Annotated in this window: 106 protein-coding genes, 3 tRNA genes and 1 riboswitch (1 of these 110 only partly in view); of the genes, 82 read left to right on the top strand and 27 right to left on the bottom strand. The window is 38.2% G+C overall.

Features of this window, described 5'->3' with window-relative positions:
- From ACYQ0N_RS09850 to ACYQ0N_RS09820, 7 genes are all read left to right on the top strand, one after another.
- Positions 1-969, top strand: the 3' portion of a protein-coding gene (locus ACYQ0N_RS09850) for an ABC transporter ATP-binding protein (RefSeq protein WP_460162559.1). It extends 798 nt beyond the left edge of the window; 969 of the gene's 1,767 nt are visible here — the last part of the coding sequence; the start codon falls outside the window, past its left edge; it ends in the stop codon at positions 967-969.
- Complete coding sequence (locus ACYQ0N_RS09845) at positions 959-2,785, top strand: ABC transporter ATP-binding protein (RefSeq protein ID WP_460162558.1); 1,827 nt, start codon at positions 959-961, stop codon at positions 2,783-2,785. Before ACYQ0N_RS09850 ends, ACYQ0N_RS09845 begins: the two co-directional genes overlap by 11 nt.
- A 12-nt stretch (positions 2,786-2,797) precedes the next feature.
- Positions 2,798-3,397: a cytidylate kinase-like family protein gene (locus tag ACYQ0N_RS09840; RefSeq protein ID WP_177533339.1), complete on the top strand. Its 600-nt coding sequence runs from the start codon at positions 2,798-2,800 to the stop codon at positions 3,395-3,397.
- 141 nt (positions 3,398-3,538) lie between these two features.
- Positions 3,539-4,657 carry a lipid II:glycine glycyltransferase FemX gene (locus tag ACYQ0N_RS09835; RefSeq protein WP_177533340.1) on the top strand — a complete coding sequence of 373 codons (1,119 nt, stop codon included), beginning with the start codon at positions 3,539-3,541 and terminating at the stop codon, positions 4,655-4,657.
- 94 nt (positions 4,658-4,751) lie between these two features.
- Positions 4,752-5,594 carry an amino acid ABC transporter substrate-binding protein gene (locus ACYQ0N_RS09830; RefSeq protein WP_460162557.1) on the top strand — a complete coding sequence of 281 codons (843 nt, stop codon included), beginning with the start codon at positions 4,752-4,754 and terminating at the stop codon, positions 5,592-5,594.
- A gap of 69 nt (positions 5,595-5,663) precedes the next feature.
- Entirely contained in the window at positions 5,664-6,401 is a 738-nt protein-coding gene (locus ACYQ0N_RS09825) for an amino acid ABC transporter permease (RefSeq protein ID WP_460162556.1), read from the top strand.
- Between the two features lie 11 nt (positions 6,402-6,412).
- Positions 6,413-7,177, top strand: coding sequence for an amino acid ABC transporter ATP-binding protein (locus tag ACYQ0N_RS09820; RefSeq protein ID WP_460162555.1), 765 nt, complete (start codon positions 6,413-6,415; stop codon positions 7,175-7,177).
- A 142-nt stretch (positions 7,178-7,319) separates the two neighbouring features.
- Here ACYQ0N_RS09820 and nadA read toward each other — a convergent pair whose 3' ends face one another.
- The 4 genes from nadA to ACYQ0N_RS09800 form a co-directional block, all read right to left on the bottom strand.
- Complete coding sequence (gene nadA, locus ACYQ0N_RS09815; RefSeq protein WP_460162554.1) at positions 7,320-8,243, bottom strand: quinolinate synthase NadA; 924 nt, start codon at positions 8,241-8,243, stop codon at positions 7,320-7,322.
- Positions 8,244-8,267: 24 nt separating this feature from the next.
- On the bottom strand, positions 8,268-9,584 hold the full coding sequence (locus ACYQ0N_RS09810) for an AI-2E family transporter (protein ID WP_460162553.1): 1,317 nt from the start codon (positions 9,582-9,584) through the stop codon (positions 8,268-8,270).
- Between the two features lie 87 nt (positions 9,585-9,671).
- Positions 9,672-11,003: a sodium-dependent transporter gene (locus ACYQ0N_RS09805; RefSeq protein ID WP_460162552.1), complete on the bottom strand. Its 1,332-nt coding sequence runs from the start codon at positions 11,001-11,003 to the stop codon at positions 9,672-9,674.
- Between the two features lie 153 nt (positions 11,004-11,156).
- Positions 11,157-11,306: a hypothetical protein gene (locus ACYQ0N_RS09800; RefSeq protein WP_460162551.1), complete on the bottom strand. Its 150-nt coding sequence runs from the start codon at positions 11,304-11,306 to the stop codon at positions 11,157-11,159.
- Between the two features lie 186 nt (positions 11,307-11,492).
- Between ACYQ0N_RS09800 and ACYQ0N_RS09795 the strand changes: the two genes are divergently transcribed.
- The 9 genes from ACYQ0N_RS09795 to ACYQ0N_RS09755 all read left to right on the top strand — a co-directional run bounded on the left by ACYQ0N_RS09795 (position 11,493) and on the right by ACYQ0N_RS09755 (position 24,281).
- The gene (locus ACYQ0N_RS09795) at positions 11,493-13,880 is read left to right on the top strand and encodes an ATP-dependent Clp protease ATP-binding subunit (RefSeq protein WP_177533347.1); all 2,388 of its coding nucleotides are present in this window, start codon (positions 11,493-11,495) and stop codon (positions 13,878-13,880) included.
- Positions 13,881-14,214: 334 nt separating this feature from the next.
- The gene (locus ACYQ0N_RS09790) at positions 14,215-14,757 is read left to right on the top strand and encodes a hypothetical protein (protein WP_177533348.1); all 543 of its coding nucleotides are present in this window, start codon (positions 14,215-14,217) and stop codon (positions 14,755-14,757) included.
- Between the two features lie 23 nt (positions 14,758-14,780).
- On the top strand, positions 14,781-15,371 hold the full coding sequence (gene lepB / locus ACYQ0N_RS09785; RefSeq protein ID WP_460162550.1) for a signal peptidase I: 591 nt from the start codon (positions 14,781-14,783) through the stop codon (positions 15,369-15,371).
- Positions 15,372-15,388: 17 nt separating this feature from the next.
- Positions 15,389-19,906 carry a Cna B-type domain-containing protein gene (locus tag ACYQ0N_RS09780; RefSeq protein WP_460162549.1) on the top strand — a complete coding sequence of 1,506 codons (4,518 nt, stop codon included), beginning with the start codon at positions 15,389-15,391 and terminating at the stop codon, positions 19,904-19,906.
- Between the two features lie 60 nt (positions 19,907-19,966).
- Positions 19,967-21,523, top strand: coding sequence for a SpaA isopeptide-forming pilin-related protein (locus ACYQ0N_RS09775; protein ID WP_460162548.1), 1,557 nt, complete (start codon positions 19,967-19,969; stop codon positions 21,521-21,523).
- A 62-nt stretch (positions 21,524-21,585) separates the two neighbouring features.
- Complete coding sequence (locus ACYQ0N_RS09770) at positions 21,586-22,446, top strand: class C sortase (protein WP_460162547.1); 861 nt, start codon at positions 21,586-21,588, stop codon at positions 22,444-22,446.
- Entirely contained in the window at positions 22,424-23,401 is a 978-nt protein-coding gene (locus ACYQ0N_RS09765) for a Cna B-type domain-containing protein (RefSeq protein WP_460162546.1), read from the top strand. The genes ACYQ0N_RS09770 and ACYQ0N_RS09765 overlap by 23 nt, the downstream gene beginning before the upstream one ends.
- A complete protein-coding gene (locus ACYQ0N_RS09760; protein WP_460162545.1) occupies positions 23,391-23,993 on the top strand; it encodes a sortase in 603 nt (200 codons plus the stop codon). The genes ACYQ0N_RS09765 and ACYQ0N_RS09760 overlap by 11 nt, the downstream gene beginning before the upstream one ends.
- A gap of 108 nt (positions 23,994-24,101) precedes the next feature.
- Entirely contained in the window at positions 24,102-24,281 is a 180-nt protein-coding gene (locus ACYQ0N_RS09755) for an alpha/beta-type small acid-soluble spore protein (protein WP_147641891.1), read from the top strand.
- 54 nt (positions 24,282-24,335) lie between these two features.
- Here the strand turns inward: ACYQ0N_RS09755 and ispE are convergent, their stop codons facing one another.
- The 4 genes from ispE to ACYQ0N_RS09735 are packed head-to-tail and all read right to left on the bottom strand — an operon-like array spanning position 24,336 to position 27,721.
- Positions 24,336-25,202 (bottom strand): 4-(cytidine 5'-diphospho)-2-C-methyl-D-erythritol kinase, encoded by an 867-nt coding sequence (ispE, locus tag ACYQ0N_RS09750; RefSeq protein ID WP_177533355.1) that lies wholly within the window; start codon positions 25,200-25,202, stop codon positions 24,336-24,338.
- 14 nt (positions 25,203-25,216) lie between these two features.
- Positions 25,217-26,386: an aminotransferase class I/II-fold pyridoxal phosphate-dependent enzyme gene (locus ACYQ0N_RS09745; protein ID WP_177533485.1), complete on the bottom strand. Its 1,170-nt coding sequence runs from the start codon at positions 26,384-26,386 to the stop codon at positions 25,217-25,219.
- Positions 26,386-26,865: an Lrp/AsnC family transcriptional regulator gene (locus ACYQ0N_RS09740; protein ID WP_177533356.1), complete on the bottom strand. Its 480-nt coding sequence runs from the start codon at positions 26,863-26,865 to the stop codon at positions 26,386-26,388. Before ACYQ0N_RS09740 ends, ACYQ0N_RS09745 begins: the two co-directional genes overlap by 1 nt.
- Before the next feature lie 13 nt (positions 26,866-26,878).
- Entirely contained in the window at positions 26,879-27,721 is an 843-nt protein-coding gene (locus tag ACYQ0N_RS09735; protein WP_177533357.1) for a histidinol-phosphatase HisJ family protein, read from the bottom strand.
- Positions 27,722-27,953: 232 nt separating this feature from the next.
- On the opposite strand from ACYQ0N_RS09735, the gene ACYQ0N_RS09730 reads away from it, so the two are divergent.
- From ACYQ0N_RS09730 to ACYQ0N_RS09705, 6 genes are all read left to right on the top strand, one after another.
- Positions 27,954-30,251, top strand: coding sequence for an ABC transporter ATP-binding protein/permease (locus tag ACYQ0N_RS09730; RefSeq protein ID WP_460162544.1), 2,298 nt, complete (start codon positions 27,954-27,956; stop codon positions 30,249-30,251).
- Positions 30,252-30,419: 168 nt separating this feature from the next.
- Positions 30,420-30,665, top strand: a complete 246-nt coding sequence (locus ACYQ0N_RS09725) for a TM1266 family iron-only hydrogenase system putative regulator (RefSeq protein ID WP_177533359.1) — start codon at positions 30,420-30,422, stop codon at positions 30,663-30,665.
- A gap of 20 nt (positions 30,666-30,685) precedes the next feature.
- A complete protein-coding gene (gene hydG / locus ACYQ0N_RS09720) occupies positions 30,686-32,131 on the top strand; it encodes a [FeFe] hydrogenase H-cluster radical SAM maturase HydG (protein WP_177533360.1) in 1,446 nt (481 codons plus the stop codon).
- Positions 32,132-32,143: 12 nt separating this feature from the next.
- On the top strand, positions 32,144-33,331 hold the full coding sequence (gene hydF, locus ACYQ0N_RS09715) for a [FeFe] hydrogenase H-cluster maturation GTPase HydF (protein WP_460162543.1): 1,188 nt from the start codon (positions 32,144-32,146) through the stop codon (positions 33,329-33,331).
- Between the two features lie 166 nt (positions 33,332-33,497).
- Positions 33,498-34,970 carry a transglutaminase domain-containing protein gene (locus tag ACYQ0N_RS09710; RefSeq protein WP_460162542.1) on the top strand — a complete coding sequence of 491 codons (1,473 nt, stop codon included), beginning with the start codon at positions 33,498-33,500 and terminating at the stop codon, positions 34,968-34,970.
- Position 34,971: 1 nt separating this feature from the next.
- Positions 34,972-35,112 carry an LPXTG cell wall anchor domain-containing protein gene (locus ACYQ0N_RS09705; RefSeq protein ID WP_177533362.1) on the top strand — a complete coding sequence of 47 codons (141 nt, stop codon included), beginning with the start codon at positions 34,972-34,974 and terminating at the stop codon, positions 35,110-35,112.
- Between the two features lie 42 nt (positions 35,113-35,154).
- On the opposite strand, the gene ACYQ0N_RS09700 is transcribed toward ACYQ0N_RS09705, so the two are convergent.
- On the bottom strand, positions 35,155-36,723 hold the full coding sequence (locus tag ACYQ0N_RS09700) for a sodium:solute symporter family transporter (protein ID WP_177533363.1): 1,569 nt from the start codon (positions 36,721-36,723) through the stop codon (positions 35,155-35,157).
- A 169-nt stretch (positions 36,724-36,892) separates the two neighbouring features.
- Between ACYQ0N_RS09700 and ACYQ0N_RS09695 the strand changes: the two genes are divergently transcribed.
- The 16 genes from ACYQ0N_RS09695 (at position 36,893) to ACYQ0N_RS09620 (ending at position 54,353) form a co-directional block, all read left to right on the top strand.
- The gene (locus tag ACYQ0N_RS09695; protein WP_177533364.1) at positions 36,893-37,609 is read left to right on the top strand and encodes a bis(5'-nucleosyl)-tetraphosphatase; all 717 of its coding nucleotides are present in this window, start codon (positions 36,893-36,895) and stop codon (positions 37,607-37,609) included.
- Positions 37,602-38,246: an endonuclease III gene (nth, locus tag ACYQ0N_RS09690; RefSeq protein ID WP_460162541.1), complete on the top strand. Its 645-nt coding sequence runs from the start codon at positions 37,602-37,604 to the stop codon at positions 38,244-38,246. The genes ACYQ0N_RS09695 and nth overlap by 8 nt, the downstream gene beginning before the upstream one ends.
- Before the next feature lie 5 nt (positions 38,247-38,251).
- Positions 38,252-40,123, top strand: coding sequence for a cellulase family glycosylhydrolase (locus ACYQ0N_RS09685; protein WP_460162540.1), 1,872 nt, complete (start codon positions 38,252-38,254; stop codon positions 40,121-40,123).
- Between the two features lie 199 nt (positions 40,124-40,322).
- Positions 40,323-43,058, top strand: coding sequence for a preprotein translocase subunit SecA (secA, locus tag ACYQ0N_RS09680; protein ID WP_460162539.1), 2,736 nt, complete (start codon positions 40,323-40,325; stop codon positions 43,056-43,058).
- A 269-nt stretch (positions 43,059-43,327) separates the two neighbouring features.
- Positions 43,328-44,131, top strand: coding sequence for a sugar transferase (locus ACYQ0N_RS09675; RefSeq protein WP_460162538.1), 804 nt, complete (start codon positions 43,328-43,330; stop codon positions 44,129-44,131).
- Between the two features lie 130 nt (positions 44,132-44,261).
- Positions 44,262-44,708, top strand: coding sequence for a GNAT family N-acetyltransferase (locus ACYQ0N_RS09670; RefSeq protein ID WP_460162537.1), 447 nt, complete (start codon positions 44,262-44,264; stop codon positions 44,706-44,708).
- Positions 44,709-45,095: 387 nt separating this feature from the next.
- Positions 45,096-46,124 (top strand): LacI family DNA-binding transcriptional regulator, encoded by a 1,029-nt coding sequence (locus ACYQ0N_RS09665; protein ID WP_177533369.1) that lies wholly within the window; start codon positions 45,096-45,098, stop codon positions 46,122-46,124.
- A gap of 123 nt (positions 46,125-46,247) precedes the next feature.
- A complete protein-coding gene (locus ACYQ0N_RS09660) occupies positions 46,248-47,777 on the top strand; it encodes a sugar ABC transporter ATP-binding protein (RefSeq protein WP_460162536.1) in 1,530 nt (509 codons plus the stop codon).
- A gap of 30 nt (positions 47,778-47,807) precedes the next feature.
- Positions 47,808-48,803 (top strand): D-allose ABC transporter permease, encoded by a 996-nt coding sequence (gene alsC / locus ACYQ0N_RS09655; RefSeq protein ID WP_460162535.1) that lies wholly within the window; start codon positions 47,808-47,810, stop codon positions 48,801-48,803.
- Between the two features lie 22 nt (positions 48,804-48,825).
- Positions 48,826-49,536 carry a D-allulose 6-phosphate 3-epimerase gene (alsE, locus tag ACYQ0N_RS09650; protein WP_460162534.1) on the top strand — a complete coding sequence of 237 codons (711 nt, stop codon included), beginning with the start codon at positions 48,826-48,828 and terminating at the stop codon, positions 49,534-49,536.
- A complete protein-coding gene (gene alsK / locus ACYQ0N_RS09645; protein ID WP_177533373.1) occupies positions 49,514-50,422 on the top strand; it encodes an allose kinase in 909 nt (302 codons plus the stop codon). The genes alsE and alsK overlap by 23 nt, the downstream gene beginning before the upstream one ends.
- Before the next feature lie 15 nt (positions 50,423-50,437).
- The gene (alsB, locus tag ACYQ0N_RS09640) at positions 50,438-51,406 is read left to right on the top strand and encodes a D-allose transporter substrate-binding protein (protein ID WP_460162533.1); all 969 of its coding nucleotides are present in this window, start codon (positions 50,438-50,440) and stop codon (positions 51,404-51,406) included.
- A gap of 62 nt (positions 51,407-51,468) precedes the next feature.
- Positions 51,469-51,915, top strand: a complete 447-nt coding sequence (gene rpiB / locus ACYQ0N_RS09635) for a ribose 5-phosphate isomerase B (protein WP_177533374.1) — start codon at positions 51,469-51,471, stop codon at positions 51,913-51,915.
- Between the two features lie 242 nt (positions 51,916-52,157).
- Positions 52,158-53,033, top strand: a complete 876-nt coding sequence (locus ACYQ0N_RS09630; RefSeq protein ID WP_460162532.1) for a hypothetical protein — start codon at positions 52,158-52,160, stop codon at positions 53,031-53,033.
- A 115-nt stretch (positions 53,034-53,148) separates the two neighbouring features.
- Complete coding sequence (locus tag ACYQ0N_RS09625; RefSeq protein WP_460162531.1) at positions 53,149-53,778, top strand: zinc ribbon domain-containing protein; 630 nt, start codon at positions 53,149-53,151, stop codon at positions 53,776-53,778.
- A 227-nt stretch (positions 53,779-54,005) separates the two neighbouring features.
- Positions 54,006-54,353: a helix-turn-helix domain-containing protein gene (locus ACYQ0N_RS09620; protein ID WP_177533377.1), complete on the top strand. Its 348-nt coding sequence runs from the start codon at positions 54,006-54,008 to the stop codon at positions 54,351-54,353.
- A gap of 93 nt (positions 54,354-54,446) precedes the next feature.
- Here ACYQ0N_RS09620 and ACYQ0N_RS09615 read toward each other — a convergent pair whose 3' ends face one another.
- Together ACYQ0N_RS09615 and dpsA are read right to left on the bottom strand one after the other, a co-directional pair.
- Positions 54,447-55,028, bottom strand: a complete 582-nt coding sequence (locus ACYQ0N_RS09615; RefSeq protein WP_177533378.1) for a dipicolinate synthase subunit B — start codon at positions 55,026-55,028, stop codon at positions 54,447-54,449.
- On the bottom strand, positions 55,021-55,905 hold the full coding sequence (gene dpsA / locus ACYQ0N_RS09610; RefSeq protein ID WP_460162530.1) for a dipicolinate synthase subunit DpsA: 885 nt from the start codon (positions 55,903-55,905) through the stop codon (positions 55,021-55,023). The genes ACYQ0N_RS09615 and dpsA overlap by 8 nt, the downstream gene beginning before the upstream one ends.
- 177 nt (positions 55,906-56,082) lie before the next feature.
- Here dpsA and ACYQ0N_RS09605 point away from each other — a divergent pair, with 177 nt between their 5' ends.
- The 5 genes from ACYQ0N_RS09605 (at position 56,083) to ACYQ0N_RS09585 (ending at position 58,517) form a co-directional block, all read left to right on the top strand.
- A complete protein-coding gene (locus ACYQ0N_RS09605; protein ID WP_177533380.1) occupies positions 56,083-56,409 on the top strand; it encodes a PadR family transcriptional regulator in 327 nt (108 codons plus the stop codon).
- On the top strand, positions 56,402-57,004 hold the full coding sequence (locus ACYQ0N_RS09600; RefSeq protein ID WP_177533381.1) for a DUF1700 domain-containing protein: 603 nt from the start codon (positions 56,402-56,404) through the stop codon (positions 57,002-57,004). Before ACYQ0N_RS09605 ends, ACYQ0N_RS09600 begins: the two co-directional genes overlap by 8 nt.
- Entirely contained in the window at positions 57,001-57,873 is an 873-nt protein-coding gene (locus tag ACYQ0N_RS09595; RefSeq protein WP_177533382.1) for a DUF4097 family beta strand repeat-containing protein, read from the top strand. Before ACYQ0N_RS09600 ends, ACYQ0N_RS09595 begins: the two co-directional genes overlap by 4 nt.
- 11 nt (positions 57,874-57,884) lie before the next feature.
- Positions 57,885-58,070, top strand: coding sequence for a PspC domain-containing protein (locus ACYQ0N_RS09590; RefSeq protein ID WP_177533383.1), 186 nt, complete (start codon positions 57,885-57,887; stop codon positions 58,068-58,070).
- Between the two features lie 111 nt (positions 58,071-58,181).
- Positions 58,182-58,517, top strand: a complete 336-nt coding sequence (locus ACYQ0N_RS09585; protein WP_177533384.1) for a PadR family transcriptional regulator — start codon at positions 58,182-58,184, stop codon at positions 58,515-58,517.
- Between the two features lie 840 nt (positions 58,518-59,357).
- Here the strand turns inward: ACYQ0N_RS09585 and ACYQ0N_RS09580 are convergent.
- The 4 genes from ACYQ0N_RS09580 to ACYQ0N_RS09565 all read right to left on the bottom strand — a co-directional run bounded on the left by ACYQ0N_RS09580 (position 59,358) and on the right by ACYQ0N_RS09565 (position 61,240).
- On the bottom strand, positions 59,358-60,494 hold the full coding sequence (locus ACYQ0N_RS09580; RefSeq protein WP_460162529.1) for a hypothetical protein: 1,137 nt from the start codon (positions 60,492-60,494) through the stop codon (positions 59,358-59,360).
- A gap of 474 nt (positions 60,495-60,968) precedes the next feature.
- Positions 60,969-61,045, bottom strand: a tRNA-His gene (locus ACYQ0N_RS09575).
- Positions 61,046-61,086: 41 nt separating this feature from the next.
- A tRNA-Arg gene (locus tag ACYQ0N_RS09570) sits at positions 61,087-61,163 on the bottom strand.
- A gap of 3 nt (positions 61,164-61,166) precedes the next feature.
- Positions 61,167-61,240 (bottom strand) — tRNA-Gly (locus tag ACYQ0N_RS09565).
- A gap of 214 nt (positions 61,241-61,454) precedes the next feature.
- On the opposite strand from ACYQ0N_RS09565, the gene ACYQ0N_RS09560 reads away from it, so the two are divergent.
- Entirely contained in the window at positions 61,455-62,897 is a 1,443-nt protein-coding gene (locus ACYQ0N_RS09560) for a glycosyl hydrolase family 8 (protein ID WP_460162528.1), read from the top strand.
- Between the two features lie 168 nt (positions 62,898-63,065).
- On the opposite strand, the gene ACYQ0N_RS09555 is transcribed toward ACYQ0N_RS09560, so the two are convergent.
- A complete protein-coding gene (locus ACYQ0N_RS09555) occupies positions 63,066-63,713 on the bottom strand; it encodes an HAD family hydrolase (protein WP_460162527.1) in 648 nt (215 codons plus the stop codon).
- A 217-nt stretch (positions 63,714-63,930) separates the two neighbouring features.
- Between ACYQ0N_RS09555 and ACYQ0N_RS09550 the strand changes: the two genes are divergently transcribed.
- The 14 genes from ACYQ0N_RS09550 to clpX all read left to right on the top strand — a co-directional run bounded on the left by ACYQ0N_RS09550 (position 63,931) and on the right by clpX (position 76,811).
- Positions 63,931-64,560, top strand: a complete 630-nt coding sequence (locus ACYQ0N_RS09550; RefSeq protein ID WP_177533387.1) for a flavin reductase family protein — start codon at positions 63,931-63,933, stop codon at positions 64,558-64,560.
- Positions 64,561-64,661: 101 nt separating this feature from the next.
- Entirely contained in the window at positions 64,662-66,503 is a 1,842-nt protein-coding gene (locus ACYQ0N_RS09545; RefSeq protein WP_460162526.1) for a TIGR03960 family B12-binding radical SAM protein, read from the top strand.
- Complete coding sequence (locus ACYQ0N_RS09540; protein WP_177533389.1) at positions 66,496-67,152, top strand: TIGR03936 family radical SAM-associated protein; 657 nt, start codon at positions 66,496-66,498, stop codon at positions 67,150-67,152. Before ACYQ0N_RS09545 ends, ACYQ0N_RS09540 begins: the two co-directional genes overlap by 8 nt.
- 185 nt (positions 67,153-67,337) lie before the next feature.
- Positions 67,338-67,682: a 50S ribosomal protein L19 gene (gene rplS, locus ACYQ0N_RS09535; protein WP_177533390.1), complete on the top strand. Its 345-nt coding sequence runs from the start codon at positions 67,338-67,340 to the stop codon at positions 67,680-67,682.
- A 106-nt stretch (positions 67,683-67,788) separates the two neighbouring features.
- A complete protein-coding gene (lepB, locus tag ACYQ0N_RS09530) occupies positions 67,789-68,409 on the top strand; it encodes a signal peptidase I (protein WP_177533391.1) in 621 nt (206 codons plus the stop codon).
- 21 nt (positions 68,410-68,430) lie between these two features.
- Positions 68,431-69,369 carry a signal peptidase I gene (lepB, locus tag ACYQ0N_RS09525; protein WP_460162525.1) on the top strand — a complete coding sequence of 313 codons (939 nt, stop codon included), beginning with the start codon at positions 68,431-68,433 and terminating at the stop codon, positions 69,367-69,369.
- Positions 69,370-69,380: 11 nt separating this feature from the next.
- A complete protein-coding gene (gene ylqF, locus ACYQ0N_RS09520) occupies positions 69,381-70,250 on the top strand; it encodes a ribosome biogenesis GTPase YlqF (protein ID WP_460162524.1) in 870 nt (289 codons plus the stop codon).
- On the top strand, positions 70,243-70,854 hold the full coding sequence (gene rnhB, locus ACYQ0N_RS09515; protein ID WP_460162523.1) for a ribonuclease HII: 612 nt from the start codon (positions 70,243-70,245) through the stop codon (positions 70,852-70,854). Before ylqF ends, rnhB begins: the two co-directional genes overlap by 8 nt.
- Positions 70,841-71,200, top strand: a complete 360-nt coding sequence (locus tag ACYQ0N_RS09510) for a YraN family protein (RefSeq protein WP_460162522.1) — start codon at positions 70,841-70,843, stop codon at positions 71,198-71,200. Before rnhB ends, ACYQ0N_RS09510 begins: the two co-directional genes overlap by 14 nt.
- A gap of 23 nt (positions 71,201-71,223) precedes the next feature.
- Positions 71,224-72,720: a threonine synthase gene (gene thrC, locus ACYQ0N_RS09505; protein ID WP_460162521.1), complete on the top strand. Its 1,497-nt coding sequence runs from the start codon at positions 71,224-71,226 to the stop codon at positions 72,718-72,720.
- The gene (locus ACYQ0N_RS09500) at positions 72,720-73,409 is read left to right on the top strand and encodes a metallophosphoesterase (RefSeq protein WP_177533397.1); all 690 of its coding nucleotides are present in this window, start codon (positions 72,720-72,722) and stop codon (positions 73,407-73,409) included. Before thrC ends, ACYQ0N_RS09500 begins: the two co-directional genes overlap by 1 nt.
- 104 nt (positions 73,410-73,513) lie before the next feature.
- Positions 73,514-74,839, top strand: a complete 1,326-nt coding sequence (gene tig, locus ACYQ0N_RS09495; protein WP_177533398.1) for a trigger factor — start codon at positions 73,514-73,516, stop codon at positions 74,837-74,839.
- 95 nt (positions 74,840-74,934) lie between these two features.
- Entirely contained in the window at positions 74,935-75,522 is a 588-nt protein-coding gene (clpP, locus tag ACYQ0N_RS09490) for an ATP-dependent Clp endopeptidase proteolytic subunit ClpP (protein WP_177533399.1), read from the top strand.
- Positions 75,523-75,539: 17 nt separating this feature from the next.
- Positions 75,540-76,811, top strand: a complete 1,272-nt coding sequence (clpX, locus tag ACYQ0N_RS09485; protein WP_177533400.1) for an ATP-dependent Clp protease ATP-binding subunit ClpX — start codon at positions 75,540-75,542, stop codon at positions 76,809-76,811.
- 36 nt (positions 76,812-76,847) lie between these two features.
- Here the strand turns inward: clpX and glgA are convergent, their stop codons facing one another.
- Together glgA and ACYQ0N_RS09475 are read right to left on the bottom strand one after the other, a co-directional pair.
- Positions 76,848-78,296, bottom strand: a complete 1,449-nt coding sequence (gene glgA, locus ACYQ0N_RS09480) for a glycogen synthase GlgA (protein ID WP_177533401.1) — start codon at positions 78,294-78,296, stop codon at positions 76,848-76,850.
- A 157-nt stretch (positions 78,297-78,453) separates the two neighbouring features.
- Positions 78,454-80,322 carry a DUF2079 domain-containing protein gene (locus ACYQ0N_RS09475; RefSeq protein WP_460162520.1) on the bottom strand — a complete coding sequence of 623 codons (1,869 nt, stop codon included), beginning with the start codon at positions 80,320-80,322 and terminating at the stop codon, positions 78,454-78,456.
- A 166-nt stretch (positions 80,323-80,488) separates the two neighbouring features.
- Between ACYQ0N_RS09475 and ACYQ0N_RS09470 the strand changes: the two genes are divergently transcribed.
- Positions 80,489-81,358, top strand: a complete 870-nt coding sequence (locus ACYQ0N_RS09470; RefSeq protein WP_177533403.1) for a prohibitin family protein — start codon at positions 80,489-80,491, stop codon at positions 81,356-81,358.
- 30 nt (positions 81,359-81,388) lie between these two features.
- Here the strand turns inward: ACYQ0N_RS09470 and ACYQ0N_RS09465 are convergent, their stop codons facing one another.
- Positions 81,389-82,078 (bottom strand): phosphoenolpyruvate-utilizing N-terminal domain-containing protein, encoded by a 690-nt coding sequence (locus ACYQ0N_RS09465; protein WP_460162519.1) that lies wholly within the window; start codon positions 82,076-82,078, stop codon positions 81,389-81,391.
- A gap of 262 nt (positions 82,079-82,340) precedes the next feature.
- Between ACYQ0N_RS09465 and ACYQ0N_RS09460 the strand changes: the two genes are divergently transcribed.
- The 10 genes from ACYQ0N_RS09460 to ACYQ0N_RS09415 all read left to right on the top strand — a co-directional run bounded on the left by ACYQ0N_RS09460 (position 82,341) and on the right by ACYQ0N_RS09415 (position 89,603).
- Positions 82,341-82,727 (top strand): ATP synthase subunit I, encoded by a 387-nt coding sequence (locus ACYQ0N_RS09460; protein WP_460162518.1) that lies wholly within the window; start codon positions 82,341-82,343, stop codon positions 82,725-82,727.
- On the top strand, positions 82,724-83,455 hold the full coding sequence (locus tag ACYQ0N_RS09455; protein ID WP_177533406.1) for a F0F1 ATP synthase subunit A: 732 nt from the start codon (positions 82,724-82,726) through the stop codon (positions 83,453-83,455). Before ACYQ0N_RS09460 ends, ACYQ0N_RS09455 begins: the two co-directional genes overlap by 4 nt.
- A 97-nt stretch (positions 83,456-83,552) precedes the next feature.
- Entirely contained in the window at positions 83,553-83,813 is a 261-nt protein-coding gene (atpE, locus tag ACYQ0N_RS09450) for an ATP synthase F0 subunit C (protein ID WP_460162517.1), read from the top strand.
- Positions 83,814-83,846: 33 nt separating this feature from the next.
- Positions 83,847-84,344, top strand: a complete 498-nt coding sequence (locus tag ACYQ0N_RS09445) for a F0F1 ATP synthase subunit B (RefSeq protein WP_177533408.1) — start codon at positions 83,847-83,849, stop codon at positions 84,342-84,344.
- Complete coding sequence (atpH, locus tag ACYQ0N_RS09440) at positions 84,341-84,868, top strand: ATP synthase F1 subunit delta (RefSeq protein ID WP_177533409.1); 528 nt, start codon at positions 84,341-84,343, stop codon at positions 84,866-84,868. Before ACYQ0N_RS09445 ends, atpH begins: the two co-directional genes overlap by 4 nt.
- Positions 84,869-84,887: 19 nt before the next feature.
- On the top strand, positions 84,888-86,405 hold the full coding sequence (gene atpA, locus ACYQ0N_RS09435) for a F0F1 ATP synthase subunit alpha (protein WP_177533410.1): 1,518 nt from the start codon (positions 84,888-84,890) through the stop codon (positions 86,403-86,405).
- A gap of 21 nt (positions 86,406-86,426) precedes the next feature.
- Entirely contained in the window at positions 86,427-87,287 is an 861-nt protein-coding gene (gene atpG, locus ACYQ0N_RS09430; protein ID WP_460162516.1) for an ATP synthase F1 subunit gamma, read from the top strand.
- A 33-nt stretch (positions 87,288-87,320) separates the two neighbouring features.
- Complete coding sequence (gene atpD / locus ACYQ0N_RS09425; protein ID WP_177533412.1) at positions 87,321-88,715, top strand: F0F1 ATP synthase subunit beta; 1,395 nt, start codon at positions 87,321-87,323, stop codon at positions 88,713-88,715.
- Positions 88,715-89,116: an ATP synthase F1 subunit epsilon gene (gene atpC, locus ACYQ0N_RS09420; protein ID WP_177533413.1), complete on the top strand. Its 402-nt coding sequence runs from the start codon at positions 88,715-88,717 to the stop codon at positions 89,114-89,116. Before atpD ends, atpC begins: the two co-directional genes overlap by 1 nt.
- A gap of 55 nt (positions 89,117-89,171) precedes the next feature.
- Positions 89,172-89,603 carry an acyl-CoA thioesterase gene (locus ACYQ0N_RS09415; protein WP_177533414.1) on the top strand — a complete coding sequence of 144 codons (432 nt, stop codon included), beginning with the start codon at positions 89,172-89,174 and terminating at the stop codon, positions 89,601-89,603.
- 35 nt (positions 89,604-89,638) lie between these two features.
- Here ACYQ0N_RS09415 and uvrA read toward each other — a convergent pair whose 3' ends face one another.
- From uvrA to ACYQ0N_RS09400, 3 genes are read right to left on the bottom strand one after another with little or no spacing between them, the layout of a single operon-like run.
- Positions 89,639-92,458 (bottom strand): excinuclease ABC subunit UvrA, encoded by a 2,820-nt coding sequence (gene uvrA, locus ACYQ0N_RS09410; RefSeq protein ID WP_177533415.1) that lies wholly within the window; start codon positions 92,456-92,458, stop codon positions 89,639-89,641.
- Positions 92,459-92,517: 59 nt separating this feature from the next.
- Positions 92,518-94,482: an excinuclease ABC subunit UvrB gene (uvrB, locus tag ACYQ0N_RS09405; protein WP_460162515.1), complete on the bottom strand. Its 1,965-nt coding sequence runs from the start codon at positions 94,480-94,482 to the stop codon at positions 92,518-92,520.
- A 14-nt stretch (positions 94,483-94,496) separates the two neighbouring features.
- Positions 94,497-95,183 (bottom strand): JAB domain-containing protein, encoded by a 687-nt coding sequence (locus ACYQ0N_RS09400; RefSeq protein ID WP_177533417.1) that lies wholly within the window; start codon positions 95,181-95,183, stop codon positions 94,497-94,499.
- Positions 95,184-95,359: 176 nt separating this feature from the next.
- Here ACYQ0N_RS09400 and ACYQ0N_RS09395 point away from each other — a divergent pair, with 176 nt between their 5' ends.
- The 10 genes from ACYQ0N_RS09395 (at position 95,360) to ACYQ0N_RS09350 (ending at position 106,986) form a co-directional block, all read left to right on the top strand.
- Positions 95,360-96,325, top strand: coding sequence for an RluA family pseudouridine synthase (locus ACYQ0N_RS09395; RefSeq protein ID WP_177533418.1), 966 nt, complete (start codon positions 95,360-95,362; stop codon positions 96,323-96,325).
- 91 nt (positions 96,326-96,416) lie between these two features.
- Complete coding sequence (locus tag ACYQ0N_RS09390; RefSeq protein WP_177533419.1) at positions 96,417-97,250, top strand: PHP domain-containing protein; 834 nt, start codon at positions 96,417-96,419, stop codon at positions 97,248-97,250.
- A gap of 18 nt (positions 97,251-97,268) precedes the next feature.
- The gene (locus ACYQ0N_RS09385) at positions 97,269-98,456 is read left to right on the top strand and encodes an NAD(P)-dependent malic enzyme (RefSeq protein WP_460162514.1); all 1,188 of its coding nucleotides are present in this window, start codon (positions 97,269-97,271) and stop codon (positions 98,454-98,456) included.
- The gene (locus ACYQ0N_RS09380; RefSeq protein ID WP_177533421.1) at positions 98,456-98,698 is read left to right on the top strand and encodes a TIGR03905 family TSCPD domain-containing protein; all 243 of its coding nucleotides are present in this window, start codon (positions 98,456-98,458) and stop codon (positions 98,696-98,698) included. The genes ACYQ0N_RS09385 and ACYQ0N_RS09380 overlap by 1 nt, the downstream gene beginning before the upstream one ends.
- Positions 98,699-98,790: 92 nt before the next feature.
- Complete coding sequence (gene cls / locus ACYQ0N_RS09375) at positions 98,791-100,350, top strand: cardiolipin synthase (RefSeq protein ID WP_177533422.1); 1,560 nt, start codon at positions 98,791-98,793, stop codon at positions 100,348-100,350.
- Between the two features lie 19 nt (positions 100,351-100,369).
- The gene (locus ACYQ0N_RS09370) at positions 100,370-101,191 is read left to right on the top strand and encodes a P-loop NTPase (RefSeq protein ID WP_177533423.1); all 822 of its coding nucleotides are present in this window, start codon (positions 100,370-100,372) and stop codon (positions 101,189-101,191) included.
- A 102-nt stretch (positions 101,192-101,293) separates the two neighbouring features.
- Entirely contained in the window at positions 101,294-103,393 is a 2,100-nt protein-coding gene (locus ACYQ0N_RS09365) for a glycoside hydrolase family 3 C-terminal domain-containing protein (RefSeq protein ID WP_460162513.1), read from the top strand.
- Positions 103,394-103,415: 22 nt separating this feature from the next.
- Positions 103,416-103,610, top strand: a riboswitch (cobalamin riboswitch).
- A gap of 21 nt (positions 103,611-103,631) precedes the next feature.
- On the top strand, positions 103,632-105,098 hold the full coding sequence (locus tag ACYQ0N_RS09360) for a dockerin type I domain-containing protein (protein WP_460162512.1): 1,467 nt from the start codon (positions 103,632-103,634) through the stop codon (positions 105,096-105,098).
- 17 nt (positions 105,099-105,115) lie between these two features.
- A complete protein-coding gene (locus tag ACYQ0N_RS09355) occupies positions 105,116-106,573 on the top strand; it encodes a hypothetical protein (protein ID WP_460162511.1) in 1,458 nt (485 codons plus the stop codon).
- On the top strand, positions 106,570-106,986 hold the full coding sequence (locus ACYQ0N_RS09350; RefSeq protein WP_460162510.1) for a nucleotidyltransferase family protein: 417 nt from the start codon (positions 106,570-106,572) through the stop codon (positions 106,984-106,986). The genes ACYQ0N_RS09355 and ACYQ0N_RS09350 overlap by 4 nt, the downstream gene beginning before the upstream one ends.
- A gap of 137 nt (positions 106,987-107,123) precedes the next feature.
- On the opposite strand, the gene ACYQ0N_RS09345 is transcribed toward ACYQ0N_RS09350, so the two are convergent.
- Complete coding sequence (locus ACYQ0N_RS09345) at positions 107,124-108,119, bottom strand: phosphotransferase (protein WP_177533429.1); 996 nt, start codon at positions 108,117-108,119, stop codon at positions 107,124-107,126.
- Between the two features lie 193 nt (positions 108,120-108,312).
- On the opposite strand from ACYQ0N_RS09345, the gene ACYQ0N_RS09340 reads away from it, so the two are divergent.
- The 3 genes from ACYQ0N_RS09340 (at position 108,313) to ACYQ0N_RS09330 (ending at position 111,182) form a co-directional block, all read left to right on the top strand.
- Positions 108,313-108,990, top strand: coding sequence for a zinc ribbon domain-containing protein (locus ACYQ0N_RS09340; RefSeq protein WP_460162509.1), 678 nt, complete (start codon positions 108,313-108,315; stop codon positions 108,988-108,990).
- A 148-nt stretch (positions 108,991-109,138) separates the two neighbouring features.
- A complete protein-coding gene (locus ACYQ0N_RS09335) occupies positions 109,139-109,795 on the top strand; it encodes a dockerin type I domain-containing protein (protein WP_177533431.1) in 657 nt (218 codons plus the stop codon).
- Positions 109,796-109,913: 118 nt separating this feature from the next.
- A complete protein-coding gene (locus ACYQ0N_RS09330; protein ID WP_177533432.1) occupies positions 109,914-111,182 on the top strand; it encodes an O-acetylhomoserine aminocarboxypropyltransferase/cysteine synthase family protein in 1,269 nt (422 codons plus the stop codon).
- A 41-nt stretch (positions 111,183-111,223) separates the two neighbouring features.
- On the opposite strand, the gene ACYQ0N_RS09325 is transcribed toward ACYQ0N_RS09330, so the two are convergent.
- From ACYQ0N_RS09325 to ACYQ0N_RS09310, 4 genes are read right to left on the bottom strand one after another with little or no spacing between them, the layout of a single operon-like run.
- Positions 111,224-111,868: a hypothetical protein gene (locus tag ACYQ0N_RS09325; RefSeq protein ID WP_177533433.1), complete on the bottom strand. Its 645-nt coding sequence runs from the start codon at positions 111,866-111,868 to the stop codon at positions 111,224-111,226.
- Positions 111,869-111,917: 49 nt separating this feature from the next.
- Positions 111,918-113,465, bottom strand: coding sequence for an NAD(P)H-hydrate dehydratase (locus ACYQ0N_RS09320; RefSeq protein ID WP_460162508.1), 1,548 nt, complete (start codon positions 113,463-113,465; stop codon positions 111,918-111,920).
- Positions 113,466-113,468: 3 nt separating this feature from the next.
- Positions 113,469-114,617: an enhanced serine sensitivity protein SseB gene (locus ACYQ0N_RS09315; protein ID WP_460162507.1), complete on the bottom strand. Its 1,149-nt coding sequence runs from the start codon at positions 114,615-114,617 to the stop codon at positions 113,469-113,471.
- Between the two features lie 18 nt (positions 114,618-114,635).
- Complete coding sequence (locus ACYQ0N_RS09310; protein ID WP_460162506.1) at positions 114,636-115,124, bottom strand: hypothetical protein; 489 nt, start codon at positions 115,122-115,124, stop codon at positions 114,636-114,638.
- Positions 115,125-115,343: the final 219 nt, after the last annotated feature.

The raw sequence follows: 115,343 nt of genomic DNA, 5'->3' as shown, positions 1-115,343 counted from the left end.
GCGGCAATGAATGATAAAATTGACTTGTTTTCTGATATGGTCGTTTTTTCATCCTATGCAATTCAGGTTGTAATGGCTTTCACCATGATGGTTATGATATTTATTATGGCGCCGAGAGCAAGCGTTGCAGCTAAGAGAATTAACGAGGTTCTGGAAACTAAGCCTAATATTGTAAACGGAAATTTAAAGAGCTCTTCTAAGGACATAAAGGGCGAGGTTGAATTTAAGAATGTAAGCTTTAAATACCCGGACGCTGCTGATTATATACTGAAAAATATTTCCTTTAAGGCGAAAAGGGGGCAGACAGTAGCGTTTATCGGCTCTACCGGAAGCGGAAAAAGCACTCTTGTAAACCTAATTCCAAGATTTTATGACGCCACTGAAGGCGAAGTTCTCATAGACGGTGTAAATGTAAAAGAATATAATTTAGAATCGCTTTATAATAAGCTGGGATATGTTTCGCAGAAAACAGCTATGTTCAGCGGTACTGTTTCGTCTAACGTTGCTTACGGAGAAAACGGTCTTGGAGAATATTCTGAAGAAGCGGTGAAAAGGGCTGTTTCAATAGCTCAGGCGTCAGATTTTGTGGAGGGTATGGAAAACCAGTACGAAGCGTCAGTCGCACAGGGCGGCGCAAACCTGTCGGGAGGTCAGAAGCAGAGGCTTTCTATAGCAAGAGCCGTATGCCGCAAACCTGAAATATATATATTTGACGATTCTTTCTCAGCTCTTGACTATAAAACCGACCGTGTGTTAAGGTCTGTACTGAAAAAAGAGACTGCTGACACTACGTCGATAATAGTTGCTCAAAGAATAGGAACTATCAAGGACGCCGATATGATAATAGTTCTTGACGAGGGAAAAATAGCGGGCAGAGGAACCCACGAGGAGCTTATGAAAACATGTGATATTTACCGGCAGATTGCGCTGTCGCAGCTTTCAAAGGAGGAACTGGAAAATGAGCAGTGAGATTAAAAACAGCCGTCCTCAGCACAGGGGGCATGGTCCCGGCGGCGGAATGGGAGCAGGCGAAAAGCCGAAGGACATCAAAAAGGCGGCTAAAAGTCTTGTTTTATATTCCAGAAAATATATTCCTGCAGTAATAATAGCGCTTGCTTTGGCTGTTATAGGCACAATTTTTTCATTGATCGGCCCTAACAAGCTACAGGATATGACTGATATTATTACCGAAGGATTTATGCAAGGAATAGATATAGACGCCATAGCGGATATAGGCTATCTTTTGGTAACGCTTTATGCGTTAAGCTTTGTATTTACTTATATACAGGGCTTTATAATGACAACGGTAACGCAGAAGATAACAAAAGGACTAAGAACTGCAATATCCTTAAAAATAAATAAGGTTCCGCTGAATTATTTTAATAAGACCAGCTTCGGCGACGTGTTAAGCCGCGTTACAAATGATATAGATATGATAGGTCAGACGCTTAATATGAGTATAGGAACGCTTGTTACGGCAGTCACTATGCTTATAGGCTCTCTTATTATGATGATAGTAACTAACTGGATTATGGCTTTGACCGCTGTAGCGGCAACAGTAATAGGCTTCGGAATAATGATGTTCATCATGGCTGTATCACAGAAGCACTTTATACGTCAGCAGACCGAGCTTGGAAGAATCAACGGTCATATTGAAGAAATTTATACCGGTCATAACGTAGTAAAGGTTTATAACGGAACAAAAAAAGCGGTGAACGATTTTGAAGAAATAAATGGCAAGCTTTATGACAGCGCGTGGAAATCCCAGTTTCTTTCAGGGCTGATGATGCCTCTTATGAATTTTATAGGAAATTTCGGATATGTCGCTGTATGCGTTGTAGGCGCGGCTCTTGTAATTAACGATAAAATCAGCTTCGGCGTTATTGTCGCTTTTATGATTTATATAAGATTGTTTACCAATCCATTATCGCAGATTGCTCAGGCCGTTACAAACCTTCAGACAACGGCGGCCGCTTCGGAGCGTGTATTTGAATTTCTTGCGGAAGAAGAAATGTCTGACGAATCTGAGAAAACCAAACGGCTTGAAAATGCACGCGGAGATGTTGAATTCAAAAATGTCAGATTCGGTTATGTTAAGGATAAAATTATAATAAATAACTTTTCAGCTCATGCCAAAGCCGGACAGAAAATAGCAATAGTTGGTCCGACGGGAGCAGGAAAGACGACAATGGTAAATCTGCTGATGAGATTTTATGAGCTTAATTCCGGAAAGATTTTAATCGACGGAATTCCTACAAATGAGCTTACAAGAGAAAATGTCCATGATCTTTTCTGTATGGTGCTTCAGGACACATGGCTGTTTGAGGGAACAATACGTGAAAATATTGTCTACAGCAAGGAGGGGGTTACTGACGAAGAGATCACCAGAGCATGCAAAGCTGTTGGCATAGATCATTTCATCAAGACTTTGCCTGACGGATATGACACAGTATTAAATGATAAGGCTAATTTATCCGCGGGACAAAAGCAGCTTATTACTATTGCCAGAGCTATGATTGAAAATGCTCCGCTTCTTATTCTTGACGAGGCTACAAGCTCTGTCGATACCAGAACAGAAATTCAGATTCAGGAAGCAATGGATAAGCTGACCGAGGGCAGAACTTCGTTTGTTATCGCCCATAGGCTTTCAACTATTAAAAATGCAGATCTTATACTCGTTATGAAGGACGGAGATATAATTGAAAGCGGAAATCATCAGGAGCTGCTTGAAAAGGGCGGATTTTATGCGGAGCTTTATAACAGTCAGTTTGAAAAGGCGTCGTAAGGAGGAGCGGAAATGAAATATAACTATATTGCGATAGAAAGAGAGTATGCAAGCGGCGGAAGCGAAATAGGCAAAAAGGTATCAGATATCCTAAATATTCCCTGTTACGGCAGGGAAATACTTGAAAGAGCCGCTAAGAACAGGGGAGTTTCCGTGGAATACATTGAAGAGCTTGAAGAAAATACTGCCGGAAGCTTTTTGTATTCGCTCTATAAAATGTCGAGTATAACAAAGGGATCCGATAATGCTCCTACTGTTTCCGAATCCCTTAGCTTAGATGAAATGAATATCATCAGAGAACTATCCGGAAACGGTCCGGCGGTTTTTGTAGGAAGAACAGCAGCCTTTGCGCTTAAAGACAGAAGCGATGTATTGAAAGTATTTATTCACGCTTCATATGAATTTCGTGAAAAAAGAGCAAGGAATTTATATGGGATCAGTGACGACGAACTGAAAAATGTAATAAAACGGTATGATAAGCGGCGCGCTGCATATTACAAATCAAACTTCGGAAATGACTGGAAGGATTATTCCGGATATGATTTGGTACTTGACAGCAGTGTTTTGGGTATTGAAAAATGCGCTTCGGTTATATCGGAATGTGCAAGATAATATTAATATTATAAAAAAGACCGATAAATTCGGTCTTTTTTTATTTTATGCAGTATTTTGACTTTTAAAATCGTTTATTAAGTGAGTTCTCAATATAAATGATGCATCATTATTATTTCTTTGTTTAAAAGGATGATAGTAATGACGGAAATATTAAATAAAAACGATACGAGCAAAATAAAAGAGTATGAAGATTTTGTGGAAAACCATACGAACGGAAATTTTATGCAGTCTATTCGGTGGACAGGTGTTAAGCATGATTGGGGTTATGAGGCCGTTATTGTAAGGAATGAAGAAAACGTCATAATCGCGTCGGCGTTGATACTTATACGGAAAATACCGGTGTTGAACAGGGCGTTTTTATATTCGCCTCACGGACCGGTCTGCGATTATAAAGACATCAGCCAAATTTCACAGATTATGGAAGGAGTGGAAATAATAAGAAAAAAGTATAAAGCATACCAGATAATTTTCGATCCCTGCATTATGGAAAACGACGAGGAAGAGATTAATGCTTTCAAAAAAACCGGATTTAGTTTTAAAAAAGACGCTCCGGAGCTTTCAACTATTCAGGCAAGAAATAATTATATGCTGAAAATAAACGGAAGGACCAAAGAGGAAATATTTAGTTCATTCCATAAAAAGTGGAGGTATAATATAAGAGTTGCCGAAAGAAAGGGAGTTGAGTGCCGTATCTGCGGAAGGGAAAGTCTTGACGATTTTTATGGTCTTATGAAAGAAACCGGAGAACGAGACGGCTTCTGTATTAGAAGCCGAGAGTACTTTGAACGGATGATTGAAAATCTCGGTGAACACTGTCGGCTTTATATGTGCTATTATGAAGGGACACCCGTTTCCGGAGCGATTACCACTCAATATGCCGGAAAGACCTGCTATGTATATGGGGCTTCTACGGCTAAATACAGAAATGTCATGCCTAATTATCTGATGCAATGGAATATGATATGCTGGGCAATTGAAAACGGCTGTTGGTTGTATGATTTTCAAGGAATACCGTTTTACAAAGATGAAACACACCCTAATTACGGCGTTTACAGATTTAAAAAGGGATTTAACGGCGATGTAATGACGTATGCGGGAGAATTTGAAATTTCCTATAAAAAAGCTGCAAAATTAGCAGTAAAGCTGACAGGAATTATTTACCGTAAGATATTCAGAAAAAATCCCTCTGAGCTGCTTTCTAATTCAGCCGATAGAAAAAAATCAAAATGCCGAAAACATGCGGTCGGAGAGTTTTGATTTTATATATTTCTACAATTTTCTTATAATTTCTTTACAATGCGGCTTTAACATGGTATCATAGTAAAAGCGTATTATGAAAGGAAAGAATTATATGAAAAAATCCGCGATTAAACGAATCCTTGGAATTTCAATTGCGTCTTTTATGATGATGACGTTTGCCGCATGTAATTCCGAAAAATCAAATGAAAATAAGGAATCTTCATATTCTGCCGACGCCGACGAATCTCTTCAGAAGGTTCTGGATAGCGGCAAGTTTATTCTTGGTCTTGACGCGACTTTCAAGCCTATGGGATATACAGATGAAAACGACGAAATTGTAGGCTTTGATATTGACGTTGCCGAAGAGGTTTGCAGCAGGCTTGGAGTCGAGCTGGTGAAAGAGCCTATAAACTGGAAAACTAAGGAGCAGGATTTGAACGTCGGCAAGATAGATTGCATTTGGAACGGAATGTCTGTCAATTCGGGACGCGAAGAAGCTATGAATCTCTCAGAGCCTTATATGAAAAATTCAATGATATTTGTAGTAGGTCCTTCAAGCGAAGCTAAAGGCATGGAGGATTTAAAGGGAAAAACCATAGCGGTTCAAAACGGTTCTACTGCGCAGGAAATTCTTGAAAAGTGCGATATATCTGACAGCATAACGGTTCAGGCTATGTCTACAAATGTAGAAGCTCTTCAGCAGCTTGATCTTGGAATAGTCGACGCTGTATTTCTTGATTCAGTAGTAGCTGATTTTGAGATAAAGTCCAGCGGTAAGGATTATGTGTCTCTTCCGGACGGTCTTGAGGAAGAAGAATATGCCATAGGTTTCAGAAAAAATGATCAAAAGCTTCGCGACGAGGTACAGAAAATTCTCAGTGAAATGAAAGCAGATGGAAAGTTGGGAGAAATTTCAACCAAATGGTTTGGAAGCGATATAACAACTGTAAAATAATGTTGTTTTTGATAAAAAAATGCAGATAGCTATTGCTATTTGCATTTTTTTTAGCTATAATATATTAGTATGCTTAAATTAATAAAAAAGAGGGTGTTATCCTTGACTAAAGAAGAAATTCTTGACGTCACTCTGATACTGCTGCAGTATCTTGTGCCGACCTTGAAGCTTTTTGGCTTTACATTGCTGTTTTCAATTCCGCTGGGCATGATTGTCGCACTTTTAAAAATGTGTAAATTTAAGCCGATTTCTTGGCTTACCAATATCTACATATTGATTATGCGGGGTACTCCGCTTATGCTTCAGATTATAGCAATCTATTACGCTATCCCTTATTTGAAAATCAATGAAAATCTTCCGGATTTTTTAAAAAACATACTTAGCGGAATAGATATTCAGGGTGAGGGATTTATGTTCAGAGCCGTCCTGACAGCGTTTGTTTTAAATTATGCCGCATATTTTGCCGAGATTTTCCGCGGGGGTATAGAATCTATACCCAAAGGTCAATACGAGGCAGCCGCAGCATTGGGCTTTGGCAGAGCACAGACCTTTTTTCATATCATACTTCCGCAAGTCATCAAGCGTATAGTTCCTGCAAGTTCAAATGAGGTTGTTATTCTTGTTAAGGACACGTCGCTTGCGAATATAGTCGCATATGCTGAAATTACGCTTAAGGCACAGCAGCAGATGCAGATTTACAGTTCTCTGACTCCGCTGTTTATTGCGGGAGTGTTCTATTTTATCATTTCTATGATAATGACAGTTATTTTTGCATTTATTGAAAGAAAATTAAATTATTATAAATAGGGGGAAATATCATGGCAATGCTTGAAGTAAAAAATCTTTCCAAAAGCTTCGGACGTTTGAATGTGTTAAAGGATATTTCCTTTGAGGTAGAGAAAGGACAGGTAGTCGCAATAATCGGTCCCTCCGGAAGCGGTAAATCCACACTGCTAAGGTGTATTAATCAGCTTGAAAAGGCTGACGGAGGATTAATAAATGTCTGCGGTGTTTCTATGCTGGCTCCTGACGATAAAGGGAATTGCGTATATGCTCCGCCAAAGACTTTGCGAGATATTAGACTTAAAATCGGTCTTGTTTTTCAGAATTTTAACCTGTTCCCTCATATGAACGTATTAAGAAATATCACCGAGGCTCCGGTAAGGGTATTAAAGATGAGTAAAAAGGACGCGGAGCAAAAGGGTTTGGAGCTGCTGGAAAAAATGGGCCTTAAGGAAAAGTCGAACGCTTATCCCTTCGAGCTTTCAGGGGGGCAGCAGCAGAGAGTATCAATTGCAAGATCTCTTGCTCTGAATCCGGATATATTGTTTTTTGACGAGCCGACTTCAGCGCTTGATCCTGAATTGACCGGCGAAATATTAAAGGTGATAAGAGAGCTTGCAGATGAAAATATGACTATGGTAATCGTAACTCATGAAATGGCGTTTGCAAGAGACGTGGCTAATTATGTCTTATTTATGGACGGAGGAGTTATTATTGAGGAAGGAACTCCTGAGGATGTATTTTCTAATACCAGCAACGAACGTACAAAACAATTTTTACAAAGGTTTAATAACGGCTGATGTCAATTAACGTCGAAAGCTTTCTCTTTACTTCTTAAACGGCATATGATATAATTTAATCATTGGATTTATCCAAAATAAAAATTAAGAAGATTTTTTCTACGCAGCAAAGGCTCCGCATTTTATGCGGAGCCTGAGCTGTTTATTCGCCAAGACGTATCATTTCATCAATGCAAATTCTGGATTTTTTTATTTCATCGTCCGACATAACTATTTCCTGCGCATTATTATATCCAATGCTTTTAAGAGTATTGTATACGTCCATTAGAGTTGTGAGTTTCATATTCGGACAAATAATTTTTTTTGAAAGATAGTAAAAGTTTTTATCCGGACAGGCATACTGCAAATGCTCTGTAATGCTCATTTCCGTACCTATAATAAATTTTTTGGCGCTTGATTTTATAGCATAGCTCATAATACCGGAGGTTGAACCTACATAATCGGCGCTTTCGGTAATTTCCGGGCGGCATTCCGGATGCACTAATATCAAAGCTTCCGGGTGTTTTTTCTTTGCAGCTTTTAGCTCGGACAGCGTAACGGCCGCATGAACCGGACATCCGCCCTGAAGTAATTTAATATCCTTATCAGGAACCTGTTTCTTTACATAGCTTCCTAAATTACAGTCCGGTATAAACAGAATTTTGTTATTTTTCATTTTGCTTACTATTTTAACGGCTGTAGCCGAGGTTACGCATACGTCGCATACTGCTTTAAGAGCAGCGGTTGTATTTATGTAAGCGACTACTGCTCTGTCCGGTTCTTTTGCCTTAAGCTGACTTATCATAACAGGATCCATTTGTTCAGCCATAGGACATCCGGCTTCTGTATTAGCAAGGTAGACCTTTTTATCCGGGGAAAGCATTTTAACTGTTTCAGCCATAAAATGAACGCCGCACATAATAAACGAGCTGCAGTCATGCTTTGTTGCAGCTACGCTTAGCGCGTAAGAATCCCCCGTTTCATCGGCAATTTCTATAATTTCCTTTGCCTGATAGGAATGAGCAAGTATAACTGTATTTTTTTCCTTTTTTAATTTTAATATTTCTTTTTGTATGTCCTTTATCATATTTCCTCCTGTTTAATAAAAAAATTATTTTTTATCCGTTTCATTTTCATTAGATGAATCGGTTTTTTGAGCGTTTGATTTATCATTTTCATTATATTTAACCGTATCAGACGAAGCTTTTGCCGATTTTAAGGATTTGTAGTAATCCGTTTCTACCGGAAGCCTTTTTCGTTTGAGCTTTTCAGATATTAATTCGCTGAAGATGCTGTATAAAACTGCAAAAATAGGAACAGAAGCAAGCATGCCTGCAAATCCGAAAAAACCTCCGCCTACAAAAATAGCAAATATAATCCAGAATGAAGATAGTCCAAGAGAATTACCAAGGATTTTCGGTCCGAGGATATTACCGTCAAATTGCTGAAGTAGGAATATAAAAATAATAAATATGATCGTTTTATCGGGCGTTGTTAAAAGAATAAGAAGTCCGCTGGGAATAGCTCCTATAAACGGACCGAAAAATGGAATCATATTCGTTATACCGATAACCACGCTTATTAGAACCGAATATGTTTTCATATTCAGCAGCAGCATACCTATAAATGCAAGAACGCCTATTATTAGAGAATCAATTGCTTTGCCGGATAAAAAACTTATGAAAGTATAATTGGCTCTTGACGCTGCTCTTAATATGTGAGTACGCTTTTTTTCGGGAAAGAAAGCGTAAACTATTTTTGTGCACTGGGCAAGCAGAGTCTCCTTACTGAAAAGAAGATAAACTGAAATGATTATACCTAAAACACAGTTTTTCAATCCGGTTAAAAATGACCATGCGCCGTTTGTGAGATTGGCAATAATGCCGTCCTTAGCGAGAAAACTGTCAATTTTCGGTTCATATTGATTAACGGTTGAAATGATAAAGTCCTGTATATTTTTAAACTGATTATCAAAAAAGCTTTTAATATCCGGATTATTTTCTAAAGTATCGCTTATTTTATCGTTAAGGAAGTTCTGGAGATTATTCAGGTATGAAGTAATATTCATAAATATACCTTTTATGGAGCCGATTATCTCAGGTACTATAGTGCCGACAATAGCGATAATAATACCCAGCATTACTATCATAGAAACGGCAATTCCGATAGAGCGTGACAGCGCCGGTCTTTTTTTCTTTCTGAAAATAAATTTATTCAGCTTTTTTTCTGTAAAACCGACCATAGGGTTTAAAAGATATGCTATTACTAAACCCCAGATAACCGGCGAGAGCGCCTTGATTATTTTATTAAAATAGTATAAAAATACATTATATTTAAAAACGACTGCGGAAAGCAAAAGACAGACTGCAAATACGATTATGCAGTAAACCGCAATCGTATTGCTTTTTACATTGAATTTTATTTTCATAATTAAAGATAGCTCCAAGTAAATTAGTTATAATTTAATTATACATCATTTTAAAAGAAAATGGAATAGATTTTAAATATTTTTTTCTTAAATAAAGGAAGTGATAAAAATAATCAGTATCATAGCAGGAGCAAAAAATTTGATAAGAAATGAAATAGATCTTTTACAATAGATCTTGTACTTTCCGTTTGACGACATCTCCTTGAACATTTCAGGCATTCCCCATATATAACCGGTTAGTATGCACATGAAAAATCCGCCTATAGGCATAAGGATTTTGTCCGAAAGTATAGTTAGAAATTCAAAGATGCTTTCTCCCATAATTTTGACATTATCTAAAATTCCGAAGGACAGAGAAGCAAGAATACCTATTGAACTGAAAATGATACCGGGTATTATACATGCTTTTTTTCTCGACCACTTTTTGCTGTCGATAAAATACGAGGCAATAACTTCTATCAACGATATTGAAGACGTTATTGCGGCAAAGAATACCAGTGCAAAAAATATTATTCCGCATACGCGTCCAAGCTTCATATTATTGAACACAAACGGAATAGTCTGGAATATCAAACCGGATCCGCCGGCGGGCTCCAGTCCGAATGCAAATACCGCCGGCAAAATAGCAAAGCAGGCTAAAACCGCTATAATAAGATCGAAAAGCGGAATATAAAAAGAATTGTTCTGTATGGAAGAGTCCTTGCTCAAATAGCTTCCATAGGTAATCAGAGTACCCATTCCAAGACTTAGACTAAAAAACACTTGTCCCATTGCATTCAGAACGATATCGAAAAAATCCTTGGCGCCGTTTATTTTTGTCGTATCCGGTATGAGAAAGAACTTCAGACCTTCAACGGCGTTTGGCAGAGAAATTGAATTTATAGCAATTAAAATAATAAACGCGCCCAAAAGCGGCAGAAAAATTTTACTTATTTTTTCTATTCCTTTAGAGATTCCCCGTATCACAATTAAAATGCTGATCAGACAGAATAAAAGCTGCCATATAATAGGTTCGGTAACGGACGAAGAAAAATTGTTAAAATACTGATCGGGAGATTCAACGCTTGGAGATATAATATATTTGCAAAGATATTTTAACACCCATCCTCCTATTACGCCATAATAGCAAAGAATTGTAAACGCTCCTATTATACCTGCCGCACCGACGAAACCCCATTTTTTATTCAGCTTTTTGCAGGCTCCTATAGCGTTTAGGCGAGTATATCTGCCAATTGACATTTCTGCCATCAGTATGGGAGTTCCGAGCAGTACCAGCAAAATAATATATATTAAAAGAAATATTCCGCCTCCGTTCATACCGACGATATAAGGAAATTTCCACAGATTTCCCAATCCTACAGCCGAACCGGCGGCAGCCATAAGAAAGCCGAAATTAGACGACCATTGCTCTCTTTTCATGTTATTCTCCGTTTCCTTTATTTTTTTATTTTTATTATGCTCATAAAAGGAAAATTTATAAAAAGGATAATAATATAATTTTATAAAAAAAGCTGCGCAGTTATTACCGCGCAGCTTTTTTAATAGCTGATTATGCCTTAATCGTTTTATAGATTAGCATCCACAGCCGCAGCCGTCGTTAGCACAGCCGCAGCCGTTGCCGCAGCCGTTACCGCTTATTGCGTTACCGTTACCGCAGCAGCAGAATACGATAATCAATAAAATAATGATCCAGCAGCATCCATTTCCTTCAAAACAACCCATAATTAGCAACTCCTTTAAAAAGTAATGTATGGAAGCGAAATCTTTGTTTGACTTCGTTTCATAGTACATATTATGTTATTTCAGAAAAAGTGTTACAAAAAAATTTGTAATTGAATTCGACATATATTTTATTTGTTTTATGGCATACTTAATACATAATTGAAAAAGTTGGAAAGGTGTAAAGACATGATAGATAATTATGAGATGTTTACCAGAAAAGCTATAAGTTCGATTGAAACCGCTATTGAATCAGCGTCGTCTATGGGACACACGTATGTAGGGACCGAACATATTATCTTGGGATTTTTACAGGAGGACGGCAATGTTGCGGCTGCTGTTCTTAAAAAGAATAATATAACGCTTGACGATATTTATGAGCAGATGATACTCGTAATCGGCAAAGGCGAAGAGACAAATTTATCATATGAAAACATTACTCCGGCGCTTAGACGTATTCTGAACGCTTCGGTTGATACGGCTAAATCAATGAATACCCAGCTTGTCGGCACCGAGCATATACTTATGTCAATGATCAGGGAGCAGGGCTGCGGAGCGATGAGCTTTTTAAAGGTGTTCGGAGCAAATCCGGCAGCGGTTTATAATGACTGCGTTAGGGCATATAACGGAAACGTTCCTGAGGAGATAATAAAGCGCGGCAGAGTGGATTCCAAAAAGATACCGACGCTTTATAAATATGGAAAAAATATGACGGAGCAGGTATGGGAAAACAGTAAGGATCCGCTGATAGGCAGAGACAAGGAAATTGAAAGGATAATTCAGATATTATCCAGAAGGATCAAAAATAATCCATGTCTAATAGGAGAAGCGGGCGTAGGAAAAACGGCGATAGTCGAGGGAATATCCCAGCTGCTTGCAAAAGGACTTGTACCTGACGAACTAAAGAGTAAAAGTATTTTTTCGATTGATCTTACCTCTATGGTTGCCGGAGCAAAATACAGAGGAGACTTTGAGGAAAGAATAAAAAACTGTATAGACGAGGTTGTAAACGACGGTAATATTATATTATTTATAGATGAGATACATTCTATTGTCGGAGCGGGAGCCGCCGAAGGAGCCATTGACGCCGCAAATATTCTCAAGCCGCAGCTTGCGAGGGGAGAAATACAGATTATAGGCGCTACTACTATAGAAGAATACAGAAAATATATTGAAAAGGATTCGGCTCTTGAACGGAGGTTCCAGCCTGTAATAATTGAAGAACCCAGCGAAGACGCGGCAATCGGTATTTTAAAGGGAATAAAGGATAAATATGAGGCTTATCATAATGTGAAAATAAGCGACGAGGTTATTAAGTCCGCAGTTTCATTATCTGTAAGATATATAAGCGACAGATTTCTTCCGGATAAAGCAATTGACGTTATTGACGAGGCCGCTTCCAGGGCAAAAATCAGGAATATCAGTTCCGAAAACAGCAGCGGTTTCAGATCAATTGATATAACGGGAGAAAGACTTACGCTTGAAAATATTCAGAAATCTTTTAAAAAAAGCAAGGAAAAAATTATTAAAAGACCTCCGGCGGAAATTACTGTTGAAGACACGGCGGCAGTAGTATCGCTCTGGACGGGAATACCCGTCAGTAAAATATCCAAAGAAGAAGAAGTTCGTCTGTTAAATCTTGAAGACGAGCTAAAAAAACGTGTTATAGGCCAGGACAGCGCTGTCAGTTCCGTAGCAAAGGCGATCCGGCGAGGACGCGCCGGATTGAGGGAGCAGGATAAGCCTATATGCTCATTTGTATTTATGGGGCCTACCGGAGTGGGAAAAACCGAGCTTTCAAAGGCAGCCGCGGAGGCAATGTATGACAGTAAGCAGAATCTTATAAAAATTGATATGTCAGAATATATGGAAAAGCATACTGTCTCAAAGCTTATAGGAGCTCCTCCGGGTTATATGGGCTATGACGAAAAGGGCAGTCTGACTGATATTATACGAAGAAAGCCCTATTGCGTATTGCTTTTTGATGAAATCGAAAAGGCGCATCCGGACGTTCTGAATTTGCTGCTTCAGATATTAGACGAGGGAATGCTGACAGACTCAACCGGAAGAAAAATCAATTTTAAAAATACCATGATAATAATGACTTCAAATATTGCCTCTGATATAATAGAAGGAAAAAGTTTACTTGGTTTCGGCGATAAAGACGAAGAAAATCTCAACGGTAGAGTTAAGGCGGAAATAAGAAAGTATTTAAAGCCGGAGCTTATAAACCGTATTGATGAAATAGTCGTATTCAATCGCTTGAAAAGCAGGGATTTAATAAGTATTGCCGTTAAGCTGCTTGACGAATTAAAGGAAAGGGCGAAAAAAATAGGATTAGATATAACTTATGATCAAAATGTTCCGAACGCTTTGATTGACGAGGAGCAAATCAAAAAGTACGGTGCAAGATATATTAAAAGACGTATTGTTCAAAATGTGGAAAATCTGATTTCTCAGCAGCTTATAGAGGGTTATATAAGCAAAGGAGATTCTATTGAAATAATTTGTGAAAACGGTAAATTCAAGGTTGCCAGCCCGATAATGAATAATAATTATAAAAATAATATATTTTAAAGCAAGAGGATCGTATATCTATTAATTGGATATACGATTTTCTATATAAGTTTAACAATTAATTTATTGCTTTTTACTTAAATGTTTTCGTTAGTTAAATTCAACAAATTGAAGTTGGTCAATAAAATGTAATTTTTGCAGTTTGACTTTTATTTTTGCAAGAAGTATACATTATATACAATTTTTAGCGAGTAAATTGGTATAATTTAACGAAAGATTTTTTCGAAAAAATATAGACAAATGAGAAAAAAAGGTGTATATTTATATTAAGGAAAAAATATTTCACATAACGAATTTGCTTTTATTAAAAATTACTATAAAGGAGGCATAATTGATGACTGATAAGGAACTTCAAAAATTAAAAAGGGCTGAACTCCTTGAGATTATGCTAAATTTGCAATCTGAAAACGATAGATTAAAGTCTGAGAATGAAAAATTGAAGCTCGCGGTAAACGAAAGATCTATTACGTTGCAGGACGCCGGAAATATTGCAGAAGCGGCGTTGCAGTTAAACGGAGTATTTAAGGCCGCACAGGAAGCAGCCGACGTTTATATAGAAAATATACGGAAATTAAATGAACAAAAAGAAAAAATGTGCAATGAAGCCATAAAAAATGCAGAAAATGAAGCCGGAGAAATTATAGCTAAGGCCGAATCATATAATGCAGAAATGCAGGAAAAGGCTTTGGAGGAATATAATCGTACAATAAACGAAGCCAAAAACGAACAAAGCAGAATGATAAACGATACCAATGCGAGGTGTTTATCCAAAATTAAGGAGATACAGGATAAATGCAATGCTATTTCTACGCTGGATAATCAGATAGCTGCATTTTTTAATAACAGTATTATTGAAGAAGCTGCTGAAAATACTTGAAAATATCAGGGATGACGATTTTTATGTCAAATAATGAGAAATATATTTATCCGCCTACGTCGGCGCAGCTTAAATCAGAACTGGAGAGAATTAATCATAAAAAAGAAAAACGGAGAATGATGAACGGGATTCTCGTTGCTCTTTTAGCAGTTGCCGCCGCTGCGGTTCTGATATCTGTACTTTTTATGCCTGTGCTGAAGGTTACAGGCAGCAGCATGGAACCCACTCTGTCTGACGGACAGTATGCGTTATGCATAAGCGCCGGCAGATTTAAGACCGGGGATGTAATAGCGTTTTATTTTAATAATAAAATATTATTGAAAAGAGTTATTGCCGGAGCCGGCGATTTTGTCGATATTACTGATGACGGAACGGTTTATGTTAATAATAAGGCGATTTCAGAGCCTTATTTAACGGACAAAAGCAAGGGTGAGGATACCGATATTGAATTTCCTTATCAGGTTCCTGAAAACAAGCTTTTTGTTATGGGAGATCATCGTTCAACATCTATAGACAGCCGAAATTCCAATGTAGGTTGTATTTCAGAAAGCGACATAGTCGGCAGGGTTATTTTCCGAATATATCCTTTTGATAAAATCGGCAGGATTAAATAGGAAAGGAGGTATGACGTATGTTGACAATTAATCAGAAAATTCATAATTTTTTAGAGCATCATAAAAACAAACGTATAAGCATAGTGATTTTTCTGATTTTATCGGTATTTGTTATTATTGGAATTATTTCAGGTCTTACTAAGACAGCAGTAAGTATGACGGGTGATCTGACCTGCAATATAGAGGAGCATTCTCATACTGACGAATGCTATTCAAAAGTTTTGATATGCGGTATGACGGAAGCTACCGGTCATATACATAATGAAAATTGCTATGATGACGACAAAATTCTGATATGCGGGCTTGAAGAAAATGAAGAGCATACTCATACCGACGAATGCTATGAAATTGAATATACGCTTAAATGTACAGAGCCTGAAAGCGAGTCTCACGTTCATACTGACGAATGCTATGAATTAAAGCGGACCTGCGGTATGACAGAGCATAAACATAATGAAAAGTGCTATAACGCTGAAAATAATAATCAGGAAAATCAGCAGATTTCTGAAAGAATAGAGAATATCAGCTTAAGCAGTCCGTTAGAAGGCGGCGTATCGTTCTATGCTGATGAATCAGGTTCAGATATTGTTACAGACGTCAGCGTAAACTTCGGCGTTCATATATCGAATGTTTCATATCAGGAAATTACGTCAGGTTCTACTGATGAAAATATAAAACCCGTTAAGTTTACATTGAATTATCTACTTCCTGCGAATACGCTTATGCAGGAAAACAATAACAGGCAGATATATTATAAGCTGCCTGATAATGTAATTATAACGGAAGTAAAAAACGGAAACGTTATGAAGGAAGGTCAGAAAATAGGTACCTATGCTATTACCGGAGACGGTTACATAGTTATAGACTTTGACCAGAATTTTGTTAAAGACGGTACGTCGGAGATTTCAGGCGATATAACGTTTAATGCGAATGTTAAGAGAACGGATTCAAGCAGTGAAAAGGAAACTGTCACGATAGGGAATATTTCTGTTGATATAGATTTTTCAAAAAATACAGAACAGAAAAGCGATTTATCGGTAAATAAATCTCATTCGGATTATAATGCCGATACAAGCTCCATAACCTATAATATCGATATAACGACAGTGAATGGTACGGGCGACGGGAATATTACAATAACTGATTTTTTGGTTAATACAGACAGCAGTCTGATTAATCTTAATATTTCTGACGGAGATACTATCAATATTATAAAAAAAGATTCTGATGGTTCATCACAGATTATTCAGTCAACTGTGAGTATGTCGTCAGACGGAAAAGCAGTTATAGCAGGACTTCCCGCGCTTGCGGCCGGTGAATCGTATTCGCTTGAATACACGGCGCTGCTAACTCCCGGAAACGTTCCAAAGCTGATTAAAACAGACAATAAGGTAGTTGTTACCAACGGAACAATTACCGATGAATATACGGATTACGGTCAGGTTGCAACAGGCTGTATATTAACTAAAACCGGTTCTTATAATGAAAAAACGGATAATATATCATGGGAAATAACCATATTGAATCCGATGTCGGCAAGTCTTTCAGGTTATACTGTTACTGATGAAATGCTTAGCAGTACTATTGAAGGAACATTGAAAGTATTTGATGAAAATAATAACGAGGTATTAGATCCGGGAACATTGGATGAAAGCACAAATACCTTTAGTTTTGGAGATTTGAACGGAAAAAAATACAGACTTGTTTATCAGACGAAATCCCCTGATCACGGAACAACAATAACAAATAAGGCTTCCTTGAAAAACGGTGATCAGGAGATAAATTCGGATCAGGGAGACGCTTATGTAGGCAACGATCGTCAATATATTTCTAAAAACGGCAGCGGCAAGGGCTATAATGACGACGGAAACGTATTGATTGATTGGAATATAAAGCTTGAATTTCAAGCCGGAGATTTTAACGGTAAAATCTATACGGATACTATGAGAGCGGACACCGAGCATTATATGATTCCTCAGCAGATAGGTGAACTGGCAGTTTCGGGTACAACGCCGGAATATGCAAATATAGATTTAGCTGAAGGAACAGATTATAATTTAACCTGCTTTGATAAGGAAGGAAATGAAATAACCGATTTAACCGATGAATCTGTAAAAATATATTCTTTTAAAATCGAGTTTAAAGATAATGAAAATATTTCTAAGCTTTGCGACGTTAAAATTTCATATGAGAGCGTCGGATTGATTGATTCTGATATGAATGTCGGAGATTCCATGCTTTTTTACAACAAAGCGGAGTTTGACGGAATCATAACCGAACCTTCGTATAAAGAAACGAAAAAAGCGTCTATAAGAAAATTTGATGCAATTAACGGAAGCACAGACAACACGGAGCATAAGACGAGTGAGCTGGAAAAAGCTGAAAACGGCGATTATATATTAAAGTGGTATGTAATAGCGAATGAGAGCAATAATTACGGAAACAGCGATATTACACTGACAGATACTCTTCCGAAAGGAGTAAGCTTAATTGAAAGCTCGGTTATATTCAAAAAGTATAACGGTTCGTATTATGAAGATTCTTCAGGCATGGATTTTAGCGTGACCGAAACGGAAAACGGCGTACAGCAGATTGAATTTATAATTCCCTTTTCTGTTCACGATGGTAACAGCGTCAGGATAGATTACAGCGCAAGCGTTCCCGAAAGCTATATCAGAGAAAATAAATCCGGAACCTATACGTCTTTTACAAATGTGATTTCAGACGGCGCTAATTCTGCTGAACAAACTCAGAATATACATTTTCCTTTGATAAGTAAAAGCGGATCCGATCCGGCTGAAACTTATGACGGATATATAGAGTATTACATTGACGTCAATCCTTACGGTGAAAAATTATCAAACACCGGTAAAATAATCGTTACAGACAGTCTGCGGCATTTTCCTAATAAGGATGAAAACGGAAATTTTGTATATTCGTGGGGCTGTACGGCAACATTAATCAGATTTAACGTTTATAAAGTTACGACTGACTCCTCAGGGAAAGAAACTCTTTCAGAGTTAGATCCGACTCAGTATAAAATGACGTATATGGATGTGGACGATTATTTTGGTAAGCTTGCTAAGATCACATCGGAGCTTCCTGATGAAATGCATTTGAAAATTCAGTATACCTACCTTCTTGTATATAACGAACCTGATAGTCATTATATAGGTGAAACCTTTAACGCTCAGAATGACGCCGTTATAGACTATGGATCGGGAACACAGACATCTCATTATGAAAATCAATATGATCTGCAAAAAGACAGCGGCGCTCATGCGGTTACTTCAGATTATATTAAAATCTATAAAATAGATTCTGAAAATTATGCTTTAAAGCTGGGCGGTGCAGTATTTAACCTTTATAAATGGGAAAACGGACAATGGCTTCCGCTTGTAAATGAAACGCCGTCAGCAGACGGAGGAGTACAGGCAGAATGGGGCGGCACGTCAGACGCTCCCAAAGATATTATTACCTCTTCCGGAGGAGATTACAGACTGCCGGCGCTTGATCAGAGTGTGGTTTATAAGCTTGTCGAGATAAGCGCTCCTGAGAATTATATTAAACGAAAGGATCCGTTCTATTTTACTCTTAACAAAATTCCATCCGTTCTCCCTGACGGCGTAAATAGCTCGGAGATAACCTTAATGCTTAAGGGCGGTATAATTAACTTGGAAAATACTAAAAGGCAGGAGGTTGAAGTGCAGGTAAATAAGCATTGGAGCGGAAGCTCGAAGCAGGAGGTTGAAGTAGAGCTTTACAAATCCAAAACTCCGCCTTCATCAGGCTCTGGTGCGGTTATAACTCTAAATATATCCGATAATAACGGAAATACATTTGATAAAAAATTTATTGTAAATAAAAAAGAAGATGTTGTTTTGTCTTTGCGTTCATTGGATTCGTATTTACATTACGGAAGTTATATTAAACTTAACGGTGTAGAAATTAGTATTCCAAATTCAACGCAAGAAGAATGGGGCGGAAACGGAAACTGGGACGATACTGACTGGGATAACAGAAAATACAGCGAATGGCTGGTTTCTCTCGGCGTTATCACAGAGGACGCAAATGTGGAAATATATTTTTCTAATTCTCAATCATATAGTAAATATGACATATTGGACGTCAACGGAGTTTGCACTGAAATGACAGGAAGTGAGCCGCCTTCTGAAATTAATGAAATAAAAATTCCTGACGACGCTGTTAAAATAGGGGACACGGCTGTATTGAACGATTCGCAGGGCTGGTCTTATACATGGCGGAATCTTGAAATGACAGACGATGTTGGAAATCCTTATTATTACTATGTTAAGGAATTAACCGCAATAACCGGTTATACAGCCGAATATGATACAAACGGTGTAAACGGAGGAATAGTAAATCTAACTAATAGAGAAGAGGGACATATAAACACCATTCCGTCAACCGGAGGAATAGGAATCAGAAGATTTATTGTTTTCGGCTTGATTATTATGATAATTCCGATCGGTTGTTATTACCTTAATAAACGGCGGCAACAAAGAAAATATTAAATAATCTTTGTATGACGTTGTTGATCCATATATAGCTTTAAAATGAAAGGATATGATTTTATGAAAAACATTAAAAGGTTTATGAGCATTATAACAGCTGCGGTTATGGTATTCTGCCTTAATGCTTTCACAGTATCGGCTGAAACCTTCAGTATTACAGTTAATAATACAAATACTGATTCAGTTTCAATAAACGGCAAAACCTTTACCGCATATAAGGTCTTTAGCGTTTTGTATAATGAAGGAGCCGACGCTTATACATATTCGGCAGACACAACCTGTATCAGCTCTGATTATTTTTCAGTGCTGTCCGATTTCGGAGCATCAAACGTAAACGATCTTATTACGGCTATTGATTCAGAAGCCAATGCCAGAAAATTTGCCGACTCTGTATATAACAATTATGTAAAGAACAATAATATGAACGCCGGAGTTGTTAAAGCAAGCGATGAGGCTTCATCTGAACAAGCGGTTATTACAGTTACCGAGGCCGGATATTATCTTGTTTTCGGTGAAGGTATAAATAACGACGGAGCTGATACAAAGGATACTGTAACTTCTTTAGTAATGCTCGATACTGTAGCCCCCAGTGTTGAAATCAACGCTAAACTTGACGCTCCTAAGCTGACAAAGCAAATTCAGCATAATGATGATAATTCATGGGGCAATGTAGGCGATAATCAGGTAGGCGATACAGTTCACTATCGTTTTATATCTGAAATTCCTGAAAATGCTGTAAGCTTTGATTCCTATAATTATATTATTCATGATACAATGTCGGCCGGTCTTGATTTTGTAGATGATTCAGTAAAGGTTTATATCGGCGAGGGTACGTCAAATCAGCTTGACGCTTCGTATATAACGGTCAATAAGACGGACTCTCAGAATTTTACAGTTTCAATAGATGTTTTAAAGGCTTTAAATGACAAAAAGATAACTGTAAATGATACTATATACACTTATTATGACGCTGTTTTAAACAAGAGTGCGCTGATTGCAGAGGGTCATCCGGATTCGAAAAATCATAATGATAATACCGCATACCTTGAATATTCCAATAATCCTTATAACAATGATTCAACAGGCGAGACAGTACGCAGTGAGGTCTACGATTGGACATTCAGCTTTCGGGTTAATAAAATAGATTCTTCTGTTCCGGGAAAACCTCTTGAAAATGCCGTTTTTAACATTAAAAAGGGCGAAGATGTATTAAAATTTACTTTGAAAGAAGCAAATGTTTACATCGTTGATTCATTAGGATCAATAACTGACATTACGACTGATGGAAGCGGTACATTCAAAATTATCGGTCTTGACGACGAGATTGATTACACACTTGTGGAAAAAACTGCTCCTCCCGGATATAATAAAGCTGAAAATGTTGTCTTTAAGCTTTCCTCCGGTTATAATACAAATGGAAATCAACTTGATTCTCTGTCTGCAACGATAGACGGCACGCCGGGCAAAAACAATTCGGTAGACGTAGTCAATCAATCAGGTTCAAAGCTAGTAGGCACAGGCGGTATCGGTACGACCATATTTTACGTTTCAGGCGGAGTACTGATGGCTGTTGCCGTTGTACTGCTTATAACTAAAAAGAAAATGAGGAATAAATAATTTGCAATTTTGTCTGACTGCGGGGGAACATTCCCCCGCATAAAGGCATTAGGGAGTGTTTCATGAAAAAAAGAAAAATCAGTATTTCAACTATTATTCTGATAATTGTTTTTTTAGTGGGACTCTCCGTAATGCTTTATCCCGCGGTAAGCGATTATTGGAATTCTAAAACTCAAAGTCATGCTATTGCGGAGTATGACGAAATACTTAATAATATGGACGATAAACAGTATCAGAAGCTGTTATCAGAAGCAGAAGATTATAATGAAAGACTCAAAAGCCTGTATTCTCCTTTAGAAAACTACAGCGAGATTGAAGGCTATGAGAATTCACTTGACGTAACCGGCACAGGTATTATGGGGTATGTGACAATTCCTGAAATAAGCGTAGAGCTTCCAATATATCATGGAACGAGCGACGAGGTATTAAACGTTGCGGTAGGTCATGTACAGGGGTCTACCTTGCCGATAGGAGGAAAAAGTACTCATTCTGTTATTTCTGCTCACAGAGGACTTCCGTCGGCAAAGCTTTTCAGCGATCTTGACGAGCTTTCTGAGGGAGATATTTTTACTCTAACAGTTTTAAATAATGTTCTGACTTATGAAGTGGATAAAATTCTGATAGTAGAACCTGAGGAGGTCGACAAGCTTAATATTATAGACGGTGAGGATTATGTGACGCTTGTAACATGCACACCTTATGGTATTAATACTCAGAGATTGCTCGTAAGAGGCCGACGTGTAGATACAGTTAAAGGGGCGTCTGTAAGAATATCATCAGACGCGGTCCGGATTGAGCCTATTATAGTTGCGCCGGTTATAGCTGCACCGGTATTATGTGCCGGAATGTTCGTTATTATAGGATATGGCAGAAATAAAAAATCCAAGGGCGGTGAAGTCAATGAAAATACAGAAAAAGATTAAAATGTGTTTTACAGCGATAATTTTTGTTATTTTAAGTTTTTCAGGCATTGCTTATGCTGAAAGCGCCGATACATTAACCGTAATTTGCCGTAAAGAAGACGTAGTTTTAAGCAATATGAATTGGAAAATCTATAGGGTAGCGGATATAACTGACGGAGGAGATTATCGAATTAATGATATATTTGGAAAATATAATATTTCATTTGAAAAAAGCTCTGTATCGTCATTGCAGGAGGCGGCGGCAAAATATGAAACTTATACTATTTTAGATAATTTGAAACCGCTTGATCAGGGGGCAACTGACAGCAACGGTCAGGTTGTATTCAGCGGCCTTGAAGTAGGATTATATCTTCTTATAGGAGATCCTGTAAGAGTGAATGAATTGGCATATGTTCCCATGCCGTCTCTTATTGATTTAAGCGATAGTGACGGAGAAGGAACCTCATGGACTTATGATTTGACTGCTCTGCCAAAATTAAAGGTTTTACCTGCTAACGATTTAATTAAATCAAAATATAATGTTGTGAAAAAATGGGTAAATGATACAGAAGGAATCAGGCCGGAATATGTAACGGCCGTTTTATATAGAAATGGAGTAGAATTTGATTCGGCTGTATTAAATGACGATAATAATTGGGAACATACATGGAGTAATCTGCCGGCAACTGCCGATTGGAGCATAAAGGAAAAAGAGGTACCTTTTGGCTACGAGGTCACATATGAGGAAAGTGAAAATACAGTAACTATCGTCAACGATTATAAAGAAAATCCGACAGACAGCTCTGACGACCGCAATGATAAGTCTTCCGGCTCTTCAGGCGAAGGTCAGAGCAATGCAGAAAAACTGCCGCAGACAGGGCTGTTGTTATGGCCGGTTTTAGCGCTTGCGGTTGCAGGTATAATTTTATTTACAGCAGGCTATATTGTTTATAAAAGAGGCAAAAATGAAAAGTAAAACAGGAATTTTCTTAATGCTCGCGGGTGGAGCGGCAATAATTTTCTCATTGATTATAATTGCTGTAAATATACGATTAGATAGTCAGGGGAAGAAAAATTCTGAAAATGTTTTAAATATTTTGGAGTCGGAAATCAGCAGTTATTCTGAAGATGAAAATAATATAACTTATACTGACGGTAACGGTCTTAAAAAATCAAAAACAATTTCAGTGGATAACAATTATTATTCGGGCATCATAGATATACCGGAAATAGGAATAAAGCTTCCGGTTATGAGCGAATGGAATTACGATAATTTAAATATTTCGCCGTGTTTATTTTATAATGATGAAAAAAATAATAGAAAAATAATAGCGGGACATAATTATTCAAGTCATTTTGGAAAGCTGAAACAGCTTAAACAGGGGGATTATATTATTTTTACAAATGCAGAAAATAAGAGGGTTATTTACAAGGTATTACAAACTGAAATACTTGGTTCAACGGATACTGATAAAATGCTTGGCGGAGACGACTGGAATCTTACGTTGTTTACCTGTTCATTAAGCGGTTATGAAAGAGTAACGGTAAGATGTATACAAGCAGATTGACTGTTAAAAACACTGAAAATTATTTTTAAAAATTTACCTGTTATATAAAATCTCTATAAAGCCATAATAGTAATGCGGCATCAATAAAAAATAAAGGAGATTTCAATTATGAAAGGCGAATTTACTCAGAAGGGCAAAGAAGCACTTGAACGTTTTAAGATGGAGGCTGCAAGCGAAGTAGGCGTAAACCTTAAGCAGGGTTACAATGGCGATCTTACTTCAAGAGAAGCCGGATCAATCGGCGGTCAGATGGTTAAAAAGATGATCGACGCTTATAAGGTTCAGTAATTTTAATTATTATAAATAAAAACGGTATTGGAAACAATACCGTTTTTACTTTTTTTATAAAACTATGCTGTTTGCCGTAGCTTTGCAGTGTATGCAGAAGGGATAATCTTCATTAAGTAATTCAGCGCATTTAATAGCTTCTTTACTGCTTTCAAATATACCAAATACTGCGGAACCGCTTCCGCTCATCAAAGAGGTTAAGGCGCCGTATCTGATCATTTTACGCTTTATTTCATTTACATCATCTAAGTCGGTTACAGACTCGAATATATTTTCACATAAACCGCAATTACTCATAAATTTGCCTTTATCAATGGCTTTAAGCAATTTATCGGTTTTAGGGTGACGAGGGTTTGTCAGCATATCTATTTTCTGATAAGCTGTTGGAGTCGATATACTTGAATAACCTTTTGATACTACCATGTCAACATTTGGAATATATCTTATCGGTTCGATAACGTCTCCTATTCCGCTGGCAAACGCAGTTCCGCCAACGGTAAAAAACGCTGTATCAGCGCTTATTTTTCCTCCGAGAGTAGTCAGCTCCCTGCCGTCAAGCTCGGCTCCGAAAAGTATGTTTAATGCATACAGCACTGCGGCTCCGTCGGAGCTTCCTCCTCCGAGGCCGGATTGCGACGGTATTTTTTTTTCAATATAAATTGATATTCCGTGTGAAATACCTGTTTTTTCAAAAAAAAGCTTAGCCGCCTTATAGACTATATTGGTTTTTCCGCATGGTATAACGGGATCATTACATGATATTTCAATCAACGGATTTGAGATTTTGGATACGGTAATAGTATCATAGATATTTATACTCTGAAATATACTTTCTATATTGTGATAACCGTCGTTGCGTTTTCCCGTTACGTCAAGTGATAAATTTACCTTCGCTGATGCTTGAACTTTAATTGAATCCATATTTACCTGCCCGCTTAATTTTTTATATTATCTAAAAAAGCTTGTATACGCTTCAGCGCTTCCATCAGATGTTTTAAGGAGTACGCGTAAGAAACTCTTATAAACCCTTCTCCGCTTTGACCGAATGCATTTCCGGGTACTACAGCAACCTTTTGATTTTCAAGCAGCTGTTCACAGAATTGTTCACTGGTGAGACCCGTGCTTTTTATGCAGGGGAACACATAGAAAGCTCCCTCAGGATTAAAGCAGGTCAGTCCCATTTTATTGAAGCTTTCAACAAGCAGTCTGCGTCTTATATTATATTCCGCTACCATTTTTTTAACTTCGCGTTCACAGTTCTGAAGAGCTTCAATCGCCGCATATTGGCTGATTGTCGGAGAGCACATTATCGCATACTGGTGAATTTTCAATACTTGATTTACTATAGGTGAAGGAGCGGCAAGATATCCTAAACGCCAGCCGGTCATTGCAAAGGCTTTTGAAAATCCGTTTATGAGTATGGTTCTTTCCTGCATTCCTTCTATCTGAACAATTGAGCAATGCTTTCTTCCGTATGTAAGCTCAGAGTATATCTCGTCTGAAAGTATCATTATGTTTGTATTTCTTATAATTTCCGCTATTTTTTCAAGATCCTCGCGGGTCATAATCGCTCCTGTGGGGTTATTTGGAAACGGAAGTATCAGAAGCTTTGTCTTTTTTGTTATTTTTTCCTTTAAAAGTTCCGGAGTCAGCTTAAAATTATCTTCGATTCTTGTATTTATAGAAACCGGAATTCCTCCTGAAAGCTCTACAATCGGAGCGTAGCATACAAAGCAGGGTTCGACGATTAAAACCTCATCTCCGGGATTAATAAGCGCTCTGAGGGATATATCAATTGCCTCTGAACCTCCCACGGTAACAATAACCTCGTTTTGAGGATCATAACTTACGTTCATTTTTTTATTAATATATGAGCTTATCTCTGTTCTGAGGGCTGCAAGTCCGGAGTTTGCTGAATAAATTATTCTTTTTTTCTCCAGAGTATCAATAGCGGTCTTTCTGATCGACCAAGGCGTCTGGAAATCAGGTTCTCCGACTCCTAAGCTGATGACATTATCTACTGTGGAAGCAAGATCAAAAAATTTTCTTATGCCTGAGGGCTTTATTTTTTTTATCTTATCTGAAAGCACATTATCATAATTAATCACGGAGCAACAAAACCCCTTTCGTCTTTATCCTCGTCCTCAATAAAAATTCCTTTTTCTTTGTAGGTTTTAAGAATAAAGTGAGTTGTTGTGGAAAGAACGCCTTCGATAGTAGATAGTCTCTGAGCGACAAATAAGGCGATATCCTGAAGATTCTTGCCTTTTACGGTAACTGAAAGATCATAGGAACCCGACATCAGGGAAATGCTGTCAACCTCGTCATACATCATTATAGTTTTGGCAATCTCATCAAATCCGCAGTCCCGCTGCGGAGTAACTTTAAGCTCTATAATGGCCATAACCATGTCTTTATCCGCAAGGCTCTCATCGAGAATTACGCTGTATCCTTTAATTACTCCGTTTTTCTCTAATTGTTCAATCTGATCAGCTATATCCTTTGGAGTAGTGCCGAGCATTGCGGCCAGCTCTTCATTTGAAAATCTTGCGTTTTGATTTAATAGCTTTATTAAGTCGTTCATATTTTTTCCTCCATTATATATTCAGAAAAACAGCTTTTCTGTTTTTAAAATAGGCTATTCTTTTAAAGCCGGCCTGCGACGCCAAATCTATGCCTTCCTTGATACCGTTTGCCAGATTGCGCGTACTGTGGCAGTCTGAACCGACCGTTATTATTTCTCCGCCGAGTTCGCGGTATAATTTTATATATTTAAAGTCCGGAAAGGTTTTTCCGTATTTCTGATAAAGTCCGGATGTATTTATTTCAATTCCGCAGCCATTTTGAATTATAGTTTTTAAGATTTGTCTTATAATCTCTTCATAGGGTTTCATATCGACTTTTATGTTCTGCTCGCCCTGAATGTATCTTAGAGCGTATGTAAGATGACCTAAAACATCGAATTTTCCCCATTTGCACATTTTATAAATTTCATTGAAATATTCCTCAAGAAGATTAGGTATATTTTCATGGCTATAGTCCAGAAAAGCAAAATCATCATGACCGGGAAGCTCGTGCATTGATCCAATAACAAAGTCAAGCCGTGTGTCGCTTAATATATTTTCGGCGGTTTCAATATCTGAAAGCGGCTGACCTAATTCAACCCCGCAGATCAGATTTACTTTGCCGCTATATAATTCCTTTGCAGAGGATATCTCAGCCATCGAATTTTCAAATGACTTTTTAAATCCGTATTCATCATATTTCTGTTCATAGTCAATTTTATAACGGGCCTTTTCAAAATATCTGTTTACCTCGCAATGATCTGTTACCGCCATTGCCGCCAGTCCTAACTGTGCCGCTCGTTCGCAGCGCTCGATAACGGTGTCATTATCGGCGTCAGAAGAATTTCGTGAATGCGTATGACAATCAATAATCATATAAACCTCCGTATGTTCTGCTTTGAGCGAATTATTTTCAATGATATTTAAGAAATACCATGTAATCATTATATCATAAAAGCATAAAAAAAACTATACATATACAAAATTTTATTTTTGAACTCATTATAAATAATCAGTAAAGATGAAAAGTGTGTGAAATCTTAAAATCAATTGACATACAATTTAAATAATGCTATGATTATACCAGTAATTTTTGGAGGTTTAACGAATGCTTGAGTTAAAAAATATAAGGAAAACGTATCATGTAGGCGATGTTGAAACTAAAGCGCTTGACGATGTAAGCGTAACGTTTCGTAAAAAAGAATTTGTAGCAATTCTGGGAACAAGCGGATCGGGAAAAACTACATGCCTTAATATTATAGGCGGTCTGGACAGATATGATTCCGGCGATCTGATAATTAACGGTAAATCAACAAAGGATTTCAAGGAAAGAGAATGGGACGCTTACAGAAATAACAGTATCGGGTTTATATTTCAAAGCTATAATCTGATTACTCATTTAAGTATTGTTGCAAATGTTGAAATGGGAATGACTTTAAGCGGCGTTTCTTCCTCTGAAAAGCATAAGCGTGCTATGGAGGCTCTTGAAAGAGTAGGTCTTAAGGATCATCTCCATAAAAAGCCAAATCAGCTTTCCGGCGGTCAAATGCAGAGAGTTGCAATAGCGAGAGCGCTTGCCAATAATCCTGATATCCTTCTCTGTGACGAGCCTACCGGCGCTTTGGATACGACTACAAGCGTACAGATAATGGATCTTATCAGAGAGGTAGCCGGAGATAAGCTTGTTATCATGGTTACGCATAATCCTCAGCTTGCTGAAAAATATGCGGACAGAATAGTTAGCTTTCAGGACGGAAAGATTATATCTGATTCAAATCCCTATGACGAGTCTGAAAAGGGGAAGGATTTTTCCCTTAAAAAAACCAGTATGAGCTTTCTGACTGCATTAAAGCTTTCGGCGAATAATATCAGAACAAAGCTCGGCAGAACATTTTTAACTTCATTTGCTTCAAGTATAGGAATAATAGGTATAGCTCTGATACTTAGTCTTTCTGTCGGTTTTCAGCTTCAGATAGACAAATTTGAGGCTGATACACTTCAGCAGATGCCGGTTATTATCTCACAGCAGAGTATGAATATGGATATGGATACTATTGATAAAATTAATAATAACGAGGATAAATATAAGGAATATCCTGATGAAGAAAAAATATATATGATCGACTCATTGCAGGATACCATGATGCATACGAATAAGTTTACAGATGAATATCTTGATTATGTAAATGATATAGATCCTGAAATATGCAAAAGCATGAGCTATTCGAGGCTTGTTAATCTTAATATGGTAAGAAAAAGCGGAGACGAATATGTGCCGGTGACTGCGGCAAATATGAATTTCGGTTCTTATCCTGTTTCGCTAAAGGACGACAAAAATTCCTTTATGAAGGAGCATTATGATGTGCTTGCAGGTAAAATGCCTGAAAACGATACTGAAATCGTGCTGTTGGTAGATACTAAAAACCGGATAAACAATACGATAATGAAGGAGCTTGGATTTGATACGCAGGCTGATTCAGTTGATTTCAGCGAGGTTATCGGTACAGAGCTTAAGGTTATATTAAACGACGATTATTATATAACTACTGAATACGGCACGTATACTTTCAATACAGACTATAAGGCTATGTATGAATCCGAAAACAGCATAACGCTGAGTATTTCTGGTATTATCCGTCCAAAGGAGGATTCTCCCGCTTCTATGACCGCCGACGGAGGCGCTTTAGCTTACAGCGACGGCCTTGCTCAGACGGTTATTGATGACTCTGTAAATTCAGAGATAGTAAAGGCTCAGGAAAAATCTGATGTAAACGTTTTATCTATGGAAACTCTTGACGATGAAACAAAAAAACAGACTTTAGCTTATCTCGGGGGAAACGCCACGCCGTATGTCGTTCAGCTTTATCCGTATGATTTTGAAACTAAGGATGAAATTTTAGAATACCTTGATAAATATAATGAAGGACTGGAAGAAAGCGATCAGATTTTATATACGGACATGGCAGGAATGATATCCGGTATGTCCGACGGTATCATGAACGGTATTACAATTGTTCTCATAGCTTTCGCCGGAACTAACCTAATAGTAAGCTTAATTATGATTGCGATTATTACATATACCTCCGTTCTTGAAAGAACCAAGGAAATTGGAATACTCAAAGCGCTTGGCGCCAGAAAGAAGGACATCACGAGGGTATTTGACGCAGAAACGTTTATTTTGGGTATATGCTCGGGATTACTTGGTATTATTATTGCTAAGCTCCTGACCTATCCTATAAATTCAATTATTTATAATATGACTGATTTAAAGGATGTCGCGCAGTTAAAAATAACTCACGCGCTTATACTTGTAGCAGTAAGCACTGTTCTTACGATGCTCGGAGGTCACATTCCCGCAAAAATGGCGGCTAAAAAGGACGCTGTAGAGGCTTTGAGAAGCGAATAGTATATTTACATATTGACAGGATTTTTAAAAGTGATATAATAAATATAAGATATTCACTGTTTTCGGGCTGCAAGGATATTATCTGAGCAATCGGCTTACAGGCTGTAGTTTTATGCTTGATTACCCGTATATGGATATATACGGGTATTTTTTTTGAAAGGAGCGATTATGGAAAGCAGAATAGCGGTTCTGGGAATTATCGTAGACGAACCTGAAATGTCTTCGTCCGTAAATGCAATTCTCCATGAATACGGTAATATTATTATAGGTAGAATGGGAATCCCTTATCGTGAAAAGAAGGTTGCCGTAATCTCTGTCGTCGTCGACGCCGATACCGACGTAATAAGTGCGATAACCGGCAAGCTTGGAAAGCTTAACGGGGTTTCTGTGAAAGCAGCAATATCTAAAAAATAAAATTTAAGGAGCATATAATTATGTTTGACAGTAAATCATCAAGATCGGAAGATTTTATAAACCATGATGAAATAATTAAAGTTTTGGAATACGGCAGGGATCATAAGAATGATTCGGAGATGGTTGACAATATTTTAAAAAAAGCAGAAACTCTTTCAGGACTTGATAGATATGAAGTATCAGTATTGCTTCACGCATGTGAGAACGAGGACAATTGTGAGCTGAGAGAAAAAATATTTAAAATGGCAAGAAAAATAAAGGAAGCAATTTACGGCAGAAGAATAGTTATGTTTGCGCCGCTGTATGTTTCCAATTACTGCATAAACGGATGTAAATACTGCGGTTATCACTGCGGATCTGGTATACGCAGGAAAAAGCTTACTCAGGAGGAGGTTGCGGAGGAATGCCGCGCCATAGAAGCAATGGGACATAAGAGGATCGCTATGGAAGCGGGAGAAGATCCTAAAAACTGTGATATTGATTATATTGTGGAATGTATGAAAACCGCGTATGCGACTAAAAACGATAACGGGGAAATACGCAGAATAAACGTTAATATCGCAGCTACTACAGTTGAAAATTATAAAAAGCTGAAGGCTGCTGGAATAGGCACTTATGTTTTATTTCAGGAAACATATCATAAGCCTACATATGAAAATCTTCATCCCTTTGGTCCGAAAAGCGACTATGATTATCATACTACAGCTCACGACAGGGCAATGCAAGGCGGTATTGACGACGTAGGAATCGGAGTTTTATATGGTTTATATGAGTATAAATACGAGGTTATAGGAACAATGCTGCACGTTAAGCATCTGGAAGATACCTTTGGAATAGGACCTCATACAATTTCAATACCTCGTATAAGAATGGCAGAGGGAGTTGATTTGGAGCTGTTTCCTAATATAGTTTCTGATGAGCAGTTCAAAACAATAATTGCCGTATTAAGGCTTGCAGTACCGTATACCGGAATGATTATTTCAACGAGGGAAGAAAAAAATTTCAGGGATGAAATTATTTCTCTTGGCATTTCACAGACAAGCGGCGGTTCATGTACAGGAGTAGGCGGATATTCAAAGCGCCTTGAGGACGGCGGAAGCGGGTGCGACGATCAGAGCACGGCGCAGTTCAAGGTTTCTGATGAAAGAACGGAAGCCGAGGTTTCAAAGGCTCTTTTGAAAAACGGCTACATACCAAGCTTCTGTACCGCCTGTTATCGTGCCGGAAGAACCGGCGATCGATTTATGCAGCTTGCAAAGACGGGAAATATTTCTAATTGCTGTTTGCCAAATGCAATGCTTACGCTTGCAGAGTACGCTCTTGATTACGGTGACGATGAATTTAAGAAGCTTACCTTTGACGTCATAAAAAGCGAGCGCGAAAGTATCAGTGAGGAAAAGGTAAAAGTGAAATTTGACGAATATCTTGATTTAATAAAATCAGGACAAAGGGATTTCAGATTTTAAAGGAGTAGTCTCATGATTTCAGAAATAAATCAGACGCCTAAAGCGCTGAGAATTCATATCGGAGTATTCGGAAATACAAATGCCGGCAAATCTACTTTTATAAATAACGTCAGCGGACAGGATGTAGCTCTTACATCTCATGTTGCAGGAACTACTACAGACCCGGTTTTCAAGCCTATGGAATTGCAGCCTGTCGGTCCGGTGGTGTTTATAGATACCGCGGGACTTGACGATACAAGCGAGCTTGGAAAAGCGCGCATACAGAAATCCTTAGAGCAGCTTGAGCAATGCGACGCGGCCGTCTTAGTTGTCAGCTCTGTTTCCGGAATAGATGAAACATTAAGAAAATGCGTCGATAAAATCAAGGGGCAAAAGCTTCCGCTGATAATTGTTGAAAATATGGTAGACGGGATTTCAAGCGGCAGGGATTACAGTGAATTTTGCGATATTTTTGTTAGATCCGATCTTAATGACAGATTACAGGCTGAGAAGCTGCAAAGGGCGATAATTACTGTGCTGAAGGATTTAACGGAAGATCCTGTTTTAACTGCTGATCTTGTAAAACCGAGCGATACGGTTCTCCTTATTGCACCTCAGGATATACAGGCTCCTAAGGGAAGGCTCATTCTTCCTCAGGTGCAGGTTATCAGAGATCTTCTTGATAACGGATGTATGGTTTTGACTGTAACGACTGAAAATCTTAAAAATGCACTTGATTGTCTTAAAACCGCGCCTGCTCTGGTTGTTACGGATTCGCAGGTATTCGGCAGGGTAAACGAAATACTCCCTCCGGAAATCCCTCTTACTTCCTTTTCGCTTTTAATGGCTAAGATAAAGGGAGATATAGATGGTTTTATAAGGGGAGCGTATGCTATAGATAAACTAAAAAACGGAGATAAGGCGCTTATACTGGAAAGCTGCGCACATCACGCAATGGACGATGATATAGCAAGAATTAAAATACCGGCAATGCTGAGAAAATATACCGGTAAGAATTTAATAATAGACAATGTTTCCGGGCAGAAGGTAAATATTAATTTATCGGATTATAAGCTTGCTATTCATTGCGGGGGATGTATGATAAACCGCAGAGCAATGATTGCAAAGCAGAAAATGTTTGAGGACGCCGGAGTGCCAATGACAAATTTCGGAATATGTATCGCTTATATGAACGGAATGCTTGACAGAGTTTGTTATTAACAGGTAGGGAAAGCAGATATTTTTTTACGGACTTTTCGTTATTATGCGAAAAGTCCGTTGACATTTTTGCTCAAACGTTGTATAATTTACTTAATAAAGATATATGAATCGGGGAAGAAATATTGAAGGGAGGAATATATCATAGCGCTCTGTGATATATATGCTTATGAAAAAATATTTTAAAGCCTTGATTGCAATGTGCGTATTCGTTTTTTCCTTGATTAATTCAACGCTTAACGTCAATGCGCTGGACGAGATCTTTTATACGTTATCAAATTCTGAAACTGAGATTGATCAAAGTGAAATTTTAAGAGACGATTTGATTATTTCAACAGAATATCTTCCTGATTTAAGCTATGCTTATAATAAAAATTCTTTCAAGTATTATGATCAACTTAATGATAACAATAAATCTGCCTATGATTCAATGAAAACATGGTTAAATCCAACAACGGAGGAAATTACTGTTACGTTTCCGGATATATTATCTTATCAGACCGATTCTCTGGATATGGGAAACTGGAGTGAAGAAGAGTATAATAATTTCTGGAATTATGTATTCGGCAATATAAGGTTCGGAAAGGACGCACTGATGTTTGATTATCCTGAAATTTTCTGGATTGATGAAAGTCAGATTGAGATAACCTTAAGCAGCGTCAGAACAAGCCGAAATATTTTAACAGGCGTTTATACGATGAAAATTTCTGAGCTTACGCTTAAAGGCGGAGTTAAAGAGGAATACACGGATATCGCAGGAGCAGAGAAATACCAATCGCTGCTGGAAAGCTCTGTTGAATCGTTTGAAGCAGAGGGAAGCGATATATACCATAAGGTAAAGTATATTCATGATTATATTGCAGATAAGGTAAGCTATAACATGGATGCTCCTTATAATGATTCAGCAGTTGGTCTGTTCTGCGAGCCTTATGAAATTGTGTGCGAAGGCTATTCTAAAGCTTTCAAGCTGCTTTGTGATAAATATGAGATTCCCTGTATTGTCGTACCTGGCAATATTGACATTGAAAATAATATCGGACATATGTGGAATTATGTGAAGATGGAGGATGGAGAATGGTATGGCGTCGATTGCACCTGGGACGATACTGATTCTGCATCGAATCCGGTAAGGTATAATTATTTTCTTAAAGGCTCTGAAAGCTTTAATTTAAATCATACGCCTGACACGGAATATTATACTACCGCTTTTACATATCCTGAGCTGTGCGCAGAAAATTATATATACAGTGTTTCGCAGCCCGTTACAACTACCGTTACCAACACTGTTACTACTTATATCGTTATTACTAGCGTATCGACTGAAAATACTACTGTAACTACCGATATCGTTATTACTAACGTATCGACTGAAAATACTACCGTTACCGATATTGTTACTACTAACGTTTCTGCCACCGAAACTACCTTTTATACTGAAACAACAGAAATAACAACTGATTTAAAGGGCGATTACAATACTGACGGAAAGATCAACTCGGCGGACTTAGTTGCTCTTAGAAGCTTTCTTCTGGGATTAAATCCTGTTGATATGGAATTTCCTGACGATGATATGAATGAGGACAATATAATAAATATTTTTGATTATATTATTTTATCCAGAAAAATTTTAGGAGGTATATAAAATGATCGATCATTTAATGCTGCTGACAAATTCACCGTCTACGGGAGATACTCGAAATATTATTTTATATATTACAATAGCCGCAATTGCAGCATTGCTTATAGTTGTATACATAATTTTAGGCAGAAAATCAAAAAAATAATATAAAAGGACCGTTTAAATTTAAACGGTCCTTTTATATATATTATTTATAGCATTTAAAAACGTTTTCTGTATGTTCCTTATCTGAATTTTTAGTAATCAGACTTATTAGGGGGACTATTATTATTGATAAAATCATAGTTATTGCGCCGGCGTTTATCGGGGACGCAAGATTTAATTTGAATGATGCGGCTTTATTTGCAAGATCGGGAAAAAGGCCGAATCCAAAAAGTATCATGTGTCCGACAGTCAGACCTATACCGAGTATAAAGCTTGCCCATACTGACGCCTTAGTTATTTTTTTGCTGAATAATCCGAACATGAAAGGGCCCAAAAAGGCGCCCGCAAGCGCACCCCATGAATAAGACATGAGCGTTGAAATTGACGCGTTTTTATTGAATGCTATAATAACCGATATTAATAGAAATACTGCAATAAGCACACGCATTATAACAACTTCTTTTTTGTCGCTTTGATTTTTCATTTTTGGTTTAATAAAATCTATAGTCAGAGTTGAGCTTGAAGTAAGCACAAGGGAAGAGAGGGTAGACATCGATGCTGATAATACAAGCACTACGACCAGACCTATAAGGATATCCGGCAGGGCGGTGTCAAGAAGTGCGGGGATCATGGCGTCGAATTCCGGTTTTCCGTTGGACAATGTACTGATCAATGTCTTGGAGCTGTCTGTGCTGTCAAGCGTACAGAAAAGTCTGTCAAATCCTCCTAAAAGATATGATCCTCCCGCTACTATAAGAGCAAAAACAGTTGATATTATAGTTCCCTTTTTAATTGCGTTTTCATTTTTTATAGCATAAAATTTATGTATCATCTGAGGAAGTCCCCAGGTACCCAAAGATGTGAGTATTATTACTCCTAAAAGGTTAATTGGATCGGGTCCGAACAGACTGTTGAATTGATTTTTTTGTCCGTTTATCTCTATTTCTCCAAGTTTATTCAGCGCTTCTGAAAAACCGCCCTGATTATTTATTGCGCATATTACTACTGCCGCTATTCCTATAAGCATTACAATACCTTGAATGAAATCATTGATTGCAGTAGCCGTATAGCCGCCGAGAATAACATATATTGCTGTTATAATAGCCATAGCTATTATGATGATTTTATATGAGCTGTCAGAATTAAGGTTAAACGCCATATTGAACAGACGTGAAAGTCCGTTATATACGGAAGCGGTATAAGGAATCAAAAATATAAATACAATCAATGCAGACGCAATTTTAAGTCCTTTGGAATTAAAACGCTTTTCAAAAAATTCAGGCATGGTTTTAGCGTTCAGGTGATTGGACATTATTCTTGTACGTCTTCCTAATACAATCCATGCCAGAGCGCTTCCTATAACGGCGTTTCCTATTCCGATCCATGCCGCGGAAACTCCATAGCTCCATCCGAACTGCCCCGCATATCCGATAAAAACAACTGCTGAAAAATATGACGTGCCATAAGCAAAGGCTGTAAGCCATGAGCCTACATTACGGCCGCCAAGTACAAAATCGCTGACGGACTTGGTTTTGCGCGATGTGTAAAGACCTATACCCATCATAATCGCTATGTATACCATCAGCATACCTAATGTGATAGAAGTTGTCATATAATTTTCTCCTTTAATGTCTTGTAGCTTTAAACTGATAAAGCAATTAATATTTTAGCAGTTATTTTAATATTTGTCAATAGTTTTTGTAAATTTTGTAGTACCTTTTTATGTTGCAATTATGAAAATATAATGGTATAATTATATAGTAATTTAAAGGGGGATTTAAATGGATATTGTCAGAAAGGGAAGTTATAGGAACGTTCTCGGCAGAACCATTTTATTTGCAGCAGAAAAATTTTGCGGAAGCTTTGTAGGCTTCGGTTATGCGGAAGGCGTTGCAGGGGCGGACGGAAAGCCGCAGGGCGTTTATGCTCTGGATTTTGACGGAAAATTTAACGAATTGGAAATAATAGCCGTTATTGAAAGGCTTAATGATGTAAAAGACATATGGGTCGGAGTATCTCATGATAAAATTCTATATGAGCCGTATATCAGAGATAGGATAGGATTTTATGAAAAAAATTATAAAACCGAATATCATTTCTTATATGAAAAGACATGCGGTTCGGTTTTGTTTTTACGAGACAACGGCGTAAAAAAATATCTCCTTATAAAAAATGACAGCGGTCATATAGGTTTTCCGAAAGGACATATTGAGATCGGCGAAACCGAGCGCCAGACTGCTCGCAGAGAAGTATTTGAGGAAACCGGTATAGATATTGAAATCAATGAAGAAACCAGACAGGAATATACGTATAAAACGCTGAACGGCTCAATAAAAAAATGCATTTATTTCTGTAATGAATTTGATATGCAGGAAATAAAGATTCAACAGGAGGAAATCTCAGAAAGCTGGCTTTTGCCATATGAAGAAGCAATGAAGCTTTTGAATTTTAAAGAGGACAGAAGAATTCTTGAGAAAGCGGACGGTATGTATGACTAAAAAAGAAAGAGCGCTGCTTGCCTGTGAAGCGCTGGAAAAATTATATCCTGAAATCAAATGTTCTCTTAACTTTTCAAAGCCTTACGAGCTGATGATTGCCGCTCGTCTTTCTGCTCAGTGCACAGACGCCAGGGTCAATATTGTAACAGAGGAGCTTTTTAAAAAATATCCTACTCTTGAAGCATTTGCGGAAGCGGATTTGAAGGAGCTTGAAGAAGCTGTAAGGCCTTGCGGCTTTTACAGAACCAAGGCGAAAAGTATAAAGGAGATGGCTGGTCAGCTTATAAATAATTTCGGCGGGGAAATTCCTGACAATATGGAGGATCTGCTTACCATTTCAGGAATCGGACGAAAAACGGCTAATCTTATGATGGGCGATGTATGGGGTAAACCGGCAATAGTTACGGATACTCATTTTATCAGGATAACCGGAAGACTTGGTCTTACAAATAATAAGGAGCCGAGAAAGGTGGAGGAGGATCTTGTTAAGCTTATTCCTCCGGAGGTTTCTTCGGACTTTTGTCACAGGATAGTACAGTTCGGCAGAGATGTGTGCAGAGCCAGAAATCCGAAATGTATTGACTGCATATGCGGCGGTTTCTGTAAATATTTTCGTGGCTTAAAAAAAGGAAAGTGATGTTTATGAAGTTTTTCCGTTCTTTAAAATATGCAGTTACGGCAGCGGCAGTGTGCTTATTGTGTTTTTCCGGCAGAAGCGAATATGTTTTTGCCGTATCCTCCATTGATATTGAAAACGATCTTAACGGCGACGGGGCTGTCGATATAAACGACATAGAGCTTTTAAGCGAATTTTTACTTGGAAAACAAACGGACGCGGTTGTCGGCGCCGATACAAATCATGATGGAGATATAAATGTTTTTGACCTGATAAAGCTTAAACGCATTATAAATAATTCAGGTGGTTATACCGGTTTTATCACTGCCGACGGACGTATTTTAAAAGATGAAAACGGCAGACAATATATAATTAAAGGTATGGCCTTCGGAAATAAGGTATGGGATAATCCGGCAGAGCCGCCTGTAAATAAGCATCATACTGAAGAAAGCTATGAAGAGCTTGCGGATTTGGGATTTAATTCGGTAAGATTTTATTTGAATTATAGCTTGTTTGAAAACGACGCTTCGCCTTATGAATACAAGGAAAGCGGTTTCAAATGGTTAGATCAGAATATTGAATGGGCGGAAAAATACGGAATACGGCTGGTACTTAACATGCATTATCCTCAGGGTGGCTATCAGTCTCAGGGCAATGGCGACGAGCTGTGGACGGATACTGAGAATCAGAATAGACTGATTGCTTTATGGACAGAAATTGCCCGACGCTATTCTGATAATCCGTCGGTTATGGGATATGGTATTGTAAACGAGCCGGTAGTTTCAGCTAAGGATTATGAGGATCCATTGGAAAAATGGCGGGAGCTTGCGCAGGATATTACTGACAGTATCAGAACGGTTGACGATAATCATTTGATTTTCGTAGAGAGAATGTGTGCTGCGGAGGATACCGCTACAGGAAATTTACAATGGGAAAATTTTAATAATGATAATAATTTCATCAAAATAAACGGAGATGATATCGTATATGAATTTCATTATTATGACTATCATCCGTTTACCCACCAGGGATTTGACTGGGCAGGAACACAGGGATATGATCTGACATATCCTGACGAGTCAATTGCTATATCAACTTCCGGTTCTTCATGGGAAGCTGCGACCTTTGACGGAGACAGTGCGGATTTGAAATCGGAAGAGTGGCAATATCTTGAAAGCTCTTTAATGACTATTACAGAAGATAATCAAAAACTGCTCAATTTAGTTTTTCAGGCGCAGAACCTTGGTAATAACGGGATTGCCTATGCGGATAATCTTAAAATTGACGAATATGATGAAAACGGCAAATTTGTTAAAACCGTATATTCGGAAGATTTTAAAAATGGCAATATATTTAGCTTCTGGTCTGAAAATAATACAGGATCAGGGGGTAAGGCGAATATCGGCTATGACGATAACGCGTCTTTATGTATAAGCGGAACAACCTCCGACGCCAGCTTTGGTAGAAATAATTTGCTTGCAGTAAAGGGACACAGCTACAAGGCAAGCGGTTATTTTAAAGTTGAGAACGCAGGTCAGAGCGCCGTCGTTCGTCCGAGAGTAGACGTATGGAGCGCTGATGAGGTCAGTGCGTTTAATAAGGATTTTCTTGAAAAATCAATCCTTAATAATATAAGGTTTTCTATTGATAATAACGTACCGGTTTATTGCGGTGAATTCGGAGCCGGAGTAAATTGCTTTAAAAATGATCGCGGCGGAGACAGATGGGTATCCGATGTAATAGACGTGTTTATTGAAAATGATATAAGCTTTAATTATCATACATATCATGAAACGGGGTTTGGTCTTTATACGGACTGGAATGATCTGCCCACTACGCTTAACGAGGTATTATACGAATTGTTTAAAGTTAAGCTTACCGGTATACGTTCTCCATGAAGCCTTTATATAAATAATAATTTTTAGTTTAATCCCTATTGACAAAAAAATGAAATTGATATAAAATAAATAAGTATATTATTTTTAATACTGTTGCGCTCTGTTTACAATGAATTTCATTATATTGCTGATTCTGAATAGGCGTTATCAATTTCTTTTAAATAATAATGACTAATTTTAATTAAAAGGCGGATTATAAATGGGTATATTTGGTAAAATATTCGGTTCATACAGTACAAAAGAACTGGCAAGAATCGAACCTATAAAGGAAAGCGTTTTAAAGCTTGAAGAACAGTATGCTGCAATGTCTGATACGGAGCTTAAGGCTCAGACTCAGAATTTCAGGGACAGGCTTGATACCGGCGAATCTATCGATATGATTCTTCCGGAGGCCCTGGCTACAGTACGCGAGGCTGCTTACAGGGTTTTGGGGAAAAAACCTTTTCCCGTTCAAATTATTGGCGCAATCGTTCTTCATCAGGGACGTATAGCTGAAATGAAAACAGGCGAAGGTAAAACACTCGTTGCATGCGTGGCTTCCTATTTGAATGCGCTCCCGGGAAAAGGAGTGCATGTCGTTACGGTAAACGATTATCTTGCAAAGACGCAGTCTGATGAAATGGGCAAGGTACTGCGTTTTTTAGGCCTTACTGTCGGCTGTATACTTCATGGTCTTACAAATGAGGAAAGAAGAGCCGCTTATAACTGTGATGTTACATATGCAACTAATAACGAGCTTGGCTTTGACTATCTTCGCGACAACATGGTTATTCATGCAAGGGACAGGGTTCAGCGTAAGCCTAACTTTGCAATTGTGGACGAGGTTGACTCTATACTTATAGACGAGGCAAGAACTCCTCTTATAATATCGGGACGGGGAGATAAATCTACCGAGCTTTACGACATTGTTGATAAGTTCGCAAAGAATCTTGTTTCTACAACGGTTGTAGAAATTGACGATAAGCAGGATCAGGATGAAATCAATGAAAATGTTGATTATATAATTGATGAAAAGGCTAAAACAGCAACAATTACCAGATCAGGCGTTAAAAAGGCGGAAAAATATTTTAATGTCGACAATCTGATGGATCCCGATAATATGACTCTTCTTCATCACATAAATCAGGCTCTTAAAGCACATGGTGTAATGCATGCTGATATTGATTATGTGGTTAAGGACGGAGAAGTTATAATAGTTGACGAATTTACGGGACGTCTTATGCTGGGAAGGCGATTTAATGACGGTCTGCATCAGGCGATTGAAGCTAAAGAGGGAGTAAAAATTGCTCATGAATCTAAGACTCTGGCAACTATTACCTTCCAGAACTATTTCCGTCTTTATAAAAAGCTTTCTGGTATGACCGGTACCGCTATGACGGAAGAAGACGAATTCAGAGAAATATATAAGCTGGACGTTATTGCAATTCCGACAAATAAGCCTGTTATACGTATAGATCATTCAGATCAGATTTACAGGACTGAATCCGGTAAATTCAAGGCGATAATCGACCAGATAGTTGAATGTCATAAAAAGGGACAGCCGGTGTTGGTGGGTACCATTTCAATTGAAAAATCAGAGCTGCTTTCCGCTATGCTGAAGCGGAAAGGCGTTAAGCATGAGGTTCTTAATGCTAAATATCATGCCAAGGAAGCGGAGATCGTTGCTCAGGCCGGAAAGCTTGGCGCAGTTACCATTGCTACAAATATGGCGGGACGCGGTACTGATATTATGCTTGGAGGAAACGCTGAATTTCTTGCCAAAGCTGAAATGCGTAAAAGAGAATATGATGAAGAAATTATAAATGAAGCAGTTGGTTTTGCCGACACTGATGATGAAGAAATATTGGCGGCCAGAGCGGTTTATAAAGAGCTTTACGATAAGTATAATGCCGAAGTAAAGGAAAAAGCAAAGGATGTAAAGGCTGCGGGCGGTCTTTATATTCTGGGTACCGAACGTCATGAATCAAGGCGTATTGATAATCAGCTTAGAGGACGTTCGGGACGTCAGGGCGATGAAGGCGAGAGCCGTTTCTTCCTTTCAGTTGAAGACGATCTTATGCGTATTTTTGCCGGAGACAGGCTTGAAAATATGATGAATACGCTTAATGTTGAAGAAGATATGCCTATCGAAAGCAAAATGCTTACAAGGATAATTGAATCCTCACAGAAAAAGGTAGAAGGCAGAAACTTTAGTATCAGAAAGAACGTATTGAACTATGACGACGTTCTTAATAAGCAGCGTGAGATTATTTATACTCAGCGTTCACAGGTTCTCGACGGCGAGGATCTTCATGCAAGTATACTTAATATGATGCATGAGCTGGCGGTTGAATCGGTTAATAATTATCTTTTGGATGATGAGGACAGAGATAATTGGAATCTTATCGGGCTAAAGGATCACTTTCTTGGCTGGGTTCTTAGGGACGAGGATTTCGACTACAGCGACGACCAGCTTGAAGAGATTAAAAAAGCTGATGTTGCAAAGCTTCTTGAAGACAGAATGCTTGAAATATATTCGGCTAAGGAAGCGGAGTTCGGCGGAGAGCTTATAAGAGAGCTTGAAAGAGTTATTCTTCTTAAGGTTGTTGATACAAAGTGGATGAACCATATTGACGACATGGCAGAGCTTAAAAAGGGTATCGGTCTGAGAGCGTTCGGACAAAAGAATCCGGTTGTTGAATATAGATACGAGGGCTTTGAAATGTTCGACGCAATGGTAGAAGCTATTCGCGAAGATACTGTAAGAATGCTTTTGACTGTAAGAATTCAGAAAAATTCTCCTCCTCAGCGTGAGCAGGTTGCAAAACCTGATCCGCCTAATGCCGGAAGTATTACTATGACTTCTTCAAAAAAGAAACCCGGGGATAATGATCCTTGCCCTTGCGGATCGGGGAAAAAATATAAGAAATGCTGCGGAATGAAGCAGAATAATTAAATTTATATGATTTAACAGCCAATTATTTTTGATTGGCTGTTTTGTATTGTTGGCAGTATTCAAATTAAGAATGAGATTGCTTATTATCTTGTAAAATATAACGGTATTGGTATAAAAAATAATTATAGTTGAAATAATTATCGGATTTTCGGTCTTTTTGCTGGAAAATAAGTGAAAAGCGAAAATTTAATTGACAACAGGGCGGATATAATATATAATATAAGAAACAGCAGCATAAATTTTTAACAGATTTTCAGGGGGGCTGATGTGTGAATAACGGAGGTGCCGCAGTAAAGCAGGCAAAAATCTCTGAAGAAATGATAACGGCAATCAGAATGGAGACTTTTACAGAAGTCAAGGAAGGGGTAACGGATTATCCTGTATTGGATTTTGACAGTAGGAGGCTGGAGCTTCTACATGCGGGGGTGCAGGAAACTCTTAAACATAGTGAAGTAAAGCCGGCGGGAGGCGCGGCATATAAAGCTGTAAAGCGTACAATGGATATTGTGATTTCATTAGTCGGTATTATAGTTTTATTTATACCAATGTGCATTATGGCTTTAATAATTTTCCTTGACGATAAGGGTAATCCGTTTTTTTCTCAAACAAGAATTACAGAAAACGGTAAACCGTTTAAAATGTATAAGCTTCGTTCTATGTGTATGGATGCGGAAAAAAAATTTGCTGAAGAGCAGAAAAAGAATAAATGCGATGGTATAGCGTTTAAAAGCGATGAGGATTCTCGCATTACTCGAATTGGCAAATTCATAAGAAAAACTTCTATTGATGAGATCCCTCAGCTTTTGAATGTGCTCAAAGGCGATATGTCCATTATAGGTCCAAGACCACCGCTTCCGAGAGAAGTAGTCTTGTATACGCCGGAGCATATGAATAGACTGCTTGTTAAAGGCGGGTTGTCATGTGTTTGTCAGGTCGAGGGAAGAAGCGATATGGAATTTGATAAATGGATTGAAACAGATATTGAATACATAAAAGAACGTAGTATCGTTAAGGATATATCTCTTATTTTCCGAACTGTTTTTGTTGTTATCAGGGGAAGAGGCGCAAGATAAAAATTTGATTAGAATAATTCCTTTTTTTCAGATACTTTATAAGTGTCTTTAAAAAAGGAATTTTTTATATTATAAAGAGGATGTTGACATTATTAACCGATCTATCATTTTAAGGAGGGCGTATAGAAGAATGGAGTTTTATGAAGTTAAGGAAAATAAAAAGCAATATCTTGATCTGCTTTTGCTTGCAGACGAACAGGAAAATATGATAGATAAATACCTTGAACGGGGCTCAATGTTTATTATTGATAAATATGACGTTAAAGCTGTCTGTATTGTGACTGATGAAGGCTGCGGAATAATTGAAATAAAAAATATTGCTGTCAGACCGGAATATCAGAGGCACGGTTATGGAAGAGCCATGATAAATTATATTGCAAGACGTTATTCAGAAAATTACAGTATTATGCAGGTCGGAACAGGAGACAGTCCATTAACCGTACCGTTTTATATAAAATGCGGTTTTACAGAGTCGCATAGAATAAAAAATTTTTTCAGGGATAATTATGATCGTCCCATAATTGAGCGCGGAGCAACGCTTTGCGATATGGTGTATTTTCGTAAAATAATAGGTTGAATATATGATAAAAAAATTATTCCGTATGAAAAACTCAGTAAAAAAGAAAAGCGTCGACTTAATAATCTAAAATGCAATGACTGGTCAGGTATCGATCCCGTTACTTGCATTGCGGATACCGACAGAAAAGATATAAGAGGTAATCTAAATATCCTGATAATTATCAGGATATTTTTATACTAAGGGGAATTAATTAATGCAAATTGCACAATACGGTATATTATTATTCGTATAAATAAACAAAAAACATGTTTTTTTGTAGAAACGTATTGACTTTTATAATAGAACGGTGTATAATGCAATCAAGGTAAACGATTACCCAATTATGCATTTTACTTTTATTGCAAATGGTACAGTATTCTCAAAGATATAATTTAAGGAGGAGTAATGAAAAGTAAGGATCATTCGATTGCCATTCCGGAGAAAAAAATATCAATGGCAGAAATTGCTGTAATGGCGGACGTTTCGATCGCAACTGTTTCACGCGTCTTAAATAAAAACGGCAGGTATTCTGCCGAAACTGAACAAAAGGTAATGAAGATCGTTGAAAAATATGGCTACCAAATAAACCAGAGCGCCAAAAGTTTAAGAACCAGCAAAACGAACAGTATCGGAGTTATTGTTCCTGACATAACAAATGAGTTTTTTGCGAATATAGTCCGGGCGATCGAGAAATATGCTGTTCCGGAGGGCTATACAGTTTTTGTGTGCGATTCAGATGAAAATTCTCATATGGAGGATTTACATATTTCATCTCTTGTTTCAAGAGATGTCGACGGTATAATTTATATAAGCGTTAAAGAAGATGTAAAAAAAATATATGAGGATTATAAAATACCGGTTGTATATATTGACAGAAGACCTGAAAATGCAGGTACGCTTGTAATATCCGATAATGAGTCGGGAGGCTTTCTTGCAACTGAGGAATTGATAATGAAAGGCTGCAGAAATATAGTAGCCTTGAAGGATAAACAGAATTTTTCGACCGTAAGACACAGATTCAGCGGTTATTTAAAGGCTTTGAATAAATATTCAATACCGGTAAAAGATCAGTTTATTATTAAGACAAATGTCACTTATTATGATTCTAAAAATGCGATGTTGGATTTCATTAATAAAGGATATGAATTTGACGGAATATTTGCCAATAACGATATTATGGCAATAGGCGCGCTGCATGCTTTAAGGGAAAATAATATAAAAGTACCTGACGATGTAAAAATAGTCGGATTTGATGGCACCTCCTTATCGGAAATATGCGATCCTCCGATTACTACTATAATTCAGGATTTCGATAAAATCGGTCAGCGCAGCGTAGAACTGTTATTTGATCTTATTGACGATGTGAAATTATCAACCGTGGATTATATAATACCAGTTAAAATAGCTTGCCGTAAAAGTACCTCATGTAACTGAATAGAAAAAACAAAATGTTCTGAACATTTTGTTTTTTTGGTCGTAATGAGTAAACGATTACTCAATATTATGTATAATAAATCAAACGGGATTGTTGAAATAATTTAGTGAAAGGAGCAGAATATGGAAGCTGCTAAAAATCTTGTTGAAATGAAAGGCGTTGTGAAAAAGTTTCCCGGAGTTACTGCGCTGAATAATATATCCTTTAATATAAGGTCGGGAGAGGTTCATGTTTTACTTGGCGAGAACGGAGCCGGCAAATCAACGCTTATGAAAATTCTGAGCGGCGTTTATCAGCCTACACAGGGAAGTATTGTGATTGACGGAAAAGAATTTTCCAGACTTACTCCTAAAGAATCTACCGAGAACGGTATTAGTGTTATATATCAGGAATTGAGCGTTATAAACGAGCTTTCTATTCAGGAAAATTTATTTATCGGAAAGTTACCTATGAAAAAATTAGGACCTGTAGAGGTTGTCGACTATAAAACCATGAATAAAAGAGCTTTGAAGCTTATGGCAAAGGTCGGCTTGAAAAGAGATCCGAAAACTCCGGTTGAGGCCATAAGTATATCTGAAAAGCAGCAGGTTGAAATAGCTAAAGCTCTGGCGTCAGACAGTAAGGTTCTGGTTATGGACGAGCCTACGGCTTCACTCACCAACGAAGAGGTAAATCATTTATTTAGCGTAGTTCGTCAGCTTAAGGAGGAAGGGAAGGGGATAGTTTTTATAACTCATAAAATGAATGAGATTATTGAGCTTGGAGACAGGGTAACAGTTTTAAAGGACGGCGCTTATGTGGGGACAAGAAATGTAAGTGACGTAACAATAGACGATCTCGTGGCAATGATGGTAGGCAGGACGGTTAAGCATAATTATCAGCATGAAGAAGACCATGATTTTGAAAAAGAAGACGTTATATTTGAAGTCAGAAATCTTACAAGAAAAGATGATTCGGTAAAAAATATATCTTTTAAGCTTCATAAGGGAGAAATACTTGGATTTTCAGGACTTGTAGGTTCCGGAAGAAGTGAAATGATGAATTCAATTTTTGGAGCCGAGCCTAAAAAAAGCGGAGATATTTATGTTAGAGGCAAAAGGGTGAACATAAAAAATCCTTATTCGGCAATAAAAAACGGACTTGCGATGGTTACTGAGAATCGACGCGAAACGGGTTTTTTTCATAATTTTTCTATCAGAGATAATATTTCTATTCTGCCTTATATCAAGACTTCAAAAGGCGGAGGCGTTATAGGTCTTACAAGCAGAAAGTTTGATAATGCGTCTGCCAAAAAGCAAAAATCAGATCTGAATATTAAGTGCGCTGACGTAAGTCAGAATATAACGGAGCTATCAGGCGGAAATCAACAGAAGGTCATATTGGGAAAATGGCTCGCGGCAGATTCTCAGATAATTATTTTTGACGAGCCTACCAAGGGTATAGATATAGGAAGCAAGAGCGAAATTTACGCTTTGATGAGAAGGCTTTCCGACGAAGGTAAGGGAGTCCTTGTTGTATCTTCAGAGCTTCCGGAGCTGCTGGCTGTATGCGACACAATTGCAGTATTCAGAGAAGGTGAAATTGTTGAAACCTTCAAGCACAAGGAAGCTACTGAAGAAAAGATAGTTTACGCCTCCACTAACGGCGAATAATTGATTATTTATGAGAAATGAGGTTACATTATGAATAACATATTGACTGCGAAAAATCCTATTGAAAAGCGAAGGGAAAAGCTTACATTCAATACAATCTGGCAGAAATACGGAACGATTGGAATTCTTGTTATTTTACTGGGAATACTTGCGGCAGCTAAACCGAATGTATTCTTTTCCGCAAATACTGTTCCGCAGATACTTGCCCAAAGCTCTGTTAATATACTTATTGCACTTGGAGAATTTTTTGCAATACTGATTGCCGGAATCGATCTTTCAGTCGGATCGGTTGTAGCCTTGACAGGTATGATGACGGCTAAAATGATGGTTGCAGGTATGCACCCCGTAGCAGCGGTAATACTGGGAGTTTTACTCGGCGCGGCCTTAGGCCTTATTAACGGTGCGCTGGTGAATGTGACAGGACTTCATCCGTTCATTATAACACTTGGAACGCAGGCTATTTTCAGAGGCGCAACGCTTATAGTTTCCAATTCCAGCGCCGTATTCGGATTCCCGGCAAGCTTTACCAAATCAATATCAGCTTCGGTATTAGGAATTCCAGTTATTGCGATAGTTGCTATTATAGTAGCTCTGATACTTGCTTTTCTGACGATAAAAACAAAGCTAGGACGGAATATTTACGCCCTTGGAGGAAATAAGGAATCCGCATGGTATTCAGGTATAAACGTTAAGCTGCATACGCTGATAGTATTTATCATTTCCGGACTTTGCGCCGGTATTGCGGGAATAGTATTACTCGGAAGGGTGGGCTCTGCCGAACCGGCTGCGGCGACAGGATTTGAAACATATGCAATTGCGGCGGCTATTATCGGAGGTACAAGCTTCTTCGGAGGAAAAGGTAAAATTCACGGCGTAGTAGTAGGCGGCCTTATAATCGGCGTTATCAATTATGGAATGAATATACTTTCGCTTTCAAGTACCCTGCAGCAGGTTGTAATGGGCGCATTGATTATCGGATCGGTTGCTCTTGACAGATTTGTCGGAAGTAAAAATACGTCAAAGTAAAATAAAATTTATGGAGGAATTTATGAAAGCTATGTTTAATCCCTCGCTTATGTGTATGGACTTGCTTGATATTAAAAAACAGACGGAAATATTAAACGAAAGATGCGATTTGTATCATGTTGACATTATGGATGGTCATTTTGTAAAAAACATAACACTCTCTCCCGATTTTGTAGCAGCCTTTGCTAAAATTGCAAAAAAGCCCATAGATTGCCACCTGATGTGCGAATATCCTGACGATTATATTGAAACGCTGGCTAAGGCCGGAGCGACTTATATATGTCCTCATGCAGAAACAATCAATTCTGACGCATTCCGTATTATTAACAAGATAAGGGCTTTAGGATGCAGGGTTGGAGTAGTTCTGAATCCCGCTACACCTCTGAGCTATATACAAAATTATATTCATAAGCTCGATAAGATAACGATAATGTCAGTTGATCCGGGATTTGCAGGACAGCCGTTTATCCGTGAAATGCTTGACAAAATTAAAGAAGCTAAGGAGCTTAAAGAAAAAAACGGTTACAAATATCTTATTGAAGTTGACGGTTCCTGCAATGAAAACACTTTCAGAGAACTTTCACAAGCCGGTACAGAAGTATTTATTGTGGGCGCTTCAGGACTTTTCAGTAAGGACAAGGATCTTGCGAAGGCTTGGGATAAGATGATAGAGTCTTATAATAAGGCTGTAAAAACGGAGGTGGAGCTTGATGAAGTACGCTCTCGGAATTGACATCGGAGGCACCAATTTCCGTATAGGAGTAATCGGAGAAAACGGGGAGCTTATCGGTTTTGAAAAAAAATCAAGTAAAATTTTTAATGATTGCGGCGTTGTAGAAATACTTGAATCGGAAATCAGCAGTTATCTGAAAAAAAACGGAATGGAAGGAAAAATATCCGCCGTTGCGATAGGTATACCGTCAATTGTAAGTAAAGACAAAAAGACGGTTTACTCGACGCCTAACTTAAAAGGTTTTGATAATATCAATCTTGGAGATCCGTTGAGCAAATATTTCGGAATACCGGTATTTATTGACCGTGATGTAAATTTTCTTTTGCAAAGCGATATTGCAGGTCTGGGACTTGACGCAGACAAAACTATACTTGGCTTTTATATTGGAACCGGATTAGGCAATGCTGTTTATATAAACGGAAAATTTCATTACGGGAAAAATGGGGCTGCCGGAGAGCTTGGTCATATACCGTTTATAGATTTAAACGAATTATGTACCTGCGGAAATAAGGGCTGCGCAGAGCTGCGCTGTTCAGGTAGGTATCTGGAAATGTTAGCTGCGGAGCATTTTCCAGACGTTGAAATAAGGAATATATTTAAAAAATACAGCTCTCATCCTTTAATACAAAAATATGTCAAAGATCTGGCAATTCCGATAGCGGCAGAAATAAACATACTCGATCCGGATTATATAATTCTTGCGGGCGGAGTCGTTTATATGAAAGATTTTCCGAAAGAGCTTCTGGAAGAGTCTATTCACTTTTATACGAGAAAACCCTATCCGGAGAAAAATCTGGATATCAGATTTTCTCAGCATACGCAGCAGAGCGGAGTTATTGGCAGCGGAATGTTTGCCTTAAATTCAATAAAAAATAATTTAAATTAAGAGAGGTTAATTACTATGAAAAAAAGATTCTTTAAAACGCTTGTTTCGTCAGTTCTGGCGTTGAGCATGGGCTTTGGACTTGTTGGCTGCGGAAACGATTCCGACAGCAAATCGGCAAACGCAGATTATGCGGTTATCCTTAAAACATTGTCGAACGACTTTTGGGCAACTATGAAAAAGGGTATCGAGGATAAAGCTAAAGAGCTTGGAGTTTCAGTAGATATTTTTGCGGCTCAGAGTGAGGACGATACAGAAGGGCAGCTCAAGATACTTGAAAATTGTATTAACGTAGGCTATAAGGCAATCGGAGTTGCGCCGCTTTCACCGACAAATCTAATTAACGGAATTGCTCAGGCAAACAAAAAGGGCGTTTACGTAATGAATATTGATGAAAAAGTAGATATGGATACATTGAAGAGTTCGGGGGGAAGCGTTATTGCTTTCGCAACCACTGATAACGTCAAGGTCGGAGAAAAGGGAGCAAATTATATTATTGAACAGCTTGCAGACGGCGGAGACGTCGCGATTATTGAGGGTAAGGCAGGAAACGCTTCAGGCGAGGCAAGAAAAGAAGGCGCTACAAACGCTTTCAAAGCGGCGGCGGGAATTAACCTTGTAAGTTCTCAGCCTGCCGACTGGGACAGACAGAAGGCTCTTGACGCGGCGACGAGCATTATTCAGATGAATCCGGGCTTAAAGGCTATTTACTGCTGCAATGATACAATGGCTTTAGGAGCTATTCAGGCAGTTAAAAATGCTAATAAATTGGGAGAAATCATTGTAGTCGGTACCGACGGAGCCGCTGAAGCTCTTCAGAGTGTAGAAGCCGGCGAGCTTTCAGCGACAGTTGCTCAGGATTCAGCCGGAATCGGAGCCGTATCTCTGGAGCAGATGGTAAACGCGGTTAAGTCGGGAGCAGAAATAAATCCTGACAATGTGCCTGAAACTATTCCGGTGGATTCATATATAGTTTCAAAAAAATAATTAAATCTTAATTTAATAAGGACAGTGTTATAACTGTCCTTTTATTTTAAAGGAGGAATTTTATGAAAATAGCGGTTGGATGCGATCATGTAGGCTTTGAATATAAAAATGAAATAATTTCACATTTAATTGAAAAGGGTATTGAAGTTATTGATTTTGGAACAAATAATACGGAAAGAACCGATTATCCGATTTACGGCGAGGCAGTTGCAAGGGCTGTGGCGGGAGGAAACTGCGATAAGGGAATACTTATATGCGGGACAGGAGTGGGGATTTCTCTTGCCGCTAATAAGGTAAAGGGAATTCGCGCAGTGGTTTGCAGCGAACCGTATTCAGCTTTGCTTTCACGTCAGCATAACGACACTAACGTACTTGCAATCGGCGCGCGGGTCGTCGGTATCAGTCTTGCATTTATGATAGTAGATTCTTGGCTGAGCGGAGAATTTGAAGGAGGCCGTCATCTGAATCGTGTAAAAATGATTGGTGAAATAGAAAATAAGGATAATTAGCCGTTTATATTAACCCGTTTCTTAAACAAGAAACGGGTTTTTAATTGTATATTAAGAAAAAAATAAAAATACGACGCGATCTTAAATAAATGATCGAAATCGGGCTTGATTAGTTATCTTATTTGTGCTATAATTATTTTATCAGTCAGCGTGTATTTTCAATTACATTACAAGCTGAAGGTAGATTAAGCTTAATGGGAGGGGATACGGAATGTATCCCTGTTTGTTTTTAAGGAGTAAAGATGGATAATAAAAAAGAAAAAAAGCAAAGTATTTTTGAGACGGTCAGACAGGTAGATGAAAATGAAAAGCGAAAGCTCGAAGAAAAAAAGGCGGCTGCGGCAAAAATTGAAGAAAGAAAAAGAGAGCAATATAATAAAACTCTTGCTGAAGAAAGGGTAGAGCTGTTAAAAATAAAGCAGGGCTTAATTACTGAATCTGATAAAATAGATTTGTCTCCCGATGATGAAAAACAATATACCTTTTGGGAAAAAATAAAGAATTTTGTTTATCATAATAAATGGTGGCTTGGAATTACGACGTTTTTTGTTCTTATTGCGGCATTTTTAGTTTATGACACACTTACAACAACAAAATCTGATATTAATATAATGCTGCTGTGCGACGATACGGAGCTTTATACTCATTATCAGGATATCGGCAAATATTTTGACAGCCTGACGGAAGATTATAATAATGACGGTGAAAATTATGCAAATGTTTTATATATACCGATATCAGACGATGAAAATGCTAATACAAAAAGTCTCAGTCCATACGACTCTAATCTGACTAAATTGTCATCGGAATTTCAGATGGGTGAAACTATGCTTGTTATTGCGGATAAAAAATCGGCTGATTTGATTATTCCTGATGAAACGTTAATTAATCTTGAGGAACTTTATCCCGATAATCCTAATATAAAAGGATACGGATTTTACCTTAAGGGAACAGACTTTGCTTCTGAAATAGGCTATGAAGAAAATGATATTCCTGATGACCTTTATATAGGAGTGAGAAAGGTTGATAAGAATCTTTCCTCTGCAAAGAAAACAAAGGAAAATTATGATCATGCTTTGATTATGCTTGAAAACGTAATAAATGATTTATCAAATTAATGATAAAAAGCCTGTACATTTTATCATTATTTACAAATTGTGCTTATTATATTGACAGAATGCTATTAATATGATAAAATGTTAATGCAATAAATTTTTATGGGGGTTATTTTTTATGAGTAAATTTTGTATGCAGTGCGGAGCTCAGATTGACGATAATGCTGAGATATGTTCATCCTGCGGTGCAGCGCAGACGGCAAATTCAGTCGGCGGTAATGGTGAAGCTACTGGAAACAAAAAGTCGATTGTTCCTGTAATAGCAGTTGCAGCAGTTATTGTTGTAATAGTTCTTCTTGTTTGTAAGCTTATTTTCGGCGGAGGTTATAAGGATCCTATTGATAATATGTTCAAGGGAATGGAAACGGGAAAGGGAAAGTATTTTTATAAGGCTCTTCCGGAGTTCCTTTTGGAGGAACAGTTTGAAGATAAGAAAAAAGGCGAAATTATTGATGATCTCGATGAATTGGCTGAAGGAATTCTTGATAATCTTGAAGATGAATATGGCGATGACATCAAAATTAGTGTAAAGTATAAGGATAAAAATAAGATAGATAAGGACGATCTTGAGGATCTTGAAGAAATGTACGAGGATAATTATGATTCGAAGGTGAAAATTTCCAAAGGATACGAAGTTGAGATCAAGGCGACTATCAAGGGTGACGACGAAAAAGAGACGGATACAACAACGCTTAGTGTTTATAAAATAAACGGCGACTGGTGTATAATGAGTTTTGAAGAGTTTTAAAATCAGGGCTGTATCATTTTGATACAGCCTTTTTTATGTATTAAAAACTAATTATCAGTATTATTTGAAAGCTTTTATTTGACAAAAATAAGCTTTAATAGCTATTTAAATACATTGAATAGAATTGAAAAAATAGCAAAATATACCAGATAGATGTGAAAGCGAATAATTAATCTCATTTATATGATAGAATTTTATATCATATATTAAAAACGGAGGTTATATTAATGGCTTTTTACCAAAGGCTGAAAGATTTAAAAGAAGACGCTGATTTGACGCAGGAAGAAATTTCTGAAATAATTGAAGTATCAACTAATCATTATGGTAAATATGAACGGGGAGAAACAGACATACCATTCTCAAAAGCGATAATATTAGCCGATTATTATAAAGTTTCTCTTGATTACATAGCCGGAAGAACCAATGACAAAACCTTTTGCAGCGATATATCGCCGTCTCGCTTTATTGCAAAGTTCAGCCGGCTTGATACTGAAAATAAGGCAAGAATAGATGAAAGAATGTCGCAAATGATTGAAGCTCAGGAGAAACAGAAATCAAATTTTGTAAAGCGTTAATAGAAAAAATTTTCAATGTATTTATTCTGCGATATGTAAAAGCTTTAGTATAAGAATCAAAGAATGGCTGTATCAATTTTGATACAGCCATTCTTAAAAAATAATAGGTTGAAGCTGTTTTCCGTGAAGAGCGGCTTCAATAGTATCTTTCAGAAGTGAAAAATCGCAAATAGCCGAGGTGGGTTTTTTTATTTTATCATCCTGAAAAAATGGAACAAAATAATAATTTTTCATATTTAGAAGCGCGCCTATATTTTTCATTGAACCGGAAAGAGAATCGTTCGACGCCAGTGCAATTACAACAGGCTTTTTATTTCTCAGGTGAGATTTAATTGCCATTGTGGCGGGAGAGTCAGTTATACTATAAGCAAGCTTAGCTATAGTATTTCCGGTGCATGGGCAGACTACGAGAATGTCCGTCATATTTTTTGGACCGATAGGTTCGGCAGCTTCTATTGTTTTTATCACTTCTTTACCGGTTATTTCCTCCAATTTTTTTATATTATCTTTTGCATTGCCGAATCTGGTATCTATTTCGGCTGCGTTATATGACATTACAGGCAGTAAATCAGCTCCTGATTTTATAAGCTCTTCTGCCTGTAAAAAACTTTTATTGAATGTACAAAAGGAACCGGTCATGACATATCCTATTTTGATCTTTGAAAGATCAGCCATCTGTATATCTCCTCTCTTTAAGGATGTTCAGAATAGTTGATGCAATTATTTCTCCTGAACTTACCGGCGCTACTTTACCGGGAAGAGAAAGAGCCCAGACCACCTTTAATCCAAGCCTGCGTGCAGTATCGAAATCTACTCCTCCGGGCTTAGAGGCCAGGTCTATTATAAGCGATTCAGCGCTGGCTTCTTTCAGAATGTCCTCATTGAGTATTACCGCTGGAACGGTATTTATGATCAGACTAAAATTTCTAATACAATCTTTTAGCGAAGACGTATGGATTCCGTGACAGCCGTAGATTTCCGCCCATGCAAGATCGGAATATTTTCTGGCGGTAACTGTCACTTCTGCTCCCATTCCGTTAAGAATTTTAATAAGCACCTTTGAAATACGTCCATGACCAGTAATGAGAACACGCTGACCGAATATAGTTGAAGCCATTTCTTCCATGGCAATCTGTATTGCGCCTTCGGCCGTTGGTACCGCGTTAAGTACGTTAAGTTCTTCTCTGTCAAAATAATCTATCGCTTCTATTCCGCATTTATTGAAAATCTTTATGGTGGCGGCGTCAAGCTTACCGCCTAAAACCAATCCATCGTCCTTTAGAACAGACGTAAGGCTTGTCAGAGGAATGTTGTTTCTGCAAAACGGAGTATTGACAAATATACTATTAAGAGTCGCCGGAAGCGGTAAAATTACATAATCGGCCTTTTCGGGCAAATCAAGGCTGCTTCCGACAGATATTATTCTTTGGGGTAATGACACATTATTGTCAAAACCGGCAGCATATACCTTAAAATTTTCTGACAAGGCAGAAGCTGTGTATATTTGTCTTAAATCTCCGCCGACAACCAGAAAAGTTATATTGTTATTCATAGCAAGCCCTCGTTTCTGATAAGATTTTCTTTTATATATTATGATAGTGATTAACGGACCGTGCATATAACAAAAAAATAATTTAAGAATATAATATAAAATAGGTTGACTTTTATATACTATATATTGTATAATATTAAAAGTAATTTAATAATATAAAAAGAGGTGTCTGATTCAATGGAATTTCCCGTAGGCGCTAAGCTGCTTGACGCAATGGTTCTTTCAATAGTAAGCAGAAAGGAAACGTATGGCTATGAGATAACTCATGAGCTTCAAAAAATCATTGATGTATCTGAATCAACATTATATCCTGTTTTAAGACGCCTTCAGAAAGATGTTTGCCTTGAGGCCTTTGATTTGGAATATAAAGGACGCAACAGACGTTATTATCGTATTACGGTCGAAGGTAAGAATAAGCTTGAAAAATACTGTAAAGAATGGAATGTGTTCAAAGAAAAAATAGATAAAATAATTTTACAGGAGATGATTTCAGATAATGAATAAATTTGAGTATCTCTCAAAGCTTAAAAATAATTTAATGTCGCTTCCCGCGAAGGAACGTGAAGCGGCTGTCAGATATTACGGAAATTATTTTGATGACGCTGGTTTATCCAATGAGCAGGATGTTATTGCAAGTCTTGGTTCTCCGGAAAATCTTGCGCATAAAATCTTAAATAACAGTAATAAACTATCTTTAACGGTAAAAAAAACTAAAAAGGAAGTAAAAGCAGTGCGGCAAAAACTGAATTCTCGGCAGAAGATTATTGCGGTTTTGCTGGTTATATTTACTTTTCCTGTATGGGGAAGTGTTATTGCAGCGGCGGCAGGCATTATATTTGGATTATTCATTGCTATTGCGGCGGTTATGCTGGGTTTTATTTCAGGCGGTATCCTGTTGTTTTGCATGGGAGTGGCTAATATCGTAAATGTTATATCTATAGGTCTTGTTCTTATAGGAGTCGGAATGATTTTAGGCAGTATTCCGTTTTTATTGTTTCTGCCTCTAACGAGTCTATGGCTGAAGCTATTAAAGGGCGTCTTGTTGTGCTTTGCAGCTTTAATAAATAAGATTCTTGGAAAGTCTGAGGTTAAGGTATGAGAAAAAAAAGACTATTAAAGTACATAATACCATCGCTTACTATGATTTTAGGAATAATCATTGCTGTAATTGGAATTTCTGTAGGAGCTAAAGAAGACTATATAAAACAGCTTAATCTGACAGATATTCAAGCCGTTGTCGATCCGGACGGCATAGCGGGCCTTGATATTAATATAACATATACTGATGTGGATATAATAGCGTCTAATGATGTTGATAAAATTGAGATAAATGCTAATAATATTTCAAGAAAGTATTTGAATTATTCTGTGTCAGGCCATATTTTCAGGTTGAAATATGATTTCAATAAGTGGCATGAGATGATTTCCATACCTGGTTTGGTAAAACAAGCTGGTAAAATACAGATAATTATTCCCGCTGATATTTCTCTTCAGGATATACAGATAAAGACAGGTTCAGGCTATAATAAAATTAAATATTTGACTGCTGAAAAAATCTTTATAGATTGCGGTTTGGGAAATAATAATATTGAATGTATAACTTCGGATTATATAGAAGTTAATAATGGATTAGGAAAGGTTCTGGCTGAAAATATTTCATCGGATAAAATTTCATTATCCTGTGGCGCCGGCAAAGCGGACGTTAAAAATTTTCATTCTGAAAATGCTGAAATAAAAGTGGGCATGGGTGAATTAAAGCTTAATGGAATTATTGAAGGAAACAGCAGTATAGAGTGTGGAGTCGGTAACGTCAAAGCGACATTATACGGCGACAAAAACGATTACGCGTTTAATATTATAAATGGAAATATAAATGTTAACGGAAAGGATATATCGAATAATACCGAAGGAAAATATAATATTGATGTAGAATGCGGAATAGGCAATATTGATATTTTATTTAAGTGAGGCGAATGCTTATGAAAAAACTATACAGATCTAAAAGCAATCAAATGTTATGCGGTGTCTGCGCTGGCATAGGGGAATATACAAATGTTGACGCAAACGTAATACGTTTGATTTTTGCAGCCGCTGCTTTTGCAGGAGGAATATCTGTAGTCGTTTATATTTTGGCGATATTTATTCTGCCTGATTCTGATAACTGAATGATAGTATTTTATTATATTATAGATTTTTTTGCAGAATTTTGCAAAAAAAGTATTGACAAAATTGAATATTTATGGTTTAATAGAAGTTAGGAAGAGGTGAGAGTAAATATGAAAATTCAGGAAAATTTAAAACGTGGGATGACGGAACTTCTTATATTGCATTTGCTCAAGCAAGAAGATATGTATGGTTATCAGTTAACCCAGGAGTTCGAAAAGAGAAGCGATGGTTTATTCATTTTAAAAGAAGGTACTATGTATCCGAGTCTTTACAGACTTATTGAAAAAGGAATGATATCAGATCATAAGGAACTTATAGGAAAAAGAAGAACCAGAGTTTATTACCACATTGAAGATGCCGGAAAAGATTATTTTGATAAGATTTATGAGGAATATGTTTCTATTACAGAGGGCATCAGAAAAATCCTTAATTATAAAGAGGATTGAAATTAAAGCTCTCCGTTTTGGGGGGATTTAGGGATTTTCAATCCCAGAAAAAATATTGGCATAGTTGATATTAGTATATCGGCTATGCCGATTTTATTATACAAAGAAAACCCCCGACACAGTCGGGGATTCAAAAAAAGCTTTGGCGTTCCATATGAAAATAAAACTCCTTTTGATTTAATAGAAGTAAGATCTGGCAACTCTTCCGGGCTGATATTTCCATTTTCATCGGTAGTTATATAATCTATAAATTTACTTACATTTTCAAATTTACCAGACGTTATTTATCTTAAATATACCAACCCGTCAAGCTTCATTAATTGTTCATTTAAATCTTCCTCCTTATCAACTATGCTTTATTTGCTCTCATAACTTTCATAAACATTAAAATTTGCCTGTACACCGCACGAAGCATATTTTCTTTCATAACTTACTGGACGTGACCAATACCATCCTTCCTCTTTATCAGTGTTAACATTATCGTATACAATATTTTCATAAAGACCTCCCTTTATATATTTTTATCATACCGGATTGCATAATATCATTTAATATATAATAACACAAGTTCACATAATTAGCAATAATTAAATACATAATGGTATGAAATCGGAAATACTGCTTTGTGTGTTACGTCTTATTTTTTTGATATCTTCGGATTTTAGAGTTCGAATCTTGTCAGTCGGTGTTTTTCGTTTTTTTCATCGTTTATGTTAAATCAGACGCGCCGTTGTTAACAGGTTTGATATTAGCGGGAACGTGCAATTGAGATATGAAAGCAACATTTTTGCTTGTATAATGAAAATACAGTCAGACTGCCAGCCCGACTGTATTAAATTGCTATTTATTTGTGTATGTAACCATTTCCTCATACATTTCTTTGCCGATATAAAATCCGAGCTGCGGATGATTCGTAGGATTAATTACAGCATCATTATTATTTATAATATTCGATAGCGTCATAATTGACCCGCTCCAGCCGTTGTAGCATTCACGCAGCCGTTTCCAGTCCGTATACATGATCACAGCTTCTCTGTCATACTTGCCCTTCATGACTGCAATGCTGAACTTAGCTCCTGATTTCAGCACAATTTTTTCTGTTTTATTCGACTGAGGAAAATTTTCTTCGAGCTTCATAGGAACAAGGAATTTAGCCTTTACCGCTTCCATTGACATAAAACGATAATACAGCTTATATATGAGTTCTTCATCATTGGTTTCCGCTTTCGGCATTTGTGCCATTAAAAGCATCCAGCGCATCAGGTCAGGATTCATGACCGGAATATTTATTTCGTTCATTCCGGTAAAATCCGGCGGAGGAACAAGCATAGCGGCGTCTATCGACACATATTCGCTGTGAATTTCTATGCCCTGCGCACCGTTCAGATAAAAACATTCACCTAGGAAATTTTCAATTCCTTTTCCGTCTGCGCCTCTTACAATTTTCTTTAGTTCAAAAATATCGTCAGGATATTTTTGCAGGGCATAATCTGCATAAGCTTTGGTGAAAATTCGTACATCGGGCGGCGTGCAAAGATAACCGTCGTTTTGTTGTACCGTCCGTGAAAAAAGATGAGGTTGGTCTGTTAATTTATTATACAGACAGTAAATTTCATCTGCATTAAGCACTTTTTCGGCAAGAGCCGCGCCGAGCCTGTTTATTCTCTGGCTGCTCAGTTTGCGCTTTTGATCTGTATCGTCGGGCATTACCTCTCTATGATACCAGCTATACAGCCGCCACATTTCTGCGCCGTCTGTAATGCTGATTTTTTCGAGATCTTCCTTGGTAAGCTCAAGCTGTTTTTTCGATACATATTCATCGCCGATTGCTTTTGTAAAATTGTTTATGTCATTATCAGAAGCAAACGGTTCGGAATCAGCGTGTACGGGTATATTCAAACTAGCTGCATTAACGTTTGAAAAGCTTTGAAGATTTCCCGCCGCGTTTTTCTTCTTTCTGAAATTAAATAACCTCATATGTTCTCCCATAATCAACAATCAAATTTTTACAAGTGATTTTATTAAAGTATAACATAGTATCAATAAACTGTCAAACCGTAAAACATTGACCTAAATGTCTGTATTCAGCTCGGTATCTGTGCTGTTTATATTTCTTTTTTCGGCAGATAAAAATCGTCTGCTGTTCATAAATTCTAAGCATAAACCGAAAGGATTTAAACCACAACTTTGAATAAAGAATTTTTGAACGCCGATTTCCTTTTTTATATATACAAAGGGCCATACGTGAGATTATTTTTCTCAAATATGCCTAAATCTTCTAAAATATTTAAATGTCGGGAGTTCGAATTCTGTCAGTCAGTGTTTTTCATCTATGGTTTTCAACTTCTTTTTTTCGCCGTTTGGGTATAAAAAAGCCCGCAGTTACGGGATTTTAGGCATAAAACAACGCAACTTGAACTGAAAGTTCAAATTGCGTTAGGATAATCAACATGGGGTGGGAGATGGGAATCGAACCCACGACCTTCGGGACCACAATCCGACGCTCTAACCAACTGAGCTACACCCACCATAATATAAAAATAATAATCGCCCCAATAAGGGACGTAATTGGTGCGCCTTATTGGACTCGAACCAATGGCTTACTGCTTAGAAGGCAGTTACTCTATCCAGCTGAGTTAAAGGCGCATATGGAGCAGGTGATGGGAATCGAACCCACGTAGCCAGCTTGGAAGGCTGGAATTCTACCATTGAACTACACCTGCATTTCATAGCGTTGTTCTCAATCAACGATAATTATTATATCATGCTTTTAGAAATATGTCAATTACTTTTTTCGAAAAAAGTAATATTTGTAGAAATTGCATTAATTATAGAGCTTACAGAGAGAAAATATATTAATGTTGTCAAAAAAATAAATGGAAAACTAATTGACATTAAATATAATTTAATGTATAATTTAAATTAAGGAGGATTATTATGGGAGTTTCTAAAAAAATAATTACTGTAATTATGGCTGTTGCATCAGTCGCTTTTTCTTTAAGTCCGGTTAACTCGGCGGAAGTTGAATCATATTGCAATGATATGACGTCGTTTTATAATATTTGGAAAGAAAAGTACGTTGTTAAAGATGAGTATGTGACAAATCAGGAACAGTTTTATGTATGGTACAGTGAAGAAAGATATAACGGCGATAATGTTTCTGTTCCCGTGACAGTTTCTGAGGCGCATGGATACGGCATGCTTATTACGGCAAGTATGTCAGAATATGATGAGCAGTCAAAAAAATATTTTGACGGAATGTATCGTTTTTATAAAGCACATACAAGCGATATAGGTCCTAATCTTATGTCTTGGCAGCAGTCGGATAATGGAACGGAGCTTATTGACGGAGCGGAAAACGGAAGTATGACAGGAGGTTATTGTGATTCCGCTGCTGACGGAGATATGGATATTGCATACGCTCTTCTTATCGCCGATAAGGTGTGGGGAAGCGAAGGAGAAATAGACTATTATTCTGAAGCTTTGGCAGTAATTAACGATATTATGACATATGAGATTAATCATGAAAACTGGACGATTTCATTAGGCGACTGGGTATATGAATGCGACAGCAATGATATTTTTTACTCCGCAACCCGCGCTTCTGATTTTATAGTTCAGTATATGCCTGTTTTCGCTGAGGTTACAGGAGACCAAAGATGGATGAATGTTTACAATTCTACTTATAAAATTATAAATGATATGGTTTTGGAATATGAAACAGGTCTGCTGCCGGACTTTATTATTAAAGATAAATCCGGAAAATATGTTCCGGCGCCTGCCGGATTTCTTGAAGGGGAGTATGACGGAGCATATAGTTACAATAGCTGCCGTATACCGTGGCGAATAAGCATGGATTATATAATTAATAAAAATGAAAATGCTCTTTTATTTTCTCAGGCGATCAATTCTTTTATTATTAATGAATCCGGAGGGGATCCTTGGGAGATAAAGGCAGGCTATAGTGTTGACGGAACACAATTAGAGGACTATAACGATTTATGTTTTACAGCGCCTTTTTTAGTAGCGGCAAAATGCGGCGGTAATTTAGAATGGGAGGAATCACTGCGTGATTGTATTGTAAATTACGGCGAAGATGTTTATTACGGAGATACGATCAAAATGCTTTGCCTGATTGTTGCCGCGGATAAGTGGATAGTTCCTGAATATAATACGGGCCTAAAAGGGGATATAAACGACGACGGGAGCATTGATAATAAGGATATTGTATTACTGCGGGATTATTTAACCGGCAAGTCCGATATTTCGGTGGAATATTACGGAAAAATTGATATTTTAAATGACAATAAAATTGATATATTTGATATGATTGCACTCAAAAGAATTATATTAAATGAAATAGAAATCAGCGGCAGTTAATTACTACCGCTGAATAAGGAATAAAAAATGAATGGAGAAAATGGTATTACTTTATGCGAGCTTGCCGTATATACACTATGACTGTCAAATAAAATAATCGGAGATTTTGACAAATTGAAGTCAGAGAAGAAATATTTTTTAATTTCTTTTGAACGATTTATAATAATTTTATATTTCTCTGATGAATTTTACAATATCCTCAGGCTTTTCAGCTATGAAGTCGGCGCCTGCGGAGGTAAGTTCTTCCATAGATCTGAATCCCCAAAGACATCCGATAGATCTGACGCCCGCGTTTTTGCCGGTGTTTATATCTATGCTTGTATCTCCGATCATAATTGCTTCCGAAGGAGCGATACTCATATCGCTTAAAATGGCGTTTAATATAGCTGGATCCGGTTTGACGGGTCTTGCGTCAAATTTGCCATATACGGCGTCGAAAGTATCGTTTCCGAAATAGTTCTTAATTATGACTTCGGTAAAGCAATGCGTTTTGTTTGAAGCGACTGCAAGCTTAATACCCATAGCTTTTAGCTGTTTCAGGGTTTCGGTAATACCTTTATAAACATAGGTCTTAACTGTGTAATTCTCGTTGTAATAGTCGTTATACAGCTTTAGAGCCTGCTCAAAAAGCTCCTGTCTGTCGTCAGGGAGCGCGCGTTCAATAAGAATCTTTACTCCGTCGCCGACCATATAATTGAATTCATTAAGCGGATGCTCGGGGAATCCGAGTTTTCTCATTGCAAAATTAGTGGCCTCTGCAATATCGGCAAGCGAATCAATTAAAGTTCCGTCGAGATCAAATACGGCTAATTTCATTTTAATGCCTCCATAATTTAATTTATGTGTTTTTATTATAGCACGTATCTTTTATGAAATCAAATTGATAATCAGGAGTTTAATATACATATGTTTATCCATAATTGAGAAATATAATTGATTTTTGTTGACTTTTTATAAAAAAATGGTATAATAATAACAAATATATAAATATTATGCATAGTGCATGAAATAAATCAGAATGGAAGGTAAAAAAATGGATCCTAAAGCTTTTTACAGTATGTCATACGGAGTTTATGTAACAACTTCAACCGATAACGGAAAACCGGTAGGATGTATAACAAACAGCAATACTCAGATTACGGCTTCACCGGCTTCTGTTTCAGTTAGCGTTAATCATGATAATTATACCGCAAAATGTATTGAAAAATCCGGTATGTTCGGTTTTACGGCGCTTTCAGAGGATTCCGATCCTGAAATAATAGGCAAATTCGGTTTTTCTTCAAGCAAGGATACGGATAAATTCAGCAAGTACGATTATGTTTTAAAAGAGGGGATACCTGTTCTGACTGACGGCTGCGCCTACGTTGTATGCAGGGTGGTTGACAAAATGGAAACAGAGACGCATACGGTTTTCCTCGGCGAGGTAATAGACGCGCAGCCGTTAAAATCAGGAGAACCTATGACCTATGCTTATTATCATAAGGTTCTTAAAGGAAAAAGTCCTAAAAAAGCGCCTACCTATATCGCCGACGACGAAGCGTCTTCCGGAAAAAAGAAATTCATATGCGACGTATGCGGTTATATTTATGAAGGGGATTACGTGCCTGATAATTATAAATGTCCTATCTGCGGCGTTGACGCTTCTCACTTTAAAGAACGATAAAATATTTTCCGGGCAATACTGGATAATTCCAGTGTTGCCCTTGATTTTTATTTCAATATATAGTAAAATAAAAATCAATATAACTATAAAGGAAGTAAAATATGCTCAGAAAAAAAATAGAAGATTTATTGCTTTCCGTAACAAAGCCGGCAAGGTATATAGGCGGAGAATCAGGCAGCGTAATAAAGAATAAGGATAATATAAGCGTTAGATTTGCGTTTTGTTTTCCCGATACATACGACATAGGAATGTCTCATTTGGGAATGAAAATCTTATATTCGCTTATTAATCAGAGAGCAGATTACTGGTGTGAAAGAGTATTTGCTCCCGGAATTGATTTTGAAAAGCTGATGAGAGAGAATAGAATACCTCTTTATGCATTGGAAAGTCTTGATCCGTTAAGCGAATTTGATTTTATAGGCTTTACAATGCAGTATGAGCTTTCTTATACAAATGTTCTAAATATGCTCGATTTAGCGGGTATTCCGATCTTATCAAAAGACAGGGACGATAAGCTGACGAACATTATCGTCGCAGGAGGTCCGTGCGTTTGCAATCCGGAGCCTCTTGCCGATTTTATAGATTTATTCATACTTGGAGAGGGAGAGGAAGTAAATCTAGAGCTTATGGATCTGTATAAGAAAATGAAATCCAAGGACTTTGGAAAAAAGGATTTTCTCCGCAGAGCCGCTGAAATAGACGGTATTTATGTCCCTTCGCTTTATAAGGTTTACTATAATGACGACGGCACGGTCAAAGAAATTATCCCTCAGTATAATGTAAGACCGATAATTAAAAAAAGGATTATAAAGGATTTTGACAAGGTTTTTTATCCTGAAAATTTTGTCGTGCCTTTTACCGATATTGTTCATGACAGAATTTCTGTAGAGGTATTAAGAGGGTGCATCAGAGGCTGCCGGTTCTGCCAGGCCGGATTTCTTTACAGACCTTTCAGAGAAAAATCGCCTGAAACGGTTTGCCGGGAAGCTGAAACGCTTTGCGGTAATACCGGTTATGAGGAAATCTCTCTTGCTTCGCTTAGTACCTCGGATCATTCGGAAATAGGAAAAATTCTTACGGAGCTTATTCCGTATACGGAAAAGCAGCATATCAATCTTTCGCTGCCTTCATTGAGGGTGGACAACTTTTCCAAAGAGCTTATGGACGAGGTGAAGAAAGTCAGAAAGAGCGGTCTTACCTTTGCGCCTGAAGCGGGAACGCAGCGTCTGAGAAACGTTATAAATAAGAACGTAACTGAGGAAGAAGTGATGCGTACATGCCGTACGGCTTTTGAGGGAGGATATACGTCCGTAAAGCTTTATTTTATGCTGGGACTTCCAACTGAAACTGACGAGGATATCGTCGGTATAACTAAGCTGGCGCAAAAGATCGTGGATCTGTATTACAGTATTCCGGGAAGACAGAAAGGAAAAGGAGTTCAGGTTTCTATAAGTACGGCGACATTTGTGCCTAAACCGTTTACGCCTTTTGAATTTGAACCTCAGGCAACCCGCAGCGAAATTATGCATAAGCAGGAGACTCTCATGAATTCGATCACTTCAAAAAAAATAAAAGCAAGCTGGCACGATCCTTCAACCAGCATTCTTGAAGCTGCATTGGCGAGAGGCGACAGAAGGATGGGAACCGCTGTTTACAGAGCTTGGGAAAAAGGCTGTAAGTTTGATAGCTGGGGAGAGCATTTCAGTTATGAAAAATGGCGTGAAGCGTTTGAAGAAAGCGGTCTTGATATGGAATTTTACGCTTGCCGCCGAAGAGATTATGAGGAAATTATGCCCTGGGATCATCTTGATTATTATATAAATAAGGAATTTCTTGTAAGGGAAAACATTAAGGCAAAACGGGCTGAAACAACTGAAAACTGTCGATCAAAATGCTCTGCCTGCGGAGTAAGCAGAGAGATAGGAGGACCGTGTTTTGGTTAAAGTCAGGGCGGTTTTTGAAAAAAAGGGACGGGCTAAATATATTTCGCATCTTGATCTAAACAGGTGTATTCAGCGGACTATTAAACGTTCCGGTCTGCCGATATGGTATACGGAAGGCTTTAATCCCCATATTTATATTATGTTTGCACTTCCTCTTTCGCTTGGCTATGAAAGCTCCGCTGAAATAATGGATTTTAATCTCACAGAAAACATATCCTACGAGGAAATTAAAGAGCGTTTAAACAGCGTTATGCCGGAGGGAATCAGGGTTTTGAAAGCCTTTGAGCCGGTTAATAAACATACCTCCATAAAATATGCGGAATATAGAATTTGTTTTAAATCAGATTTTCCTGATAGGCTTATAAATAGCTTTAATGAATTTATATCTCGTGACAGTCTTAATACAGTTAAAAGAACAAAAAAGGGCGTAGAAAAGGTCGTCGATCTAAAGCCGCTTATTAAGGTAAGAAAAATCGAGCTTTTAAACGGAATTCTGGAGATTGAAGCTCTGTTTCCGGCAGGTACGGAAAACAATATAAATCCATCGCTTCTTATTGATATGTTTTTATCGGAGGATTTAGGAGATACGACTGTTTCCGAGGTTGAAAGAACCGGGGTTTTAATGGAAAACGAAAAAGAATTTTTTTGAAAACCCTTGCAATTTTAATAAATATATGGTATGATATTAAAGCATTTAAAATCCGTAAAGACATAAATTTTGTTTTTGCGAGAGTTTATGCCAGTAAAATGACATTAAACAGGGCAGTCCGCTGCCGCATAGGGTTTATATAATTAAACTGCGGTAAGAATGCCGGAAACCAGGAGGAAATTGAAATGGACGCATTGGAAATTATCAGCGGATCAAGCAAGAAAGCCGAGGTACCTTCATTCTCAGTAGGCGATACCGTTAAGGTTCACGTTAAAATCAAGGAAGGCGATAAGAGTCGTATTCAGGTTTTCGAGGGTACGGTAATTGCTAAGAAGCACGGTGGAATCAGTGAAACCTTTACTGTAAGACGTGTAGCGCACGGCTGCGGAATTGAGAGAGTATTCCCTCTTCATTCGCCTGTCGTTGACAAGGTTGAGATTGTAAGATACGGTAAGGTTCGCAGAGCAAAGCTTTATTATCTGCGCGACAGAGTAGGTAAGGCCGCAAAGGTTAAGGAGCAGATAAAGTAATAAACAGGCATTACCGCAGGCGGCTGTATGCCGCTTTGCTTACTGCCTTTACAAGGGACGTTTAAGTCCCTTTTTTGCTATTAATTTATGAATCGAGGATTAACTGATGGAAGAGCAGGCTGAAGAAATCAAAGTACAGAAAGAGCATAAAAACGCTTTTGGCGATTTTATGGAAATATGCGAATCGATAGTTACTTCAATTTTTGTCGTATTGTTGATATTTACGTTTATATGCAGACCTGTTACGGTTGACGGTACCTCTATGAACCCTACGCTGCAAAACGGCGACAAACTGATCATGACGACTTTTTTCTATACTCCAAAATCCGGAGATATTGTAATTGTTGAAAATGATGAATCACATATATATAAGGACGGAGATAAATCCGAAATAATAAGCGGACAGTCGAGCCTTGGAAAAAGACTCATAAAGCGAGTTATTGCCACCGGAGGGCAGACTGTCGATATAGATTTCAATAAAGGAACGGTATATGTTGACGGTGAAGCGCTTTCAGAAAATTATATAAAGGAACCAACTTATCTTAATACCGGAGCGTTTGAATATCCTGTAACAGTTCCCGACGGCTATGTATTTGTTATGGGCGATAATAGAAACAATTCTACTGACAGCCGTGATCCTCACGTTGGATTTGTTGAAACCGGCGACGTTCTCGGAAAGGCCGTATTAAGATTTTATCCTTTTGAAACGTTTAAGATTCTTGACTGATATAATTTACGAGGAATTAATATGAGTGAACATAAAACGACGAGAGAAAGCCGTGAAGACGCTCTTGAAAGAATTCTGGCCGAAACGGCTAATAATCCGTATAATCCGGCGAAGAGGAAAGAACCGCCGACGAATAGGTCTGGGGTTTCAAAATCTGCAGAGGAACGCGCGTCTGCTTCGGCTTTGCGGCAGGATAATGCGGAAAGCCATATGACTGAGGCTCAGAAAGCTGATGCTGCAAAGGAAAGAGTCAGAAAAATTGCCGAAATAAAACGCGCTAATGCATTAAAGGCTGAAAATATTGATAAAAGAACAAATCCGCAGTTGTCGTATGCCCGATCTGCTGAAATTTCAGTCAATGAAAAAAGGGATTTTCCTGACGAAAATAAAAACTTTAGGCTTAACGATTTTTTAGATATTATCGAATCAGTTCTTACAGTGATATTGGTAATTTCATTATTTTTCACATACATTATGAGAGTTGTGGTCGTAGACGGTACTTCTATGCTGCCTACCCTTGAGAACAGCGATAAGCTTATAGTATATTCGTTAGGATATTCTCCGGAAAACGGAGATATTGTTGTGATTAATAACGATAGCGCGCATCTTTTATCCTCAGACGGAAAAGTTCTTGAAACCGAAGGACTTGACAAGGTAATAGTAAAAAGGGTAATTGCTGTCGGCGGCCAAACGGTTGATATAGATTTTGAAAATGGAATTGTAAGCGTTGATGGAGCGCGGCTTGAAGAGCAGTACATAAGCGAACCGACAACAAGGGATGAATATGCTTTTGATTACCCGCTTACTGTTCCCGACGGCTATATATTTGCAATGGGGGATAACAGAAACTTATCCAAGGACAGCCGTCATCCTGAAATCGGCTTGATACCAGAGGATAATGTAGTCGGAAAGGTTATTTTTCGGATTTTTCCATTCGGAAAATTCGGAGGAATTGATTAAGGAGGCAGAAAATGGCTGAGATGGCTTCTATTCAATGGTTTCCGGGTCATATGACCAAGACAAGAAGAATGATACAGTCAAGCTTATCTCTTGTAGACGGTGTTGTTGAAGTACTTGACGCAAGGATACCCTTTTCGAGCCGTAATCCCGAAATGGATAAGCTTGTTAAGGATAAGCCGAGGATGCTGCTTCTTAACAAGTCTGATATGGCTGATGATAGCTCCACGGAAAAATGGATTGATTATTATAAATCAAAAGGCTTTACTGTTTTAAAAACTGACTGCAAAAGCGGAAATGGACTTAAAGGCTTTCTTCCTGCTGTAAAAGGCAATATGCTGAAACAGCTTATAGAAAAACGCCGCGGCAAAGGGATAGAGGGCGCGCCGATAAGACTTATGATAGTCGGTATTCCTAACGTTGGAAAGTCTTCATTTATAAACCGTATGGCTAAGTCTAAAAAAGCAAAGGTTGAGGACAGACCTGGTGTTACGCGTAATAAGCAATGGATAAAATTTGGCGGCAACGTAGAATTGCTTGATATGCCGGGTGTTCTCTGGCCTAAATTTGAGGATCAGGGCGTTGCCAGAAAGCTGGCGTTCACCGGCGCCGTTAAGGACGATATACTTGATATTGAAGCTCTGGCAGCTTTTCTGTTGGAAAATTTATCAGTTAATTATCCGGAGGCAGTTTCAGAAAGATATAAAATTGATAAATCCGGCGATGGCTTTGAGCTTCTTTCAGAGCTTGGCCGTAAAAGAGGAATGCTTGTTTCAGGCGGCGAAGTTAATACTGAAAGAGCCGCTGTAACGCTTCTCGACGAATTCAGAAGCGGTAAGCTCGGAAAGATAACTCTTGAGCTTCCGGGAGAAAAAAATGATTAGTCAGCTATGGGAATACGATGAAGCTGTGAGAAACAGCACGGGGAATTTTTTTTGCGGCGTTGACGAGGCCGGAAGAGGTCCGCTTGCCGGAGACGTTTATGCGGCGGCAGTTGTCCTTGATCCTGACAGACCGATTGAAGGTCTTAACGACAGTAAAAAGCTTTCTGCTAAAAAGCGAGAGCTGTTATATGAAGAAATTATTGATAAGTCTTTGGATTATTGTATTGCAAGGGCTACAGTTGAAGAAATTGAAGAAATCAATATTTTAAACGCATCTATGCTTGCCATGAGAAGAGCGGTATTTGGGCTTCGGGATTTACCTGAATTGGTTATAGCCGACGGAAATAAAGCTCCCGATCTTCCGTGTAGGGTAAGCGCACTGGTAAAAGGAGACGCTAACAGCGCGTCGATTGCCGCTGCGTCGATACTTGCTAAGGTAACGAGGGACAGATATATGCTTGAAATGGCTGAAAAATACCCTCAGTTCGGTTTTGAACGTCATAAGGGTTACGGAACAAAGCTTCATATAGAAAGAATACTGGAATACGGACCGTGTCCGCTGCATAGAATGTCCTTTTTAAGAAAGATCTATGAGAAAAAATAATTATGGTTATCATGCTGAATCCTTTGTCTGCGATTATCTTGAAGCTGAAGGTTATCAGATAGTTAAAAGAAATTATATAGCTGACGGAGGAGAAGCCGATATAATTGCGGTTTTAGACGAATATGTTTGCTTTGTGGAAATAAAATACCGAACCAACGGAAGCGGTCTTGAAGCTGCGATTGATACAAAAAAGCAAAAAAGAATCATTAAATCGGCCGAACAATATATGAGAAAAACAGGCTGTAGACTTCAGCCCAGATTCGACGCTGCTTATGTCAGTTCATATAACGGGGAAGATCTCAGTCTGGAATATATTTTAAACGCTTTTGACGCTTCAGGCGTTTGATAGAAAATACAAAGGGTGGTATTATGTATTATAAGAGTACAAGAAACAGTGATGTCAGAGTTGACAGTGCAACGGCCATAACTCAGGGAATCTCCGCAGACGGCGGTTTGTTTGTTCCCGAATCGGTTCCGAAATTAACTCTTGACGAGATCAAATATCTTGCCGGTTTGAATTACTCATGCAGAGCGGCTTATATATTTAAAAAATATTTGACTGATTTTACAGACGCGGAAATTCAGTATTGTACAGACAGCGCATACAGTACAAAAAATTTTGAAACGGAAAGTATTGCGGAAATTTCTCAGCTTTTCGACGGAACATATATGATTGAGCTTTGGCATGGTCCAACCTGTGCATTCAAGGATATGGCGCTCCAGATTCTTCCGTATTTTTTAACTACTTCTGCAAAGAAAATAAATATAGATAAAAAAATAATAATTCTTGTGGCGACTTCAGGAGATACAGGTAAGGCAGCCCTTGAAGGATTTAAGGATGTTGAAGGTACGCAGATACTTGTCTTTTATCCGGAAGACGGAGTAAGTCCTATGCAGAAACGTCAGATGACGACGCAGGAAGGATCGAATGTGGGCGTATGCGCCGTAAAAGGCAATTTTGACGACTGCCAAAACGGTGTTAAGTCCATATTTACAGATGCGGAAATCAAAGAGAAAATGAACGCTGCGGGACTTATGTTTTCAAGCGCCAATTCCATAAACTGGGGGAGATTGGTGCCTCAGATAGTTTATTATATTTCATCATATGCTTCGTTGGCTGAATGCGGTGAAATCTCTCTTGGTGATAAGATCAATATTGTGGTGCCTACAGGTAATTTCGGAAATATTCTCGCCGCTTACTATGCAAAGCTGATGGGCTTGCCGGTAAATAAGCTTATTTGCGCGTCAAATATTAATAAAGTGTTAACGGATTTTATTGAAACAGGTATTTATGACAGAAACAGGAAATTTTATGCTACCTGCTCTCCGTCTATGGATATTCTTATATCAAGCAATCTTGAAAGGCTACTTTACATTCTGACCGGACAGAATGACGCCCAGATTAGGGAATGGTTTGGAAGTCTTGCTTCGACCGGCAGATATGAAGTAAACGATGAAGTAAAGAACGTACTGAGAGAAGAATTCTTTGCCGGTTATTGCGACGACGATCAGACAAAGAAAACCATAAGGGAAATTTATGAAAAATATTCATATACGTGCGATACTCATACGGCCGTAGCCGTTAAGGTATATGAGGATTATAAAAATAAAACGGGGGATATGACAAAAACACTGATTGCGTCAACGGCAAGTCCTTATAAATTCAGTTCAAGTGTACTGGAGGCAATTGAAGGCAGTAATTCAGAGCTTGACGAATATGAAATGGTAGATAGGCTGGCTGAGCTTTCAAAGCTTCCGATACCGTCTTCGCTGGCAGAATTGAAGAATAAGGAAAGAATATTCAAGGATTCGATCGGAAAAGCTGAAATGAACGATTATGTATTGAAGGATTTCGGTATTATCTGATGTCATTGTTTGTGATAGGCGATCTTCATCTTGCACTCAGCGATAAATCAAAACCTATGGATATATTTAAAGGCTGGGAAAATTATATGCAGCTTCTGGAGGAAAACTGGGAAAAAAATATTTCTCCGGAAGATACGATAGTTTTAGCCGGAGATATTTCTTGGGCAATGAACATAAAGAATGCGTATGATGATTTTTACTGGATAAATAATATGCCCGGAAGAAAGATAATTCTAAAAGGTAATCATGATTACTGGTGGGGATCAAGAAAAAAAATGGAGGATACGTTTTCTCAATGGGGATTTGATTCTTTGTTTATTCTGCATAATAATCACTTTCAATATGAGAAATTTGGCATATGCGGTACAAGAGGTTGGGTCAATATGCCCGGAGAAGCAGCGGATTCAAAGGTTTTAGCAAGAGAATCCGCCAGACTCAAAACTTCGATAGAATCTGCTTTAAAATACGGACTTGAGCCTCTTGTGTTTATGCATTATCCGCCTATATACGGAAACGGCTATAACTATGATATTCTTGACGTTTTATATAAATTTAATATAAAATCATGCTGGTATGGTCATCTGCACGGTTCTGCCATAAGAAATTCAATTAACGGAGAGCGCGATGGAATTGATTTTAAGTTGATTTCAGGTGATTATTTACAATTTTGTCCACTAAAAATAATGTAATTTTATATAAAGTGTAGAAGTAGAAATTTAGTGTAGAAAAATTTAATGGCTTATGTTATAATGATAAAGGTATGCACTTATAAATAAATTGGAGGATATAAAAAATGAGTTTGAAGTCATCAACTAAGGTTGACGTAAATACACAGGAATTGATTTTTACAGTAGACGGGGAAACCTTTGCCGCTGCGATAGATAAGGTTTTTCAGCGTCAGAAGAAAAATATACAGGTTCCGGGATTCAGAAAAGGTAAGGCTACAAAAAAGCTTATTGAAAAATATTACGGTGAAGGAGTATTTTTTGAAGACGCAATCAATTCCCTGATAAATGATGAAATGCCGGACGCAATCAGAGAATCTGAATTGGTTTTAGTTGATACGCCGAAGATTGAAGTTGTTTCTGCCGATACTGAAAACGGTGTTGAATACAAGGCAATTTGTATTCTTAAGCCTGAGGTGACAGTACCGGAATATAAAGGATTAAAAGCTCCGAAAAATGTCAAGGATATAACTGAGGATGATATTAAGGCTCAGATAGAACAGATACGTCAGAGAAACGCAAGGATTGTATCGGTTGACGACAGGCCTGCCCAAAAGGATGACGAGGTTATAATAGACTTTGAAGGATTTATGGATGGAGTTGCTTTTGACGGCGGCAAGGCTGATGAATTTCCGCTGAAACTTGGCAGCGGTCAGTTTATTCCGGGATTTGAAGAACAGATAATCGGTCATTCAATTGGTGATGAATTTGAAATAAACGTTACATTCCCTGAAGAGTATCAGATGGATGAATACGCAGGAAAGCCGGCTTTATTTAAGGTCAAGCTGAATGGCATAAATACAACGGAGCTGCCGGAGATTGATGATGATTTAATTAAGGATACGACTGAATTTGACACTATAGAAGACTGGAAAAAGGATATTAAGGAAAAAATGGAGACTCAGTCGGAAGCGACTGCGGCAGCTCAGTTTGAAAACCATTTAATGCAGAAGCTTATAGATACAGCCGAGGGAGTTATTCCGAAATGTATGTTTGATAAAAGAGTCGACCAGCTTATAAGCGAGTTTGAGAGAAATCTTAAACAGCAGAATATGAGTGTTGAAATATATCTTCAGTATACCGGAATGGATATGGACTCCTTTAGAGAAACTTTCCAGGAAAGAGCTGAAAATGAAGTAAAGCTCAGACTTGCTCTTGAAAAAATTGCTGATCTTGAAAATCTTATTCCGACAGAAGATGAAATAAACGACGGACTGAAAGAGATTGCCGAATTTAATAAAATCACAGTTGAAGATATAAAACATAGAATTGATATGGACGCTTACATTACCGATCTTAAGGCTGTCAAGGCTGTTAATTTTGTCAAGGATAACGCTGTTATTGACAATACTATAGTTGAGGAAAAGGAATCTGAAGAAGCTTCTGAGGATTAATTTTATTGTATAAAAAGCGTGCTGTCCTTCGGGGCAGCCGCCTTTGTTAATAGAGAAATTTTAAAAGGCGAGTTGCCGGAAAAGGGAGAATAAATATGAGTTTAGTACCTTATGTTGTAGAACAGACAAGCCGCGGAGAACGTTCATACGATATCTTTTCAAGATTGCTGAACGACAGGATCATTATGCTTTCAGAGGAGGTAAACGATACAACGGCAAGTCTTGTAGTAGCGCAGCTTTTGTATCTTGAGAGCCAGGATCCTGAAAAGGATATAAGCCTTTATATTAACAGTCCCGGCGGTTCGGTAAGCGCTGGATTTGCAATTTATGACACTATGAAATACATTAAATGCGATGTATCGACAATCTGTATCGGTCTTGCCGCTTCCATGGGAGCATTTTTGCTCTCATCAGGCGCAAAAGGAAAAAGACTCGCGCTGCCGAATGCAGAAATAATGATTCATCAGCCACTTATATCAGGCGGATTACAGGGCCAGGCAACTGATATAAAGATAAGAACTGATAATCTCTTGAAAACCAAGGAAAGATTGAACAGGATTTTAAGTGAGAATACCGGAAAAACCTATGATGAAATATGCCTTGATACGGAAAGAGATAATTTTATGACTGCTGATGAAGCGCAGGCTTACGGTCTTGTAGATAAAGTTATAAGTAAAAGATGATTTTTTAGGAGGACTTTATGCCTGATAAACCAATTAAATTTTGTAATTTCTGCGGAAAGAGCGAGGATAAGGTTCAGAGTATTTTTACAGCGGGGACGTCAAATATATGCGATGAATGCGTAGTTTACTGCTATGAGCTTTTGATGGGGCCTCTTGCTAAGGTTAAGCCAAGCGAAAAGTCAAATGACGGCAAGAAAAATCCGTCGGACGGTATGGAGCTTAATCTTCTTACACCGGCTGAAATAAAGGCCGTATTAGACGAATATGTCGTAGGGCAGGACAAGGCCAAAATTACGCTTGCAGTTTCTGTTTATAATCATTATAAGAGAATTTTAAGTCAGGAGGACGGGGAAGAGGTAGAAATTCAAAAGAGCAACGTACTTCTTTTAGGACCTACCGGTGTAGGAAAGACTTTTCTTGCTTCTACTCTTGCTAAAATTCTTGATGTTCCGTTTGCTATTGCAGACGCTACAACAATCACTGAGGCCGGATATGTGGGAGATGACGTTGAAAATGTTCTTCTTCGTCTTATTCAGGCTGCTGATTTTAATATTGAAGCTGCTGAACGCGGTATAATCTATATTGATGAAATTGATAAAATAGCGAGAAAATCTGAAAATACTTCTTTAACCCGTGATGTAAGCGGAGAAGGCGTGCAGCAGGCGCTTTTGAAAATAATTGAGGGTACTGTTTCTAACGTTCCGCCTCAGGGGGGCAGAAAGCATCCTAATCAGGAGTTTATACAGATTAATACTAAAAATATTCTCTTTATTTGCGGCGGAGCCTTTGACGGTCTTGAAAAATCTATTTTGAAGCGTGTAAATTCTTCGGCGATAGGATTCGGAGCCGAGGTTTCTTCTAAAAAGGAAATATCAAAAAACATTTTTCATAAGGTTATACCGCAGGATCTTGTTAAGTTCGGTATTGTGCCGGAACTTGTAGGACGTTTGCCGGTAATAACTGTTTTAGATGAACTGGATGAAGAAGCTCTTGTCAGAATATTGACCGAACCTAAGAACGCACTGTTAAGGCAATATAAAAAGCTGTTTGATTATGATGATATTGAGCTTATCGTTGAACCGGACGCCTTAAAGGAGATAGCAAAGAAGGCTATTTCACAAAAAACAGGTGCAAGAGGCCTTCGAGCTATAATAGAGGGTGTGTTGATGCAGTCTATGTTTGAAGCTCCGTCAGATCCCGATATAACTACTGTTACGGTTACTTCTAAATCAATAACAGACGGCGAGAAGCCAATATTCGGTTCTAAAAAAAATAAGACGGTTTTATAATAAAAAACGACGAGTTTAACTCGTCGTTTTTTGTTATTAATTAGACAGCCAATTATACATACCTGCATATTGATCTGCGGAATAATTCCAAGAAAAATCAGATTTCATTGCTCGTATAATAATTTCCTGCCATTTTTCATTTTGAGTAAAGTAAATTGTTTTTGCATAGTTTATAACATTGAGCATATCGTATGAATCATAATTTCCGAATGAGAAACCATTTCCGCTGTTTTCATATTCGTTATAAGGCGATACGGTATCCTTTAATCCGCCGGTTTCCCTTACAATAGGAATTGTACCGTAACGTAGAGCAATAAGCTGCGTCAGACCGCAGGGCTCGAATCTGGACGGAACAAGCATAGCGTCTGCGGCAGCATAAAGCTTGTGTGCGCGCTGCTCAGAAAAGAAGATATTTGCAGAAACTCTGTCAGGATACTTCCACTGAAAGTGCTTAAAAAGGTTTTCATATCTTGGCTCGCCTGTTCCGATAACAACCAACTGCGTGTTTTCATCAAGAATCTGTTCGATTACTCGATTTACAAGATCAAGACCTTTTTGATCGGTAAGCCTCGATATAATTCCTATCATAAATTTGTTTGAATCCTGTGGCAGACCTAATTCTTCCTGAAGTTTGAGCTTATTTTCAGTCTTTTTATCCTTGACGTCATCTGAATTATACGAAACGTATATGTCGTTATCATTTTCCGGATTATATATATTATAATCAATTCCGTTTAAAATACCTCTTAGTTGAAGATGTCGTGCACGAAGCAGCCCGTCTAAGCCTTCTCCAAAATATGGAGTCTGAATTTCCCTAGCATATGTGTCGCTTACAGTGGTTATATAATCGGCATATACAAGCCCGCCCTTAAGCATATTTGCGTCCTTTTTATATTCAAGTTTATCGGGCGTAAAGACGCTGTTGGGAAGATTAGTAAACTTTTTAAAGGTTTTAATATCCCATATACCCTGAAACTTTAAATTATGAATTGTCATAATAGTTTTTGTTCCCCAATAAAACGGGTTATCCTTGTAAAGAGTTTTCAAAAAAACTGGTATCATGCCTGTCTGCCAATCGTGACAGTGAATAATATCAGGCTTGAAATCAATTACCGGCATTATGGCTAATACGGATTTTGAGAAAAAGATAAATCTTTCAATGTCATAAAGCGTGGATAAATAAGGCTTGTCAGTTTTGAAATAATCCTCATTATCAACGAAATAGTATGTAATACCTTCGTATTCATACTTCATAATGCCAACGTGAGGAGCAAAATTAAGCTGTCCCATATCCATATAAAAATGGTGAACATATTGGAATTTACTGCGGTATTCCCACGGAATACAGGTATAGCTGGGCAAAATTACTCTGACGTCAAATTCCTCCTTATTAAGCGCTTTGGGGAGAGCGCCTACGACATCGGCGAGCCCGCCTGTTTTCATAAAAGGAACACATTCTGAAGCGGCAAATAAAATTTTTTTCATAGGAATTATCCTCCTTAAATCACAATAGCTATATACTTATTATAATCGCAAATTATTTAACAGTCAATAGATTATCAAAAAATAAAAGGTAAAATTATGGAATTTTGTGCAAAATCAACTAAAATCCCCTTTGAGTTTTTCTCAGAGGGGATTTTTTCTATTCTACTGTAGTATTTCTGAAAATCGCTATATATCCAGGTTTATTTTCAACGGTTTCGTAAATTGGATTATTTAGATAATCATCAACTGAAAAATCATCCGACGATATTCTTAAATCCAAGACGATATATTCAACTTCGTCTCTATGATTTGTTGATTCAAACTCGTAAACCTCGCGGTGGTCATAAAGCGAGGCCACTAAAAATGTTGTCGCCGCTACCGACGAATCATCGGGAACAAGCTCAAGCGCGTCGTCAATTATATCAATTGCACCGCTGTTTTTGTCAGTTTTGTAGCTTTCGTAACCGCTTGTTCTATAATATGTATTGCACATAAACATAAATATCGAAGAGGTTGCTGCAACGGCAAGAACCTTACATCTGAAACCGGGTTTCATATCTTGATAATTCAGTATCATGAGATAGAATAGAAACGCTGCGCTTCCGTAAGTATACTGGAAATTAATATTATGCTGATATGTATAATCCGACATGAGATTAAGGAGAATAAACGGTATAAGTAATATTATCCTCGACGGCTTTTTTATCATAAGCGGCATAAATGCTAATGGAACAAGCATCTGAAGAATGAACTTTATTTTTTCTTCATCAAACGCTTCATGGACAGTGTAAATAGGATTAAGTATAACTGCCTTAATGACGGTGAATAAACTTCCGCTGCCGTCATAAATGAAATTATCGTATCTGTATGACATAGTACCCAACCCGTATTTTGACATAAAATATGAAACTGTTATGAAGTATATAATTGATAAAACGAATACCAAGGCGCCTTTTGATATATTTCGTCTTGATACTATAAAATACAGTCCCAGAACAGCCGCATAAACCGGAGCGTCTTCTTTGACGGCCAGAAGGAGCAACGTGAAGATTACGGAAGGTATCCATTTGTTTTTTTCAAGCGCAAATGCAAGCCAGAGAATGAGAGGAGTTAAAAATTTATTTTCGTGCAGAAAGAAAAAGCAGCCGTTTGCCATTGAAGGAAGAAGTACATAGCATAGTGAAAATAAGATAACGGCGGCGTTAGATAGCTTATGTCTTTTGCAGATCAGGTATAGGGGTATAAGACCGCTTGCTATTATTGCAGCTTGTCCCATAAGCAGAGTGACTGGTGACGGAAAAATAAAGAAAAATGGGAGCAGCAAATAATATATAGGAGAAAAATGAACGGCAAAATGACTTAAAAGTCCGTCGCGTTCGCATGTGGTGAGCGGCTGAAGTGTTTCTTTCATGTAATTAAACATTTGCGAAAATATGCCGAAATCATAGCATGGAGCCCAGTGCTGCAAATATTTGAAAGATGTCAGCAGACCGGTAAATAATGTAAATAAAATTCCGAGAATAGCAATTATAGCAATAGTAGGTAATTTCTTTAATTTAAATCGTAACCAGTCTCCGACGCAGTAAACAGTAACCGCCCCCATTATTATACAGGCGCCAATTGAAAAATAGAATTTGTTGTCTTGTATAATAGCGGCGGATCCGTATATCGTGGTTGACGCCATTAAAAGAATTTTATCAAGCTTATGTTTATTAATAAACGTCAATATTATGAAAACGGCAACTATAACCAAAATATAAACTAACATTTTAATATTATTGAAAAATTCAAATGTATTGAATTTATATTCTGAAGTTATTAATTCAAATCCGGCGACAATAATCCATGCGGTGAGTAAGCGTAAAATGGTATTTTCATAACCTAATTTATAGAATTTATCTTTTATAGTAAACCAAAAGCGCTGACGGGGTGAATTAGCTTCCGTTTGATCGCTTATTTCAGATGCAATATTATTATTTTCAGATACGGAGATATCATCTGAAATATTATTAGCATTGTTTTCCATTGGATATTCCTTTCAAGAAGTTATTTTTATTGACTCTATTTTTATTATTGTAGCATAGTTATATAAAAAATGTCAAGAGTTTTGACAACTTATAAATTATGTGTTATAATCATTCCTAAGCTGAAAAAAGCGTTCAGCTTAAATTTTATGAAACGGAGATTATAATATGGCAGGCAATACATATGTTAATATTACGCCGGAGGGCAAAACGGTCAAAAAAATAGTTATAACTGTGGTAATTGTTTTAGCGGTTATTATTCTTGGCTTTAGCAGTTTTGCTATAGTATCGCCCGGGCATACGGGAGTTGTGGTTACCTTAGGTAAAGTATCGGATAAGGTTCTCGAAGAAGGAATACATTTTAAGCTTCCTTTTGTTTCGAGCGTTGAACAGATAGATAACAGAGTCTTGAAAACAGAGGTAGAATCAAATGCTGCGTCCAAGGATCTTCAGACTATTTCATCAAAGGTTTCAATTAACTATCGTGTCAATAAAGCCTCCTCGGCCGAAATATATAAAAACGTCGGTTCAGACTTTACAAATGTAATTGTTAATCCGGCTATTCAGGAATGTGTCAAATCAATAGCTGCGAAATATACTGCTGAGCAGCTAATTACAAACCGTGCGGTTGTGTCAACCGAAATGGAAGAATCTATTTCCCAGAAAATAAATCCTTACGGATTATCAATCGAAGTTTTCAATATTGTGAATTTTGATTTTTCTGAGGAATTCAACAAAGCGATAGAGGCAAAGCAAACCGCTCAGCAGGCTGCACTTAAAGCAGAACAGGATCTTGCAAGAATTAAGGTAGAAGCTGAGCAGACGGTTGAAAAAGCAAAAGCTGAAGCGGAAGCGTATAAGCTTAAAAATGAACAGATAACTGATAAGGTTATCATGATGGAATTTATTGATAAATGGGACGGAGAACTTCCTAAGGTCGCTTCTGATGCCGGAGCGCTATTTGATGTCGGATCATTTTTAGGAACGACAGACGTAACGAATGCGGAAACCGCAGGCCCTGCTGAAGATTCAGAATAATAAAAGGCGCTTCATTTAAGAAGCGCTTTTTTACGGTTCTATTATTATTTTTCCCGCATCCGCGTCTACTACAGCAAGTTTTCCGGAAAAATTGCGTATATCTTCATTAATATCCGTAATTCCGGGAATATTCATCGCCCTGGCAAGTATGGCGGAATGTGAATGCCGATTTCCATGATACGAAACTGCCGCTGAAATAATATCGCTGTCAAGTTCAATAATTTCGCTTGGTGTAAGTATGTACTTATACAATACGATGTTTTTTCTCTTGAAGAAATTTACATCGGGCAGATTTAATAATATTCTTATTACTCTGCCGGATAAATCTATTATATCTGCCGTGCGGGCCTGCATATATTCATCATTTGTTGATCTGAGAAGTGAAATATGCTTAGAGGCGACGATTGACACCGCATACTGCGCTGAAACTGCATGGTTTACAATCAGATTCCTGATGGCCTGAGTGAAGCTCTGATCGTGAATCATCATCTGCTGAATAACAAATATCTTAGCGTTTGCTTCGCTTACTTTATTAAGAGCTCTTTCATAAATGGATTGAAGCTGATTCATTGCGTCAGCTCTTGCCTTCTGAAATCTTTCAAGCTCCTGATCAATGTTATGAACTTTAGTTTTAGGTATATTGTAATGATTGCCGTCAATAAAGACAAGATGTCCGGAGCCTTTACCGTGGCTGACGCTTTTTCCTTCCACTATATGCATAAAAATTACCATGCCTTTGAACAATATTGGATAGGTATGCTTGCGATACCATTATAATACAGTTTAACTGTTTTGTCAACATTTTTTTATGACTGTTGGTCAATTGTTAAATTTGACTATTGACAATATTTCACATGGGGGGTATAATATACTTCGTACAATAACTTCGCTTAAAAAAGGCTGATAATGGAAAAGATAAACAATGATTTTTTGTCAACAATAATTTTATACGATTAAAATAAACAGTTTCAGGAGGAAAAAATTGGAAAGGGAGCAATTTATCCGGGATTTAAAGCATATCCTAATAAAATCTGCATTTCTGGATATTTCCGCATATCTGATTTCTGTTTTTTTTATAGGATTTACTTTCTCAATGGCAGCCGGACTTTTTCTCGGAACAGCCGGAATGACTGTAAATCTGATCCTGCTTAACAGGTCTATCAGAAACATAGTAAAAAGCGGAGGGCGCAAAGCACAGTCAAGAATGTTCGAAGGGTATCTGATCCGGCTCTTAGTTGTCGGGGCAGTTATCGCGGCCGCTGTGCATATACCGTTTGTTAATACGGCCGGTGCGGTTATTCCGTTTTTTTACCCTCAGCTTGTTTTTGCGGGGAATGTATTATTGAGGAAAGGGGAAAAGACTGAATGAAGGTGTCTGATTTTTTTCAGGGTTCAAAGGGAATTGAAATAGGCGGGCCTAAAATTGCTTTTTCTTTTGACGTTTTCGGCGTACGCATAAACATAACTGAAACTATTATAATTAGCTGGGCAATTTTAATCGGTTTGACGCTTCTTGTATTGTTTTTAACTCATAATATGAAAAAAAAACCTGAAAAGAAACGGCAGGTCATAGCTGAATTCCTGGTTGAAACAGTAGATAACCTGGTAAAGAATACAATGGGTGAAAAATTCAAGGCTTTTGCGCCTTATATTGCCGCGTTGTTTGCATCGTCTATATTCGGAAGTCTTGTAAGCTTGACCGGACTAAGGTCTGTAACAGCCGATTACAGTACGACGCTTACGTGGGCCTTGATGAGCTTTGTTATGATACAGGCTGCAAAAATAAAGTCTAACGGTATCGGCGGCTATTTGAAATCGTTTATTAATCCGCTTAATATTATAAGCGAAGTTTCAACTCCGGTTTCCATGTCGTTCCGACATTTCGGAAATATTGCCGGCGGTATGATAATTTCAAGTCTTATTTATTTTGCTCTTACCGGACTTTCAACGGCGATCGGACTTGCTGTTCCGATTTTTACAGTCGGTATTCCTGCGGTATTATCGCTGTATTTTGATTTGTTTTCCGGTTTTATGCAGGCGTTTATATTTATAATGCTGACGATGTGCTTTATAGAAAGCGCAAGCTCTGAGCAGTAAAGTTTTTAAATTTGCAAAAATGCCGTTAAACGGCAGTTTTAAACCTCGCTCCGTGAGGCAATTAAAATATTTTATACGGAGAGAAATGGAGTTTGTTATGGAAAATGCAAGAGCATTAGTTTTAGCAGCGTCCGCTATCGGCGCTGGTTTGGCGATGATCGCAGGTGTAGGTCCTGGTATAGGCGAGGGTTATGCAGTAGGTAAAGCATGCGAGGCTATCGGCAGACAGCCGGAATCCTCAGGCGCGGTAACAAGAACTATGCTTCTTGGCTGTGCAATTGCCGAATCAACAGGTATTTATGCGTTTGTAGTAGCTTTGATTTTAATGTTTATTAATCCGTTTATTGGAAAGCTTTAAGCTAAAAAATACATTGAATCCGGAGGAGTACAAATGCTGGAATTTTTATCTATTGATATCGGCACGATAATTTTTACTTTATGTAATCTTCTGATATTATATCTTATTTTCAAGCATTTTCTTTTTGGAAGAGTTCATAAGATCCTTGATGAACGTCAGAATGATGTGGCGGAAACATACAACAAGGCCGATGAATCGCTGGAGCACGCAAAGTCGCTTGAATCGGAGTATTCAAGTCTTATGGAAAGCGCTAAAGAGGAGTCGGCTGAGATTATAAGAAATGCTTCAAAAAAAGCTCAGCGTCGTTCTGAAGAGATAATTACGGACGCTAAAAAGGAAGCCGGAATTATTCTTTCAAGGGCTGACGAAGATATCGAAAGAGAAAAGAAACGCGCCCGCAGCGAGCTTAAAGGTGAAATTTCCGAGCTTGCCGTGATGGTTGCGCAAAAGGTAGTTGAAAAAGAAATAAGCGAAGCGGATCATGACAGATTTATCAATGATTTTATTGAAAATGTGGGTGATCTGAAATGACGGGCGATATAGGAAAGGTCTATTCGCAGGCATTATTTGAAATTGCTCTCGAAAGCGGCTGCTTAGATGAGATAAACAGCGAAATGGGACAATGCAGGACAGTATTCGAGGAAAACCCTGAGCTTATTAAACTGCTTGCGTCGCCTGTAATTACCTTCGGAGAAAAGGCGGAGGTTATAAGTAAAATTTTCGGTAAAGACGGAATAATCAGGGATTTTATCTGCGTTGTTACCCAAAAGGGAAGAATTTCATATTTTTCTGAAATCGCGGAAGAATTTACAGGAAAATACAACGAGCATAACAATATTGTCAAAATGACGGCTATAACCAGTGTTGCGCTAAAATCTGAACAGAGAGAAAAACTTATTGGAAAGCTTGAAGAAAAATCGGGTAAAAAGGTTATTCTGTCAGAAAAAATTGATCCCTCGATTCTCGGAGGTATTATAGTAGAATATGATAATTCACGTATAGACAACAGCGTTAAGGGAAAATTAGAGGCTGTGGCAAAGCAGCTTAAACAATAAGATTAAAGAAGGTGTATGAATGAATTTACGCCCGGATGAAATAACAGGTATAATAAAAGAGCAAATTAAGAATTACAGCTCTAAAATAGAACTTCAGGATGTAGGAACGGTAGTAACTGTCGGCGACGGTATTGCTACTGTTCACGGTCTTGAAAAATGCATGTCCGGCGAATTGCTTGAATTTGAAGGCGGTATTTACGGCATGGCGCTTAATCTGGAACAGGATTTTGTAGGAGCCGTTATGCTGGGATCAGACGCCGAAATAAAAGAAGGCGATTCTGTAAAAAGAACAAACAGGATTGTATCCGTGCCTGTAGGCGAAGAAATGCTTGGGAGAGTTGTAAATGCTCTTGGTCAGCCGATCGACGGCAAGGGACAGATTCTTACGGACAAGACCGAGCCAATTGAAAAAATTGCTCCCGGAATTATTACAAGAAAGTCAGTTCATAAACCGCTTCAGACAGGTATAAAGGCGATTGATTCAATGATTCCTATTGGAAGAGGACAGAGAGAGCTGATTATCGGTGACAGACAGACGGGTAAGACTGCAATAGCTCTTGATACAATTATCAATCAGAAAGATCAGGACGTAATCTGTATTTACGTAGCAATAGGACAGAAACGTTCTACCGTTGCCAACGTTGTGGAAACTCTTGAAAAAGCGGGCGCTATGAGATATACGGTCGTTGTTTCGGCTACTGCTTCGGAGCTTGCTCCTCTGCAATATATCGCGCCTTATTCCGGATGCGCTATTGGTGAATATTTTTTGAATCAGGGCAGAGATGTTCTATGTATTTATGACGATTTATCAAAGCATGCTGTTGCATACAGAACCTTATCGCTGCTGCTTAAACGTCCGCCGGGCCGTGAAGCATACCCGGGAGATGTTTTTTATCTCCATTCAAGACTACTTGAGAGAGCATGCAGTCTTAATGAAAACTACGGCGGCGGAAGTCTTACTGCTTTGCCTATTATTGAAACACAGGCGGGAGATGTTTCCGCATATATTCCGACAAATGTTATTTCAATAACCGATGGACAGATATTCCTTGAAACTGATTTGTTTAATTCAGGGGTAAGACCGGCTGTAAATCCGGGCATTTCAGTTTCTCGAGTTGGAAGCGCGGCGCAGATAAAGGCTATGAAAAAGGTTTCTTCATCTCTGAAGCTGACATATTCACAATACCGTGAACTCCAGTCCTTTTCGCAGTTCGGCTCTGACCTGGACGCTGACACAAAGGAAAGACTCGCAAAGGGCGAAAGAGTTGTAGAAGTATTAAAGCAGGACAGAAACTCTCCGCTGTCAGTAGAACATCAGGTTATAATTATCTATGCGGTTGTAAATAATTATTTGAAGAATATACCTGTAAAGCTGATTGGTGAATTTCAGTCGGATCTATTTGAATATATTGATAATTCTTATCCGGATATCGTTAAATCTATTAAGGAAACACGGGACCTGACTGCTGATAATGAATCTGCGCTTAAAGATGTTCTTTCTGATTTTTCAGCAAAATTTATGGCTGATAAGTCATAAGCGATCGAAAGGTGAGAATATATGGCTTCATCAAATATGAAAGACATCAAGCGCCGTATTAAAAGCGTTGAGAGCACTAGACAGATAACGAAGGCAATGGAGCTTGTCGCGTCTTCGAAGCTGAGGAAGGCTAAGGAAAAGGCTGATAACTCAAAGCCGTTTTTTAAAACGCTTTATGAAACGATGTGCGAGATTGTATCGTCTGATAATACTTTTAATTCGATTTATACGAGAAAACGTAAAAATAACGTTACCTTGCTTGTGGTCATAGGCGGAGACAGAGGCTTGGCCGGAGGCTTTAATGCGAATGTTCTTAATCTTGCACAGAAGAGATACGACGAGCTTAAAAATAAGGGAGAGGTGGTATTTCTCCCAATCGGAAGAAAAGCTGTCGAGTACTTTGAAAAGCGTAGTGTAAAAATCATGACGCGCTATGAAAATATCTCTGAAAGTCTTTCAATCTATGGCGCAATGAGTATTGCGGATAAAATTATTGATGTGTATAATAAGGATAAGATTGACAGGGTAGAATTATTTTTTACAGATTGTGTATCGCCGCTCTATCAGGAAGCCAAAAGAATGCCCCTAATTCCGCTCGATATAGAAGCGGACGTGGAATATAAGGGATTAACTAATTATGATCCGTCTCCTGAGGCAGTTTTTGATTCGCTGATACCTAAATATTTAGCCGGAGTCCTGTTCGGCGCTGTTGTTGATTCCTTTGCAGCTGAACAGGCTGCAAGGCGGACGGCAATGGAAAATGCTACTGATAATGCGGACGAGATGATTAACGATCTTTCATTAATGTATAATAGAGCGCGTCAGGCCGCCATTACTCAGGAAATAACTGAGATAGTAGGCGGTGCGAGCGTACAGGAATAGGTGCGCAAATAACGTTTATATACGGAGGAAATTATGCAGAATATCGGAAAAATCGTACAAATTATCGGTGCGGTAGTTGATATACGTTTTTCAAAGGATTGCCTTCCGAATCTTCTGAATGCTATTGAGGTTGACAATCAAGGAAAAAATCTTGTTTTAGAGGTCGCTCAGCATATAGGCGACGATATTGTTCGTTGTATTGCAATGAGCAGCACCGACGGACTTGTAAGAGGAATGGAAGCTGTTGACACAGGCTCGCCGATTAAAGTGCCGGTCGGAAAGGAAACGCTCGGAAGAATTTTTAATCTTCTTGGAGAACCGGTTGACGAGGGCGAGCCGGTTCAAACAAAGGAAAGATGGAGTATACACAGGGAGGCTCCGAGCTATGAAGAACAGACGGCTTCAAACGAAGTTTTAGAAACTGGAATTAAGGTTATAGATCTTATTGCACCGTATCTTAAGGGCGGTAAAATAGGTCTGTTCGGCGGCGCAGGAGTCGGTAAAACCGTTCTTATTCAGGAGCTTATAAACAATGTGGCTAATCAGCACGGAGGCATTTCTGTTTTTACAGGCGTCGGAGAGCGAACGAGGGAAGGTAATGATTTATATAATGAAATGAAGGAGAGCGGCGTTATAGATAAGACCGTACTTGTATACGGTCAGATGAACGAGCCTCCGGGAGCCAGAATGAGAGTCGGTCTTTCCGGTCTTACTATGGCGGAATATTTCCGTGATGTTGAGGGACAGGATGTTCTTCTTTTTATTGATAATATATTCAGATTTACACAGGCGGGTTCTGAGGTTTCAGCTCTTCTTGGACGTATGCCTTCGGCAGTCGGATATCAGCCGACTCTTGCAACAGAAATGGGCGCCCTGCAGGAGCGTATAACGTCTACTAGCAGGGGTTCTATTACTTCTGTTCAAGCGGTTTATGTTCCGGCGGACGATCTTACAGACCCGGCTCCTGCAACTACGTTTGCACATCTGGACGCTACAACGGTATTATCCAGACAAATTTCATCGCTTGGAATTTATCCGGCGGTTGATCCTCTTGAGAGTAATTCAAGGATTCTGTCGCCTGACATAGTGGGATATGAGCATTATGAAACGGCAAGGGCAGTTCAGACTATATTGCAGAGATATACAGAGCTTCAGGATATAATAGCTATTATGGGTATGGATGAGCTTTCTGATGACGATAAGCTTATTGTGAACCGGGCAAGAAAAATACAAAGATTTCTGTCTCAGCCGTTTACCGTAGCCGAACAGTTTACGGGCATGAAGGGGAAATATGTTCCTATAAAGGAAACCATAAGGGGATTTAAGGAAATAATCGAAGGAAAACACGACGATTTGCCTGAATCAGCATTTCTTTTTGTGGGAACAATTGACGAAGCGGTTGAAAAGGCTAAAAAAGGTGAAGACTGATGAAATCGTTCACATTAAAAATCATAACTCCGGAAAAGGTTTTTTTCGATGGTGAAACCGACCAGATAATCGTTAGAACTACCGAAGGAGATATAGGAGTACTTGCCGGTCATGAAAGCTATGTGGCTGATCTTCCTGCCGGACCTTTTAAAGTTAAAATAGACGGAAGTTTTAAAATTGCCGCAATTTCCGGCGGCGTGATAAAAATCTCAAAAGAAGCAACAACTATTTTAGCTATGGCTGCGGAATGGGCGGAGGAAATTGATCTTGACTGGGCTAAGCGCTCGCATGAGGACGCTCTTAAGCGTCTGAATGAAAGCAAGAGCGATTTTGAACAAAGACTTGCGGAGATGAAACTAAAACGCGCATTAAACAGAATTAATATTTCTCAAATGAAATAAAATAGGGGACGCTCTTTTCGGAGTGTCCCTTGTTGATTAATTTGCGGAGGAAGTTATGAAAAAGGTCAAAGCTTATGAAAGAAGTCCGTTTTATTATGAAACTGACAGAATGAATGTTATTCATCATTCTAATTATATAAGATGGTTTGAGGAAGCAAGAATATATTTTATGGAACAGGTTGGATATTCCTATGCAAGAATGGAATCGGAAGGAATTATGATGCCAGTATTATCGGCTGCATGTGAATATAAAAATTCAGTTAAATTCGGTGATACCGTTATAATTAAAACTGCTATAAACGAATTTAACGGGTTTAAAATGTCGATACAATATATCATTACTGATAAAAATACAGGAGAACTTCGTGCAAAAGGAAATACCTCCCATTGTTTTACCGATATGTCTATGAAGCCGGTTAGAATTAAAAAGACTTTTCCTGAACTCTTCGATATATACAGCAGCTATGCCGGTGAAAAATTATTCTGAAAATAAAGAGACGTTTTAAAACGTCTCTTTATTTTTTATTCAATATATGATTTTAGATATTTTCCTGTATATGAATTTTCACATTCGGCAATCTGCTCGGGAGTACCTGAAGCTACTATGGTTCCGCCTCCGATACCCCCCTCGGGACCAAGATCAATAATATGATCTGCGACCTTTATTACGTTTAGGTTATGCTCAATTACAAGCACCGTGTTTCCGGTGTCGGCAAGCTTTTGAAGCACTTCAATGAGCTTGTGTACGTCGGCCGTATGCAGTCCGGTGGTAGGTTCGTCGAGAATGTATATTGTTTTTCCTGTAGCCCTTTTTGAAAGCTCGGTTGAAAGCTTCACCCTTTGGGCTTCTCCTCCTGACAGGGTTGTTGCAGGCTGACCTATTTTGATGTAACCTAACCCGACTTCCTGTAAAGTTTTAAGCTTGCGTAGGATTTTAGGCTGATTTTCAAAAAATTCAACCCCTTCGTCAACTGTCATTTCAAGAATATCATAAATGGATTTGCCTTTATATAATATTTCAAGCGTTTCACGGTTATAGCGCTTTCCTTTGCATACTTCGCAGGGAACATAGATATCGGGCAGAAAGTGCATCTCAATTTTTTTGATTCCGTCGCCCTCGCATGCCTCGCATCGTCCGCCCTTTATATTGAAGGAAAAGCGTCCGGCGCCGTATCCATGAGTTTTAGCGTCGTTTGTATGGGCGAAAAGCTCTCTGATATCCGTAAATACTCCGGTATAAGTAGCGGGGTTTGATCTGGGCGTTCTACCGATAGGCGATTGATCAATGCATATTACCTTGTCAAGACACTCTAATCCTTCAATAGACTTGAATTTTCCTGCCCTGAGCTTAGCACGGTTTAGCTTCGCAGCTAAATATTTATAAATTATTTCATTTACCAGCGAGGATTTTCCTGATCCGGAAACGCCGGTTATGCATACAAATTCGCCAAGAGGTATTTTTACATTGATATTTTTCAGATTATTTTCCGCCGCTCCCTTAATTATAAGATAATTGCCGTTTCCATGACGCCTTGTTTTAGGAAGCGGTATTTTTTTCTTTCCGCTTAGATATTGTCCCGTTATAGAATTTTCGCATTTCAGCATATCCTCCACAGTACCGGAAAAGATTACATTTCCACCGTTTATACCGGCGCCCGGACCAATATCTACTATATGATCCGCGGCAAGCATTGTATCGTCGTCATGCTCGACGACGATAAGGGTATTGCCGAGATCTCGCAGACGTTTTAACGTGGCTATAAGCTTGTCGTTGTCACGCTGGTGCAGACCTATACTGGGTTCATCCAGAATATACAGCACTCCCATAAGCGATGAACCGATCTGCGTCGCAAGCCTTATTCGCTGACTTTCCCCTCCTGAAAGAGTGCCGGACGAACGTGACAGTGTCAGGTATTCAAGTCCGACGCTTTTTAAGAAACCCAGACGTTCCTTTATTTCTTTAAGTATTCTTTCTGCGATCATTATCTCGCGTTCAGTTAATGACAGCTTATTGATAAAATCAAGAGCCTCTGAAACTGACAGCTCGGTAAACTCCATTATATTCATTCCGCCTACAGTCACGGAAAGACTTTCTTTTTTGAGTCTTTGCCCCTTACACTCAGGGCACTTTATTTCATTCATACAATCGGCAATTTCATTTTTTGAAAATTCGCTGCTGGTTTCTTTAAATCTTCTTTCAAGGTTATTTATGATGCCTTCGAATTTTCCGTAACGGACTCCGCCGCCGAACGAATCTATTATCTTGAGTTCGATTCTTTCATCTGTTCCATATAAAAAGGCGTCGGCTGCTTTTTTGGGAAGATCTTTAAATGGGGTATCAAGACTTATACCGAATTTTTTTGCCAGACCGTTGTAATACATCATAGCAATTGAGCTGTCTGAAAGAGTATTCCAGCCGCTTGCCTTTATAGCCCCCTGCTTTATGCTTAAATCCTTATTTGGTACTATCAGATCAGGATCTATTCGTTGAAACGTACCGAGACCTGTACATTTAGGGCATGCTCCGAAGGGATTATTGAAGGAAAACATTCTCGGATTAAGCTCTTCAATGCTAATATTATGTTCCGGACATGCATAGCTTTGAGAAAACAGCATTTCTTCGCCGTCGATAACATCAACGATTAGCATTCCTCCGGAAAGGGACATTACCGTTTCAATACTATCGGTAAGGCGGGATTCAATGCCCGGTTTTATTACAAGTCTGTCTACAATTATTTCTATATTATGCTTTTTATTTTTGTCAAGCTTAATTTCCTCTGATAATTCGTACATTATTCCGTCGATTCTGACGCGCACATAACCTGATTTTCCGGCGTTCTCAAGCTCCTTAGCATAGGTACCCTTTCTTCCTCTTGCAATAGGTGCGAGAAGCTGTATTTTAGCGCCCTCTTTAAGCTCTTTTATCTTATCAACTATCTGGTCAATCGTCTGCTGCTTTATTTCTCTTCCGCATACGGGGCAATGAGGAATTCCGATTCTGGCATAAAGCAGACGCAGATAATCATAAATTTCCGTTACAGTGCCTACGGTTGAACGGGGATTTTTTGAGGTCGTTTTCTGATCGATTGATATAGCGGGAGAAAGTCCCTCAATGCTGTCAACGTCGGGTTTTTCCATCTGTCCGAGAAACATTCTGGCATACGATGAAAGGCTTTCCATATATCTTCTTTGTCCGTCGGCGTAAATAGTATCAAAAGCAAGAGAGGACTTGCCGGATCCTGATAGCCCTGTCATAACGATAAGTTTATCTCTGGGGATTTCAAGATCAATGTTTTTAAGATTATGCTCCCTTGCCCCTTTTATAATTATTTTGTCGTTCATATTATTAATTAACTTCCTTTCGGCTGCATGATGTATACTAAAGTATTTACATAAGAATCTTAATGTTCTTCAAGTTCTTTTATCTTATCTCTTAAATAGGCCGCATGCTCAAATTCAAGCAGCTTTGCCGCTTCTTTCATTTCTGTTTTGAGTTTTGAAATAAGCTCTGTTTTTTCTTTTTTTGAAAGCTTTCTGTCAGTTTTCTTTTCTATCTTTTCCTTCGAAGTAATCTCCAAGACTTTTCTGATATCTTTTTTTATTGTCTGCGGAACAATACCGTGTTCTTGATTGTAAGCTATCTGAATAGCGCGTCTTCGTTCTGTTTCAGTTATTGCTTTCTCCATCGAATTAGTAACTGAGTCGGCATACATAATTACCTTGCCCTTTGAGTTTCTTGCAGCTCTTCCTATTGTTTGAATTAGAGACGTTTCGCTTCTCAGAAAACCTTCCTTATCAGCGTCGAGAATGGCCACAAGCGATACCTCCGGAATATCCAGGCCCTCTCTCAGAAGATTAATTCCCACAAGCACGTCGAAAATTCCTTCACGAAGGTCCTTGATAATTTCCATACGTTCGATAGTGTCGATATCGTGATGAAGATACCTTACTTTTACTCCGGCGGCTTCCAAAAACGATGTAAGATCCTCGGCCATTTTTTTTGTAAGCGTTGTTACAAGAACCCTTTCATTTATTTCAGCTCTCATGTTTATTTCCGACATGAGATCTTCTATTTGCCCTTCAATAGGTTTTACGATGATTTCAGGATCCACCAGTCCGGTTGGTCTAATTACCTGTTCGACGACGCGGCCTGATTTTTCCCGTTCAAACTTTCCGGGAGTAGCACTGACGTAAACCGCCTGATTTATATGACTGTAAAATTCGTCAAAATTAAGCGGTCTGTTATCAAATGCGCTTGGAAGACGGAATCCGTAATCCACAAGAGTAGTTTTTCTGGCACGGTCTCCTGCATACATACCTCCGACCTGCGGTATTGTCACGTGGCTCTCGTCTACAAACAAAAGAAAATCCTTTGGAAAATGGTCGAGTAAAGTCATGGGCGTACTTCCCGGAGGTCGTCCGGAAAGAATACGGGAATAGTTTTCAATTCCGCTGCAAAAGCCTATTTCCTGAAGCATTTCCATATCATAGTGAGTTCTCTGAGCAATTCTCTGAGCTTCAAGAAGCTTGTTGTTATTCTGAAAATATTCTATCCGCTGTGCAAGCTCCTTGTCTATCTCCTTAATCGCCTCGTTCATTTTTTCGCCGTTTACTATATAATGGCTTGCCGGAAAAATCGCCGCATGCTGTAAGACTGCAAGAATCTCTCCCGTCAAAACATTTATTTCAGTTATTCTGTCTATTTCATCGCCGAAAAATTCAACTCTTATAGCGTTTTCATTTGACGAAGCGGGAAATATTTCTACTACGTCTCCGCGGACTCTGAATTTATTTCTTACGAAATTTATATCGTTTCTTTCATACTGTATAGCGACAAGCTCACTGAGCAGCTGGTCTCGTGATTTTTCCATACCCGGTCTTAGAGAAACTATCATAGACCGGTAATCCTCAGGGCTTCCGAGAGAATATATACATGAAACGCTTGAAACTATGATCACATCGTTTCTTTCTGAAAGAGCTGTTGTGGCGGAATGGCGCATCTTATCAATTTCATCATTAATTGCGGAATCTTTTTCAATATAAGTATCGGTTCCCGGTATATAGGCTTCAGGCTGATAATAATCGTAGTATGAAACAAAATATTCAACGGCGTTGTTCGGAAAAAATTCCTTGAACTCTGAGCAGAGCTGCGCCGCAAGTATTTTGTTGTGCGCTAACACCAGAGTAGGCTTATTAACGTTTGCAATAACGTTAGCCATTGTAAAGGTTTTGCCGGAACCCGTAACTCCCAGAAGAGTTTGTTCCTTAATTCCCTTATTAATCCCGTCCGTCAATTTTGATATGGCTTCAGGCTGATCTCCGGACGGCTTATATTCGGTTACCAGTTCAAATTTTCTTTTTTTCATGCAAATAAAACTCCTTATTTTAAAAGCGAAAAAGCGCCTGATTCTTTAAGAGAAATTGCTTGTCCGTCAGCCACAATAATATGGTCAAGCAGATTAATTCCAACAGGTTTTAATGTGTTGTATATTTCGGCAGTTGCCTTTATATCATCGTCGGAAGGTATAATATCGCCGTGCGGATGATTATGGGCAAGTATTACATTTTCACATTTGTTTTTGTATGTAAATTCAACAATACGTCTGATATTTATACCTACGCCTCCCGGAGCGCCTTCTGCAATTATTTTCCCCGATATAAGACGCAGCTTGTCGTCCAGGCAGGCTATACGTATTTTTTCTACGGTTTCTCCGAGAAACTGCGTTTTGAAATATTCGCAGACTGTATTATAATTGCTCATATGAATGCTGTTGCTGCTTGAATTCATATATTCCTTTGCAAGCAAAGGAATCATTTTTATCAGCACAGCGCTTGCTTCGTCGATTCCTTCTATTTCTTTGAGATCTTCAATATCTGCATTGCATACGCCGCTTATAGTCTTGTATTTATCAATCAGACGGTGAGCTATAGCGTTAGTGTCTATGCGGGGACGGGAGTAGAACAGCAGAAGCTCAAGAATTTCATGATTTGTAAAACCGTCGAAACCTGACTGTATAAATTTTTTACGCATTCTTTCCCTGTGGCCCTTATGAATATTTTCCGACATGTATCCCTCCGAATTGTCTTTCGAATATTAGTTCTTTTACTGATAATATTAGTATAAACTATTTTAAGCAAAATTAAAAGGGGTTTTTAAAAATTTATGAAAATTATATAAGGTTTATTTAAATTTAACTGAAATTATGATATAATGTAAAAAAACCAAATGAAAGCGGAGCGGAAATGAAAGAAATAATAATAAATAAAAACGACTGCGGTCAAAGACTTGATAAATTTATATTTAAAGCGGCGCCATCTATTCCGAAAGCTCTTCTTTATAAATATATAAGACTTAAAAGAATTAAGGTTAATGGGAAAAGGTGCAGAAATTCAGATATATTAAACGAAAAGGACGTTGTTTCATTATATATAAACGATGAATTTTTCGAATACTCTAAAAACAATTTGGAGTTAGTAAAAAATATAATAAATATCAGCGTTTCGCCGGAGATTGTTTATGAGGATGAAAATATCATAGTCGTTTATAAGCCTGAAGGTATGGATGTTCACAGAGGTTCAGAAAAAGCAAAGGCTACTCTGATTGATATAATTAAAGCATATCTTTACCGTAACGGTGAATATGATCCTGAAAAAGAGAACTCCTTTTCTCCGGCAGTATGCAACCGACTTGACAGAAACACTACCGGACTTGTTATAGCGGCAAAAAACGCCGCATCACTCCGCGAAATAAATGAATTCATAAGAGAACGAAAAGTAATAAAGAAATATTTATGCATATGTGCCGGCAATTTTCCGGCGAATCATGGTATTGAAACGGCATATCATAAAAAAGGTCAGCATAATCTTGTTAATATAAGAAAAAGCATGGCGGATGGCTACAAGCAGATAGTAACAGAATATAAGATAATTGAAGTCAAGGGTAATTTTGCATTAGCGGAAATAAACCTTATAACCGGAAGAACACATCAGATAAGGGCGCATCTTGCGTTTATCGGCGCACCGATACTCGGAGACGGTAAATACGGCAATGTAACGGTAAATAAAAGGTACGGAATTTACCGTCAGCAGCTATGCGCTTATTCTATTGAATTTGATATTGATTCGGACTGCCGTTTGGGATATCTTGCAGGCAAGAAGCTCTTTGCTCCAAAAGCAGGTTTTACATTCGGCGGATTCAGTATAAAATAATTATACACAAATTACTATTGATTTTGATTGGAAATTATGTTATAATTGTTTATGTTGTATTATTCGCCGTTTAATTCAGGGGGGTAAATTTATGATTTGCGATCTTCACTGCCATACTACCATGTCTGACGGTTCGCTTGGAATCGAGGACGTTATATTGCAGGCAAAACGTATGAATATAGATTTTTTATCTATAACCGACCATGATACATTATCTTCTTTTTCAAGAGCAAAAATTCTTGGAGAACGTTACGGAGTAAAAATGATTCAGGGCGTTGAAATGTCTGCTTGGGATAAAGAGAGAAACAGGAAGGTTCATATAATATGCTACGCTCCTAAAAAACCGGACAGGCTTGAGGGGCTCTGCCTTAAATCCTGTGAGATCAGAAAATCCTGTTCTAAGGAAATGATTGAAAAGGTAATGCAGCTTTATCCGATTACGCCCGAAAGCGTATTAAAGCATTGTACAGGCAGCAAAAGCATATATAAATCTCATATAATGCGCGCTCTTATCGAATACGGTTATGCGCTCGAATTTTATGGTGAACTGGATAAAAAGCTATTTTCGGTGGATAGCGGGATATGTCTTGTTGAACGCGAATATCCGGACGTAAGATTTGTTCTAGAGCTGATTCATTCGGCAAGAGGAGTAGCCGTGATGGCTCATCCTGCTCTTTATGACAGCATGGAACTTCTCGCTGAGCTTGCAGAGGAAAAAAAGCTTGACGGGGTGGAGGTTTACCATTATTCAGCAGATGACAATCAGAAAAAGGAAATGCTTGATATAGCTGAAAAATACGATCTTATAGTAACCGGCGGATCTGATTTTCACGGCTTGTATAATGCTGTGCCGACTCATTTGGGAAGCAATACGACATCAAAAGAAAATCTTGACAGAATAATAAAGCTGTCTAATAAAAAGTAAGGAAGCGAATTTTTTAACATGGATATTATGGAGTCAGCTCTTAAAAAACATAAGGAATGGAAGGGAAAAATTGAAATAGTTTCAAGAACGTCGGTAAATAACCGTGAAGAACTGTCTAATGCGTATACTCCCGGAGTTGCGAAGCCGTGCCTTGAGATAGAAAAAAACCCTGAGCTTTCCTACGAGCTTACCAGAAGGCACAATCTTGTTGCGGTAATAACGGACGGTACTGCTGTTTTGGGATTAGGCGATATCGGTCCGGAAGCGTCTATGCCTGTAATGGAAGGAAAATGCGCGCTGTTTAAGGAATTTGCCGACGTCGATGCATTTCCGGTTTGCATTGATTCTAAGGACACTGACGAGATAGTAAACACTATTAAGCTTATATCTAAAAGCTTCGGAGGAATTAATCTTGAGGATATTTCGGCTCCGAGGTGCTTTGAAATAGAAAAAAGACTGAAGGAGTCTCTCGATATACCGGTCTTTCACGACGATCAGCACGGAACCGCAATTGTTGCAAGCGCGGCTATGATAAATGCGGCGAGGGTTGCAGGCAAAAATATCTCTGATATGACGCTTGTTATAAACGGAGCGGGCGCGGCCGGAATAGCGATTGCAAAGCAATGTATTACTCTTGGCATTGGCGATGTTATAATGGTAGACTTAAACGGTATTATTTGCGAGGGAGATACGTTTTTAAATCCGGCTCATTATGAAATGTCAAAGATAACGAATAAGAATAAATTAAAAGGCGGATTGTCTGAAGCAATGAACGGCGCCGACGCATTTATAGGCGTTTCCAAGCCGGGACTTGTGACATCGGAAATGGTTAAATCAATGGCTGATAAGCCGATTATTTTTGCTATGGCGAATCCGACTCCTGAAATAATGCCGGAGGAGGCAAAGGAAGCGGGAGCATTTATTGTAGGTACCGGAAGAAGCGATTATCCGAATCAGATAAATAATGTCGTCGCTTTTCCGGGAGTTTTCAAGGGAGCGCTGGCTGTACGGGCAAGAGACATTAACGAGGAAATGAAGCTTGCCGCCGCTTATGCTATTGCGGAGGGAGTTCCTGAAGATAAGCTTGACGCTGATAATATACTTCCGGATCCGTTTGACAGGAAAATACCCAAGGCAGTTGCAAGGGCGGTTGCGTCGGCCGCAATAAAATCGGGATCGGCCTTAAAAAAGGAGTTTGATATATAATGAAAATCAAATACATACCTAAGGGCGTATGCTCAAGACAGATAAACATTGAAGTTGAAGACGGTATAGTCAAGGATGTTGAATATATCGGCGGATGTAACGGAAATCTTAAGGGGATAAGTCATCTTGTTAAGGGCATGAAGGTTGAGGACGTTATAGAAAAGCTTGAAAATATAAAATGCGGAATGAAAGGAACGTCCTGCCCCGATCAGCTTGCAAGGGCTTTGAAGGAAAATTTATGATTTTAAAGGCATATCGTAAAACGATATGCCTTTTTACTTTGAAATTACTAATTTTATGTTGCTAAAAGTAATTGAATGTGGTATAATACTTAATGGTTTTATATGGGGGTGATGGTATAAAAAAGAAAAGAATAAAAAAACTGTTTAACAGAAATTTTCTTATTATATTTATATTATTGATTCAGGCTCTTTTTATTATTTCTTGCTTGCTTAGCTTATATAATAATGTAACCGTAATCTATGGAGCGCAGATAATTATTTCATTTGTTATGGTATGCTATGTTATAAACCGGCATGATACCAATCCGGCTTATAAGCTCTCATGGACAATATTGATTCTTCTGTTTCCTATTGTCGGAGCTTTTATGTATATATTCCTTCACGCCCAGTTGGGGACAATGTTTTTCAGAAACACTAAAAATCAAATAGTAAGGATTACCAAGCCGCTTATTCCGCAGAATGAAGACGTTATAGAGGAATTAAGGCAGGATTCCGTCTATGTCGCCCATTTGGCTAGATATGTAAACGATTACGGCTGTTATCCGATCTATAAAAATACTTATGTTGAATATTATAAGATCGGTGAAGAAAAATACGCCGCTATGCTTTGCGAGCTTGAGAAGGCAGAAAAATTTATTTTTCTGGAATATTTTATAATCGATGAGGGTAGGGTGTGGGACAGTGTTCTTGAGATACTTCAGAGAAAAGCAGATGAAGGAGTAGAAGTAAGGCTTCTGTATGACGGAATGGGAAGTCAGTTTCTGCTTCCGACTCACTATAACAAATATCTTGAAACTAAGGGTATAAAATGTAAAGTATTTAATGAATTTAGGCCGTTTCTATCGACTGCCCAGAATAACCGCGATCATAGAAAAATTCTTGTAGTAGACGGCATAACCGCTTTTAACGGCGGCATTAATCTTGCTGATGAATATATAAATGAAAAGGAAAGATTCGGTCACTGGAAGGATACTGCGGTTATGGTTAGGGGAGAGGCTGCGTGGAGCTTTACCGTTATGTTTATTCAGATGTGGGAGTGGAAAAGCAAGCAGCTTAATAACTATGAGAAATATAAGCCGGATTTTCAGAGCTTTCCTGCTGCGGAGGGATATGTTATGCCCTACGGCGACAGCCCTACGGATAATGAAAATGTTGGAGAGCTTGTATATCTTGATATAATAAATAAAGCTAAAAAATACGTTTATATAACTACGCCTTATCTGGTTATTGATAATGAGATGATAACGGCGCTGGGATTTGCAGCTAAAAGCGGAGTAGATGTAAAAATTGTCGTGCCTCATATAGCTGACAAATGGTATGTGAATTATGCGGGATGGAATTATTATAAGGAACTTATAAAGCTTGGGGTGCAAATTTACGAGTATATGCCCGGCTTTATACATGCCAAAAATTTTGTTTCAGACGATGAAATAGCGACGGTCGGTTCGATAAATCTGGATTACCGTAGCTTATACCTTCATTTTGAATGCGGAACATTTTTGTATAAGGTACCCGCAATATCAAGGATAAAATCAGATTTCAACGATATTCTCGGAAAATGCCGGCGGATTACGCTTAAGGATTGTCAGCAGAGACCGTTGATTAAAAAAATAATAGGCGGACTTTTAAGAATGATTGCTCCGCTTTTGTAAGTAAAGGAGATTAATTATTATGAGCGAATGTACGCACGATTGTTCATCATGCAGTCAGGAATGCAGTGAAAGAAGTAAAGAAAGTCTTTTAGAAAAACCGCATGACCAAAGCAATATAAAAAAGGTTATAGGCGTTGTCAGCGGAAAGGGCGGAGTTGGAAAATCGATAGTATCTTCTATGCTTGCCGTTAATATGAAAAGACTTGGTTATAAAACGGCTGTTCTTGACGCGGATATTACCGGACCTTCAATTCCAAAAGCATTTGGGATAAAGGAAAAAGCCAGCGGCAATGAAAATGGCATTTTACCGGCTGAAAGTAAAACGGGAATAGAGATTATGTCCGTAAACCTTATGCTTGACAACGATACTGATCCGGTTATCTGGCGCGGACCGGTTATTGCCGGAGTTGTAAAACAGTTTTGGACTGACGTTATATGGGGAGATGTCGACTATATGTTTGTAGATATGCCTCCGGGAACCGGAGACGTTCCGCTTACAATTTTTCAGTCTTTGCCGGTGGACGGTATAGTAATCGTGACATCTCCTCAGGATCTTGTTTCAATGATTGTTGCAAAAGCTGTTAAGATGGCTGAAATGATGAATATTCCCATAATCGGAATCGTTGAAAACATGAGCTATGCGGAATGTCCGGATTGCGGCAAGAAAATCAGTATTTTCGGGGAAAGCAGGCTTGAAGAGGTTGCTAAGGAATATAATCTCAGGATTCTGGGAAGACTACCTGTCGATCCCCGTCTTGCTAAGTCCTGTGATAAAGGTGCAATAGAGCTTTATGATGGAAATTGGCTTGATAATGCAACGGAAATAATTGAAAAACTATAAATATTAACGGCTGGTTTATATTGATCTATTCTAATTAAAATTTAAAAGGATTTTATTGGTATGATCTTTATTGATCAGCCGAAAATTATAAGGAGTAAAAATATGGAAAACTATAAATATACTGAAAATGAAATTGAAGAACGCGCTCAAAGGCTTGTTTCTGAAATGACAATTGAAGAAAAATGTGAACAGTTAAAATATGATTCTCCTGAAATTGAAAGATTGGGAATTGATAAGTTTAACTGGTGGAACGAATGTCTTCACGGAGTTGCCAGAGGCGGTACGGCTACAGTATTTCCTCAGGCTATAGCGCTTGCCGCAATGTTTGACGAGCAGGCGGTGTCACAGGCTGCTGAAATAATTGCCACAGAAGCCAGAGCTAAATATAATCAGTCAAAAAAGCGCGGAGATATTGATCTTTACAAAGGTTTAACTTTCTGGACTCCGAATATAAATATTTTCAGGGATCCAAGATGGGGAAGAGGTCAGGAAACTTACGGAGAGGATCCGTATCTGACTTCGCGGCTGGGCTGCGCATTTGTAAAAGGACTTCAGGGCGACAAGCTTCCATATAAAGCCACGGCTTGTGCAAAGCATTTTGCGGTACACAGCGGTCCGGAGGCGCAAAGACATAGCTTTAATGCAGAGGTATCTGAAAAAGAGCTTTGGGAGACATATTTGCCTGCCTTCAAGGCTCTTATAACTGAAGCTCATGCAGAGGGAGTTATGGGCGCTTATAATCGTTTGAACGGAGAGCCATGCTGCGGAAGCGAATATCTCAACAATCTTTTGAGAAATGAATGGAAGTTTGACGGATATTTTGTTTCTGACTGCTGGGCTATAGCAGATTTTCATGTTAATCATCACGTTACAAAATCAGCTCCCGAATCGGCTGCGCTTGCAATAAAAAACGGTTGCGACTTAAACTGCGGAAACACCTATATTCATCTTATAAATGCCTACAATGAAGGACTGGTATCAGAAGAGGCTATAGACAGATGCGTTAAAAGAGTTATAAAAACCAGAATAAAGCTTGGAATGTTCGATGAATGTACGCCGTATGACAGTATTTCTTTCGAAGAAGCGGATTCTCCGGAGCATAATGAATTTTCAAGAAAATGCGCTGAAAAATCAATGGTTATGCTCAAAAACAACGGCATACTTCCGATAAAAAAATCTGAAGTTAAAACAATAGCGGTAATTGGTCCTGCGGCTGATTCAAGAGATGTTCTTAAGGGAAACTATTTCGGAACCTCATCAAGGTATGTAACATTTCTTGAGGGAATTAGAGAAGCCTTTGAGCCGGAGGTAAGAGTGCTGTATTCAGAAGGCTGTCATCTTTTTAAGGAAAGGGTAGAACCGCTCGCACTTCCCGGCGATAGACTTTCAGAAGCGCTTGGAGCTGCGGAATGTGCTGATATTGTTATATTATGCACCGGCTTGGACGCTACCTTAGAAGGAGAGGAAGGCGACACCGGTAACGCATATGCAAGCGGCGATAAGCTTGATCTTAGACTTCCTGAAAGCCAGAGAATACTTCTAAGAGAAATCGAAAAGACAGGAAAGCCTTTAATCATAGTCAATGCTTCCGGAAGCGCAATAAATACGGAGGATAATGCCGACGCGCTTATTCAGGCATGGTATTCAGGCGCTATGGGCGGAAAGGCGCTGGCAGATATTCTTCTTGGAAGGGTTTCCCCGTCTGGAAAGCTTCCGGTAACATTTTACGGAAACGCCGATTTGCTGCCTGAATTTACTGATTATTCTATGAAAAACAGAACCTATCGTTTTGCCGAAAATAATATACTGTATCCATTTGGCTATGGTCTGACTTACGCTCATTTTGAATGCGGAGCTATTGATTTCAAGAGGTCGGGCGAAACCTGCCGGATTGAATGTGAAGTAAAGAATACGGGAAGCTATGACAGTGAAAATGTATTCCAGTTATATATTAAAAGCTTTTCTGAAAACGCCGTCAGAAATTATTCCCTTAAGGGTTTCAGAAGAGTATTTGTAAAGAGCGGAGAATCAAAATCAATTGAGCTTGAGATTCCGATTGAAGCGTTTGCCGATATTGATGAAAACGGCAACAGCGTTATTTACGGCGGAAAGTATGAAATATTCTGCGGTTTTTCACAGCCGGATTCAATTAGTTATATGCTGTCAGGAGAAAAAGCGTCGTCGATGGAAGTTATAATTTGACAATTTTGATATAAGGATATATAATAATAAAAGCTTTTACGGCTGCAATTATGCATTAATAGGGAATGCGGTTAGAATCCGCAGCAGTCCCCGCTACTGTGTGAAGGACGAAAATCTGCCGGACATGTTTATGTCGGTCACTGATAATTTCGGGAAGACTATGCAGATTATTAGGTTGATTTCAAGCCAGGAGACCTGCCGTAAAAGTATTATTAAATTTTTATCGGAGGAATAAAAAATGAAATTAAAAAAATTTATGGGAATTATTGCTGCCGTCAGTATTATAGCGTCTGCCGGCTCTGTCGGAGCATCCGCGGCGGAAGAACTGCCTATCGGTTATGTAACCGTCAGCGTAGAGAAATTCACGCTTGGTCAGGGATTCATACTTGAGCCTGTCAAAGTGCCTTATTTTGAAGGTGAAACAGGTGCGGATATAACGGACAGAGCTCTTGGCTCAGAAAATATTAATATGGGCAGCGGAACCGGAAGCTATATTTCAAGTATCGCGGACGACGGATTCGGCACAGAGAACATACCGCAGTTTATAATAGACGCGGTTATCTCAAAGGGCCATGAGGTTGACGATCTGCGTGAAGACGAGGCATGGCTCAGCGGCATGGATTATTATGCGATGTCGGGCTGGAATTTCACGGTAGGAAATCAGATCCCGTCATATGGAATAAACGACTATGCTCCAGAGGACGGCGACGTTCTAAGATGGCAGTATACTATAGTCGGCTATGGCGCTGACATCGGATATGATACGTCTTATATGGCTGAGTGGGGCGGTATGGCTTCGCTTATTCCTGAAACGGACCGAACAGAAATTATATCTGTTCTTTCAGAAGCGTATGCGGTCGGATTAAAGGAAAGCGAGGAGTATACAGATGCGCTGAAGATCTGTTCTGATCTTTCTGCTACTCAATCGGAGCTTGATAAAGCTTGTTCTGTACTTAATAAAGCTATAGAATCTGAAACAATCATTGAAGTTTCTGATTTTATTTTTGAAAAAACTGAAAACGGATTAATTTTAAAGGAATTAAAGAATAATTCTTTAGAGGATATAATGATTCCGGAAGAGGTAAACGGAGTCAGCGTTGTCGGTATATCTGATTTTACGTTCGGGCTTTGCAATAATTTGAAAAGCATAAGCATACCGGATACGATTCAGATGGAGCTGACCGGTGAAAATGCGTTTATGACTTCTGAAATGATAAAGAATTTCAAAATGCCTTCGGGAATAAATACATTAAACGACTTTTTTGAATTTATAGGAGCTTCAAAAGATAATATAGACTTGATATATAGTAAAATCGGGAATGTAAATATATCTTCCGAAGCTTCTTTAACCGGTGTTATAATGCAGGTATTGCGGCTATATAACGAGCTTGGTCTTCCCAAATTGGATCAGGATAAGCTTGATTTGATTTCATATAACGGTTTATCGCTCAACGGCTCAGAGAATAGCATTGTAAAAAGCTATTCGGAGAGCAAAAACGGAATGGTTTGCAGTATTTCAACCGGATATGCCCGCGGAGACGTTACGATGGACGGAAAAATTGATCTTTACGACGCGATTGCAGTTTCTGGATATCTTATTGATCCGTCGTCTCTTACAGATGAACAGATCGCTATTGCCGATTTCGATAATAACGGAAATACTGATCTGTATGACGCGATAGCAATAGCTAAAACATTTATGTAAGAAATACCGGTGATTATATGAAAAAAGCGGCTCTATTTATTTCCGTCATGATTATTTTCATGATATTCCCGTCGTATAAGGCGGAATGTATAAGCTATGAAAATATAATTGAAGACGTATTAAAATACAGAGGCAATGTGAGCGAGTATGCCGGTTCGACTGACGGAGACTGGTGCGCTTTTGTATATGGAAGGTATTATGGAGATAATTCTGATTATCTCCATAATCTTTCTGAAAATGTATACCAGAGATATCAGACTGAGCAAAAGCTCAGCCGCAGTAAATCAACTGAATGGCATAGGATTATTCTAACTGTACTTGCATGCGGCGGCGATCCTTTTGACGTTCGTGGCATTAATCTTTTGGAGGACGGTGTATATAACAGGGGAAAAACAGTTTCATTGGGCAGACAGGGACTTAACGGATGGATATGGGGACTTATATCGCTTGACGCTGCAGAAACAGATATACCGGACGGAAGCTTTTATTCGAGAGAAGATATTATATTGGAAATACTTAAACAGCAAAATGGTGACGGCGGGTTTTCTTTATATGGAGAAACAAGCGATACGGATATAACCGCAAATGCGATCACAGCGCTAAGCAAATATTATACGGATAATACTATATATAATTATGTAAACCAGAAAACAAATCAAAGTATAGCTAAAAGCGTAAAAGTAATATTGGATGAAGCCTTGGCATTTTTGTCTGAGTCTCAGCTTTCTGACGGCGGATATGCCAGCGGTGGAACAGAAAATTGTGAAAGCGCGTCTCAGGTATTGTTAGCTTTATGTACTATGGGAATTGATCCTCTGACCGATGAAAGATACATCAAAAACGGAAATACAATAATTGATAATGTTATCTCCTTTAAAAACGATGACGGCGGATTTTCTCATGTCAAAGGAATGCCCTCAAATCCATATGCGTCTGATCAGGCTGCAATCGGTATAGCTGCGGTCGATAGGCTTATTAAAAATGACAGCGGAATTTTTAGCTTTTCTCTTGAAAATCCCGAATATTTACCTACTGAACCCACTGATGTTCCGGTTATAACTAAAGAAGCGACATATATAGAAACGAGTATGAACAGTTTTAATAAAACAGATGTGTATTATGAGTTTACCTCTGTTGCCGAAGCTGAAAATAATTCGTATAATTATGCTTACGGCTTTTATCAGAGTCCGTCGTCTGAAGCTCGGTTAACTTCTTTATACAATTTGACAAATACACGGTCGTCAACCGTTATCAGCGTTGACAGGAACGTTTACAGCAGAAGATCCGTTGAGATTTCTGCAACAGCTTCTTCCGATAAAACGTATGAAACTACAGTAGCCGTGTTCGGGAAAAAAGAAAGCGACGGTAATAATAAATATAAATTCATGTATATAATCGTTCCTTCAGTTATTGCAGCCGGCGCCGGTTTTTATGCGGCCGTAAGACGAAGATTAGTCTTTGGTAAAAATAAATGAATAACGACTTGAAAAATTACGTTTTAGAACTCGTCAAATGCGCTCTTGAAAATAGAAAGCCTCCTGAAAAGCCGGAAAATATAACCTTTGAGGAAATATATAATATATCGTTATTACATAAAATAAATAATTTGATTTTTTATTCTGTTGAAATGATGGATAATAAGCCGGAAACTTTTTTGTATGAAAAGTGGTCCGAAGATCGAGACAGAGCAATCGCACGGGATATAATACAAAAAAATGAGCTTGAAGAAATTAAAAAGGCCGCAGAGCTTGAACAAATTCGTATAATTCCGGTTAAGGGCTTTTTTATTAAGGGGCTTTATCCGCATAGTGACATGAGGTTTATGGCGGATCTGGATATTTTGATAGATTCCGAAAAACGTCAGTCATTAAGAATATTAATATTATGAAAGAATCTTTTCCGATTTTAAAAAGGCATTGTTATATATTACCGTTATTGTGGATATATCGATTATTTTTTTCTGCTCTGACAAAATATAAAAATATTAGATATGAAATAGTAACGTTAATTAAAAATAAATAATAATTACATTGAGTCAATTATTGCTTTTTCGATTTCTGATATATTAAGATATATGTTTTCAGCAAGAGCAGAGAGCCTATAGAACTTATTTAATTTTTCAGAAGCGTTTATATTTTTAAAATAATTACATCCGGTTATACTATCGTATAAATATCTGGAGGCAAGTTCGGCGGTTATTGATAATAACCCAAGGGAGCAAGCTTTTGCTGATAAGCTGCATCCGGCAGAAAAATATCCTTTTGAAAAAGCTTTGAGCTTTGTTATATTGATTTTATTATCGTCAGTGCAGGATGATCTTGCGGCGTCTCCGAAGTCAAAGGCCGCATACCCCGGCATGATAGTGTCGAAATCTATTATTGCACAGGGCATATTACTTTTAGTGTTTATCAATATATTTGAACATTTTACATCGTTGTGAACAAGCTGCTTAGTACCTAAGATATACCGATTACTTATATAATAATCGTAAATTTTTTTAAAAAAATTATAATCATATGCGTTCTTGTTAAAACTGAATAGTCTGGATATGTTTTCACTGATATTGTGAAAACCGGGTATTGTTATATTAAGCCTTGTTATATCCGCAGATTCGGTGTATTTATGAAAGCTGCCTAAGAGCTTACCGAATTGCTGAATAATATCTGTATTTTGAAATTTGTTAACAGTTATTGTATTTTCCAGGTATTTATAGATTCTCCAGAAACCGTTGTATTTCAGATAATTGTTTATTCCGGATTTAATATAATCAGGAAATCTTCCGTCGGGATTTTCTCCGTTCAGCAGCATTTCTTTTTTTATATGAGAAAGCGTAAAATCAATGTTCTGCATAACTTTTTCAGGTTCCTTAAAAACGTCGGTATTAATTTTTTGAAGTATAAATACTCCTTCTGACGAATATATTTTGTATGTATCGTTTATATGTCCTTCGCCTAATTTTTTATATTTTATATATCCGGAATTAATACCGAATTCAGATATTATAAAATTTATATCTTTCATTTTTTATCTCCTTAATTTTTCTATGTTAAATAATAACAGATATATTATAATATTTCAAGTATTGCAGAAAAATAAAAGGAGTGTTATAATTAAAAAAAGGTTTTTGCCTGATTATCAGGTTTTTATAAATTATTAATAGAATTCCGGTTGGCCGCAGAGGGATTTTATTATTTTTTCAGATTAAGGCGGCAGAATGGAGTTAATTATGTCTTGTTTTGAAAAAATCGGAAATACTATAACCAACAAAAGCAAGGAATTGGCAAGAAAAGCTAAAACTGTTTCTGAAACCAGCTCTCTTAACAATATAATAAGAACAGAGGAAAGAAAAATTGATACTCATTATAAAATGATGGGAAAAATATATTTTGAAAAGTTTGGAAATTCACCGGATGAAGAGTTTTTGTCTTCGGTAGAAGCTATAAATATGTCTATGGCAAAAATAGAGGAAACTAAAAATGAAATAACAAAAATTAAAAACAGAAACTGTTGTCCCGTCTGCGGCGCTCATTTTAAAATTGACGCTATCTTTTGCTCAAAATGCGGAACAAAAGTAAGAGATGAACAGCAGGATAAGAACGAGCAGGCTTATAAATGTAGAAATTGCGGTCATATTCTTGAATCGGGTGCGCTATTCTGCGATATATGCGGAGCAAAGGCTGAAAATAATTTGAATATTGAAAATGAAGATCAGTCTGAAAAGAAACAAGAAACAGCAGTAATATCTGTTCAGCCGGTAGAAACAGATACGGACAATGAAAATAAGAATCCTGATCCTGTAAATTTGCCGGAATATAAAATATGTCCATCCTGCGGAGCTAAGTCAGACGATCCTGAAGCTAAGTTCTGCAATGAATGCGGAAGTTCGATTTGATTTTACATATATTTCCTGAAAATTAATTCAGAACATAAAATTTATAAAAAACTTATTGCAATTTAATTTAATTTATGATATAATCTAAAATATATTAAAATGTGGATGAGTTAAAGCTTGGATTTAAAAAGCAGGAAAGGAAGTACATATGAAAAATCTCTGTAAAAAAACTTTGGCGGTTTTTTCGTCAGCTTTAATGTCAGGTTTATTGCTGACATCTCCGTTTACTGCGTCTGCCGCAGATTTCAGAAGCGGCGACGCTACGAACGACGGAACGGTGGATCTTTATGATGCGATTGCAATATGCAAGCATATACTTAAAGCTCCGGCGCTGACCGGTTCCAATCTTAAATATGCAGATTATAATAAAGACGGTAATGTTGATCTTTATGATTCAATAGGCATTTCTCGGCTTATACTATGCGACAGCAAATTAAATGAAGTTTTAAATCTAATAAATATGAAAAGATCTATTGAGAATAAGCCGACGCTTGAATTTGACTATAATATTACAGACGCAGCAATGAAGCGTGCTTCTGAATTGCCTAAGAAGTGGTCGGGTTCAACTCGTCCTGACGGTTCGGAGTTTCAGACGATATTTACGGAATTCGGAATAGATTATGAGTATTGCGCTAACTCTATTGCGGCTGTTCCGGCTACTCCCAAGGATTTATTTACCGCTATGATGGATAACAGCGAGGTCAAATCAAACGTTTTGGATAGTAAATATACTAAAGTGGGCATAGGCTATTACAAAACAAACGATATCTATAAACATTATTGGGCGATATTATTGGTTGGCTGATTTATAATGACCGGACGTTTACGTCCGGTCTGTTTTTATATTTATGGAAAAACTGGTTGACCTGTTATAAAAAATATGTTATTATAAATAAGATAAAAATAATTTACGGAGGATTGAAATGAAAATTGAAACGCAATGCATTCATGAAGGCTATTCGCCAAAAAACACAGAACCGAGAGTTGTTCCTATAGTTCAGAGCACTACATATGTATATGATTCGACAGACGATGTGGCGGCGGTATTTGACGATCCTACCAAAAGTCTGATATACTCCAGATTTGAAAATCCTACGGTAATGGCGGTTGAAGCAAAGATAGCGGCATTAGAAGGCGGTATCGGAGCTATGGCAACCTCCAGCGGACAGGCGGCTTCGCTGTGTTCAATACTCAATATATGCAGCGCGGGTGACAGCTTTATATCTACGTCTGCTATCTACGGAGGAACCGTAAATCTTTTTGCAGTTACTCTTAAAAAATTCGGTATTGAATGCATATTCGTAGATGCCGACGCTCCTTTAGAAGAGCTTCAGAAAGCGGTTAAACCTAATACTAAAGCTGTATTCGGAGAAACACTGGCAAATCCTGCGTTAGCTGTTTTAGATATAGAAAAGTTTGCGGAATTAGCTCATAGCAACAATCTTCCGCTTATTATAGACAATACATTTCCTACTCCGATTTTATGCCGTCCTATTGAGCATGGAGCCGATATCGTAGTTCATTCAACTTCTAAATATATGGATGGACATGCTGTTCAGGTAGGAGGAGTTATTGTTGATTCAGGCAAATTTGACTGGTCATGCGGAAAATTTTCTGATTTTGTAGAGCCGGACGAAAGCTATCATGGAATAAGCTATACTAAGACATATGGAAACAATGCATATATCGTTAAAGCAAGGATGCAGCTTATGAGAGATTTCGGCTGTTATCCGGCTGCCAATTCGGCTTTCCTCTTAAATCTGGGTTTGGAAACTCTTGCCATAAGAATGAAGCATTACTGCGAAAACGCTATGATAGTAGCCGCTCACCTCGAGGCTTCGGATAAGGTTGTTTCAGTGAGTTATCCCGGTCTGAAAAACGATAAATATTATGAACTCGGAAGAAAATATTTGCCGGACGGATGCAGCGGCGTTATTTCGTTTACTATAAAGGGAGGAAGAAGCAGCGCCGTCAAATTTATGGATAGCCTGAAGCTGGCGTCTAATGTAGTACATGTGGCAGATATCAGAACCTGCGTACTTCATCCTGCAAGCGCCACACACAGACAGCTTACTGACGAGCAGTTGGTTGCAGCCGGTATTGACGGTGGAATGATTCGTTTTTCATGCGGTCTTGAAAATGTAGAAGATATATTAGCAGATATAGATCAAGCATTGGAAAAGCTTGATTGATTATAAAAAACCGGTTTTCATTTAGAAAACCGGTTTTTGTTTTATTCTGCTGCTTCTGTGACAGCTTCTGTAATTGCTTCGGTTGTAGCTTCGTCTTCTGACTGAGTTTCAAGATTAGACTGAGTTGTTTCTGCGGTTTCAGCCTGCGTTGACTCCGGTATATCAGAGCTGTCTACATGGAAATCAGTGAAAACAATTTTAAGCTCAAGATTAGGCATAGAAAATTCGGATAAGCCGCCGGAATTATCAAGCTTTAAAGTATATTTTCCCTGCTGGGTTTCACCCTCTATTATCATTAGACCTTCTTTTTCAGTCGCTTCAATTTCAGGAAGATCTGCCGTGCTGTCTGCGACGTCAATAAATGTAGATATAATAGATTTTATCGGGAGAGCCGTTTTAGGTACTGAAAAGCTGAGTCCTTTATAGGAAGCGTCGACTTTATCGTCCCGATAGGATAAAATAACTCCGGAAAGGGTGTTAGGCGAAGAAAATTCTATGTCCCAGTTAGCCTTGCTGTATTTTCTGAACGATGCGTCCGATTCCTGATCTCCGTATTGTATTTTGGCAGTTACCACAAACGGTTCGTTAAGCTTGGGAGAGAATTTGACATTTTTTCCTCCGGACGAACATGCGCACATTGATATTATCAGAAAAACTGATAAAAAAATAGGAATAATTTTTTTCATATAAAGCTCCTTTAGTTTAATTTTTTAAGCTTTACATTCCGTCTTTATTTTATTCCTTTTCATATTCTTTAAATATTCCCGTCAGCTCGTCAATTATATCTGTAGGAAGCATTCCTTGCATAGAACGCTTTACAGCCGCGTTATCCCCTGCCTTTCCATGAATATAAACTCCGGCGTAAGCAGGAATATTTTGCGCTGTAAAGGACGCAATAATTCCGCTTAAAACATCTCCGCTTCCGCCTTTGCTCATTCCCGGATTGCCTGTTGGGCATACATATGCTCTTTCAGGAGATGCAATAATTGTACCGGCTCCCTTTAAAATGACAGTACAGTGATAATTTTTTGCAAAGCATTTTGAATATTCAAGTCGATCCGACTGGATTTCTGCCGCTGTAACGCCGCATAGCCGTGCCATCTCTGCTGGGTGGGGAGTCAATGTAATGCTTGACTTTGTTTGTCTAATAATATCTATGCAGTCTGTTATGCAGTTTATTCCGTCTGCGTCCAAAATAATAGGACAATTTAAATTTAACAGCAATTTTTTTACCAGAATCCTGCTGTCTTCGCTTACTCCTATTCCGCAGCCGATAAGTACGCATGTGGCTTTTTCTGCTGCTTGGCATATCTTTTCATATGCGCCTGACGTATAAGTTCCGTTGGCAGAGGTATCAAGAGGAAGATATACGGCTTCCGGCAATTTCGCGGCAAATTGCGGTATATATTGCTTAGGCGTGCATACAGTCAGTAGTCCTACGCCGCATCTGGAGGCGGCGCATGCAGACATTATCGCGGCTCCCGGCATGGATTCACTCCCGCAGACATTAATAAGACGTCCATAATCTCCTTTGTTGGAATCAGCTTTTCTTTTGGGAATAGATTGCTTAGCGATGTGATCATCGAGTTCTTTTATAGGATAATCAAGCATTTGATAAACTTCAAGAGGTATTCCTATATCTACGCTTACAATATCTCCGCAGAATTCCTTAAGCGGATACTGAGTCGTTCCGAATTTTCGGCCGCCGAAGGTAACGGTTATATTAGCTTTCAGCATACCTTCGGAAACGGCGCCGGTTTTACAATTACCGCCGCTTGGGACATCGGCAGCGATTTTAAATCCTTGGCATGCTTCAAAAATACGTTTAATATTATCCGGAAGCTCTCCGTGAAATCCGGTTCCGAAAACGCCGTCTACCTTTATGTCAGCGAAAGAATTTTTAAGGATATTTAGCATCTCGCTTTCTTCTCTGATAATTGGTATACCCTTTAATTTTTTGAAATTTAGATAAGCAAGTTCGGTTTTTGGTTCTCCGTTTAGAAGAAGGATTTTAGAATCTATTCTCATTTCCTTAAGCAATATTGCCGAAACGAAACAGTCGCCGGCATTATTTCCATTTCCGCAGAGGAAAATTACTTCCGGTTTTCTTGAAAGCTTTTTATCGCTGCAGAGAATGTTTATAACTCTTTTTAGTTCAAAGGCAAGAGCCATTCCGGCGTTTTCCATCAGCTTCTCATAGCTTACGCCGGATTTATCGGACTCCTGTTCAAGTATTTTCATTTGATTCGGGGTAACAATTATTTCTTTGTGTATCGTATTCATATTTTAATTCCTGTAAAACGGTTGTGAATTTTTAAATACTTTTTCAGCAAATTCAGAATCCGCCGATATAAAATCTATCGGTATTCCATCGGCATGAGGCAAAGCTTTTTCTGCAATTTTATTATAAATTTCGGTCGGATTTTCTTTTCCGCCGTAATTTAATGCAACAAGATAGCTTTTATTCCCGTCTTTTACCATCAGCTTAAGATATGCCGAGCTGATTTCCTGAAGTTCTTTAAAATAATCTGACATAGCTCTAACCATTTTTACCGGGTATTCCTTTGGCTCGCCAACCATAATTTCCGATTTGCTTTTTTCAGCTTTCAATGAAATATTTTTTATATCGTTGAGCATGTCGGAGGTCAGAATTATATTTGCCCCGTAGGGGTTTATAACGATGCCGTCCGCTTTGCCTGCAAACCTTTGCAAATCCTTAAAATTAGCCGCAAGAACGCTGTAATTTGAATTCATATCATATTTTCTAAGCTCGTTCCAGTCTGTAAAAAACGGATAATAGCTTTTACCTTCGCTGTTTTGAAGTACCAGAAAAGAAACCTCGCTATTTTTTCCAAGCTTGATTTTTCCGGATTTAACTCCGTCGATTTTTAGGTTTCTGGTATCTGCGGGTACAATATATTCAGCTTTGAAAATTTCTGTAAACAAAAGCTTCCACATTTCTTCATTTGCAGGCTCTTTAGCATTTTCCTGAAAAAACCAGCAGGCAGTTCTCACCAGCGATGGATTTACGATAAGCCGTGTATCCTTGTTATCAGTTTGCTCCTGCGGTTTTTTTATAATGTCAAAAAGGCTCATTTTTAAATAGGTTTGTCCGCTGTCAATTATAATCGTTTCAAAGCCGCTTCGATAAAGGTCGGCCAATAAAGCCATGCGGTATTCGGCAGGGTTTTCCGCTGATCTTACATCATAACCCTTCTGTTTTTCGTGAACATAGAATATATCAAAGAAATCCTTTTCTGAAAACAGGTATGCCGTCGCGCTTCCGTTTACGTTTCCAAGATAATAGTTGTTTGAAGCGTCGGAAAATGCAGTCCATATTTTTTCAGCAGATTGAATTTCCTTTATAATGCGTGTGTAAAGCTCGGCGTTTTTCTTGCTGTTGAATTTAACTATTAAGTCCTGTAATACTGACATGGTTTTGCTCCTTTTAAATTATTTTTTAAGGTTCCTTGGAAGATAGGGTCTTATGCAGTCCAGAATTTTTTCATTAGGTGAAAAAATCAGTCTCATACTGCCGTTGGATTCATCTGTTAATTCGGCATAATGGGATTTTTCCGTACCGCCGATGGCTGAAACTGTTGTTCCGCTGAAAGGCTCTACGGCTTGGGAATATTCTCCGAACGCTGTAAAATTTTTTATATCCGCCGAAATCATGTTCATCCTTTTTCTTTTGGCAATGATCTTGTCAATGTCAAGAATTCCGTTTGTTACGGTATACTCATATTCGATATTAAGTCCGGTAAAAAGCAGATATATCGCATAAGCCGCGCCTGCGGCAAGAATAAAGGTCAGAGGAAAGATAAAGGTCAGATAAAGCAAAAGCGCAACGATAACGCCTCCTCCTGCTAAAACGATAATCTTTTTTATTGAGTCCGAGGAATTCTGTGTTTTGGTGACAAGCTGTTCTGCAAAAGTATCCATTTATTATTTCTCTCCTTCGCTATAATAGTTTTGAATAATTATAGCATACTTTTAAAAAACTTTCAATAAAGGGCTTGCATTTTTCTTTAATATTGTTTATAATATAATAAACACATTGACTGAGAGAGTAGGCAGCGCTTTTTAAAATTCACAGAGAGGATGGCCGTAGGCTGAAAGCCGTCCGGTTTTTCGCACTGCTGAAGTTCACTCACGAGTGGC

The organism is Ruminococcus sporogenes (assembly GCF_054655175.1).
Note: the sequence above shows the minus strand (reverse complement) of the source record. Positions and strands in the feature narration are given on the sequence as shown.

Coding starts and splice junctions, on each gene's coding strand:
- ACYQ0N_RS09845 (WP_460162558.1), top strand. CDS start 959: ATGAGCAGTGAGATTAAAAACAGCCGTCCTCAGCACAGGGGGCATGGT.
- ACYQ0N_RS09840 (WP_177533339.1), top strand. CDS start 2,798: ATGAAATATAACTATATTGCGATAGAAAGAGAGTATGCAAGCGGCGGA.
- ACYQ0N_RS09835 (WP_177533340.1), top strand. CDS start 3,539: ATGACGGAAATATTAAATAAAAACGATACGAGCAAAATAAAAGAGTAT.
- ACYQ0N_RS09830 (WP_460162557.1), top strand. CDS start 4,752: ATGAAAAAATCCGCGATTAAACGAATCCTTGGAATTTCAATTGCGTCT.
- ACYQ0N_RS09825 (WP_460162556.1), top strand. CDS start 5,664: ATGCTTAAATTAATAAAAAAGAGGGTGTTATCCTTGACTAAAGAAGAA.
- ACYQ0N_RS09820 (WP_460162555.1), top strand. CDS start 6,413: ATGGCAATGCTTGAAGTAAAAAATCTTTCCAAAAGCTTCGGACGTTTG.
- nadA (WP_460162554.1), bottom strand. CDS start 8,243: ATGATAAAGGACATACAAAAAGAAATATTAAAATTAAAAAAGGAAAAA.
- ACYQ0N_RS09810 (WP_460162553.1), bottom strand. CDS start 9,584: ATGAAAATAAAATTCAATGTAAAAAGCAATACGATTGCGGTTTACTGC.
- ACYQ0N_RS09805 (WP_460162552.1), bottom strand. CDS start 11,003: ATGAAAAGAGAGCAATGGTCGTCTAATTTCGGCTTTCTTATGGCTGCC.
- ACYQ0N_RS09800 (WP_460162551.1), bottom strand. CDS start 11,306: ATGGGTTGTTTTGAAGGAAATGGATGCTGCTGGATCATTATTTTATTG.
- ACYQ0N_RS09795 (WP_177533347.1), top strand. CDS start 11,493: ATGATAGATAATTATGAGATGTTTACCAGAAAAGCTATAAGTTCGATT.
- ACYQ0N_RS09790 (WP_177533348.1), top strand. CDS start 14,215: ATGACTGATAAGGAACTTCAAAAATTAAAAAGGGCTGAACTCCTTGAG.
- lepB (WP_460162550.1), top strand. CDS start 14,781: ATGTCAAATAATGAGAAATATATTTATCCGCCTACGTCGGCGCAGCTT.
- ACYQ0N_RS09780 (WP_460162549.1), top strand. CDS start 15,389: ATGTTGACAATTAATCAGAAAATTCATAATTTTTTAGAGCATCATAAA.
- ACYQ0N_RS09775 (WP_460162548.1), top strand. CDS start 19,967: ATGAAAAACATTAAAAGGTTTATGAGCATTATAACAGCTGCGGTTATG.
- ACYQ0N_RS09770 (WP_460162547.1), top strand. CDS start 21,586: ATGAAAAAAAGAAAAATCAGTATTTCAACTATTATTCTGATAATTGTT.
- ACYQ0N_RS09765 (WP_460162546.1), top strand. CDS start 22,424: ATGAAAATACAGAAAAAGATTAAAATGTGTTTTACAGCGATAATTTTT.
- ACYQ0N_RS09760 (WP_460162545.1), top strand. CDS start 23,391: ATGAAAAGTAAAACAGGAATTTTCTTAATGCTCGCGGGTGGAGCGGCA.
- ACYQ0N_RS09755 (WP_147641891.1), top strand. CDS start 24,102: ATGAAAGGCGAATTTACTCAGAAGGGCAAAGAAGCACTTGAACGTTTT.
- ispE (WP_177533355.1), bottom strand. CDS start 25,202: ATGGATTCAATTAAAGTTCAAGCATCAGCGAAGGTAAATTTATCACTT.
- ACYQ0N_RS09740 (WP_177533356.1), bottom strand. CDS start 26,865: ATGAACGACTTAATAAAGCTATTAAATCAAAACGCAAGATTTTCAAAT.
- ACYQ0N_RS09735 (WP_177533357.1), bottom strand. CDS start 27,721: ATGATTATTGATTGTCATACGCATTCACGAAATTCTTCTGACGCCGAT.
- ACYQ0N_RS09730 (WP_460162544.1), top strand. CDS start 27,954: ATGCTTGAGTTAAAAAATATAAGGAAAACGTATCATGTAGGCGATGTT.
- ACYQ0N_RS09725 (WP_177533359.1), top strand. CDS start 30,420: ATGGAAAGCAGAATAGCGGTTCTGGGAATTATCGTAGACGAACCTGAA.
- hydG (WP_177533360.1), top strand. CDS start 30,686: ATGTTTGACAGTAAATCATCAAGATCGGAAGATTTTATAAACCATGAT.
- hydF (WP_460162543.1), top strand. CDS start 32,144: ATGATTTCAGAAATAAATCAGACGCCTAAAGCGCTGAGAATTCATATC.
- ACYQ0N_RS09710 (WP_460162542.1), top strand. CDS start 33,498: ATGAAAAAATATTTTAAAGCCTTGATTGCAATGTGCGTATTCGTTTTT.
- ACYQ0N_RS09705 (WP_177533362.1), top strand. CDS start 34,972: ATGATCGATCATTTAATGCTGCTGACAAATTCACCGTCTACGGGAGAT.
- ACYQ0N_RS09700 (WP_177533363.1), bottom strand. CDS start 36,723: ATGACAACTTCTATCACATTAGGTATGCTGATGGTATACATAGCGATT.
- ACYQ0N_RS09695 (WP_177533364.1), top strand. CDS start 36,893: ATGGATATTGTCAGAAAGGGAAGTTATAGGAACGTTCTCGGCAGAACC.
- nth (WP_460162541.1), top strand. CDS start 37,602: ATGACTAAAAAAGAAAGAGCGCTGCTTGCCTGTGAAGCGCTGGAAAAA.
- ACYQ0N_RS09685 (WP_460162540.1), top strand. CDS start 38,252: ATGAAGTTTTTCCGTTCTTTAAAATATGCAGTTACGGCAGCGGCAGTG.
- secA (WP_460162539.1), top strand. CDS start 40,323: ATGGGTATATTTGGTAAAATATTCGGTTCATACAGTACAAAAGAACTG.
- ACYQ0N_RS09670 (WP_460162537.1), top strand. CDS start 44,262: ATGGAGTTTTATGAAGTTAAGGAAAATAAAAAGCAATATCTTGATCTG.
- ACYQ0N_RS09665 (WP_177533369.1), top strand. CDS start 45,096: ATGAAAAGTAAGGATCATTCGATTGCCATTCCGGAGAAAAAAATATCA.
- ACYQ0N_RS09660 (WP_460162536.1), top strand. CDS start 46,248: ATGGAAGCTGCTAAAAATCTTGTTGAAATGAAAGGCGTTGTGAAAAAG.
- alsC (WP_460162535.1), top strand. CDS start 47,808: ATGAATAACATATTGACTGCGAAAAATCCTATTGAAAAGCGAAGGGAA.
- alsE (WP_460162534.1), top strand. CDS start 48,826: ATGAAAGCTATGTTTAATCCCTCGCTTATGTGTATGGACTTGCTTGAT.
- alsK (WP_177533373.1), top strand. CDS start 49,514: ATGAAGTACGCTCTCGGAATTGACATCGGAGGCACCAATTTCCGTATA.
- alsB (WP_460162533.1), top strand. CDS start 50,438: ATGAAAAAAAGATTCTTTAAAACGCTTGTTTCGTCAGTTCTGGCGTTG.
- rpiB (WP_177533374.1), top strand. CDS start 51,469: ATGAAAATAGCGGTTGGATGCGATCATGTAGGCTTTGAATATAAAAAT.
- ACYQ0N_RS09630 (WP_460162532.1), top strand. CDS start 52,158: ATGGATAATAAAAAAGAAAAAAAGCAAAGTATTTTTGAGACGGTCAGA.
- ACYQ0N_RS09625 (WP_460162531.1), top strand. CDS start 53,149: ATGAGTAAATTTTGTATGCAGTGCGGAGCTCAGATTGACGATAATGCT.
- ACYQ0N_RS09620 (WP_177533377.1), top strand. CDS start 54,006: ATGGCTTTTTACCAAAGGCTGAAAGATTTAAAAGAAGACGCTGATTTG.
- ACYQ0N_RS09615 (WP_177533378.1), bottom strand. CDS start 55,028: ATGGCTGATCTTTCAAAGATCAAAATAGGATATGTCATGACCGGTTCC.
- dpsA (WP_460162530.1), bottom strand. CDS start 55,905: ATGAATAACAATATAACTTTTCTGGTTGTCGGCGGAGATTTAAGACAA.
- ACYQ0N_RS09605 (WP_177533380.1), top strand. CDS start 56,083: ATGGAATTTCCCGTAGGCGCTAAGCTGCTTGACGCAATGGTTCTTTCA.
- ACYQ0N_RS09600 (WP_177533381.1), top strand. CDS start 56,402: ATGAATAAATTTGAGTATCTCTCAAAGCTTAAAAATAATTTAATGTCG.
- ACYQ0N_RS09595 (WP_177533382.1), top strand. CDS start 57,001: ATGAGAAAAAAAAGACTATTAAAGTACATAATACCATCGCTTACTATG.
- ACYQ0N_RS09590 (WP_177533383.1), top strand. CDS start 57,885: ATGAAAAAACTATACAGATCTAAAAGCAATCAAATGTTATGCGGTGTC.
- ACYQ0N_RS09585 (WP_177533384.1), top strand. CDS start 58,182: ATGAAAATTCAGGAAAATTTAAAACGTGGGATGACGGAACTTCTTATA.
- ACYQ0N_RS09580 (WP_460162529.1), bottom strand. CDS start 60,494: ATGAGGTTATTTAATTTCAGAAAGAAGAAAAACGCGGCGGGAAATCTT.
- ACYQ0N_RS09560 (WP_460162528.1), top strand. CDS start 61,455: ATGGGAGTTTCTAAAAAAATAATTACTGTAATTATGGCTGTTGCATCA.
- ACYQ0N_RS09555 (WP_460162527.1), bottom strand. CDS start 63,713: ATGAAATTAGCCGTATTTGATCTCGACGGAACTTTAATTGATTCGCTT.
- ACYQ0N_RS09550 (WP_177533387.1), top strand. CDS start 63,931: ATGGATCCTAAAGCTTTTTACAGTATGTCATACGGAGTTTATGTAACA.
- ACYQ0N_RS09545 (WP_460162526.1), top strand. CDS start 64,662: ATGCTCAGAAAAAAAATAGAAGATTTATTGCTTTCCGTAACAAAGCCG.
- rplS (WP_177533390.1), top strand. CDS start 67,338: ATGGACGCATTGGAAATTATCAGCGGATCAAGCAAGAAAGCCGAGGTA.
- lepB (WP_177533391.1), top strand. CDS start 67,789: ATGGAAGAGCAGGCTGAAGAAATCAAAGTACAGAAAGAGCATAAAAAC.
- lepB (WP_460162525.1), top strand. CDS start 68,431: ATGAGTGAACATAAAACGACGAGAGAAAGCCGTGAAGACGCTCTTGAA.
- ylqF (WP_460162524.1), top strand. CDS start 69,381: ATGGCTGAGATGGCTTCTATTCAATGGTTTCCGGGTCATATGACCAAG.
- rnhB (WP_460162523.1), top strand. CDS start 70,243: ATGATTAGTCAGCTATGGGAATACGATGAAGCTGTGAGAAACAGCACG.
- ACYQ0N_RS09510 (WP_460162522.1), top strand. CDS start 70,841: ATGAGAAAAAATAATTATGGTTATCATGCTGAATCCTTTGTCTGCGAT.
- thrC (WP_460162521.1), top strand. CDS start 71,224: ATGTATTATAAGAGTACAAGAAACAGTGATGTCAGAGTTGACAGTGCA.
- ACYQ0N_RS09500 (WP_177533397.1), top strand. CDS start 72,720: ATGTCATTGTTTGTGATAGGCGATCTTCATCTTGCACTCAGCGATAAA.
- tig (WP_177533398.1), top strand. CDS start 73,514: ATGAGTTTGAAGTCATCAACTAAGGTTGACGTAAATACACAGGAATTG.
- clpP (WP_177533399.1), top strand. CDS start 74,935: ATGAGTTTAGTACCTTATGTTGTAGAACAGACAAGCCGCGGAGAACGT.
- clpX (WP_177533400.1), top strand. CDS start 75,540: ATGCCTGATAAACCAATTAAATTTTGTAATTTCTGCGGAAAGAGCGAG.
- glgA (WP_177533401.1), bottom strand. CDS start 78,296: ATGAAAAAAATTTTATTTGCCGCTTCAGAATGTGTTCCTTTTATGAAA.
- ACYQ0N_RS09475 (WP_460162520.1), bottom strand. CDS start 80,322: ATGGAAAACAATGCTAATAATATTTCAGATGATATCTCCGTATCTGAA.
- ACYQ0N_RS09470 (WP_177533403.1), top strand. CDS start 80,489: ATGGCAGGCAATACATATGTTAATATTACGCCGGAGGGCAAAACGGTC.
- ACYQ0N_RS09465 (WP_460162519.1), bottom strand. CDS start 82,078: ATGCATATAGTGGAAGGAAAAAGCGTCAGCCACGGTAAAGGCTCCGGA.
- ACYQ0N_RS09455 (WP_177533406.1), top strand. CDS start 82,724: ATGAAGGTGTCTGATTTTTTTCAGGGTTCAAAGGGAATTGAAATAGGC.
- atpE (WP_460162517.1), top strand. CDS start 83,553: ATGGAAAATGCAAGAGCATTAGTTTTAGCAGCGTCCGCTATCGGCGCT.
- ACYQ0N_RS09445 (WP_177533408.1), top strand. CDS start 83,847: ATGCTGGAATTTTTATCTATTGATATCGGCACGATAATTTTTACTTTA.
- atpH (WP_177533409.1), top strand. CDS start 84,341: ATGACGGGCGATATAGGAAAGGTCTATTCGCAGGCATTATTTGAAATT.
- atpA (WP_177533410.1), top strand. CDS start 84,888: ATGAATTTACGCCCGGATGAAATAACAGGTATAATAAAAGAGCAAATT.
- atpG (WP_460162516.1), top strand. CDS start 86,427: ATGGCTTCATCAAATATGAAAGACATCAAGCGCCGTATTAAAAGCGTT.
- atpD (WP_177533412.1), top strand. CDS start 87,321: ATGCAGAATATCGGAAAAATCGTACAAATTATCGGTGCGGTAGTTGAT.
- atpC (WP_177533413.1), top strand. CDS start 88,715: ATGAAATCGTTCACATTAAAAATCATAACTCCGGAAAAGGTTTTTTTC.
- ACYQ0N_RS09415 (WP_177533414.1), top strand. CDS start 89,172: ATGAAAAAGGTCAAAGCTTATGAAAGAAGTCCGTTTTATTATGAAACT.
- uvrA (WP_177533415.1), bottom strand. CDS start 92,458: ATGAACGACAAAATAATTATAAAAGGGGCAAGGGAGCATAATCTTAAA.
- uvrB (WP_460162515.1), bottom strand. CDS start 94,482: ATGAAAAAAAGAAAATTTGAACTGGTAACCGAATATAAGCCGTCCGGA.
- ACYQ0N_RS09400 (WP_177533417.1), bottom strand. CDS start 95,183: ATGTCGGAAAATATTCATAAGGGCCACAGGGAAAGAATGCGTAAAAAA.
- ACYQ0N_RS09395 (WP_177533418.1), top strand. CDS start 95,360: ATGAAAGAAATAATAATAAATAAAAACGACTGCGGTCAAAGACTTGAT.
- ACYQ0N_RS09390 (WP_177533419.1), top strand. CDS start 96,417: ATGATTTGCGATCTTCACTGCCATACTACCATGTCTGACGGTTCGCTT.
- ACYQ0N_RS09385 (WP_460162514.1), top strand. CDS start 97,269: ATGGATATTATGGAGTCAGCTCTTAAAAAACATAAGGAATGGAAGGGA.
- ACYQ0N_RS09380 (WP_177533421.1), top strand. CDS start 98,456: ATGAAAATCAAATACATACCTAAGGGCGTATGCTCAAGACAGATAAAC.
- cls (WP_177533422.1), top strand. CDS start 98,791: ATGGTTTTATATGGGGGTGATGGTATAAAAAAGAAAAGAATAAAAAAA.
- ACYQ0N_RS09370 (WP_177533423.1), top strand. CDS start 100,370: ATGAGCGAATGTACGCACGATTGTTCATCATGCAGTCAGGAATGCAGT.
- ACYQ0N_RS09365 (WP_460162513.1), top strand. CDS start 101,294: ATGGAAAACTATAAATATACTGAAAATGAAATTGAAGAACGCGCTCAA.
- ACYQ0N_RS09360 (WP_460162512.1), top strand. CDS start 103,632: ATGAAATTAAAAAAATTTATGGGAATTATTGCTGCCGTCAGTATTATA.
- ACYQ0N_RS09355 (WP_460162511.1), top strand. CDS start 105,116: ATGAAAAAAGCGGCTCTATTTATTTCCGTCATGATTATTTTCATGATA.
- ACYQ0N_RS09350 (WP_460162510.1), top strand. CDS start 106,570: ATGAATAACGACTTGAAAAATTACGTTTTAGAACTCGTCAAATGCGCT.
- ACYQ0N_RS09345 (WP_177533429.1), bottom strand. CDS start 108,119: ATGAAAGATATAAATTTTATAATATCTGAATTCGGTATTAATTCCGGA.
- ACYQ0N_RS09340 (WP_460162509.1), top strand. CDS start 108,313: ATGGAGTTAATTATGTCTTGTTTTGAAAAAATCGGAAATACTATAACC.
- ACYQ0N_RS09335 (WP_177533431.1), top strand. CDS start 109,139: ATGAAAAATCTCTGTAAAAAAACTTTGGCGGTTTTTTCGTCAGCTTTA.
- ACYQ0N_RS09330 (WP_177533432.1), top strand. CDS start 109,914: ATGAAAATTGAAACGCAATGCATTCATGAAGGCTATTCGCCAAAAAAC.
- ACYQ0N_RS09325 (WP_177533433.1), bottom strand. CDS start 111,868: ATGAAAAAAATTATTCCTATTTTTTTATCAGTTTTTCTGATAATATCA.
- ACYQ0N_RS09320 (WP_460162508.1), bottom strand. CDS start 113,465: ATGAATACGATACACAAAGAAATAATTGTTACCCCGAATCAAATGAAA.
- ACYQ0N_RS09315 (WP_460162507.1), bottom strand. CDS start 114,617: ATGTCAGTATTACAGGACTTAATAGTTAAATTCAACAGCAAGAAAAAC.
- ACYQ0N_RS09310 (WP_460162506.1), bottom strand. CDS start 115,124: ATGGATACTTTTGCAGAACAGCTTGTCACCAAAACACAGAATTCCTCG.